Below are 105465 nucleotides of genomic sequence, written 5' to 3'. Positions count from 1 at the left end.
CTTGCCCATCAGGTCAAGCATTCCATCAACCCCGATCTTGAACAGCAAGCCAAGGCCGCGTAGCCTGTTCAAACAGCGACGCCTGCCGAGCGAATTTCAACACGGCTCGGGACATTCCCGGAGGGCCTTTAGGTCCGATATCTTGCGGTCTACTTGTCTAAGATGTTCTCGAGCGATTGCGTCTACAGATTCACAAGATCGCTGCTTTTCGTCGGAAAGGTCGAGCAAGTTGCGCACTTGGTCCAATGTGAAGCCCAGTTCTCTTGCGCGGCGTATAAAGCTTAGTCTGGCCAGATGCTCCGGAGCGTAAGACCGGTAATTGCCTGTGGTGCGACTGGGTGCCGGAAGAAGGCCAATGTTCTCATAGTACCGTATCGTCTCGACCTTGGTGGTGGTTGCCTTGGAGAGGTCGCCGATTTTTAGGACTTGCACGGACATGCGCCATTGACCCTCTAGTTGCTACAGGGTCTATATGAGTAGTCACGTCGAAAAAGTCGAGGTGACAAGTGACAGTTTTTTCCGTGCCGAGCCGGGTGACCCAGCCGCTTTCCTTCCGCGTCGTAGGCCTCGATTGTCAAAACGAGATCCGTCAACTGAAGAGCGCGGTTGGTCCGCTTGTGGGTGGTGAAGACAACCTCTCCTTCGACACCAAGGCCGGTCGGATGGACGTTGCGCCAGGTGTTTCCCCAGGGATTAATGCCATTTTAGTTGCGGTCGCCACCACAGGTATGGTCGCGGAATTGTTAAGCGACCAAAAGACACCATTGAGCGTATCGGCGACGGACACCGTTTGTGTGGGCTGCGCTGGCGACGTTGCTTTCACCGCTCCCGTACCTGCCGCAGTCCCAGACGGAGTGGTGTTCAAGATCCATGGTATGGATTGCGGGGACGAAGTCGCGGCTCTCAAGCGCGAAGTCGGATCGTTGGTCGGCGAGGACAGGCTTGTATTCGATCTCATCAACGGCCGGATGTCCGTGAGCGGCAATCCCGATGCAGCCATGTTGGCAAGCATCGAGAAGGCTGTTGCGCGGACTGGCATGCGTGCGGAACAGTGGACCGAAGGCCCGAAGACTGAAGGTGCTCTTGCCGAAGACCGAAGGCGACGCACCCAATCACTCCTGACGGCAGCCAGCGGAATCCTGACTGCACTTGGCTTTGCCATTCATGCTTCGTCCGCGGGAAGCGTGCTTGCCGCGCTCAGTGAAACTCCTGGGGTGTTCGCACCTGCGCCAATCGCCGCCATCCTGGCGTATGCGCTGGCTGTCGTCTGTGCGATCAGATATGTCGCGCCGAAGGCTCTACTTTCCGCGCGACGTCTGCGGCCTGACATGAATTTGCTGATGGTCATTGCCGTCGCGGGTGCTGTTGCGATTCACCAATGGTTCGAGGCGGCCACCGTCTCATTCTTTTTCGCGCTTGCCCTGGCGCTGGAGGCGTGGAGCCTTGGGCGCGCGCGTCGGGCCGTAGCAGCGCTGATGGAACTGGCTCCAGCCGTTGCGCGCGTGAAGTTTGGAGGCGGAACGGAGAAGGAAATTCCTGTCGCGGCGGTGTCAATCGGTGCTCACATCGTTGTACGGCCTGGCGATAAAATTCCGCTCGACGGAATCGTCCTGACCGGTGCAAGCGAAGTGAACCAAGCTCCCATCACCGGCGAAAGCGTCCCCGTCTCGATATCGGAAGGTTCTGTGGTCTACGCCGGAACGATCAATGGCGAAGGTGCGCTGGAAATCGAAACCACAAAGGGCGCGCAAGACACCACGCTCGCCCGCATCATCAAAATGGTGGGCTCCGCGCAAAGCCGCCGCGCGCCTTCCGAGCAATGGGTCGAACGCTTTGCCCGAATCTATACGCCGAGCGTCATGGGGCTTGCTGTGGCGGTGCTCGTCATTCCGCCGCTTATATTCGGCGGAGCATGGGACGTATGGTTTTATCGCGCCCTGGTTCTTCTAGTCATCGCGTGCCCTTGCGCACTCGTCATCTCCACTCCGGTGAGCATCGTGGCGGCTCTGGCTGGCGCCGCGAAACAAGGCGTGCTGGTGAAAGGCGGCGTGCATCTCGAGACACCGTCGAAGCTCAAGGCAATCGCCATGGACAAAACCGGCACGCTGACGCAAGGACGCCCCAAGGTCGTCGAACTCGTCACCTTCAACAATCACAGCGAGGGCGAACTGCTGAAGTTGGCTACTGCCCTTGAAGCTCGCAGTGAGCATCCTTTGGCGAACGCGATACTTGAAAAGGCGGCCGAAGCCGGAATAGCGGCAGCCCCTGCCAGTGGGGTCCAGGCAGTGCGCGGCAAAGGAGTTGTCGGTCGCATCGGCGAGCAACATGCTTGGTTGGGATCTTGTCGCTTTATCGAAGAACACGATGGGCTTTCGAATTCGACCGAGGCGCTTCAAGCAGCCGATGCTCTTGCAAGTGCTGGACGTACTGTTATCGGCGTTGGCGATGACCGCGAGATCTGGGGCCTGATTGCCGTCGCCGATGCGGTGAGACCGGAGGCCAAGCGTATTGTGGCCGACCTACACGCGGCAGGTATCGAGCGCATCGTGATGCTGACTGGCGATAATAGGGCCACTGCTGAAATGATCGCGCGGGAAACTGGCGTCGATGAGGTGCACGCGGAGCTCTTGCCCGAACAGAAGGTCGAATCTGTTGAAAGGTTGGTCGCGCGGTACGGTCATGTCGGGATGATTGGAGATGGCGTAAATGATGCTCCCGCGATGGCACGCGCGAACGTTGGCATCGCCATGGGAGCAATCGGCTCTGATGCTGCCATCGAGACTGCGGATATCGCTCTCATGCAGGACGATTTATCGCGCCTGCCTTGGCTCATTCGTCATTCCAAGGCGACTCTGGCCATCGTCCGGCAGAACATCGGCTTCTCGCTTGCTGTCAAATTGCTTTTTACAGGTCTGACGATCGTCGGATGGGCATCGCTATGGGGAGCCATCGCAGCCGATGTCGGGGCTTCGCTGCTCGTCGTGCTGAACGGGCTCCGACTATTAAATCGCGACCAGTCAGCTCAGACGTAAATCCATCGACGACTGGCCGTGGTTCGACTGCCTCTGACGCCAGAGGCGAAACTGGGCGCACTCACTGAAATAAGCTGGCGGATGAAAGTTCTTGGGTTGATGAGCTATTTCTTGGGCATACACCGATGACGCTTGATCTTTCCGTCGTCGGCATTGTCACGGCGTTCGCGGCCGGAGCGGTCTCGTTCCTATCGCCGTGTGTCCTTCCCCTGGTGCCGGCATACATCTCATATGTTGCAGGTCAAAGCCTCCCACCGGCGGACGGCGATCAATCGGTCCCGGCTCGGATGCAGCTTCGCGTACTGTTTTTGAGTGTATGCTTTGTCCTCGGATTTACGACGATCTTTGTGGCACTTGGTGCCGGCGCCAACGCCTTGAGCTTGGTGCTCGCAGTTTATCGATACGAAATCAATATACTTAGCGGTCTACTGGTAATCCTGTTTGGTATCTTTACGACAGGCCTCTGGCGTCCTGCTTGGATCGAGCGCGACACGCGCGTGCAAATCGCACGGCCGGGCACAGGACCGGTCTCTGCCTATCTCCTCGGTACTGCATTTGCGTTTGGATGGACGCCCTGCATTGGTCCGGTCCTTGGCGCAATCCTTGCAGTCGCGGCTTCGTCTTCCTCCGGCGCGAGCGGTGTGGCGCTGCTTGCCATTTACTCTCTCGGCCTTGGGTTGCCGTTCGTTCTGGCGGCGCTTTTTTCCAGCAGATTTGTCGGACGCTTGGGAAAATTTGGACGCGCCGGTCGCATTTTGCAGTTGATTGCCGGATTCGTGATGATCGCTATGGGGGTTGCAATGATTACCGGTCATCTCACTGACGTTGCGATCTGGTTCTTCGAAACGTTTCCGATGCTGGGTCAAATCGGCTGAGCAGGCGCGCAGGTGGAGTGTGATAATGCGAGCAACACTGGCGGTGGCTGCAACATGGTACATCATAGACCAAGCCAGCAAATGGTGGATACTCAATCATCTCATGAATCCGCCGGCGACGATCAGCCTTACGCCGTTTTTTAACATAGTGCTGGGCTGGAATACCGGAGTTAGCTTTGGGCTGTTTGGAGGCCTTGGTGTTCCGGCGTGGATTTTCGTGGCATTCGCGATCGCGATGTCCGCAGCCCTTTTGGTCTGGTTGGGTCGCGCTAACGTCCCATTCGTGCGCGTTGCCATCGGCTTGATCGTCGGTGGAGCGCTCGGGAATGCCACGGACCGCCTACGGCGCGGTGCCGTACCTGATTTTTTGGATTTTCATCTCGGGAATTGGCACTGGCCGGCCTTCAACATGGCCGACGTCGGGGTCGTCTGCGGAACATCTCTGCTGATGTTGCATTTCGTCACACAACCGGGCAGCGCCAACACGGCAAGCACACAAGAAGAACGCTGATGTTTGTAAGCACGGCTTGCACTCTATAACGCTTCGGAGTTCGAATTGTCGAAGATCATCGCCACACTTATGGTTTCAGTCATTCTCCTGGGATGTTCGACGCCTCAATTTGACGCTGCTAAGCATCTGCGGCCGATACCCACAGTCTTATTGTCAGACATGCAGGCCAAGGGAATGACCTCGTCAGCCCCGATCTTGGTGCGCATCTTCAAACAGGAAAATGAACTTGAAGTGTGGAAACGCGAGAGCAGCGGCCGTTACGCTTTGCTGAAGACGTACGGCATTTGTCGATGGTCCGGCCAGTTAGGTCCGAAAAATCGGGAAGGAGACCGTCAGGCCCCTGAGGGATTCTATCTCGTTACGCCTAAGCAAATGAACCCTCGCTCGGAGCTCTTTCTTTCATTCGATCTGGGATTTCCGAACGAGGTCGATCGGGCGCACGGTCGATCTGGACGTCATTTGATGGTGCATGGTGAATGCACTTCGAGCGGATGCTACGCGATGACGAATGACGGGATGGCTGAAATATATGCGCTTGCGCGGGAGGCGTTCGCCGGCGGCCAAAAGGCCATCCAAGTTCAAGCATTACCGTTTCGCATGACAGCTGAGAATCTGGCCAAATACCGTGCCGATCCAAATTTTGCGTTTTGGAAGAATCTGAAGGAAGGTTCGGATCATTTCGAGGTTGTGCGTCACGAGCCTAGAGTTGACGCGTGCGGCGGGAACTACGTTTTCAATGCGAGCGCGCCTCGGGGCCCGCTTCGCGCCTCTCGGCCCTGCCCGGAATTGGTGTATGAACCAGAAACAGCGGCACTTGTTGAGGAAAAGCAACGCAACGACACCCAACAGGTAGCTCAGCTCGTGCGCGCCGGCACTGGTGCATTCAAACGCGTTTACCTCGATGGAGACATGCACAAAAGTTATCGGCGCTTATTGGACGCGGTACCCTCATCATATGCGAGCTTCAACGTCGCCGAGGTCAGTCGGCTGGAGGCGTTAAAGGGAGAGCCGCTAGAAATGCCAATCCAATAACTGCATTGCTTTGCGAGCGCTGAGATGGATTAGGGAGGTCGAGCACGGTCACCTGCCGGCAGGACGTTAAGCAGCTTGAAAATTCAAGCCGTTGAAGGGTGGCTGAAAGTCGGCCGCTGACCATAGGAAGCTCCGATTCCGCTCATAATCGGGCCAAGACGAGAGAGAGAATGGACAGTCAGAGTATCAGGGCTATTCTGGAGAACCGGCAAATCGGTATTTATTTTGGTACCGTCGTGGTGGCAGGCATAAGCGCCTTGCTTCTCCCTGGCACGACTACTCTCGAGGCCGGTGTCAATCCTGCGCTTGCACTGATGCTGTTCGTGACCTTTCTACAGGTACCGCTTGCAGACCTCAGGCAACATTTCGCTCGGCTCGATTTCCTCGCAGCTCTGCTCATCGCGAACTTCATCGCCGTTCCGCTTCTCGTGGCGGCGCTTGTTCAACTCCTCCCTGCTGGCTCTATGGAGAGACTTGGTGTGCTCTTGGTGCTGCTCACTCCTTGCATCGATTACGTCGTGACGTTTTCACATCTGGGCCGAGCCGATGCCCGTTTGTTGCTGGCGACGACACCAGCCCTGCTTATTCTGCAAATGCTGCTGCTACCGATTTATCTTGGTCTGTTGCTTGGGGAAGATGCCGCCGGTCTCGTGCAGTTCGGGCCTTTCGTCCATGCATTCGTGTGGTTGATTGCTGTTCCTCTCGTTCTTGCTGCCGTCGTGCAGTTATGGGCTGCGAGCAGCAACGCCATTACTCGGATGTCAACGGTGTTGGGGATGCTGGCGGTGCCGGCGACAGCGCTTGTCCTGCTCGTGGTCACCGCCGCCGTGGTGCCGCGGCTTGGGTCGGCAATGAATGCTGTGTTGCACGTGCTTCCAATTTATGTAGCGTTCGCGGTTTCCGCGCCCTTGATCGGTTGGAGCATTGGGCGACTGTTCCGTCTCGATGCGCCGGCCGGCCGATCAGTTGCCTTCAGTGCTGGGACGCGGAATTCGCTCGTGGTGCTGCCGCTTGCATTTGCAATACCCGGCGCAGTCCCGGTATTGCCTGCCGTCATTGTAGCGCAGACGCTTGTCGAGCTGGTCAGCGAACTACTCTATGTTCGCTTCATCGGGAAACTCGGTCCGGCCCCGTCATTGTCCGACGCGGCCTAACCTGAACAGATGCGAACGGACCCTGGCCAACACAGACACTCGCGTACGCGGTCATACTGACATGCCTATAACTCGCCCTTCATCACACATGAGTTCGGTGCGCGTTCGATTGCTCACGTTCGTATGTAAATGGGGCTACCGGTTAACTATTCGGGCGCGAACCTGGTGTGAGCCGCTGATACAGGAATCCGCGCTACGTTCAGGCGAGCGAGTGCTGGAGGTGAGCGCGGAGGGTTGCAGCTTGTGCGAGGTGCTTGCACGGCAGTATCCCGCCGTACATTTTTCTGCCGTACAGCCTGCGGGATCAAACAAGAGCGTTCGCGGCCCCTTAAGCAATCTCGAGCTTTTGCACGGGGATCAGTACTGCATCGATTGCCGTGCTGCATCATTCGACAAGGTGATCTTATCGCTCGCGCTGCATCCTTTACGGCAGAGTGATAAGGTTGCCCTCCTCAAGGAGATGAGGCGAGTATTGCGGCACGGCGGTACACTGCACATTGCCGACTTCGACCAGCCGCTGCACCGGCGAGAGATCCACGCACTTCGCGGCACCGGCTACTTGTTCGGCTCTGAGACCGCGAAGCCCCATCTCGACGGCAGTTGGTTGAATTTAATCAAGCAGACAGGGTTTGATGGTGTACGTCGCGTGAATACCGTTTCCGAGATAGTCGGCCGCATCGCCATAATCCGCGCACGCCGCAGCTGAACGGGGCGGAGGGGTCGGTGATCGTGGTCATTAGACCCAATTGCGGTTGCTGTTCAGGCTGGGTGCGCCATCTCAAGGATGCTAACTTCGCGGTTAAGGTCGAGGAAGCGACAAGCCTTCACGGCGTCCGGAGTCGTCTCGGCGTGCCGTCTGACTTGGCCGCTTGTCATACCGCTGAAGTGGGCGGATATGTCCTCGAGGGACATGTCCCTGCAGCCGCTGTACGACAACTGTTAGAGAAGCGGCCCATGCCGTCGGGTTGGCGGTCCCCGGTAGGATCACCCGGGATGGAAAGGCGGCGTGCCAGATAAATATGAGGTCGTTCTTTTCGGCGCTTCCGGCCGTCAAATGGTTATGCGTTTCATCGGTGGGGATATCGCCGGTTAAGGCGGTTCTCATAACCATGTCGTAGGTAACGATCGCGCGATCGTTACCCTCATTGTGGTGGCGAATTTGTAATGTGATCCGTCTTCCCAAGTCCACGATCCTATGTGATGTTAAGGTCATGGATTTTTGCCGATTCATCAGCCGTTTGCTGGCGGTCTTTGCGATCGTTGGGCTCGTTGCATCGCCGCTGGCCACGCCAGCGGCGGCAAAACTGCTGCCGGCGGGCGAGATGAACGATATGTCGATGATGTCCGCCGACATGCCTTGCTGTCCGGATACGCAGAAGAGCAACGATTGCCGGGATTGTCCGCTTCGCGCGATGTGCACACTGACCGTTGCTCAGGCTGAACCTCCTATGGCGACCGAAATTTTGGCACCTCCGCCAACTCGCCGCCCGTTCTCAGCTTTCAACGATATGATCGCCGATAGCCTCGACGGTTCTCCCCCCGACCATCCTCCTCGAATCCTGATCTAATCGGCGCTTTGGCGCCGGTTCGCTGCCGTTCGGCCTTCAGGCTGAGCGGGTAAAATGCATGCCGCTTGCGGTAGACCAGGACATTGAGGATTGAAAATGAAGACGTTCAACTACACGCGCGCCGTTCGGGCCGCGCTCATCGGTATTGCGATGACCGGATCGGTCACCGCCGCACGCGCCGACATCAAAGACTATGAGTTCCAGCTCGTCGATCAGACCGTCAAGGCTGGCCCGGACAAAATCGTTACGGTTCGGCTCGTCAACAAGACCACCGGCAAGCCGGTGCCTGATGCGGTGATCTTCGCAACGCGTCTCGACATGGCGCCCGATGGCATGCAGGAAATGGCGACGAAGATCGTGCCCGCTCCGGGCGCGGAGCCGGGCAGTTACAAGTTCAAGGCGACGTTTGGGATGGCGGGCCGATGGCAGCTTTCTCTCGGTGCAAAGGTCCAGGGCGAAACCGGCACTGTCGAAAGCAAACTCGTCATTACGGCGCAGTGATGAGACCGGTCAGCCTGGCTATTGCCGCCACCGCCGCGTTGATCGCGGCGGTGGGTGGCGGATTCATCGCGGGTCGCAGTCAACATCAGCCAGCCGAAGGGGCAGACCGGGCGGTTCTGGCACCCGCAGCGGCGCAAATGAATAGCGCAACGATCTACTACAAGGATCCTGACGGCAGACCGTTTTACTCACTAACGCCAAAGAAGGCGCCAAACGGAGGTGACTACACGGTCGTACCTGCGAGCGCCGATGTCAGTTTCGACGAAACGCCAGTGACCGAGAGCGCACCCGCGACAACCACAGAACGCAAGATCAGATACTACCGCAATCCGATGGGACTGCCGGATACGTCGCCGACGCCGAAAAAAGATTCGATGGGGATGGATTACATTCCGGTCTATGAGGGCGAGGACAGTGACGACGGATCGGTGAAGCTTTCGCCAGGGAAGATCCAGCGTACCGGCGTCAGCTCCGAACCCGCCACATCGCGCGTCATTCGAACCCTCATTCGCGCGCCAGGCACGATCCAACTCGACGAGCGCCGCATCTCCGTCATTTCGATGCGGGCCGAAAGTTGGGTCCAGAAAGTTGCAAACGTCACCACCGGCAGCAAGGTCAGCAAAGGCCAGCCGCTGATGGAAATCTACAGTCCATCCGTGGCCTCGGCGGCCGCCGAATACATCGCCACCATCACATCGAAAGGGACGAGCGGGGTGGCCGTGTATGGTCGCGGCTCGCGACAACGGCTGATGAACCTCGACGTTCCCGACGCGGCAATTGCCGCCATGGAGAAGAGCGGCACCGTTCCGATCACCATCGACTGGTCGGCTCCGCGCGACGGCATTGTGCTCGAACGTAACGCCATTGAAGGCATGCGCGCGCAGCCCGGGGATGTGTTGTTCCGGGTTGCGGATACGTCCGTGGTTTGGGCGATGATCGACGTCGCGGAACGCAGTCTCGGCACGATTTCGGTTGGACAGCCGGTAACCGTAAGGGCGCGCAGCTTTCCTGGCCGCGAATTCGCCGGGAAGATCAGTGTCATCTATCCGCAAGTGAATCGGGAAACACGAACCGCCCGGGTGCGGATCGAATTGTCCAATCCGGATGGCGCTCTGCTTCCCGACATGTATGTCGATGCGAATATCGATATTGGCAGCTCGCAGCCTGTGCTTACCGTACCTGAAAGTGCCGTTCTCGATACTGGCAATCGTCAGGCGGTATTCGTCGAGAAAGGACAAGGGCGCTTCGAGCCGCGCGAGGTGAAACTCGGCCATCGCGGCGACGGCTATGTCGAAATCCGACAGGGCCTCACGGAGGGTGATCCTGTCGTCGTCTCGGCCAACTTCCTGATCGATGCGGAAAGCAATCTGAAGGCCGCCCTTAAAGGGTTTTCGGACGCGGGAGGCCAGCAATGATCGCCCGCGTTATCAGTTGGTCGGCTCGCAACCTGCTGTTGGTCCTGTTCGGCACCGGCTTCGCCGCCGCCGCCGGCATCTACGCACTGGTCCATCTGCCGCTCGATGCGATTCCGGATCTCTCCGACACCCAGGTGATTGTCTACACCGAATATCCGGGCCAGGCGCCGCAAGTGATCGAAGACCAAGTCACTTATCCGCTGACGACCGCGATGCTGACCGTGCCCCGATCCAAAGTCGTGCGCGGCTTCTCGTTCTTCGGGGTGTCATTCGTTTACGTCATTTTCGAAGATGGCACCGACATTTATTGGGCCCGCTCGCGGGTACTTGAATTCCTCAACGGCGCGGCCTCGCGGTTGCCCGCCGGTGTAAGCCCGACGATCGGTCCCGACGCCACGGGCGTGGGATGGGTCTATCAATACGCGGTGGTGTCGAAGGAGCTCAACCTCGCCGATACGCGGACCATCCAGGACTGGAATCTGAAATTCGCGCTCGCGAAGGCCGAAGGTGTCGCTGAAGTCGCGAGTGTCGGTGGCTTCGTCAAGCAGTACAACGTCATCCTCGATCCGCAACGCATGCGCGATCTCGGCATCACCATGCAGAAGATGCGCGACGCGATCCGCGCCAGTAACGCGGATGTCGGCGGCCGCACCGTCGAACTCTCCGAGTTCGAATACGTCATTCGTGGCAAAGGCTATCTGAAGGGAATCAACGACCTCGGCAACATCGTGCTGAAGACAAACAACGGCACGCCGGTTCTGCTGCGGGACGTGGCTCGCGTCGAACTTGGACCGGATGAACGGCGCGGGATTGCGGAACTTAACGGCGAGGGCGAAGTCGCCAGCGGCATTGTGCTGCAACGGTTCGGCGTCAATGCGCTTGATGTGATCGAGAATGTGAAGAAGCGCTTCAAGGAGATCGCGAGCAGCCTGCCGAAATCGGTCGAGATCGTTCCGGTCTATGACCGCTCCAACCTGATCAATGCGGCCATCGCCACGCTCAAGCATACGTTGCTGGAGGAAAGCATCGTCGTTGCGTTCGTCTGCATCGTGTTCTTGCTGCATGTCCGCAGTGCGCTGGTCGCCATCCTGATGCTGCCGGTCGGCGTGCTGATGGCGTTCGGTGCGATGAAGCTGCTTGGAATAGGGTCAAACATCATGAGCCTCGGTGGTATCGCGATTGCGATCGGTGCCATGGTCGACGCGGCGATCGTCATGATCGAGAATGCGCACAAGCACCTGGAGCGAGCTGAACCCGGGCGGTCAAGAGTCGACATACTGATAAACGCGGCGTCCGAGGTCGGGCCGGCGCTGTTCTTTAGCCTGCTCATCATCACCGTGTCGTTCATGCCGATCTTCACGCTGGAATCGCAGGAAGGCCGGATGTTCAGCCCGTTGGCATTCACCAAGACGTTTGCGATGGCCGCTGCTGCGTTGCTGTCGGTGACATTGGTTCCGGCGCTGATGATCATTTTCGTGCGCGGCAAGATCGTTCCGGAGCACAAGAATCCGATCAACCGCTTCCTGATCTGGATCTATCGGCCGGTGATCAAGGCCGTGATGCGTGCCAAGGCACTGGTGATCCTCATCGCGCTGGCAATTGTTGTGGTGACGGTGTGGCCGGCGCGTCAGCTCGGCACCGAGTTCATGCCTAACCTCAACGAAGGCACGCTGCTCTACATGCCCACCACGCTGCCGGGAATTTCGGTGACCAAAGCGGGCGAACTGTTGCAGATGCAGGACAGGATCATCCGGTCGTTTCCGGAGGTGGCGTCGGTCTACGGCAAGGCCGGCCGTGCAGCAACCGCGACCGATCCGGCCCCGTCCGAGATGTTCGAGACTATCGTCAATCTGAAACCCAAGGAGCAATGGCGGCCGGGCGTGACGATTGATGGCCTGATCGCAGAGATGGACAAGTCCCTGCAGTTCCCCGGCGTCTCGAACGCCTGGACCATGCCGATCAAGGCACGCATCGACATGTTGTCGACCGGTATCCGGACGCCGATCGGCGTCAAGGTGATCGGGACCGATCTGGTCGTGATCGACAAACTGGCGAAACAGATCGAGCAGGTTTTAAAAGCTGTGCCCGGAACGTCGTCGGCCTATGCCGAGCGGGGCATCGGCGGATATTATCTCGACGTGACACCGGACCGTGAGGCGTTGGCGCGCTATGGCATCATGGTCCAGGATGTTCAGGACGTAATTGCGACCGCACTCGGCGGCCAGACGGTAACCACAACAGTAGAAGGCCGTCAGCGCTACAGCGTCAACATGCGCTACCCCCGGGACTTGCGCGAGAATCCACAGGCCATCGCCAACGACGTTCTGATTCCGATGCCGGCCGGAGGTGCAGTGCCGCTTGGGGAGGTCGCCAAGATCGAACCGGCGCGAGGGCCGACATCGATCCGCACCGAGAACGGACAGTTGGCCACCTATATCTACGTCGACATCCGCGACCGCGATCTTGGCGGCTATGTTGCCGACGCGCAGCAGGCGGTGCAGGCCAGCATTCAGTTCCCGGCGGGATATTATGTGGTCTGGAGCGGCCAGTACGAGTATCTCGAACGCGCGACGGCTCGCCTGAAGATCGTGGTGCCGGTGACGCTACTGATCATCTTTTTGCTACTGTACCTCAACTTCCGTTCCATCACCGAGACCATGATCGTGATGCTGTCGCTGCCGTTCGCGCTGGTCGGCGGCATCTGGCTGATGTGGGCGCTGGGCTTCAACCTGTCGGTAGCCGTCGCGGTCGGTTTCATCGCGCTGGCCGGGGTCGCCGCAGAGACTGGCGTGGTGATGCTGATCTACCTCAATCAGGCCCTTGCCGAGATCAAGGCGCAGCGTGACGCCGAAAAGCGAACACTGACCCGTCACGACCTCTACGACGCCATCATGGAGGGCGCCGTGGAGCGGGTGCGACCGAAGATGATGACGGTGGTCGCTATCATGGCGGGGCTGCTGCCGATCATGTGGAGCACTGGCACTGGCTCTGAGATCATGCAGCGCATCGCCGTGCCGATGATCGGCGGCATGATCTCGTCAACGTTGCTGACGCTGATCGTGATCCCCGCGATCTATGGGTTGATCAAGGGCTTCCGTTTGCCGGCGAATAATCGCGGAAACGGTCATCCGCCGTCGTGGGCCATCGAGCCGATCAAGGAAGACTCGCGACTTGTTTCGGAACCCGCCGAGTGAGCTGAATCATGATGGTCTTATCGGCAGCGGCGTTCATCAAGTATCTCCGCTCTGGCAATAAGGAAGGGTCAGCCATGGACAGGTCCATCATGACGGTGCTTGCGACAATCGTATTCTTGCCGCCTGCATTTGCACAGCAGGGCGATGCAGCTCGAGGCCAGCGCGATTTCCAGGTCTGCGCGCCATGCCACTCGCTGGAATCTGATCGAAACATGACGGGACCAAGTCTCGCCGATCTGTGGAACCGAAAAGCTGGTACGCTACCGAGCTTCAGCCGGTACTCACAGGCCCTGAAGTCGTCGGGAATTACCTGGGACGACACCACGCTCAACGAGTGGCTTCGGGATCCGCAACACCTCATTCCTGGCAACACGATGCCGTTCCCCGGCGTAAAGGACGCGGGACGGCGCGGCGATCTTTTGGCGTTTCTCAAGGAGGCGACCCAGCCCGGTCACGCTCCGCCATCGGTCGTGCAACGCGGCAATCAAATGGGCGGGATGATGGGCATGATGGGTGGCGGCGCGGTGCCAAATCTCAAAAAGCTTGAGCCTGATGAACGGGTCCAGACGATCACGCATTGCCGGGATACCTACCGGGTGACGACCGCAGACGGGAAAACGCGGGATTTCTGGGAGCGAAATCTGAGGTTCAAGACTGACGTAGGTGAAGATGGGCCACAGAAAGGTGCTCCGGCGATCGTATCGGCAGGCATGATGGGAGACCGGGCCGACGTGATCTTCGCAGTACCCGAAGAGATCAGCGGAGCCATCTCATCGCATTGTTGATCGGCGCCAAGCCCATCAACCCACGACGGTGGGAAACTGGGTCAACGATTTTTCGATCCAGGGCGCTGTCGACTGTAACCAAACCGGCTGGATCAGCGAACTCATAGAGATAATGCAAGTATGACGACCCACGAAATCGAACTCAAGACACTGATGCTTGCCAGCCTGGATGGCGACGCGGCCTCGCATCGCGCGCTGCTCGAGCGATTGAGCCGCCGTCTGCGCGCGTACTACAAGGGCAAGCTTGTGAGAATTGGGAGGGGCGCAGCAGAGGCGGAAGATTTGGTCCAAGAGGCGGTATTGGCGATCCATTTCAAGCGGCATACCTATGATCCCGCCGAGCCTTTGACGCCCTGGGTGCACGCCATTGCACGCTACAAGCTGATCGATTTCTTACGTCGGACTCGCGCATCACTTGCCGATGTACCTATCGACGAGGCCGATACCATAATGGCGCACGATGACAATCTCAGCGCCGAAAGTAGTCTCGACCTTAAGCGGCTGATGCAACGGTTGCCGGAAAAAATGCGATGTTCCATCGAGGCGGTGAAACTGGACGGACGGAGTATCGCTGAAGCTGCAGACCGGTGCGGTATCTCGGAATCGGCCGTAAAAGTGAACATTCACCGTGGGCTCAAGGCGCTGGCTGCCTTGATTGCCCGGGAAGTCAGAACATGAAGACAGATGATTTGGTTGAGATGCTGAGTACGAACGTTGAGCCGGTTGACCGTCGGCTGGTCGGTCGAACGGTTTGCATCGCCGTTGCTGCTGCTTCAGTGTTGGCGTTTGCGTTCATGCTGATCGGGCTGGGTATCCGGCCAGATCTGATGACGGTCCGCGCCTTCACGTTCTTGTTGCTGAAGCTCGCGTTCACGGTTGGGGTCGTAGGCGTGGCATCGGTCTATCTTACAAAGCTGGCACGCCCCGGAGGGGAGCGCCGAACCTCGTCTTTTTTGGTTACTATGCCGTTCGCCGCGATTGTGCTGCTTGCAGCAATCAGCCTTGGGTTCGCGCCCAGATCGCACTGGGACAAGATGATCGTGGGAGATGAGTGGCTTGAGTGTCTTCTCTCCATTCCGGTCATCGCGATCGTGCCCTTCGCCATTGCCATCTGGGCCCTGCGAAAATCTGCCCCAACGGACCTCGTTCGCACGGGAGCTTTCGCCGGTCTCATTTCTGGCGGTGTGAGTGCGATGGCTTATTCCCTTCATTGCGCCGACGATTCATTGCCGTTTGTTGCAGTCTGGTACGGAGGCACGATTGCGCTGTGCACCTTCGCAGGCGCAATATTCGGACCGCGGTTGTTGCGGTGGTAGCGGATCGTGCAGGTTGTTTTCACGTCAGCGTGAGGTTGTAACCGGCCGGTGATTTGCTTCGAACTCATTTGTAGAAGCGCACGTGACGCGCTTCTCAATGACAAGGAGCCGGACCATGTTAAAGAAAAGCTTTCTCACGATTTCGCTCATGCTGCCGCTTGTAGCGATATCAGCCGCAGCCCACGCAGGCTCGACAATCAGCGATAAGAGCTATTGGCCGAATGAGGCCAGGCGGACTGTATATACATATGGTGTAACCGCCCCGCAAAACGACCCGAGTTCTGCGTTCGCGTCCTCAGTAATGGCGCCGCGTTTTCAGGTTTCGCCGAGGGGCAGTACAGGCGGAAGCGGCCCGCGCTATCACGGCGGTCCGAAATTCCAGTGACGTCTAAACGAGTAGAATGCTTCGCGTCGTTGTCGCGCAGCATTGAATATTCTGGACGTAAGCAATGGGTTGCGGATGAGGCGGATCACCGCAACCCTCTCACCGCGAAGGGGGCAATAGATTCCCAAATGAATGAGAAATTAGGTAGCTATGTGATTTCGCATTCTAAAGCAGCGAGTCAAACTGGTCTGGAGGCCGTCATAAAGGAGGTGGTCTCAATATCCATGGACTGCAGTGACTTGTCTTCACGAGTCGAGGGAGGTTCAAGTTAGACCCCCGGGTAGGGTGCGATTGCTCCGTAGAATAGTTAGCTTCCCAGCGACGTTCGCGCAGGGGACATGTGATTGTTTGCTGACGCTATCCAGCGACATCTATCGGTACGCAGAATCTGCGAGCGTGATCACGTTCGAACACTTCTCGTCGAAGTATCTATCCTCGAAAGACAGCGATAGACGGATTTTGCGAAGCCCAAAAATGCGCGTGCAACTTCAACAGCGAAGAAAATCTGACGGTATGGGGGACGGTATTGAAGAATCAAGGCAGCGAAAACATTCGCCGTTTCAATATTTTGAAAGGGCGATTGATGAGAGAGTGGGAATGAGGGGCCGATAAGCGGCGGAGAGCGGGCGAGCCCATGGCGCCAGTCATCGTTGATCCCGAAAAGGTTCGCGCGTTCTACTCCGTCGTCGTTTTGAGCTTGGTCGCGCCCGTGTAGCCGTACGCTTCGTGCAGGATGGTCAATATCTCGCTGGCGATGGCGGCATCCTTGTATTTGTCGAGGGCATAGCTCTTAGAGTAGTTCGGAGCACGGCCGGGATCGGCATATCCAGCGTTGTGTAATCGCGCGATGCGCTCGGGCGTGAGAACAGTTGTCAGCGCCGCCCAGCTTTCCGCCGACTGGGCTTCGCAGTAGATCGCGACAGGCGGGACCTCCGGAGCGCACTGGATGTAGCCTATGCCTGCATCGAACACGGTATAGACACGCCGCGTGGCGTTGATCCGGAGCCGCTGGATTTCGGCGGTTGTGCTCGTGCCATAGATCGCGACCAGCTCTGCCGCTGAACTGGCCGTTTGCGGCGTCGCGGCCGGTGGCGTGTAGAAGCATGTCCGCACCGCGGTTGCGCGCATGGACGGCGCGTCGTTCACGCTCCCCGCGAGATTTTGCGAGGGGCCGTTACGGGGCGGGCAGGGTGTGTCCGCAACCCAACTGGTTGCCACATCCAGGTCATTGACGTTCGCGGCATAAGCTTCGACCAGCGCCCGCACAACGTGATCCGCTGCGCGGTCCGTCGGCGTGTCCGCGGGAAATATCTGCACGTAGTTTCCGAAGCCAGGATCGAGTGTCCAGCCGAGTGCTGAAAGCCGGGTCAAACGATCACCGGTCAGCACGCTTTTCAGGGAAGGCTGCATCGACGTTCCCGCCGCTTCGCAGCGGAGGCTGCGATCCGAAATGCGTCTGCATTGAATGTATTTATTGCCGTCCCAGAACGTTGCGTAACCTATACGGCCTGCGCGGACCAGCGAGGTGATGTTCTGCAACGCTTCGTCGATGCGGATATTCGGCGTTTGTGCTACGCCCGGGCTTGTCGCGGCATACAATGCAAGTGCCGCGAGCACGGCCCGCGCGCGCTGAAATCCGAACTGCCCCATGCGCAACCCCCGCAACGCAAAGACCTCGAACTTGCGGCGACTTGCTGGTGTCGCCGTCAGAAAGAAGATTGCATTAAGAGGCGGACGTCAATCCCAAGTTGCTGACCGGCGTGATTTCGCGTGGAAGATTACCCGCCGCCCGCCATTTCCCGCGCGATGCTGATGAACCGTTCGATGGTCGGCGTAGTGTCTCCGGTGCGCCATGTAATGCCGGTTTCGAGGATCGGCGCATCGCCCGCCAGATCGACATAGCGAACGCCGGTGCGCGCCAGATTGCGCAGCGAGGCGGGCACCAGCGCGATGCCCATGCCCGCCGAGACGAGACTGATGATGGTCTGCATCTGGATCGCTTCCTGGGCGATACGGGCCTGTCCGCCATGGGCCGTGTAGTAGCCGGTCACGAGATCATGGAACGCTGGCGCGCTCTGCCGGGGAAAGATGATGAGCGGTGCGCTCACGACAGACTCCGGCGCGAGCCGCTCTGGTGATAGCGACAGCGTGCCGTCGGCAAGCCAGCTTTCCGGCACCGCCGCGACAAGAGGTTCGGTGACGAGCGGCAGATAGGAGAGCTGTCTGGGTAGCGCCGCGTTCGGCGGCGGGATCACCAGACCGACGTGGCCGTGGCCTTCGAGCAGGTTCGCGATCTGCACGTTGCTGGTCGCCTCAGTGAGCGAGATTTCCACATTGGGAAACAGCGACGCGTAACGACGCACCAGCAGGGGCAGGATGCTGTAATCCGCCGTGCTGACAAACGAGAGCGCGAGGCGCCCGGCTGAGCCGTCACGCAACTGCTGCGCGATCTCCGGCAGGGCATTCACGCCGTCCAGCGCAGCCCGGACACGCGGCAGCCACTCGGCGCCGAACGGTGTCAGCGCCACGCTGCGTTTGGTGCGCACGAAAAGCGGCGCGCCGAGTTCGCGCTCGAGCAACATGATGGACTGGCTGAGCGGCGGCTGGGTCATGCCGAGGCGTTCGGCCGCCCGGCCGAAGTGCAGGGTGTCGGCGACGGTCACGAAATGCCTGAGCTGGCGGATGTCCATTTAATACTCTGAGCGACCTAATAGTCTCCTAATAATATATTTTACAGCAGCAAATAACCCCTTTATTGGAACCGTTCCAATTAAAGAGGGAATACTCATGCCGGCATACCGCTCCAGAACCTCCACCCACGGCCGCAACATGGCCGGCGCACGCGGCCTCTGGCGCGCGACAGGCATGAAGGATGCGGATTTCGGCAAGCCGATCATCGCCATCGCTAACAGCTTCACCCAGTTCGTGCCGGGTCACGTGCATCTGAAGGATCTTGGGCAACTCGTCGCCGGTGAAATCGAGTCCGCCGGCGGCGTCGCGAAGGAATTCAACACCATCGCCGTCGATGACGGCATCGCGATGGGTCACAGCGGCATGCTCTATTCGCTGCCGAGCCGCGAGCTGATTGCGGACGCGGTCGAATACATGGTCAACGCGCATTGCGCCGACGCGCTGGTGTGCATTTCCAACTGCGACAAGATCACCCCCGGCATGCTGATGGCCGCGATGCGGCTCAACATCCCGACCGTCTTTGTTTCGGGCGGTCCGATGGAAGCGGGCAAGGTTGTCGTGAAAGGCACCAAGCGCTCGGTCGATCTGATCGATGCGATGATCGTCGCCGCTGATGACAGCTACACCGACGCGGAAGTTGCCGCGGTCGAGCGTTCGGCGTGTCCGACCTGCGGCTCATGCTCGGGCATGTTCACAGCGAACTCGATGAACTGTCTGACCGAGGCGCTGGGTCTCTCGCTGCCAGGCAACGGTTCCGTGCTGGCGACGCATGCCGACCGCGAGCGGCTGTTCCGCGAGGCGGGCCATGTGATCGTCGATCTCGCGCGCCGCTGGTACGAGCAGGATGACGCGAGCGCGCTGCCGCGTAACATCGCCAACTTCGCCGCGTTCGAGAATGCCATGAGCCTCGACATAGCGATGGGCGGTTCGACCAATACCGTGCTGCACCTTCTGGCTGCGGCACAGGAAGGCGAGGTCGATTTCACCATTGCCGACATCGACCGGCTGTCGCGTCGCGTGCCGTGCCTCTGCAAGGTCGCGCCCGCGAAGAGCGACGTCCACATGGAAGACGTCCATCGCGCCGGCGGCGTGATGGCCATTCTCGGCGAACTCGAGCGCGCCAACCTGATCCATACCAGCCTGCCGACCGTCCACGCGCCGACCATGGCCGATGCGCTCAACCGCTGGGACATCGGCCGCACCAACAGCGAGTCCGTCCGCAACTTCTTCCGCGCCGCGCCCGGCGGCGTGCCGACGCAGGTGGCTTTCAGCCAGTCCGCACGCTGGGACGAACTCGATACCGATCGCGAGAAGGGCGTGATCCGTTCGGCCGAACATCCGTTCTCGAAGGACGGCGGGCTTGCGGTGCTGTTCGGCAACATCGCGCCGGAAGGCTGCATCGTGAAAACCGCAGGCGTCGATGAATCGATCCTCACCTTCCGCGGCACGGCGCATGTCTTTGAAAGCCAGGACGACGCGGTGTCCGGCATCCTCGGCAACAGGGTGAAGCCGGGTGAAGTCGTTGTGGTGCGCTATGAAGGACCGAAGGGCGGCCCGGGCATGCAGGAGATGCTGTATCCGACCAGCTACCTGAAGTCGAAGGGCCTCGGTAAGGTTTGCGCGCTGGTGACCGATGGCCGGTTTTCGGGCGGAAGCTCGGGTCTGTCGATCGGCCACGTCTCGCCGGAAGCGGCGGAAGGCGGATTGATCGGACTGGTTGAAACAGGCGATCCGATCCTGATCGATATTCCCAATCGTATTATCAGCGTCGAACTGGACGACGCCGTGCTGGCGGCGCGGCGTGCGGCGATGGAAGCCAAGGGCAACGCTGCCTGGAAGCCGGTCGACCGCAACCGTGTGGTGTCGCCTGCGCTGCGCGCTTATGCGGCACTGACGACCAACGCTTCGCGCGGCGCCGTTCGCGACGTGTCTCAGGTCGAGAAGTAATTCGTATCTGAGAAGTTCTTCGAACGCCGCTGCCTGTCATAAGGCGGCGGCGTTCTGCCGTGTATGTCAGATTATTTCTTCACATACGCAGCCAGCTTCTCCAGCGTCTGCATGCCGAGTTCGACCGCACCGAACTTCATGACGGCGTTGCGCGCCTCGATGGACGGGAAGACTGACGTCCTGGTCAGCAGCGTGCGTTTTGGGCCAAGGGCCTTGAAGGTGGTCGTGACCTCGAATGCGTTCGGATCGTTGTCGATGTCCGAGCCGTGGCGATAGTCGAGGCGCTCTCCCGGCTTGATGTCGCGATACTCGATGCGGTTCGGATAATCGGTGCCGTCCGGACCGTGCATCGTGAAGCGGAAGAGGCCGCCGACGCGAAAATCCATCGCGAGCACCGTGATGGTGAAGCCGTTGGGGCCGTACCATGTTTTCAACGCTTCGGCCTCGGTGAAAGCGCGGAACAGCACGTCCGGCGGAGCATCGAATTCGCGTTCCATGGTGATGGTGGGCTGATCTGCCGGTGAGCTCGCCCTGACCTTGAGAGTCGTTGCCGTCATGTATCTGTTTCCGTTGCCTGGATGTCTTTCAAATACAGATCGAGCTTGCCGAAGCTCTCCTCCCAGAACTGCCGGTATTGATCGAGCCATTCGGTCGCTTCCTTCAACGCCTTTGGCTCAAGGCGGCATGGCCGCCATTGCGCCGCCCGTCCGCGTGTGACGAGGCCGGCGGTTTCCAGAACCTTCAGATGCTGGGAGACGGCGGGGAGGCTCATGGCGAACGGCTTTGCCAGTTCCTGCACGGAGCTTTCGCCCAGCGCGAGGCGAGCAAGGATCGCGCGCCGCGTCGGATCGGCGAGCGCCTTGAACGTCATGTCGAGGGCGTCGGCCATGGTCGAACTCGTATTTAAGTTATTGCTTAAATACGATCCTGGATGTTTCCGGTCAAGTGGTAACCGCCGGGACGTGCGCCGGAGCGACCGATCAGCTCCGCTGACATTTCGTTTCGATAGTTTCACGCTCATTCACAATCTTGTTCGCACGAGACGACATGTTCATGTGGCGCGCTGGCCGCTGCGCCAATAAAATCGCGGTCCTTGCAAGGGAGAGCACGTTGGCGACGACCATCTACGGCATCAAGAACTGCGACACGATGAAGAAAGCCCGCGCGTGGCTGGAGGAGCACGGCGTCGACTACACCTTTCATGATTACAAGACGGCAGGCATCGACAAGGACCGCCTTGCACGCTGGAGCAAGGCCGTCGGCTGGGAAACCTTATTGAACCGGGCCGGCACCACGTTCCGTAAACTTCCAGACGCCGAGAAGACCGATCTGACCGAGAAGAAAGCGATGGCGCTGATGCTCGCCCAGCCATCCATGATCAAGCGCCCTGTTCTTGATGTTGGCGGCAAGCTGCTGGTCGGCTTCAAGCCGGAGAGCTACGCGGCGGCGGTCGAGTAGGCCCGCGCGCAGCCGGCACCGATGTGGTCAAGGCTTTGACCCATGCTTGGCGCGAATAGCCCATAAAATATCGTTGATCCGCGAATTTTCCTTGAGGGGTGCGGCGTTCTGGCGCACGTTCGCCGGACGTGCCATTTTACCGTTCGCTTCCCTCCCTCAGGATCTCTCCGATGACAGTCACCGCCGCGCCATCAGTACCGGCCTCAACAAAATCGCCCTGGTATTCCATCCTCTATGTCCAGGTGCTGATCGCCATCGCCCTCGGTGTTCTGGTGGGACATTTTTATCCGGGCACCGGCAAGGCGCTGAAGCCGCTCGGAGACGGCTTTATTTCGCTGATCAAGATGATGATCGCGCCCGTGATTTTCTGCACGGTGGTGCACGGCATCTCCTCGATGGGTGACCTCAAGCGCGTTGGCCGCGTGGGCCTCAAGGCGCTGCTTTATTTCGAGGTCGTATCAACGATTGCTCTGGCCGTCGGCCTGCTCGTTGGCGAAATCATCCAGCCAGGCAGCGGCTTCAACATCGATCCGGCGACGCTCGATCCGAAAGCGGTCGCCACGTACGTCCACAAGGCAAGCGAAGACGGCATCGTCGCGCACCTGATGGCGATCATTCCGAACAGCTTCATCGGCGCTCTGGCAAACGGCGACCTGCTGCAGGTTTTGCTGGTTTCGATTCTGTCGGGCTTCGCGATTGCCTTTATGGGGCCTGCAGGCGAGCCCATCGCCAATGCCATCGACATGGCCGCGAAAGTCTTCTTCGGCGTCATCCGTATTATCGTCCGCGCGGCGCCGATCGGCGCGTTCGGTGCGATGGCCTTCACCGTGGGCGCCTACGGGCTCGGCGCGTTGTGGAATCTGGTGGCGCTGATCGGTACCTTCTATCTCACGAGCGTTCTTTTCGTCCTGTTTGTGCTTGGCGGCATCGCGCGGTTTTCGGGATTCTCCATCCTGCGTTTCATCGCCTACATCAAGGATGAGCTTCTCATCGTGCTCGGCACAAGTTCATCGGAGACAGTGCTGCCCAACATGATCAAGAAAATGGAGCGGCTCGGCGCGTCGCGCGGTGTGGTCGGTCTCGTGATCCCGACCGGATACAGTTTCAATCTCGACGGCACCAATATCTACATGACGCTGGCGACGCTGTTCCTCGCGCAGGCGACCAACACGCACCTGACGATCTGGCAGGAGCTCGGCATTCTCGGTGTCGCGATCGTCACCTCGAAAGGCGCATCGGGCGTCACGGGCGCAGGCTTCATTACGCTGGCCGCCACGCTTGCGATCGTACCGGATATTCCGATCGCATCGCTGGCGATCCTGGTCGGCATCGACAAGTTCATGAGCGAGTGCCGCGCGCTGACCAACCTGATCGGCAACGGTGTCGCGACGGTGGTCATCAGCCGCTGGGAAGGCGAACTCGACAAGGACAAGCTGCACGAAGCGATGGCGCATCCCATCGAACTTGGCGAAGAGATGGAACACATCCGCGCATGATCGCGGATGCCTCGTCAGGATCGCGCTAGACGAACTCGATGGTGTCGCCGGGTGCGATCCGGCCGGGGAGCTTGTGGAACAGGTCCCGGTCGATGACGGCGCGCAATTTGTCGCTCGGCGGCACGTCGTTTGCGCGCATCAGGTTTCTGATCTCGAAGCCGCCCTCGTCGGAAATTGTCTTCAGCGAGGCGATGATCCGGTTGACGCCGTCGCCGTCCGAGAACGGCATCAGCAGCCGCTCGTAGTCGACCTTGCGGCCGTAAAGATCGTTGATCTGCGAAATCGTGAACATCGGAAGCTGCCGCCGGACACATTCCCGATAGATCGGCATCACGACCGGCGCGAGCTTGACGCCCATATATTCCTCAAGGTCGCGGCCCTTGCCGGCGGTCCCGAACGCAATCGACATCCGGCCGCCGTCGCTTTCAATGAAAAACCGGAGAGTGTCGCCGCCCGAACTTTCGACCACGATATAGACCAGATCCTCGCTCTCATCGGCGAGACGTTCGGGGCGGTAGTCATCGAATGCCGGCAGGCGCTCGTGCCTTGCGTAAAGCCGCAGCCAGAAATTCAGCAGCTCGCGCTGCTTGATCGACTTTACGATAGCCGGACCTGCACTTTCGAAATCCATGGCCGAAGGCCCCCGATGGAATTGAGGGAAAGTCCTTGCCAGCAATCATCGGCCTGCGGTCGAAATATTTGGTGAAGAGGTGGGTTGGGCGAATATTAGGCTTAACGATGTGTTTAGGGGCGCACGGAAGGTGAACTTCAGGCTCTAGACGATGGCAGATGCTATACTTTTTGCGGATTACGCAGTATTCGCTGGGCAGCATTGCAGCTTGCGCATCGCTTACAATTCGCTGCATATTCCCGGCCGAGTGCGGTGCGGGGACGGCGAAACGGCCGAGGAGCGCTGCAACCAAAACGGTCACACGCGGGAAGCCTGCGTGAAGGCTGACAGGGGGAAATTGCTTGTCTGATGAGTTCATCCTTGAAACCAGCGGGTTGACCAAGGAGTTCGCGGGCTTTGTGGCCGTGAGCGACGTCAATCTGAAGGTTCGCCGCGGCAGCATTCATGCGCTGATCGGCCCGAACGGGGCCGGGAAGACGACATGCTTCAATCTGCTGACCAAGTTCCTGAAACCGACGCGCGGCCAGATTCGCTATAAAGGGCAGGACATCACCGCAATGGCGCCCGCCGATGTGGCACGCCTGGGCCTTGTCCGTTCCTTCCAGATTTCGGCGGTGTTTCCGCACCTCACGGCCCTCGAGAACGTCCGGGTCGCCTTGCAGCGTCAGCATGGTCAGTCGTTCGACTTCTGGCGCTCGAAGTCGGTGCTTGATCGCTTCAATGGCCGTGCGCGGGAACTTCTCGACGATGTCGGCCTGAGCGAATTCGCCAATACGCCGGCGGTGGAAATGCCGTATGGCCGCAAGCGGGCGCTGGAGATCGCAACGACGCTGGCGCTCGATCCGGAAATGATGCTGCTCGATGAGCCGATGGCCGGCATGGGCCATGAAGATATCGACAAGGTCGCCGCGCTGATCAAGCGCATCTCTCAGAAGTATACGATCCTGATGGTCGAACATAATCTGAATGTCGTCGCCCACCTGTCCGATACGATCACCGTGCTGACGCGCGGCAAGGTGCTGGCGGAAGGCGACTACGCGACACTCACCAAGCATCCGCAGGTCAAGGAAGCCTATCTTGGAGCCGGCCATGAATAACGCCGCGGGCTCCCCGGTTCTCACCGTCAAGAATCTCGAAGCGTGGTACGGCGAGTCCCACATCCTGCACGGGATGAATTTCGAGGTTCGTTCGGGCGAGGTGGTGACACTGCTCGGCCGCAACGGCGCAGGCAAGACGTCGACGCTCAAGTCGATCATGGGCATCATCGGCAAGCGCACCGGCTCGGTGGCGTTCGAAGGCGCCGAACTGATCAAGCTGCCGTCCGAAAAGATCGCGCGTCTTGGCGTCGCGTTCTGTCCCGAGGAGCGCGGCATTTTCGCGAGCCTGGACGTCAAGGAAAACCTGATGCTGCCGCCGACCATCCGCAGCGGCGGCATGACGCTCGATCAGATTTTCGAACTGTTCCCCAATCTCAAGGAACGTCTCGGCAGCCAGGGTACGAAACTGTCCGGCGGCGAGCAGCAGATGCTGGCGATCGCGCGCATCCTGCGCACGGGCGCACGGTTCCTGATGCTGGACGAGCCGACCGAAGGCCTCGCTCCGGTCATCATCCAGCAGATCGGGCACATGATCAAACGCCTGAAGGCGGAGGGGTTCACCATCCTTCTGGTCGAACAGAACTTCCGTTTCGCCTCGACGGTCGCCGATCGCTACTACATCGTCGAGCACGGCAAGATCATCGACGCGTTCGCCAACTCCGAACTCCAGGCCAACATGGACAAGCTGCACACCTATCTGGGTGTCTAAATCGCCGAAAGGCGGGAGGAAGATAATAATGAAATCACGTTTGAGCGCACTGATGTTGAGTTCGGCGCTTGTTCTCTCGGGCGCTGAAATGGCAGGAGCGCAAGAAAAGCTCGATAAGAACGTCAAGATCGGAGTTCTGACCGACATGAGCGGTCTTTATTCCGATATTTCCGGTGCGGGTGCCGTCCTCGCCACGCAGATGGCCGTCGAGGATTCCGGGCTGCGTGAGAAGGGCTGGAAAATCGATGTCATCAGTGCCGATCACCAGCTCAAGCCGGATGTGACCGCAGCCATTGCACGGCAGTGGGCGGACGTGGAGAACGTTGACGCTTATGTCGACGTGGTCGCGTCCAGCACCGCGCTCGCGCTCAATCCGATCGCCGTCGAGAAAAATCGCGTCCACCTGAATTCAGGCGCCGCGACGTCCGCGCTGACCGGTAAGTCGTGCACACCGAACACCGTTCACTGGGCATACGATACTTATGAAGTCGCCAACGGCACCGGCAAGGCGGTGACCAAGGCTGGCGGCGATACCTGGTTCTTTATCACTGCGGATTATGCGTTCGGCGTTGCGCTGGAAGGCGACACCCGCGCGGTCGTTGAAAAGAACGGCGGCAAGGTACTGGGCGGCGTCAAGCATCCGTTGAATTCGTCGGACTTCTCGTCGTTCCTGCTTCAGGCGCAATCGTCGAAGGCCAAGATCATCGGCCTCGCCAACGCCGGCGGCGACACGACAAACGCCGTCAAGCAGGCGGCGGAATTCGGCATCGTGCAGGGTGGCCAGAAGCTGGCATCGCTGCTGCTGTTCATCACCGACGTGCATTCGCTCGGTCTGAAGGTCGCAAACGGCCTGCAGCTTACCGAAAGCTTCTACTGGGACACCAACGACGGTACGCGCAACTTCAGCAAGCGCTTCGCCGCGCGCATGAAGAACGGTGCGATGCCTTCAATGGTGCAGGCAGGCGACTATGCTTCTACCCTGCATTATCTGAAGGCGCTGGAGGCGCTCGGCGGCAATCCGCACGATGGAGTAAAGGCTGTCGCCAAGATGAAGGAATTGCCGACGGACGATCCACTGTTCGGCAAGGGGGTGGTCCGCGCGGATGGCCGCAAGATTCACCCAGCCTATCTTTTCGAGGTCAAGAAGCCCGAAGAGTCAAAGGGGCCATGGGACTACTATAAGCTCGTGACGACAATCCCTGCCGAAGAGGCGTTCCGGCCTCTGTCGGAAAGTGACTGCCCGCTTGTGAAGAAATAGCACTGCGGTTCGTTCGATCGAAAAGTACAACTCAAAAATGACGAACAATCTTGGAGGACACGTGAAAACATCAGTCAAGGCACTCATGCTGAGCACAGCGCTGGTGCTCGGTGCCGCAAGCGGCGCTCTCGCGCAGGACAAGACGATCAAGATCGGCAACCTGACCGACATGTCGGGTCTTTACTCCGATCTCGGCGGCGCCGGATCGACCCTCGCTGCGCAGATGGCTGTTGAAGATTCCGGCCTCGTTGCCAAGGGCTGGAAGATCGACGTCATCGCCGCCGATCACCAGAACAAGCCAGACGTCGGCGCAACCACCGCCCGGCAGTGGATCGACGTCGAGAAGGTCGACGTGATCGTCGACGTGCTGAACTCCGGTGTCGCGCTCGCCGTCAACAACGTCGTCAAGGAAAAGAATTCGATCCTGCTCGATTCCGGCGCGGGCACCTCGGATCTGACCAACGCGCAGTGCTCGCCGAACACGATTCACTGGGCTTACGATACCTACATGCTCGCCAACAGCACTGGCACCGCGCTGGCAAAGGCAGGCGGCGACACCTGGTTCTTCCTCACCGCGGACTATGCCTTCGGCGCGGCGCTCGAGCGTGACACCACCGCGGCTGTGACCAAGGCTGGCGGCAAGATCCTTGGCGGCGTCAAGCATCCGCTGAATTCGTCGGACTTCTCGTCGTTCCTGCTGCAGGCGCAGGCGTCGAAGGCCAAGATCATTGGTCTCGCCAACGCAGGCGGCGACACCACGAACTCGATCAAGCAGGCGGCTGAGTTCGGCATCGTCAAAGGCGGCCAGAAGCTGGCTGGTCTTCTGATGTTCATCCCCGATGTGCACTCGCTCGGACTGCCGGTGGCGCAGGGCCTGAACTTCACCGAGACGTTCTACTGGGACATGAACGACGGCACCCGTGCATTCTCGAAGCGCTTCTCGGAGCGCATGAAGAACAAGAACATGCCGTCGATGGTGCAGGCGGGCGTGTATTCAAGCCTCATCCATTACTTCAAGGCACTCGAAGCGCTGGGCGGCAATCCGCATGACGGCGTCAAGGTCGTCGCCAAGATGAAGGAACTGCCGACCGACGATCCGCTGTTCGGCAAGGGCTCGATCCAGCCGAACGGCCGCAAGATTCATCCGGCCTATCTTTTCGAGGTGAAGACCCCGGCAGAATCGAAGGGCCCATGGGACTACTACAAGCTGGTCGGCACCACGCCGGCGGATCAGGCGTTCCGTCCGCTTTCGGAAAGCACTTGCCCGTTGCTGAAGAAGTAATCGCGATCGCCCGGCGGCCACGCGCCGCCGGGCATACTCTCGCAAGACTGTCTATCTGACCGCGAAAGAACCGATACGATGCAAGCTCTCTACGCCCAGCTTCTGGTTGGACTGATCAACGGCTCGTTTTACGCGCTGCTGAGTCTCGGGCTGGCCGTGATCTTCGGGATGCTCAACATCATCAATTTCGCGCATGGCGCGCTGTACATGATGGGTGCGTTCGTCGCGTACTTCCTCCTCAATCTTTTCGGGATCGGTTACTGGTGGGCGCTGATCCTTGCGCCGGTGATCGTGGGTGGGTTCGGCATCCTGCTCGAGCGCACGATGCTGCAATGGCTGACAGGCCTCGACCATCTGTACGGGTTGCTGCTGACCTTCGGCCTGGCGCTGATCATCCAGGGCGTGTTCCAGAACTATTTCGGATCGTCCGGACTGCCTTACGCCATTCCCGACCTGCTCAAGGGCGGTGTCAATCTCGGCTTCATGTACCTGCCGATCTATCGCGGCTGGGTCGTCATCTTCTCGCTCGTTGTGTGTATTGCGACCTGGTATCTGATCGAGCGCACCCGGCTTGGCGCCTATCTGCGCGCCGCGACGGAGAATCCGACGCTGGTGCGCGCCTTCGGCATCAACGTGCCGCGCATGATCACGCTGACCTACGGTCTCGGCGTCGGTCTCGCCGCGCTGGCCGGCGTGCTCTCTGCGCCAATCAACCAGGTGCGTCCGCTGATGGGCGCGGATCTCATCATCGTCGTGTTCGCCGTGGTGGTGATCGGCGGCATGGGGTCGATCATGGGCTCGATCATCACCGGCTTCGCGCTCGGCGTGATCGAAGGCCTGACCAAGTATTTCTATCCCGAGGCGTCCAACACCGTGGTCTTCGTGCTGATGGTGCTGGTGCTTCTCGTGAAGCCGACTGGACTGACGGGGCGGGCGAATTAACATGACAACGATTACAGACAACGCCGTTCCCGTGAAGGGCCGCACCAGCGACGAAATGATCGCATTCGTCATCATGACGTTGCTGCTGGCCGTTGTGCCGCTGACGGGGCTGTATCCGTATTTTGTGATGCAGGCGCTGTGCTTTGCGCTGTTCGCCTGCGCCTTCAACCTGCTGATCGGCTACGGCGGGCTGTTGTCGTTCGGTCACGCGATGTTCCTCGGCACAGCCGGTTATGTGACCGCGCATGCGCTGAAGGTGTGGGGCGTCTCGCCCGAGATCGGGATTATCCTCGGTGTGGTGGCATCGGCGGCGCTCAGCGTCGTGACAGGACTGATCGCGATCCGCAGGCAGGGCATCTATTTTGCGATGATTACGCTGGCGCTGTCGCAGCTCCTGTTCTTCATCTATCTGCAGACTCCGTTCACCCACGGCGAAGACGGCATCCAGGGCATTCCGCAGGGCATGATGTTCGGCGTGTTCGATCTGTCCAAGCCGACCACGCTTTATTATGTGGTGCTGGCGATTTTCCTGCTCGGCTTCCTCGTGATCTACCGGGCCATCAACTCGCCGTTCGGCGAGGTGCTCAAGTCGATTCGCGAGAACGAACAGCGCGCGATCTCGCTGGGCTACAAGACCGACCAGTACAAGCTGCTGGCGTTCATCCTGTCCGGTACGCTGGCGGGTTTGGCCGGCGCGGTGAAGGTATTCGTGGCGCAGAACGCGTCGCTGACCGACGTGCACTGGACCATGTCCGGCGAAGTCGTGCTGATGACCCTGGTCGGCGGCCTTGGCACGGTGTTCGGGCCGGTGGTCGGCGCGTTCGTCATCATCGCCATGCAGCAGTATCTGGCCGGGTTCGGCCAGTGGGTCACGGTGATTCAGGGCGCGATCTTCGTGATCTGCGTGCTGACCTTCCGCCGCGGCGTCGTCGGCGAAATCGCCCACTATTTCAAGCGATCGCTCTAAACGTCCGATTTTTCGGGGCTTTTTGCTTCGATAAATCAGTGGATGACCGGCGTTTAGACGCCGGGCAGACGCCTGTTGGTCTGCGAAACGGTTTATGACAGATATGTGACAAGTTCTGTCGTGCCGGAGAAAGATCAATGCTGGGCTGGTTTCGTAAGCTGCTCCCTCGGGAGGAGAGATTCTTCGACCTGTTTGCCCGGCACTCCCAGGCCGTCGTGCAAGGCGCCGAGGCGCTGGAGGGAATGATGCGCGGCGGGGAGGAGACCCCGGTCTACTGCCAGCGCGTCAACCAGTTCGAGAACGACGCCGACCAGATCACGCGGGAAGTCCTGACCGCCGTCCGCCGCACCTTCATCACCCCTTTCGATCGCGGCGACATCAAGAACCTGATCACGGCGATGGACGATGCCATCGACCAGATGCAGCAGACCGCCAAGGCGGTGATGCTGTTCGAGGTCCGCACCTTTGAGCCGCCGATGCGCGAGATCGGCGCCATCCTCGTGCAGTGCGCGAATCTCGTCGGCAAGGCCGTGCCGCTGATGCAGGCGATGGGAGCGAACGTCACCACGCTGACCGCTTTGACCGAGGAAATCACGCGGCTTGAAGGCCGGGTCGACGATCTGAACGATATCGGCCTCAAGGAACTGTTCCTCCAGCACCGCGACGGCAACACGATGGACTTCGTGGTCGGGGCGGAAATCTACAAGCATCTGGAAAAGGTCGCCGACCGCTTCGACGACGTGGCCAACGAGATCAACAGCATCGTGATCGAACAAGTTTAAGGTCAGGACCTCGTCGTGGATGCATCGCTTGCTTTCCCCATCCTGGTCGGATTGATCGCCGTCGCGCTGCTGTTCGATTTTCTCAACGGTCTGCACGACGCCGCCAACTCCATCGCCACGATTGTTTCGACCCGCGTGCTGCGGCCGCAATACGCCGTTGCATGGGCGGCATTCTTCAACTTCATCGCGTTCGCGGTGTTCGGCCTGCATGTGGCGCAGACCATCGGCACCGGCATTATCCATCCCGAGGTCATTGATGCACATGTGATCTTTGCCGCGCTGATCGGCGCCATCGTGTGGAATCTGGTGACGTGGGGCCTCGGCATGCCGTCCAGCAGTTCGCATGCGCTGATCGGCGGACTGCTCGGCGCTGGCATGGCGAAGGCCGGGACTTCGGTCATGGTCTGGAGCGGTTTGTCAAAAACGCTGCTTGCGATTGTACTCTCGCCGCTGGTCGGATTTTTGCTCGCCCTGTTGCTGACGGCGATTGTGTCATGGGCCGCGGTGCGTTCGACGCCTTTTGCGGTCGATCGCGCGTTCCGTATCTTGCAGTTCGTGTCCGCCTCGCTGTACTCGCTCGGTCATGGCGGCAACGATGCGCAGAAGACCATGGGCATCATTGCGGTGCTGCTGTACTCGCAGGGCTATCTCGGAGGTGAGTTCAGCGTGCCGTTCTGGGTGGTGATCGCGTGTCAGGCTGCGATGGCGCTCGGCACGCTGATGGGCGGCTGGCGCATTGTGCGGACCATGGGCCTGCGCATCACCAAGCTGACGCCGATGCAGGGGTTCTGCGCCGAGACGGGCGGGGCGGCGACCTTGTTCGCCGCGACGTTCCTGGGCGTTCCGGTTTCGACCACCCACACCATCACTGGCGCGATTGTCGGCGTCGGCGCGGCGCGGCGTGTGTCGGCGGTGCGCTGGAACGTGGCGAGTTCCATCGTCTGGGCCTGGATCTTCACGATACCGGCGGCGGCATTGGTATCCGCGATGACGTACTACGCGACGACACTGGTGGGATGGAAGTAGGACTGGTGAAGTCATCCTTCGAGGCTCGCGCGCTACGCGCTGCTCGCACCTCAGGATGACGTTTCCCAATTCTAAGAGATAAGCCGTCACCCTGAGGTGCGCGCTCTTGCGCGCCTCGAAGGGCGACGGCTTATCATCCGCTCAGGCCACGACCTTGAGGCCGACGATTCCGGCGACGATCAGCCCGATGCAGGCGATGCGCATCGTGGTTGCGGGATCACCCAGCAGCCAGATGCCGAGGATGGCAGTTCCGACCGAGCCGATGCCGGTCCAGACCGCATAGGCGGTTCCGACGGGCAGTGTCTTCAGCGACAGGCCGAGCAGGAGCACGCTGGCAATCATGCTGACAATGGTGAGCACCGAGGGCACGAGCTTGGTGAAACCGTCGGTGTATTTCAGGCCGATGGCCCAGCCGATCTCCAGCAAACCCGCAACGAACAGCATGGTCCATGCCATGGTGAAATACCTCCATAACAGGGCCGTCCCTGCGGATATGTGAGTGAATCGAGGTCGTCCTCGCGGCCGCAACATGGCTTACCGGCAAAGAAGATGCAAGTGCATCTACTTCAAATACCCTTGATCCTGCCGCGTTTCTTTGCCACACGCTCGCATCATGTCCGACACCGCCATTGCCGCCGAGTCTGCCTCGCTGACGCCGCTTGCCGAAGAAGTGGCGCGCCGGCGCACATTCGCGATCATTTCGCATCCTGACGCCGGCAAGACCACGCTGACCGAAAAGCTGCTGCTGTTCGGCGGCGCTATCAATCTCGCGGGACAGGTCAAGGCCAAAGGCGAGCGGCGCAACACCCGCTCGGACTGGATGAAGATCGAGCGCGACCGTGGCATCTCCGTCGTCACGTCCGTGATGACCTTCGAGTTTCAGGGCCATGTTTTCAATCTGCTCGATACGCCGGGCCACGAGGACTTCTCGGAAGATACCTACCGCACGCTGACGGCCGTCGACTCCGCCGTCATGGTGATCGACGCAGCGAAGGGCATCGAGGCGCGCACGCTGAAGCTGATCGAGGTTTGCCGGCTCCGCGACATTCCGATCATCACGTTCGTCAACAAAATGGATCGCGAGAGCCGCGACACGTTCGATCTTCTCGACGAGATCGAGAAAACGCTGGCGCTGGATACGACGCCGATGACCTGGCCGGTCGGCCGCGGCCGCGACTTCATCGGCACCTATGACATCTCGACCGGCGGCATCCGTCTGCTCGAGGGCGGCGGCGCCAAGACCGGCGCTGCCGAGAAGATCGAGATTTCCGACTTGGCCGGCCGCAACGCCAATCTCGATGCCGGCGAAATCGCCGACGAACTCGAACTGGTGAAGGAAGCCTCGAAGCCGTTCGACCTGCAGTCGTTCCGCGAAGGCCATATGACGCCGGTCTATTTCGGCAGTGCGCTTCGGAATTTTGGAGTGGGCGATCTCCTGGAAGGTCTCGGCAAGTTCGCGCCGTCGCCGCGTGCGCAGGAGGCCGACAAGCGCAAGGTCGAAGCAGAAGAGGCCCGCATGTCGGCCTTCGTTTTCAAAATTCAGGCGAACATGGACCCGAACCATCGTGACCGCATCGCGTTCGCGCGGCTGTGCTCGGGCAAGCTGACGCGCGGCATGAAGGCCAAGCTGGTGCGCACCGGCAAGAACATGAGCCTGTCGTCGCCGCAGTTCTTCTTCGCGCAGGATCGCGCCATCGCGGACGAGGCGTTCGCCGGCGACGTGGTCGGCATTCCCAACCATGGTACGCTGCGGATCGGAGATACGCTGACCGAGGGCGAGGACATTACATTTGTCGGCGTGCCGTCATTCGCGCCGGAAATCCTGCGCCGCGTGCGGCTGACCGATGCGATGAAAGCCAAAAAGCTGAAGGAAGCGTTGCAGCAGATGTCGGAGGAGGGCGTCGTGCAGGTATTCCGTCCGCGCGATGGCGCGCCCGCACTGGTCGGCGTGGTCGGCATGTTGCAGCTCGACGTGCTGAAAGCGCGCCTCGACGCGGAATATTCGCTGCCGGTGGATTTCGAGATCAGCGAATTCCAGCTCGCGCGCTGGATATCGTCCGAGGACAAAAAGAAGCTCGAGACCTTCATTACTGCAAATAACTCCGGCGTCGCCGACGACGTTGACGGCGATCCGGTGTTCTTGGCCAAGAACGAATTCTATCTTGGCTACACCCGCGAACGCGCCGAGGGCATTGTGTTCTCGAGTATCAAGGATGTGAAGAAGAAGGCGTAGGCTCGCATTTTCCATTGAGGCGCGCATGTCGCGATGGACATGGGTTGCAACTGTAATTGCAGCGGCCGTTCTTTGGGAAACGGCCGGTTTTGCCTTGGACACCCAACGCAGCGGCGCCTCGCAGATATCGCGCCCCTTGAGCGGCATGAAGCCGAGTGTACTGCGTGAAGGGCGCTCGTTCTGCAATTCGATCCGCTACGGCCCGTGTGTTCCACGAGCGGGCTATTTGCTCGGCGATCCGATGCAACTCACGGTCTTCGCCAAGCCGGGCCACAAGGACGCCGCAAGCTACATCAAACCCGATCGCGATCTGAACAGCCTCGATGATTTATTCTCGGCCCTTCGTTCCTGCTGGACGCCGCCTGCGCCGGGTGAGGCTAGCGAAGGAGCGCAGATATCCGTCAGATTTTCGCTTCAGCGGGATGGGAATCTGATCGGACCGCCGCGTGTCACAGATGCGGGTGACCGTCTCTCGAAGGAGGTGCGCGGTATCTATTTCAAGTCGATGACCGCGTCGCTTGATAGCTGCATGCCATTTAGGCTGACCAAGGGGTTCAGCAGCGCCATCGTCGGGCGGCCGATCACTGTCCGTTACGTCGACAATCGGTCCCTCAAGCCGGAAGGTTCGCCGCAGCCCTGAACCTTTTGCGGACTCGGAAAATACGGCGCCGGTTTCAGCGCGCTCGCTTCTCCACATTCGCCTTGATATTTGCAAGGCCCACAGCCGCTTCCGCATCCATGTTGGCGATCTGCTCGTCGGTCGGTGGCTTTTTGCGCGCGGGGTTGCGCAGGGTGCGGGTGAACTTGGTGCCGCCCGCGACATCCTCGCAGATATACTGAACCACGATGGGGCCGATGAAATCGGTCTCAGCCTGCACGATCCACAGCTTCGGGCTGACACAGGCGCGCACGATCCAGTTCAGCGACACTTCGCCCGAGCGGATGTGCCATTTCTCGTGAAACAGTTCGCCGGTGTCCAGCGGACGGTTCTCGCTGTCGATGTGGTGCGAGGCCGCGAGCCATTCGGGCCACGACTGCGGATTGGTCACGTAGTCGAACACCGCCTTAGGCGGAGCGTTGATGACGATGTCGTGGCTGCGCTCGAAGGCGACGGTGGCGGCGGCGTTCATGGCGTTTTTTCCTTTCCGGATTTTCTTGTTTTGCCGGTGGTGATGAATTTGCTTCCGTCGTCCCCGCGAAGGCGGGGACCCATACTTGATGAAGATGCTTGAGTGGATTCGCGCATCATCTCGTAGTCTTGGGGTTATGGGTCCCCGCCTTCGCGGGGACGACGATGTATTTAGTTGATCCTGATATCGCCGCGCTTGATGACATCGGACCACAGCCTGATCTCGGCGTCCATCCGCGCGCGCAAGGCGCCCGGTGTGGATGGAACCGGCTCCATCAACTGCGTTTCCAGCCGCTCGCGCACGCTTGGTTTGGTCAGGATATCGTTCACCTCGTCATTGATCTGCGCGACGAAGGCGGGCGGCGTGCCGGCAGGTGCTATCAGCGCATTCCACGCATCGGATTCGACGTCGATGCCGCTTTCCTTGAGTGTCGGGACGTCGGGCAGAAAGCGCGAGCGCTGCGCGGTCGCGACCGCGAGGATTTTGACCTGACCGGCCGCGAGTTGCGGCGTCACCGCGATGGCGGGCAGGCATGCGGCCTGCACGTCGCCGCGAATCACGGCGGTGACTGCCTGCGGCGATCCACCATAGGGGATATGCACCATGGTGGCGCCTGCACGCTGTGCGATCGCTTCCATGGTCAAATGGGATAGCGATCCGGCGCCGATCGAGCCGAAGGCGAGCGGCGTTCCCTTGCGTTTGAGCATCGCCAGAAACTCGGCCACCGAATTGACGTTCAGGCTCGTGGGCACGACGAGAACACTCGGCAGCGAGGTGAGCATCGTCACCGGCGCGATGTCCTTGGCGGGGTCGTAAGGCAGTTTCGAGAACAGCAGCGTGTTGATGGCGAGCGGCCCGCCGAGACTGATGCCGAGTGTCGCGCCGTCGGGCTCAGCCTTGGCGACGGCGTCGGTGCCGATATTGCCGCCGGCGCCCGGTTTGTTCTCGACAATGAAACTTGCACCCGGATGGCGTGCCTGAAGGTCGTCGGCGACAATCCGCCCAACCAGATCGGGCGTCGAGCCAGGCGCATAGGGCACGATGATTTTCACGATTTTCGGCGGCCAGGCCGGCTCTGCCGCATGGGCAGTCAAGGCGGGCGCCGCGAGAGCCAGCGCGAGTGCGGCGATTGCAAGGGATTTCATAGGGCCGGGAAGAGTTTGGAGCAGGGTTGCGATGTCGAAGCAGCATTGCGCGCCGCACCCCAAAAGTGATACCGGGGCACAGTGCGGGCGGACATTAACAGGGTCTTCCGCGGGGTGGAATGTGCCGTAAAGCGGAGCTGAAAACCGCTGCGGGCAGATCGAGAGGGTGGGGCGCCAAATGGGCTTGTTGATCCTGATCGCCGGATTGTTGCTGTTCCTCGGTGTCCATACACTGACCACGATGCGTGGTCCGCGCGCCAGGGTGATCGCGCGGCTCGGCGAGAGCGGTTACAAGATTCTCTACGTACTGGTGTCGTTCGCAGGGCTCGCGCTGATCGTGTGGGGCTTCAGTATTTATCGCGCCACGGGCTGGATCAACGTCTGGTATCCGCCGGTCGCGCTGCGCCATCTCGTGCTGGCGCTGATGCTGCCCGCAGTCGTTCTCGTTGTCGCGTCCTACATCCGCGGCCGCATCTACACCACGGTGAAGCATCCGATGCTGGCCGGCGTGAAGCTGTGGGCGCTGCTTCATCTTCTTGCCAATGGCGATCTCGGGTCGATCATCCTGTTCGGCTCGATTCTGGCATGGGCGGTCTATGACCGCATTTCGCTCAAGCGCCGCGAAGATCCCGGCGCACCACCGATTCCCGTCGGCGGCGTGGCCAACGATCTGATCGCGGTCGCGGTCGGTGTCGTGGTCTATGCCGCGCTGGCCTTCGCATTCCATCCTCTCGTAATCGGCGTCCCCGTGATTGGAGCTTAAGACATGTCCGTGCAGACAGCGGTGAAGCGCAAGACCGCGCCCGATATTCTCAAGCGCAAGGGCGGCGATCCGATCGTGATGCTGACGTCGTATCACGCGCATACTGCGGCGCTGGTCGACCGCTATTGCGACGTCATTCTTGTCGGCGACTCGCTCGGCAACGTGATGCACGGATTCGAGACGACGGTGCCAGTCACGCTCGACATGATGATCCTTCAAGGCCGTGCAGTGATGCGCGGCTCGAAAGAGGCTCTCGTCGTGGTGGACATGCCGTTCGGATCGTATGAGGCCTCGAAGGAACAGGCGTTTCATTCCGCGGCGCGTGTTCTGAAGGAAACCCATTGCGGCGCCGTGAAGATGGAAGGCGGCGTGCGCATGGCCGAGACCATCGAGTTTCTCACCACGCGCGGCATCCCGGTGATGGGCCATATCGGACTCACGCCGCAGTCGATCAACACGCTTGGCAGCTTCAAGTCGCAAGGCAAGGACGAGGCCATCAAGATCGCTGCGGGCGAGAACGGCAGCGGTCCGTTTCAGGATGACGCGCGCGCGGTGGCGCAGGCCGGTGCATTCTCGATGGTTGTGGAAGCCGTGGCCGAGCCGCTCGCACGCCGCATCACCGAGATCGTTTCGATTCCGACCATCGGCATCGGCGCGAGCAATGCTTGCGACGGTCAGGTGCTGGTGCTTGAAGACATGCTCGGCCTGTCGCCGTGGGTGCCGAAGTTCGTCAAGCGTTACGGCAATCTTGGACCCGGCATTGAGGCCGCGATTCAGGATTACGCAAAGGACGTGCGTTCGCGCGCGTTTCCGGGGCCAGAGCACGTCTACGGCATCAAGCCGAAGGCCTGACACGCCCGGTAACGGCTATCGCTGTAAAGAGCCCGGCGCATCGCGCCGGGCTTGAGTTGAAAACTGGAGATTCAGAAGGCAATCAAACGCGGCGCGGCCCTGAGGCCGCGCCGTTCACCATTCAGAACTTGTAGTTCACAGCTCCGCGGACGACATGGATCTTGTTGTCGAACGTGGTCACGAGATTGAACCCTGGTGTGGTCGTCGGATTGATAACTGTCTCGTTTCCGAGGTCGTAGTAGAGATATTCAGCTCTCACCGTCCAGTTGTTGGCAACCACGTATTCCACGCCGCCACCTGCAACCCATCCGGACAAGGTCCGGTTTGTTGTGAGAGGATTGTTCGAGAAAAGGCCGGTGTAGTCCGTGCGATAATCCACGTCGGCCCAGGCGCCGCCGCCGGTGCCGTAGACCATCCAGCGATCCCACACCCAGCCGAGCCGGCCGCGAATGCTCGCTAGCCAATTGATGTTCTGATCCGCGACGTGGTTGAAGCCGACGGGCCCGATTGGAACGCCGCCCGCTGTGATCGGAGCGGTGTTGTTGTTGCGGATGCCTGTGCCCGAAATATCGCCTTCGATGCCGAGCAGCCAGTTTGGCGCGAATTGCCAGTTGTAGCCAATCTGACCACCGCCCACGACACCGGCCTGGTTGCCGTTGCCGAACGAAGCTGTATCGAACCCCGGAAAAAGATCGTTTCTTGAAGTGATTGATGAATCACTCCAGCCGCCGCCAGCGTGAAGACCGGCGTAGAAGCCGGTCCAGCTCCAGACAGGAGCGACGATTGGAGGTGGAGCTTTATACCGCGGAGCCATGTCCGCGGCAGATGCGCTGCTGACTGTGAAGATCAAAGATGTGCTGCTGATTGCGCCGACCAGGAAGGCCGACGTCGCAAGTAATTTCCGCATGATGCACTCCCCAAAAAATGTCTGAGTTTGGCAGTCGAGCCGGAAATGCCCTTGAGAAAATTCCATCACAAAAAGCAGCCGATGACTGTCACCCGCAAGCCACGTTCCGCCAGCAATTTTAAGAGGTTAGGTCAGCGGTACTGGCGTAAGTGCCTTATTTTTGAAATGCGTTTCGCGCGGTTCGCGCGTCTTGATTCAGGGCGTGTGCGCGATAGCGCGTCCATCGCGGATGAAATGAAAAGGCCCGGCGCAGTGCACCGGGCCTGAGTTTCGAAACTGGAGAAAAGAATTGATGGCGCAACTGTGAGGCCCCGCCACCAAGGACTCAGAACTTGTAGTTCACGCCTGCGCGGACGACATTCACCTTTGTGCTGAAAGTGGTGTTGTACGCGAGAGGCGGGGCTACAACCGACACGTTCGACACCGCCTCCGAGCCGAAATCGTAATAGAGATATTCGAGCCGCGCGGTCCAGTTGTTGGCAAATGCATATTCAGCGCCGCCGCCGACAGTCCAGCCCGATTTGGTCGTGTTGAAGTTGCCGGAATTGAAAAGTCCGAACCCGGTGAGGTTGGTGCGGTAGTTGATATCAGCCCAGGCCGCGCCGCCGGTCACATACACAAGCCAGCGATCCGCGGCATAGCCGAACCGGCCGCGCACGCTTGCCATCCAGTCAATGTTGCGATCAGCCTCATGCGTAAACGCTGCGCCTATCGGCCCTCCGCCGAGCGTGATGGGTGCTAAGCTCGACTTGCGAATTCCCGTTCCGGAAATGTCGCCTTCGATGCCGAGCACCCAGTTCGGCGCGAATTGCCAGTTGTAGCCGATCTGGCCGCCGCCAACGACGCCACTGCCGTTGCCGCCCAGTCTGGCGGTGTCGAAGGGACCGAATCCCGAGACAGTCGCGGTCGCGTCGCCATCGCTCCAGCCGCCGCCGACATGACCGCCGATATAGAGGCCGGTCCAGCTCCACACCGGCGCCATGACCGGCGCCTTGGTGTAACGCGGTCCGAGATCGGCCGCCGATGCCGATGCCGACGTCACTGCAATCAACGCTGCGGCCGCAAAAAGCTTTCTCATAAATTTCTCCGTATGATCTGAATGAATTCATCTGCCCAGCCGTCCGGGGCTGCGTTCATTGTCAGCGAACAGTCCGGTTCGACGGCGCAAATCATCGTGGCGCGAACCTAGGAGCGCGGAGAAGGCGAGTCTTGGACTGCGCGGCACGTCCTTGGACTGAACGCTACCCGCACCCCGATTTGAACCGGCTGTGTCTATCCAGCGACACACCCTTGGGCGGGCATTCGCCCCAAGGGTGGATGGATTTCATGGATGGCTATTCTTTTGCGATGCGCAGTTCGCGGTTGAGCGCGATCAAGGCGTTTATCGTTTCAGAGATTGATAATCCCGCGCTGTGTCTGGCGGACATCGCTGCGCATCAGGGCATTTCGTCGAGCTATGTCAGGAAGCTGTTCGCGGCCGAAGGAACGAGGTTCACGGCCTTCGTTCTCGAAACCCGCCTCGAATATGTTTCGCGGATGCTGCTCGATCCCGACAACCGCGCGCAGTCCATCAGCGCCATCGCGCTGAAATGCGGCTTCAACGATATTTCCTATTTCAACCGTGTCTTCCGCCGGCGCTACGGCTGCACGCCGTCCGATCTGAGGCGAGGGCGCAGCGAAGCTGATCCGGTGGAAAGCGCGACGGCATAGCGCCGTCGCGTGGAGGCGCTCACTGCGACCGGCTGAGCTGCTCTTCGGTCACGATCCGCTCGATGTTTTCGGTCTTGCTCCGGATGCGGTATCGTACGCGGCCATCTGCCTCGATCGGCATGCAGCCAATGATCGTGTAGACGTTCGACCGGATTTTCTCGGCGCGGCCCTGGGGCCCCTGACTCTGATGATGGACGTCGTCGTTGATCGAAAAGCTGTGGGTCATGGTTTCTCCTGCTGCGGCGGGTTGTAGCAGCCGGTCGGGGTAAAGCAACGATACCGGCGGTCCTGGGCTTTGAGACAGGTTAACGCTTTGATCCGGCTCACTTTGCCTTGCGGTCGCCATACCGGTACTGTATCGCCGCCATCACATCGGGGGAGCCGCGCGGGCTGCGTGGCCGATGGCGGGATCGCATCTCTTTCATATCATGCCGGGCGGGACAATTAAGTGTCTGAAATATTTAATGAAATCGACGAGGACTTGCGCCGGGAGCAGATCAAGAAGCTCTGGGAGCGGTACTCGATCTTCGTCATTGCGGCAGCGATTCTGATTGTCGCCGGGGTCGGCGGCTGGCGCGGCTACCAGTATCTCGAGGCCAAGAAGGCCGCGGAAGCCGGGTCGGCTTTCGAAGCCGCCATAACGCTGTCCGAACAGGGCAAAAAGGCCGAGGCGGAAGCCGCCTTCGCCAAGATCGCGTCCGACGGCTCCAAGGGTTATCGCGTGCTGGCGCGGCTGCGCGCCGCCGCGGACGCCGCAGCCGCCAACCCGCAGGCCGCTGCCAAGCTTTACGACGCCATCGCCGCCGACCCGAGCGTCTCCGCCTCGGATCAGGATCTTGCGCGCATTCGCGCTGCCGGGCTGCTGATGGAAACCGAACCCTATGCGGCCATGCGCCAGCGCCTTGAACCCGCGACCGGCGAGGGCCGGACCTATCGGCACACCGCCCGCGAGTTGCTGGCCCTGTCGGCTTACCGGGTCAACGATGCGACCGCCGCCCGCCAGTGGCTCGATATGATCGGCAACGATGCGCGCACGCCGGCCAGCATGCGCAGCCGTGCAGAGGCTTTGCAGGCCCTGCTGCCGCCCGCCGCGAAAAGCTGAACGAGACATCGATGCGCCGCTCGCAACGCCTGATTGCCGCCACTGTCCTTGCTGCGATGTCGCTTGTCCTTGCCGGCTGTTCCGGCGGCAATTTCGACCCGACCGACATGATGGACTGGTTCGACACCAAGAAGAAATTACCCGGCGATCGCAGGCCGGTTTTCCCTGAGGGTGTGCCGGGCGTCGAACAGGGTGTGCCGCGTGACCTTTACAAGGGGGCTGCTCGTCAGGATGCGCCGCCGGTTGCCGAGACACCGCCGCCTGTGCCGGAGCCGAAGGCCAAATCGCGCAAGTCCGCAGCCCGCGAGGCCGAGCCGTTCCCGACGCCGGTCGACGATGCCAGCGCACCCGCACCGAAGATGAAGAAACCCAAGCGGACCCGCATCACGGCGCCGGAGTCTGATGCTGAGCCCGCCGCGCCTGCGCCGCAACGGCAACAGCAGGCCGCGCCGCCGCAGCAGGCCGCGCCCCAGCAGCAAGCCCCGTCCTCTTTCCCCGCGCCGCTGCCCAGCGGGGGCTTTGCGCGCTGATTTAGGCTTTCAACGCGCCCCTTTATTGACACGAGGTCCGTAAAGGGCGAACGGATCACCCATGTCTTTTGCCATCGCCATTATCGGCCGCCCCAATGTCGGCAAGTCGACCCTGTTCAACCGGCTGGTTGGACAGAAGCTCGCGCTTGTCGATGACCAGCCGGGCGTGACGCGCGACCGCCGCGAGGGCGACGGACGCCTCGGCGATCTCGAATTTACCCTGATCGATACCGCAGGCCTCGATGAAGGCCCGAAGGGGTCGCTGACCGCGCGCATGCAGGAGCAAACCGAGGCGGCAATCGCCGCCGCCGACGCGCTGATGTTCGTGATCGACGCGCGCGCGGGACTGACCCCGACCGACCGCGCCTTCGCGGACTTCGCGCGCCGCGCGAACAAGCCGGTGGTGCTGGTTGCCAACAAGAGCGAGGGCAAGCACGGCGAGGCGGGCGCGATGGAATCCTACGCGCTCGGGCTCGGCGATCCGATTCCGATTTCCGCTGAACACGGCGAAGGTCTCAGCGACCTCTACGACGCGCTCCGCGTGCTGATGCCTGAGCCGGTCGAGAGAGACGATGACGAGGACGATCCAGAGTCGTTCGAGAATGTCGACGGCGAGGATGAAAATCTGTCGACGCGCCCGATCCGTGTTGCAGTGCTTGGCCGCCCCAACGCCGGCAAATCCACGCTGATCAACCGACTGCTCGGCGAGGAACGGCTGCTGACCAGCCCCGAAGCCGGAACGACGCGCGATTCCATCGCTGTCGACGTGATGTGGAAGGGCCGCGAGTTTCGCGTGTTCGACACCGCAGGCCTGCGGCGGCGCTCGCGTATCGAGGACAAGCTGGAAAAGCTCTCCGTCTCGGACGCGCTGCGCGCGGTGCGTTTCGCGGAAGTCGTCGTGCTGATGATGGACGCGCAGAACAAGTTCGAGGAGCAGGATCTGCGGCTCGCCGATCTGATCGAGCGTGAAGGCCGCGCCATCGTGATCGCGGTCAACAAATGGGACCTGATGGAGCGCGCGCCGAGCCAGATCGCCAGGCTGCGGGAAGATGCCGATCACCTGCTGCCGCAGGTGAAGGGCATGCCGGTGGTCGCGGTATCCGGCATGATGGGCGAGGGCATCGACCGGCTGATGAGCGCCATCGAGGACGCCTATGGTGTCTGGAACCGACGGATCTCGACCGCATCGCTCAATCGCTGGTTCGAGCAGGCGGTTCAGAACAATCCGCCGCCGGCGGTGTCGGGCAGGCGGCTCAAGCTCAATTACATTACGCAGGCCAAGGCGCGCCCGCCGAGCTTCGTGGTGTTCTGTTCGCGCGCGGACGCGATCCCGGAATCCTACCTGCGCTACTTGGTCAACAGCATGCGCGGCGCCTTCGATCTGCCCGGTACGCCGATCCGCATCACGCTGCGCGAGAAGGACAACCCGTTCGCACATAAAGCCAAGCGGAAGTCTTGACGTCCGGGCAACCGGAACAATTTGTCACTTAATGAATTGATTCAAGCTTTGCCCCGGTGGGACCCGCGTGTGCGGCTCCTGCGGTCCGTTGTAGCGGAGGGTGCCATGTCGATCGGCAGGCCTAAGTTCATTTCGCTCCTTGCGCTGGTTTTCGGCGCTCTGTTCTTTATCGCGGCTTATGACGCCGCCTCGGCAAGAGGCGGAGGGCACGGCGGCGGAGGCGGCGGTTTTCGCGGAGGCGGAGGCGGCTTCCATGGTGGTGGAGGCGGTTTTCGAGGCGGCGGGTTCCATGGCGGAGGTTTTCGCGGTGGTGGCGCCGCGTTTCGCGGTGGCGGAGTCCGAATGGGTGGAGGGCACGCTTTCTACGGCCGGCCGCATATCTCCCGCTCATTCTCAAGGCCGAGTTACCGGGGCGGACGGTCCTACGCCATTCATAATCGGCAATTCAATCGCAGCGCGCGGTTCAACTCGTCTCGCGGCGCCGTTGCTCGCAACGCAATGGGGACCTCGAGCACAAGAGCCCTGAACGTTCGTAACACACGCAATGCAAACGCGGTGCGGAATGCATTCCACGCCCGTCCGGTCAACCGCGCCCTGCGCAATGCGAACGCTCTGCGCAACCCGGCGACCCGCGCGCTCGTGACAACGCGCCTCGCGACGGCAGGCTGGCATAACCGCAACGGCTGGTGGCGTCATCGCCACGGCGGATTCGGATGGGTGGGACCGGTGTTCTGGCCGTTCGCCTTCTACGACATCTACGGTTATTCGCTGTGGGGCTACGACTACGACGCAGCATTCTGGGACTACGGATATCCCGACATCTATGCGGGCATCTTCGCGCCTTACGGCTACGACGATCTGATCGGCTATTCCGGTTATCTGCCGGGCTATGCTGCCCGGAGCGGGAGAGGCCGGGAGTCGTTTGCGTCGGCCGATCCGAACGATCGCGTGAGTCTGACGCAAATGTGCGGCGAGGACAGCCGCGACATCGCCGGACTGCCGATCGACGCGATCCAGAAGGCGCTTCAGCCCGACGCAGCCCAGCGCGCGGCGCTCGACGATCTTGCCAACGCCTCGCTGAAGGCAGGGCAGGACATCAAGGCTGCGTGCCCGACGGACATTGCGCTGACGGCTCCGCGACGTCTCGCGGTCATGCAGCAGCGCATCGAGGCGATGATCGCCGCCGTGAAAACCGTGCAGCCGCCGCTTGAGAAGTTTTACGGACTTCTGAACGACGAGCAGAAAGCGAAGTTCAACGCCCTCGCGCAGCGGCAACGGCCTGCGCGAGCCTTACAGAGCGCGAATGCGGCGCAACCGAGTTGTGACGTGTCGCAGCCCGGTGTGACCGATTGGCCGGGATCGATGATCGACCAGGCAGTGAAGCCGAGCGACGATCAGCGTAAAGGGTTGGAAGCTCTTCAGAGCGCCGCGGCCAGGGCAGCGGACATGTTGAAGTCGTCCTGCCAGTCGGAGAATGCGAACACGCCGCCTGCGCGGCTCGCGGCGGTCGGCAAGCGGCTCGACACCATGCTGCAAGCGGTGAAGACCGTCCGCGCGCCGCTGGACAGCTTCTACGGATCGCTCGACGACGAGCAGAAGGCGAGCTTCGACGCCATCGGCCCGAAGCGGATGAGTGCTGCGGAGCGGACCACGATGGCGCAGAGTGATGACGATGCGCCGCGCCGGTCGCGTAGCCGCCGTCACCATCACTATGGCAACGTTGACTATATGATCCGGCGCATGATGTCGTTGGTGCGATGATAGCGCGGGAGCGAACTGCCTTCAGTTCGCCCGCGTCCAGGTCGAGGACTTGCAGATCATCCCGCCCATGGCGCAGCCTGCCGTGGTCAGCGTGCCGCCCGAGAGCGACATCTTGCCGGAATAGGTCTTGCCGTCTTCCGGATTGAACGCGGAGCCTTTCCACGCGTCCGCGCCATCGGGCTTCATGTCGTAGAAGATGCGCTGGCCGACCTTCGCAGGCGTCTCGACGCCCGGCTTGAGCCAGACGAGCGATCCGCAATACGCGCCGCCGCCGCATGGGCCGATCTTGACCTTGGACGCGCCGGTGTCGCGCAGCCATGTTCCGCTCGGATCGCCTGCAAATGCCGATGTCCCCATGAGCGTGAGAGCAGCGATTGCCGCTGCAATTTTCAATGCCATTCCGTTTCCCCTCAAATATGCGCCAGCCTCTTTGTGCGGGCTTGCGCAAATTGAACAGGGGGACGTGAGGAGTGTCAACCGCGCGGCCTTGTGGCGGACGTTACTCCACCGGCGTGCGGAAACTCTTCAGCGTCTTCGACGGATAGTCGAAGAATTTTCCGGTCTCAAGCCACGAGGGCGCGCACATCGGCACGATGAACTCCGCCGCCTGTTCAGGCGTGTCGAGAATCATCGGGTCCTCGCCGGGCATTACAGTGGCGCGCATGCGGGTGCGGATCGGACCGGGGCTGAACAGATTGACGCGGATCGGCGTGGTCGCGGTCTCGTTCGCCCAGACGCGCACGAGGGCGTCGAGGGCGGCCTTCGACGCCGCGTAGGGGCCCATATAAGCAGTAGCCTTGTGGGCAATGCCGGAGGTGATGAACACCGCGCGGCCTGCATCGGATTTTTGCAGCAGCGGCTCCATGCAGCGGATCAACTGGAAATTTGCGGTGGTGTTGACCGCGAACATGTTGTCCCAGAATTTCGGATCGGTGTGACCGAGCGGCGAGGACGTTCCCGCGACACCCGCATTGCCGATCAGAATGTCGAGCTTGCCGTGACGCTCATTGAGCGCCGCGCCGAGCCGGGCGATGCCATCGAGATCGGTCATGTCGAGCGGGACCAGCGTGGCGTTGCCGCCGTCGGCGCGAATGGCGTCGTCGAGTTCTTCGAGACCGCCTTGGGTGCGCGCAACCGCGATGACATGGGCACCGGCCCGCGCCAGTGCGCGCGCCGTGGCATAGCCGATGCCGCGCGATGCGCCGGTGACAAGAGCGAAGCGGGAGGCGAGAGGTTTGGTCATGGGGAAAGCCCGATTTTTCCCGCGCCCCGCTTGCGGGGAGAGGGTGGCATGCCGCGTCGGCGGCGCGCCGGGTGAGAGGCCTGCTATTGCATAATGCCGCGCGTGAATAAACCCATGCCGGACTTGCCCCTCATCCGATCGTTATGGCGATCCGGCATCTCCCGCAGGGCGGGGAGATGCCAGGGAGGAAGGCCGTTCCGAACCGTGCTACAGGTCCGGCATGACCCCGAACTCCCCAACCGCCGCCGGACACCGGTGGCGGGCCATGTCGATCGCCGATCTGCGCCTGGTCAACAAGCTGGCCGCCCGCATTCATCCGGACTATCCGGAGGATGATGCGGTCTTTGCCGAAAGGCTGCGGCTCTATCCGCAAGGTTGCCGGGTGCTGGAGGGCGAGCATGGTCTTGTCGCCTATATCGTCAGTCATCCTTGGCGGCATCTGGAACCGCCGCCACTGAATGCATTGCTTGGGGCGCTGCCGTTCCAGCCCTCCACGTTCTACATCCACGATCTCGCGCTGGCGCCGGAAGCGCAGGGCACCGGTGCCGGAGCAAGGATTGTTGCGTCGCTCGCGGACCATGCCGCTGCCAGCGGCCACTCCAGCATGTCGCTGATCGCGGTCAACGGCTCCGCAGGCTTCTGGCAACGGCAGGGGTTTCAAGCGGTGCACGACCCGCTGCTGGAGTCCAAGCTGCGCAGCTATGGCGACGATGCCTGCTTCATGTCGCGGACACTTCAGGCGCCCGGCTGGCACCCGTCGTCGCGACAGATCGGCGCGCTGTACGAGCGTCATGCCGCAGCGTTCGACCGGGATCGCGGCGACCGGCTGGTGGAGCGCGCGTGGTTCGAACGGTTCAGGCAGGTGATGCCGGACGGTGCGGATGTGCTTGATCTCGGATGCGGATCGGGCGAACCGGTTGCGCGCTACCTGATCGAAGCGGGGCATTGCGTCACGGGCGTCGATTCATCGCCGACGCTGATTGATCTGTGCCGCGCGCGGTTTCCAAAGCAGACGTGGATGGCGGGGGACATGCGCGAGGTCTCTCTGTCGAGGCGCTTCGGCGGCGTTGTGGCCTGGAACAGCTTCTTTCATCTGACGCCGGACCATCAGCGCGCGATGTTCAGGATTTTTAAGGATCACGCTGATCCCGGCGCAGCGCTGATGTTCACCAGCGGGCCGGGTGCCGGCGAAGCCATCGGCTCCTATCAGGGCGAGGCGCTCTATCACGCCAGCCTCGATACCGCGGAATATCAGGCGCTGCTTGCCGCGCACGGCTTTTCGACCGTGCAGCATGTGGTGGAAGATCAGGAGTGCGGCGGCCTGACGGTGTGGCTGGCCCGGAAGCAATCGGCCTGAGCGGACGATACGCTCAGGCTGACGGCGTCAGCTCGCTTCAGCCAGCAGCGAAAGCTGGTGCGGCTGCTGCTCGACCTGGGTCTGGTCGGTGAGGTGGGTCGGATATGCGCCCGTAAAGCAATGATCGGCGAACTTGGGGTTCGCGGGATCGCGGCCGTCGAAGCCCATGGCGCGGTACATGCCGTCGATCGACAGGAACGCCAGTGAGTCCGCGCCGATGATCTCGCGCATTTCCTCGAGCGTATGCGTCGCGGCCAGAAGACCGCCGCGATCCGGCAGGTCGATGCCGTAATAATCGGGATTTATGATCGGCGGTGAGGCGAGGCGGAAGTGAACTTCCTTCGCGCCGGCATCGCGCATCATGCGCACGATTTTCTTCGAGGTGGTGCCGCGCACCAGCGAGTCATCGATCAGGATGATGCGCTTGCCTTCGATGGCGGCGCGATTTGGCGCGTGCTTCATGCGCACGCCGAGTTCGCGCACGCTTTGGGTCGGCTGAATGAAGGTGCGGCCCACATAGTGGTTGCGGATGATGCCAAGCTCAAACGGCACACCCGAGTGCTGGCTATAGCCGACGGCCGCGGGGACGCCGGAATCCGGCACCGGCACGATCACGTCGACGTCGACATGGCTTTCCCGCGCAAGCTGCGCGCCGAAGGCCTTGCGGACTTCGTAGACCGAGCGGCCGCCGACGATGGAGTCGGGCCGCGAGAAATAGATGTATTCGAAGATGCAGGGGCGGGGCGGCTGCGGCGGGAACGGCTTGTGGATCTCCGTGCCCTTCTCATCGAACACGATGACTTCGCCGGGCTCGATGTCGCGGACATATTTTGCGCCGATGATGTCGAGCGCGCAGGTCTCGGAGGCAAGGATCGGACAGTTGTCGAGTTCGCCGAGCACCAGCGGGCGGATGCCGAGCGGATCCCGCGCGCCGATCAGCTTCTTGTTGGTCAGCGACACCAGCGCATAGGCGCCCTCGATGGCGCGAAGAGCTTCGATATAGCGCTCGATGAAACGGCCGCGCTTCGATTGCGCGACCAGATGCAGGATCACCTCGGTGTCGGTGGTCGATTGCATCATCGCGCCATGGCGGACGAGTTCGCGCCGCAGCGTCAGGCCGTTGGTGAGATTGCCGTTGTGGCCGACGGCAAAGCCGCCTGCGTTGAGTTCGGCGAACAGCGGCTGCACGTTGCGAAGAATGGTGCCGCCGGTGGTGGAGTAACGGACATGGCCGACGGCCATATTGCCGGGAAGGCGTTCGATCACTTCGGCGCGGGAGAAGGTGTCTCCGACGAGGCCGAGGCGGCGCTCGGAATGAAAACGGTGGCCGTCGTAGGTGACGATGCCGGCGGCTTCCTGGCCCCGATGCTGAAGGGCGTGAAGGCCGAGGGCAGTGATGGCGGCGGCTTCGGGATGCCCGAAGATGCCGAACACGCCACACTCCTCGCGGAGTGTGTCTCCGTTGAGATCCTTGTCCAGATCGTCATCCAGGTCGTAGTCGGATTTGGAGGGAGGAGTGGAGTGATCGCCGGAAGGGGTTTTCATATGGTCCACCGCGCCCTTGTCTGAGGCAGGACTAGAACTGAATCTAGCGTCCTGCGGCTTTGCCTTCGATCAACTGCTTCATGCCGTCACGGGCTGTTTTCCCGTACCCGCCGTCGTTCCCCACCGTTGCCGTTGTGCGCGGTTCGGGAGCTGCATCAGACTGCTGCTCCTCGTCGCCCTTTTTCTTGAACCTCTTCAAGATGGTGTTCTCGGGGTCATCCGGCAAGAGGCCCATCAGCCAATCGCCGGTTCCCTGCAACATCACCCGCGACTTGGCGTTACGGACCCAATCTGGCTGTTGTTTGTCCGGCACCAGCCAGGCGAAGAACAAAAACGCCACCACCATGATCAACAAGCCGCGAGCGAGGCCAAACAGGAAGCCCAGGGTACGGTCGAGCGCGCCGATCCGCGAATCGAGGATCATGTCCGAGATGCGGACCGTGATGATCGACACCACGATCAGTGTCAGGATGAACACGCCGGCTACGACGGCTACCGCCGCGACGGTTTCGTTGTTGAAGTACGTTTTCGCGGTCGGCAGCAGCTTCTGATAGGCGTAGAGCGTGGTCAGGGCTGCGGCGCCCCAGGCCGCGATCGACAGAATCTCGCGCATGAAACCGCGGATCATCGCCAGAAGGCCCGATAACAGCATCACGGCAAGAACGATAATGTCGAGAAGCGTTATCGGCATCGGCTGGTCAGATCCGCTTTCAGTTTCAAAACCCCGAATCGGGTTGTCTCAGGTCCGGATAGCTGACGGCCATATCGCACGTCCCGCAAGGGCCCGGAACCCGCAAAAACCCAGACATCAACGGCAAAACTGCATCGCTCTTATGGATCGCCTGTTGCGGTTAACGATCCGTAGCGGGCGCAATCGGCAGCCGTTGCAACGTCGCGGGCTATATAGCGGCCGGTCACGCCAGCGTCACGCCGCCTTTGGTTCTCAACAGGCTTGATTCAGCCTGAAGCTGCGGTTTTCCCTCGGGCTGTGGCTTTGCTGCCCCGCGCGGCAATGTCCGCAACCAGCGAGGTCAGCGATCCCACCGTATTGAGCGACAATCCGGCGTCGCCGCCGGTATCGCCGCGCGCATTTTCCGGCAGCACGGCGCGGCCGAAGCCGAGCTTGGCGGCCTCCTTCAGCCGAGCTGAGGTCTGGGCCACCGGCCGAACCGCACCCGACAGCGAGATTTCGCCGAAATAGACCGCATCGACCGGCAACGGCGCGTTGGCGAGCGAGGACACCAGCGCCGCTGCTGCCGCCATGTCTGCCGCAGGCTCGTTGATCCGCAGGCCGCCGGCGACATTGAAGTAGACGTCGTAGCCGGAGAGCTTGACCCCGCAATGCGCCTCCAGCACCGCGAGCACCATCGAAAGGCGGCTGGATTCCCAACCCACCACCGCGCGTCGCGGCGTTCCGAGCGTTGTCGGCACAACCAGCGCCTGCAGTTCGACCAGCACCGGTCGCGTGCCTTCAAGACCGGCGAACACGGCTGTGCCGGGGCTGCCGAGATCGCGCTCGGACAGGAACAGTTCGGATGGATTGGAGACTTCGCGCAGGCCGAGACCGGTCATTTCGAACACACCGATTTCGTCGGTGGGACCGAAGCGGTTCTTCACCGCGCGCAGGATGCGGAACTGCTGCGAGCCTTCGCCCTCGAAGCTCATCACCGCATCGACCATGTGCTCCACCACACGGGGGCCGGCGATCTGGCCGTCCTTGGTGACGTGACCGACCAGAATAAGGGCCGCGCCGGATTTCTTTGCGAAGCGGATCAGTGCCTGTGCCGATGCGCGGACCTGCGTCACCGTTCCGGGCGCGGATTCGACGGTGTCGGTCCACATGGTCTGGATCGAATCGATCACCACAAGGCGAGGCGGGGTTCCTTCCGACAGCGTGGCGATGATGTCTTCGACGGAGGTCTGTGCGGCCAGTTGCACCGCGGCGTCGGCGAGACCGAGACGCGCGGCGCGAAGACGGACCTGCGCGACGGCCTCTTCACCCGAGATGTAGACCACGCGATGTCCCGCGCGCGCCATCAGGCTGGTGGCCTGGGTCAGCAGTGTCGATTTTCCGATGCCGGGATCGCCGCCGACCAGCAGCACCGAGCCGCGAACGAAGCCGCCGCCGGTGACGCGATCGAGTTCACCCATTCCGGACGACAGGCGGGGCGCTTCGGGACTCGAACCCGTGAGGGTTTCCAGCGCGAACGGCCGGCCCTTGCGCTTGGGGCGCAAATTCGCGGGCATGGACGTCGCGCCGGTCGTGTCTTCTTCAGACAGCGTATTCCACTCACCGCAGGATTCACATTTGCCCTGCCATTTATTGTAGGCGGCTCCGCAACTCTGACAGACGAAGGAGAGGGCGTTTTTCGCCATGGAGGGGCCTGCCAGCGTCGGAGCAACGGGAATCGAATGTTCCTCTTTTGTTCACATAAAGCGTTAAAAAGTCAACCCATGTCCGCGCCGCGCTGATAGCCGGTTACCGTTTCACCGGCATATGCTGCCGCCATCAGAACAATGACCGCGCGTGACCGATCCGGCACGACCCGGCACTGGGGAGTAAATTTCATGAAATGGATTGCCGCTATTGCCGGCCTCATCCTCGCGAGCGCGGCTCATGCCGCCGACGTGCCGAAATTTCAGGTCGATGCACAGTGGCCGAAGCCGCTGCCCAACAACTGGATCATGGGGCAGGCCGCCGGCGTCGCCGTCGATGCGCAGGATCATGTCTGGGTGGTGCAGCGGCCGCGCACGCTGACCGACGACGAGAAGGCGGCAAGCTTCAACCCGCCGCGCACAAAGTGCTGCATCCCCGCGCCGCCGGTGATGGAGTTCGACCAGCAGGGCAATCTGGTCAAGGCGTGGGGCGGCAAGGGCGAGGGGTACGACTGGCCGGCCAACGAGCATGGCATCTTCATCGATGCCAAAGGTTTTGTCTGGCTCGCGGGCAATGGCGAGACCGATGGCCAGATTTTGAAATTCACCCGGGAGGGCAAGTTCGTAATGCAGATCGGCAAGTCCGGTCCGCAGACCGACAGCAAGGACACCACGCGCCTTGGACGCCCGGCCAATATGACGGTCGATACCGCAGCGAACGAGGTCTATGTCGCGGACGGCTACTACAATCACCGCGTCATCGTGTTCGATAGCGAGACCGGCGCGTTCAAGCGGATGTGGGGCGCCTACGGCAAGCCGCCGACGGATGAGCGGATGGGAGGGTACAATCCCGATGCGCCGCCGTCTCAGCAATTCGCCAACCCGGTGCACTGCGTGCGCATCGCGAAGGACGGACTGGTCTATGTGTGTGACCGCCAGAACAACCGCATTCAGGTGTTCAGGAAGGACGGCAGCTTCGTAAAAGAGATGTTTATCGAGAAGCAGACGCTGGCGAACGGCTCGGTGTGGGATCTCGAAATCTGGAACGATCCCAGGCAGACCTTTCTGATCAATGCGGATGGCGCCAACAACGAGGTTCGTACGCTGGTGCGTGAAAGCGGGGAGATCGTCGGGCGCTTCGGCCGCAACGGCCGCATGGCCGGCGACTTCCACTGGATTCACAATCTGGCGCTGGATTCCAAGGGCAACATCTACACGACCGAAGTCGACAACGGAAAACGCGCACAGAAATTCCTGCTGATCGGCAACATGGTGCTGAAGAAGCGGAGCGCGAAGTAGGGCGCGACATCGTCATCCTGAGGTGCGAGTTGTTGCGAGCCTCGACGGATGACGGTTGCACCGGTTCCCGCCGTCGCCCTTCGAGGTTCGCCGCAAAAGCGGCTCACACCTCAGGGTGACGGCTTTTTCTTACCGCGCGTCGATCACCAGTTCGGTGCGAACATTGCGAACGTCCACCTCGAACTCCATGCCGATCACGGGAGGCCACGCGGGATACCAGGCGAGGCCGATCTGGCTCACCTTGTCTTCGGCGAACACGGTGTCGAGCAGCGGCCGGATGTCGTGCACAGTGTAGATCTGCGCGGCGGTCACCGCATCCCACTTGCAGCCGAGCGCATCGACGCGTTCGCGCATCGCGTTCATGACGAAGCGTGCCTTTGTCTCCAGTCCCTTGAGTGAGACATCGCGGCCGCCGACGATGCGGTCGGTGGTTACGCCATCGCGGATTTCGGGCTTGCCCGAAATCAGGAAGTCACCCGAAGCTCCGGCTTCGGGTACGGTGTAGGTAAAGGCGAAGAACATCGCCTCGCTCGGCACTTCCGTGATCGGCGCAAGATTGCTGCGCGCCAGCGGATTGATGTCGCCGGCCTTGCACCCCCACTGATGCAGGGTCTTCAAATACTCTGCGTTGAAAGCCTGAAACTGCTCGCCGGTCATGGCGGCAGGCGAGCGCAGTTCGCAGGCGGCCAGCGCAGTGATGGGGCGGCCTTCGCGTTCGAGATGCGCCTTGATGAAGGCGAAGCCGTCAGCCATCGGGATCGGACGCGCGAAGCGCACCCGGCGCAGGGCGTATCCCGGCATCGCCGCGACACCGCTTGAGAACGGCCCGCCGGGCGAAACGATGAACCTGTAGTTTCCGGGTTTGAATTCGGTGACGTCGGGCATGCGATTGTCCTTCTTTTTATTTGGGCATGCCCCCTTTCGGGATCATCCCGTTACTCGCCACCTTTGTAGACGCGGGTGTAGCGCCGGCCGAGGCTGGTCAGCACCTCGTAGCCGATGGTGCCGAAGTGGTGCGCAAGCTCATCCACCGTGATCTCATTGTTGAGAAGCGATACCAGCGCGCCGCGGCGGGTCGCACCGGGCGGCACGGCGGTGATATCGATGGCCATCAGGTCCATCGAGATGCGTCCGGCAACCGGGCAACGCTTGCTCGCGACCATCACTTCGGCGCTGCGCATGTTATCGATGCTGCCTGCGGCACGGAAATATCCGTCGGCATAACCTGCCGTGACGATCGCCAGCCGCGTCGGCTGCCGCGCCGTCCAGGTGCCGCCGTATCCGACGTGCTCGCCCTTCTCGATGTTGCGGACCTGCGCCACGCGCACCTTGAGATCGACCACCGGCAGCATCGGCGTATCGGCTTCCGGCGTTGGATTGACGCCGTAGAGTGCCGCGCCCGGACGTACCAGATCGAAATGGAATTGGGGTCCCAGAAAAATCCCGGACGAATTGGCCAGCGAGGCGGGGACGCCGGAGAACTGCGAGGCGATTTCGCGAAATGCCGCGACCTGTCGTCCGTTGGCCGGATCGTGCAGCATCTCGGCGCTGGTGAGGTGGCTCATCACCAGCGAGATGCCGTGATTGCCGTTCTTGATCCGTGGCAGCAGCGCCTGCGCTTCCATGACGCGGAAGCCGAGGCGGTTCATGCCGGTGTCGATGTGGATCGCTGCCTGACCTTCCCAGCCGCTGGTCTTGCGAAACGCGTCCCACTCAGCGAGTTCGGTGGCGTCGCCGATCACCGGCCGGCAATCGATCTTCGCAAACTGATCGCCTGAGCCCGGGAAAAATCCATCGAGCACGTAGATAGCAGAGGTGGGTGTGACTTCACGCGCCGCGCGCGCCTCGTCCAGCGTGGCGACAAAGAAGGTCCGGCATCCTGCGCGCGCCAGCGCACGGGTCACCTGTGTGATGCCGCAGCCATAGGCGTCGGCTTTCACGACGGCGGCGCAGTCCGCAGGCACCGCATGGCTTTCGAGTTTGCGCCAGTTGGCGACGATGGCGTCGAGGTCGATGGTCAGAACGCCGGTCGCGCTGGCAGGCATGCGCATGTCCGCAGTATTCGCAGCAGCGCCAGATGTCGCGGTCTTGAGATCGGAAGCAGGAGGCATTGGCTCGGGCAGAGGTTCGCAGTGTGATTCAACAGTTGAACCGCACCCTAGCATACTCTTTGCGAGCGAAAGTATGTCCGATCAGCCAAATCGTTCGGGCACCTGGCCGTCATGCGCAAGGTCGCCGAACCGCGTGACGTTGGCGTCGAAGTGCAGGTTGATGGTGCCGGTGGGGCCATGACGCTGTTTGCCGATGATGACTTCGGCCTTGCCGTGGACCAGCGACATGTCGAGCATCCATTTTTCATGCTCGGGCGTACCGGGGCGCGGCTCCTTGCTCTGGAGATAGTATTCCTCGCGATACACAAACAGCACCACGTCGGCGTCCTGCTCGATCGATCCCGATTCACGCAGGTCCGCGAGCTGCGGGCGTTTGTCGTCGCGGTTTTCGACCTGACGCGACAACTGCGACAGCGCAATGATGGGGACGTTCAATTCCTTGGCCAGCGCCTTGAGGCCGGTGGTGATCTCGGTGATTTCCTGCACGCGGTTGTCGGAGCGTTTTCCCGATCCGGACAGGAGCTGGATGTAGTCGATGATCAGAAGATCGAGACCTTTTTGCCGCTTCAGCCGCCGCGCCCGCGCGGTGAGCTGCGAGATCGAGATGCCGCCGCTGTCATCGACATAGAATGGCAGGTTCTGCATTTCGATGGAGTGGTCGCGAATCTTTTCGAAATCCCGCTCGCTGATGCCGCCACGGCGGATCGAACTTGATGAAATACCGGTACGCTCGGACAGAATACGGGTGGCGAGCTGTTCCGCCGACATTTCCAGCGAGAAGAAGCCGACAATGCCACCATCGACCGATTTCATCTGACCGTCGGCCTGCACTTCGCCGCGCCAGTTGCGCGCGATGTTGAAGGCGATGTTGGTCGCGAGCGCCGTCTTGCCCATCGCGGGGCGTCCGGCGAGGATGATCAGGTCGGAGGGCTGAAGACCGCCCATCTTGGTGTCCATGTCGCGCAGGCCGGAGGCGAGGCCCGACAGGTTGCCGTCGCGGCTGTAGGCGGCGGCGGCCATGTCCACGGCGGTCGTCAGCGCCCGCGAGAATTTCTGGAAGCCGCCGTCGTAGCGACCGGACTCGGCGAGTTCGTAGAGCTTCTTTTCCGCGTCCTCGATCTGCGCGCGCGGCGCGAAGTCCACCGGCGCGTCGAACGCGACATTGACCATGTCCTCGCCGACGCGAATGAGATCGCGCCGGATCGACAGATCATAGACGGTGCGCCCGTAATCCTGCGCGTTGATGATGGTGGTCGCCTCGGCGGCGAGGCGGGCGAGGTATTGTGCGACCGTCATGCCACCGAGATCGGTGTCCGCTGGAACGAAGGTCTTCAGCGTAACCGGGGTCGCGATCTTGCCAGCGCGGATCAGGCTGCCTGCGGTCTCGAAAAACAGTTGATGGATCGGTTCGAAGAAGTGCTTCGGCTCAAGGAAGTCCGAGACACGGTAAAAGGCGTCGTTGTTGACCAGGATGGCGCCGAGAAGTCCCTGTTCGGCCTCGATATTGTGAGGCGCAACCCGGTAAGCCGGCGTGCCGGCTTCCGGCGCGAGCTTGATAATGTTCGAATCACTAATGGCCATAGATGTTTAATGTTCTTTTATTCAGATCAAAGTTGGGCAAGCGCACGCACAAAGCGGACAGCTACCTAATACTTTCAGAGTCGCGGACGAAATGCTTCTGCGAAGCTATCCCCGTTGTTCATTGATAGAAAGAAAACGCAGGGAGGGCTTGATTTGCGAATGATGTTGATTCACTCGCAAGTTGAGAGAATGAAAGGAACTATTCACCCGCCAGCCGCAATACCGGTCGTTTCTTGGCCTCCACACCGCGCAGCCGCTCTTCCTCGCGGGCGATGTAATCGCGCGTGATCGGAACCGCGTCCTGCTTCCTGGTGAGCTGAATCTGGAACACCATGCTGTTCTGCTTGCGGAACGACATTTCGGACGCACCCAGATAGAATTCCCACATCCGGACAAAGCGTTCGTCGTAAAGCTTCGCAGCTTCCTCGCGCCGGGCGAGGAAACGCTCGCGCCAGGCTTTCAGCGTTTCCGCATAATGCAGCCGCAGGATTTCGATGTCGGCGACCAATAATCCTGCCCGCTCGATCGCCGGCAGGACTTCCGACAGCGCGGGAATGTACCCGCCGGGGAAAATATACTTTGCGACCCACGGGTTGGTAATGCCGGGCCCTTCCGGGCGGCCGATGGAATGCAGCACCATCACGCCGTCGTCGGTGAGCAGTTCCGCGCAACGCTTGAAATAGGTCTCGTAGTAGTCGACGCCGACATGCTCGAACATGCCGACCGACACGATGCGGTCGAACGGGCCGGGCGTCTCGCGATAATCCTGCAAGCGGAATTGCGCGCGGTCGGTCAGGTTGAGTTCACCGGAGCGCGCGTTGGACACGCCGAGTTGCTCTTCGGACAGGGTGACGCCGGTGACGTGCGCTCCTGTCATTTCCGCGAGATAAAGACCGAGTCCCCCCCAGCCGGAGCCGATGTCGAGCAGGCGGTGGCCGGACTTGACCAGCAGCTTGGCGGCGAGGTGGCGCTTCTTGGCAAGCTGGGCGTCGTCGAGCGTTGAATCCGGCGTCTCGAAGTAGGCGCAACTGTATTGCATGTCGGCGTCGAGGAAGAGCCGGTACAGCCGGCCGTCGAGATCGTAGTGGCTGGCGACGTTGCGTTTCGAGCGGGCGGGCGGATTGAACTGTTGCCAGTGCCGGATCAGGTAGCGAAGCCACCAACGGGACCTGGACCAGCGCGGCACCAGGTCCGGCTGACCGAGTACGATTTCCAGAAGATCCGTTATCGACCCGGTTTCGACCACGAAGTCGCCGTCGGTGTAGATTTCGCCCAGCGCAAGTTCGGGGTCGAGCAACAGGTGACGTTCGGCTTCCTTCGTCAGAAACCTCACCGCGACCGGCTTCCCGGTGCCATCGCCGCAGGTGAAGGTTGCCCCGCTTGTCATCGTAAACGTCACTGAGCCACGCCGGATGAACTGGCCCAGGAAAAACCGCAGCAATCGATCCATCGAACGCATGTCCAACGATCCAAAGTGGTCTCACATCCCATAAATGTTGGCAATTTTTGTTCCGGTTTCAATCGCAATTTGCCGTAGGTGGCGGCCGCGGAAGGCTGCTTTGCGTTTTTGTCCGGTGAGCGGAGGGCGGCATGCCGAAAGGGAGCGGCTTTGGCGGGCTGTGACCGGCTCACGCAGTTGCGAAATATCCAGTACCGGCGACTTCTTCCTCGCTTGGCGCTGCACAGATTCGTTCAGCCGGTGCCTCTCAAGATTGGATTCCTTCTTGACGATGGCTGCGAGCCACGCGTGGTTGGGATCTGCGTTTTTCTCCGGCGGCTGCGGTGATAGACTGTCTCCCGAGTCCTGGGTCGTGCCGGGATCGTGGCCGGAGTGGTGCTTGTGATCACTTGGCGCGGCATCGTTGGCTTGATGACTGCCGGACTTTTGTTCGGCGCCGTCAGCGCCTCTGCGCAACATCAGCACCCGCCGCAGGACGAGCAAATCCACGAGAAGTTTTATTCGACATGGATGAGGCCGGATAACCCTCATCTATCCTGCTGCAGTCAACACGACTGCTACCCGACCGAAGCTCGCAGCGAAGACGGCGTCTGGTTTGCCAGGCGCCGTGAAGACGGAAGGTGGCTCCGCGTTCCTCCTGAGAAAGTCGAGCAGAAGCGGGACAATCCCGATGGGCGCAGCCACCTCTGCGCGCCCAGACCGGAGCGCGCGTATAGCGCGGACGTCTTCTGTTTCACCCCCGGCAGCGGAATCTAGCCCGGCCGGAACGAGGTTCAGCAATATCAACAACGTTACTCTGATGCGAAATCTCGGTGCTTCCATTCGCGTTATAATCCGCTAAAGGTGACCCGAGGCTGAGGGCAGGGGTGAACCGCCATCCGTCCTTTGACTGGCTATTGATCTGGAGACCTTGGATGTTGAGCCGAGCGCTCATTTTGGCGGCGGTGGCTTTCGTATTGGGCTGTTTCGGGGCAATCCCGGCAGACGCGCAGAATCTCGAAGCCGGCAAGCCTCCCTCCCAGATTTTCTCCAGCACCTGCTCGCTCTGCCACAAGAGTTCGCGCGGATTGCTGAAAACCGTCTCGCCCGGATCGCTGCCGGGTTTTCTGCGCCAGCACTACACCACCAGCACCGACATGGCCGCGGCCATGAGCGCTTATGTTCTCTCCAACGGCGCCGCCAATGCAGCGCCTGGCGGCAACCTGACCAAGCAGGGTCAGGAGGCGAAAACCGGTCCGAAACCGGCCCAGGAGCCGGGTCCGGAACAGGCCGCCAAGGGCCGCAAGCCGACCCGCGAAGCCTCCCGGCCGGATGCCGACGGGTTGCAGAATGGTCAGCCCGAGCCTCAAACGCTGACGGCAAAGCAGAAGGCCGCTGCGGAACGGCGGGCCGCGCGACAGGCGGCCCGAGAGGCTGCGAAAGCGGGCAAGGACGGCTTGCCGCCAAAGAACGAAGCTCGCCATGGCGAGCAGCCCGCAGAGGCAGCCAAACCGGAGATCAAACCCGAGGCAGACAAGGCCGAGCCGCCCAAGGACTCTGACAAGACCGAGACCGCCAAGGTGGACGGAACGCGCGCCGATCCGGTGCCTGCGGTCACGCCTGCGCCGAAGGAGGCCGCAAAGCCTGCCGAAGTGGCCGTGGCTCCGCCGAAAGAGGATGCGCCATCGGGTCCGCTGACTATCGACATCGGGCCTGCACCGACCCCGAAACCCGTGGTTTCCGCTGGTCCGCCGCCGGTTCCGGCGGGAAACCCGGTGCCGCCAATCTCCCGCTAATCCGTTATCTGGCCGCGCAGCGGGTTGCCCCGCGATGACTGTCGTCTTGACTGGAGGTATGCTCTAGAGCGATACTCCAACCGACAAGGATGGCAACGATGGCCGGTGCGCGCGACGATCTGCTGACCGCGGCTTTGGCGGTGTTCGATCAGGATGGTTTCGAGGGCGCGACCGTGGCCGCGATCCGTGAACGCGCCGGCGCATCCAACGGCAGCTTCTTCCACTTCTTCAATTCAAAGCGCGAACTGGCTGGCACGCTGTTTCTCGAACTGCTGCGGCGCTATCACATCGCCATGCTCGACGTGATCGACCCGCCGCCTGACGCGGAGGAAGGTATCGCACGTCTGATCCGCACGCATCTGGACTGGGTCGTCAACAACCGCCGCGAAGCCAATTTTCTGTTCGAGATCTCGCGCAGCGAGTGGGCGCAGGACGTGCGCGACGCGCGCAAGGCGCGCAACGCGACGGTTGCGGAAGGCGTCGAGGCATGGCGCGCGCCACTGGTCGCGAGCGGCGACCTGCTGCCGATGCAGGCTTCGCTGTTTTTCAGCCAGATCATCGGTCCGGCGCAGTTCGTGTGCCGCGCGTGGCTGTCGGGCCGCGATCCATCCGATCCGCGCGATCATGCCGATGCGCTGATCGCATGCGCCGTTCGTGCGCTGACGGCAAAGAGAGGCCGATAATGCTTCAGACAGATACGGAGTTCACACCGATCGCCGCGCACATCCGCAACAACGTCATGCGGCAGGGATTCATGACTCATGTCGGCGCGGAGGTGACCGATCTCACGCGCGGCACATGCGTCCTGTCGGTGGATCGCCGGCCGGAGCTGTTGCAGCAGAACGGATTCTTCCACGGCGGGGTCACCGCTTTCCTGATCGACAACGCGACCACGATTGCGGCTGCGACAGTGAAGGGGCAGGCGGCGCTGACCGCGGAGTACAAGCTGAACCTGCTCGCACCGGCGTCGGGGGATCGATTGATCTGCCGCGCGCGGGTTGTGAAGCCGGGACGGCAGGTGTCGGTCGTCGCGGCCGACGTGTTCTGCGTCATCGACGGCGCCGAAAAGCACACCGCCACCGCGCTGGCATCGATTGCGATGATCGACCAGGCCATCGCGCCGAAGGTTGTCGGCTAAACAGAAAGCCCGGCCTCGATGAGGGCCGGGCTTTCCTTATTGCAGCGATTGGCTTGCGCCGAAGTCTTACTTCTCTTCGGCAGGAGCAGCCGGCTCGGCCGTGTCGTCGTGCTGCGCTTCCGGATCGAAGAACTCGCCGGCAGCGGCGATAGCTTCCGCGGCCGCATCGCGGTCTTCCTGACGGCTGTTGACGTCTTCGCCGCGGTTGATGCGCTCGGCTTCCGCTTCGGAGCGGGCCACCGTCGTCGACACATGCACTTCGACTTCAGGATGCACGGCGATGGTGATCTTGTGCTGGCCGATGATCTTGATCGGCGCGTCGAGCAGCACCTGCTGACGGTTGAGCGAGACGCCGTCGGCTTCGAGCGCAGCCATGATGTCTCGCACCGACACCGAACCGTAGAGCTGGCCGGTTTCCGACGCCTGACGGATGATGACGACGTTGCGGCCGTCGATCTTCTTGGCGACCTCGGTGGCTTCGCCCTTGGCCTTGATGTTCTTGGCCTCGAGGTCGGCCTTCATGCCGTCGTACTTCTCGCGGTTTTCCTTGGTCGCGCGCAGAGCCTTGTTGCGCTTGAGCAGGAAGTTGCGGGCGAACCCGTCCTTCACTTTGACCACGTCGCCCATCTGGCCGAGCTTGGCCACGCGTTCCAGCAGAATAACTTCCATTTTATTTCTCCGTTCAGTGTCTGAGTTGAGTTGATGATGTCGGGTTCAGGTTGAGTGTCAGGTTGTCGGCATGGGCGGTGGCCCGTGCCGCGTCCAGTAGGCTTGTCGAATTCCAAAAATTGCATCGGCGAGACCGAGGCCGATCATTCCAAGGAGCGGCCAGCCGATGAGCAGCGTGCCCGCGTAGGCGGCTCCGATCACGAACGACCGGCCCGAGAAAGTCTGAGTCACTGTGTGGAGTACCGCAAAGCCGATGGCGGCATAGGCCATCAGCAGTGCGGCGGTCGTGATCTGCGCCAGCATCGCCAGCAGCCCGCCGACAAAGCAGAGCAGGATGGCTGCCAGCAGCGCCGCCAGCACCATCCTCGGCATCGTGGTGGTGCGCAGATCAGGCCACGGCCGCTTCAACCGGCCGGATGTGGTGGTGATTTTCGCCGACAGCCACAGATTGAGCGTCAGCGTCATCATCGCGATGATGGTTGCGATGCTTGGGCCAAGCGAAACCAGTGCATCCACGGCGCGATCGGTCTCGCCCTGCGGGATGCTGGCGCGGTTGCGCATCACGCGCGTCACGAAGCCGCGCAAGGCTGCATTGATCGTTTCCGCGTCGCTGCCCAGTGTCAGGAATGCGCTCGCCGTGGTGACGGTCGCGAAGACCGCGGCCCAGACCAGGATGCGTCCGGTCGGATACCAGTCAAGCGCGGGCGCAAGATTCGCCAGTTGCGGATCGTTCGAGACCGGACGGGCCAGCAGCGCCAGATGTCCGAGCCACCACGCAGGCAGCGCGATCGTGAGTGCGAACGCCGCCATGTAAGGAATGCCGAAGATCGCGCCGAGGCCGAGTGCGGCAATGGCGCCGCCGATCAGTGCGGTGGCCGATCCCCAGCCGAGCGCCGCGACCATCAGCGGCAGCGGCGCGAGATAAAACAGGACAAGCGAAATCAGCGCGCCCGAAATGACGGACGCGAACATTGTCGCCGACGTGAGGCCGGCCGCCAGTGCGATGAGAAGTCCTGTAATCATCAGCTGTCCTGCTCCTTTCGAGCAGTTAGAGGTTTTTTGAACCCCAACCATCCACGTCCGGCATGACACCAGCGTGTTATGAGAAATAAACGTCGAGAAGCAAGCGAGCGCGCGAATGCCGCGCGCTCGCTTTATCGTTTAGCGGATCACGTAAGGCAGAAGGCCGAGGAACCGCGAGCGCTTGATGGCGCGGGCGAGTTCACGCTGCTTCTTTGCCGACACAGCCGTGATGCGGCTCGGCACGATCTTGCCGCGCTCGGACACGTAACGCATCAGCAGCTTCGAATCCTTGTAGTCGATCTTCGGCGCGTTCGGGCCCGTGAACGGGCAGGTCTTGCGGCGGCGAAAGAACGGACGGCGTGCACCTGCTTCAGCCATGGTTCTTACTCCTCTACCGACGCGGTTGCGTCATCGTCACGCGAGCGGCGCGGACCGCGGTCACCCCGGAAGCCACCGCCTTCGCGGTCGCCGCCACGGAATCCGCCGCCTTCACGATCGCCGCGGAAGCCGCCGCCACCGCGCTCGTCGCGGTCACGCTCGGCCTTGCGCATCATTGCGGAGGGACCTTCCTCCAGCTCATCGACGCGGACGGTGAGATAACGGATGATGTCTTCGTTGATGCGTTCCTGACGCTCGATCTCGGAGACCACTGCTGCGGGGCCGTCGATGTTGAGCAGCATGAAGTGAGCCTTGCGGTTCTTGTTCATGCGATAGGTGAGGGAGCGCACGCCCCAGTTCTCGGTCTTGGTGACCTTGCCGCCGAGACCTTCGATCACGCCGGTAATCTGCGTGGTGAATTCCTCAACCTGCTGGGCGCTCGCATCCTGACGCGCGAGAAAAACATGCTCGTAAAGAGGCATGGGAGTCCTTTCCAGTGTTAGCGCGGTTCCTGGCGGCAAGCCCTTCGAGACCTTCGGAAAGGACTCGATATGCTCAGAAGGCGGAAGCACGGGACGACGGACCGACTGGCCCTGCCGCATCAATCAAACTGGAATGTCAGACTGGTGAGACCGTCCGTTCAGCTCCCGGCCGGGATCCACGGATGGCGCCGTTATAAGGATTCTGGGGCTCGTTGCAAGGCAAAACAGGGCTTCTGGAGGCCCGAAAAGCCCCTCACAGGCCCGTTTGCCGACACTTTCAGCCGCCCAGGCCGCTGTCGCCCTATTTTGTGTCCGCCAGCCTTGGCGCTTCCGCCTGAGGGGAAATCGGGAAGGAGGGGGCGCCAACAATCGGAAAGACCTTGCCGACGTCCATCCGCTGGCTGGAATAACCCAAGGCGCCGCCGAGGATAACGGCGCCTATGGCGGCTCCCCAGAGAAACTTGTGGTAGGCGCGTTTGCCGCCAACCGTGTCGTCCAAATTGCTATTCGCGATCATCTGCGCTCCGTGGGACGGGATTTTGCCAGGCCGGTTGTGCCTGGCGGTGCGGTATCTGTGGCGGTCACGATCATCGGGCTGCGGTCAAATGTGGTGATCAGCGCCGCCCCAAATACGGCGGCGAGAACGAGCGCGAAGATCAGAACCGGCGCCAAGGCTAGCGTCTGTGGTTTGCGAGGGTCTTCGTCCATATTGCGCACTCCACTGGGCGCCCCAGGAATGAAACGCGCATCTCTGGAGCTGGGTTCCCGTCCATCTCGGTCATTGGCCTGCGAGGCCGCTGGGCGAGCCGTCCGTTGGCCGACCAATCTGGTTTTACGGGGTTCGCCGCACCACAGCTTGACACCTGAGGTCCCGGCGGTGTCTTACGGCCTGCTCACCTTTGGGGACTTTCATGACAGCAGCATTCACCTTTCCCGGTCAGGGATCGCAGGCGGTCGGCATGGGCAAGGCGCTCGCCGACGCATTTCCGGCAGCAAAGGCTGTGTTCGACGAGGTCGATGCGGCGCTCGGCGAAAAGCTGACGGCGATTATCTGGGAGGGGCCGGCGGAGACGCTGCAACTCACCGAGAACGCGCAGCCAGCGTTGATGGCCGTGTCGCTGGCGACGTTGCGCGTGCTGGAGACCGAAGCCGGGATCGACATCGCGCGCGATGCGGCGTTCGTCGCCGGTCACTCGCTCGGCGAATACTCCGCGCTGGCCGCGGCTGGCACTTTCTCGATCAGGGACACCGCGAAGCTGCTGCGCACGCGCGGGCTCGCCATGCAGAAGGCCGTGCCGGTGGGTGCCGGCGCAATGGCGGCGCTGCTCGGACTCGATTACGACGCCGCGGTCGCGGTTGCCGAAGAGGCGGCGCAGGGACAGGTCTGTCAGGCCGCCAACGACAACGGCGGTGGACAGGTGGTCGTCTCCGGCGACAAGGCCGCCGTCGAGCGTGCGCTTGAGATCGCCAAGACCAAGGGCGCCAAGCGCGCGATGCTGTTGCCGGTGTCGGCGCCGTTCCACTGCCGCCTGATGCAGCCCGCAGCGGACGCGATGGCGCAGGCGCTTGCAGGCGTGACCATCAACAAGCCGAAGGTGCCGGTGGTGTCCAACGTTCTGGCGTCGGCGATCACTGACCCGGACGAAATCCGCAAGCGGCTGGTCGAGCAGGTGACCGGCACGGTGCGCTGGCGCGAGAGCGTGGCGTGGATGGCGTCGCAGGGCGTGACGCACTTCCTCGAAATCGGTGCGGGCAAGGTGCTGTCCGGTCTGGTCAAGCGTATTGCCGATGGCGCAGTCGGTGTGTCGGTGGGCGGACCGGGCGACATCGAGGCGGCGAAAGCCGCGATCGCAGCAGCGCGTTAAGCTTACCGCCGGAGTTGGCCCGCGCGGGCTTCGTGGCGGCGTTCCTTCGTGGCCCGATTGTTGCTACGTCAGTCGGGCCGCTCATTTACTCCAGTTTTTGAGCGGTGCCCCTTTTGGGCTGGGGCATTGCCGCCAGTGTCTTCTGACACTGGCGGCTTTTTTGTGAGATCAGCTTCAGCGAAGCAGGATAATCAGCAAAATCAGCGGCAGTGGAATTCCAAGTAGCCAGAGCAGAATTGGCATGAGCTTTACTCCCTCGTGAATGGGGCGGTGCCCCAGTTGCGATCGCGAAATGCCCCGGCTTCAGCCGCAGCAATGCTTGCCGCGAAGGCACCAACCAGCAGAGACGCAGCCATCCAGAACGCCAACTGCGCCGCGGCCTTGCGTGCCTTGTCGAGATCGGACTTCGCCTGTGTCACGACGTCGTTGACGCGCTTCTCGGCGTCGGCCTGGCTGAGCGCTGTGCGGCGGGCGACCACCTGAGCCACATAGGTGCGATCGGCGGGCTTCAAGTCGCGTTCTGTGCCGAAGCTGGACGTCAGCAGCCGGGTCAACTCGTCGCGGATGTCATTGGCGTCGCCAGCCGGAACGGTTGCTGCTGCCGGGTCGGGGCGGAGAAGCTGGTCAACATAACCGCTCATCGGGCCTGAGGATTGCGCGGCTGCGGTGCCCGCGCCCTGCGAGAGGCCGCCCGCTGTGCTGCCGATGATGGTAGTCGCTGCTGAAGCCAGCAACAGGGCGCCCGCGACGGATGCCAATGCCCACGCGAGAAAGCCCTGCGCGGTGTCGCGGAAGTAGGTCTCGTTGCTGTGAATGCCGTACCATGGCGTTCGCAGGCGACCGGCGATATGGCCGCCTATCGCGGACGAGATCATCGCCACGACGACAAGATAAAGCCCGGTTCCGATCTTGAACGTCGTGGCAGAGACACCCGAGTCGCTCCACGGCGATACTACGCTGAATCCCATCCCGGTCCCGAACCACAAGAGCACGAGGGTCAATGCCAAAGCGGCGAGGGCTCCCGCCGCAATCGCCGCCCAAGACACGCCAGACGTAGGCAGTTCGGTAACCGATGTTCTCAGATCAATCGTCTTTTCCATGATAGGCGCTCCCGGCAATCCCTCTGATCGAGGTGCACATCAATCACAGAGAGCAGAGAGAGTTCCGGAAATACTCGAAGGGTTCGCCGAATGGTTTCGATGAGAGATTTGAGTAAGCCTCTCATTCGTCCAACTTGTCGCAACTGCTCGCGCATAGTTCGCCGGGAACGATCCGATCATTGCTGCGTTCACGGCTGACAACAAAAAAAGGAGTGTGCCATGGGCATTTTCACGAAAGACATTAAGACGTTTGACGATCTCCTGCTTCACGGCCTGCAGGATATCTTCTACGCTGAACAACAGATCACGAAGGCGCTGCCGAAGATGATCGACAAGGCCACCAACGGCGATCTCAAAGCCGGGTTGAAAAGCCATCTCGAAGAAACCAACAACCAGATCGAGCGTTTGAAGAAAGTTTTTGCAAAGCTCGGTCAGGAGCCGAAAGGGACCACGTGCCCGGCGATCGACGGCATCATCAAGGAAGCCGACGAAACCGCAGGCGAGATTGAGGACAAGGCAGTACTGGATGCCGCCATTGTCGCGAACTGCCAGGCCGTGGAGCACTACGAGATCGCCCGTTACGGCACGCTCATCGCATGGGCGGAGTCGCTCGGGCATGAGGAGATCGTGCGCTTCCTCACGACAAATCTGAATGAGGAAAAGGCGGCGAACACCAAGCTCAATACCGTCGCGCTTCGCAAGGGCGTGAATACCAAGGCAACGGCTGCGTAAGCGGCCATACAACCGAAAAGCCGCGCTCCGATTTAAGAGCGCGGCTTTTTGATTCAGCTTCTGGTCTGAAAATCCGTCATGCGATCGGACCGGTCAGGCGGGCGGTGTTGCCGCCCGTGACCTGCGCCAGATCGCTCTCGTCCTTCAGGTCAACGCCGGTCAGGCCGCGGTTCAATGCCTCGCGCACCAGCCACGCCAGCTTGAATGCGGCGGCGGCGTAGCTCATCCCCTCAGGACGCACATTGGAAATGCAGTTGCGTCCGGCATCGTTACGGCCACGAAATGGCGCGTGGGTGATGTAGATGCCGAGACTGTCGGGCGAACTCAGGCCCGGCCGTTCGCCGATCAGCATGATCGACAGCTTCGCCTGCAACAGTTCCGCGATCTCGTCGGCCAGCGCGACCCGCGCTTGCGTGGCGATTATCACTGGCGCCTGTTTCAGTTCGTTCGCGAGAAGCGGCTTCAGTGCTGCGAGCAGCGGCGCGGCATGGCGGTCGATCGCGAGCGACGACAATCCGTCACCGATCACGATGCAGACGTCGCTGCGCACGAGAGGCACCGTGCGCAGTTTTGCAATCTCGTCGGGATCGATCACGCGGCCCAGATCAGGCCGCCGCAGATAGGTGGTGCGATCCGGCGCACGGCTATGGGTATGGGCGACCGTCCAGCCCTGATCGTGCAACGCCGCTTCAAGTTTTGGAACATCGAGAGCGGCATGGATCGCATCGCGCGCCATCGCATGGGCCCAGCCGAAGCGCAGCACCTCGTCGGTCGGCATGCCCGCACCGGCGCGCCCGAGCGCCAGCCGCGCCGGCGTCACGCTGCGCCATTCGGCCCATGGCGACTCGGTCACGTTCTTGTCCGTCATGCGACCAGCGACTTGAGATTGCCCATGCCGCCGAGCAGCGCATTGGGTGAGGGCGGGCGCAATCGGCCGGCGGCGTCGGTGATCTGCATGCGTTGCAGCCACGCTTCGAATTCAGGGGCGCGCTTGAGATTCATGGTTTCGCGTAGAAACAGGGCATCGTGGAACGACGTGCTCTGGTAGTTCAGCATCACGTCGTCCGCGCCGGGGACGCCCATGATGAAGCTGATGCCCGCGCTGCCCAGCAGCACGAGCAAGGTGTCCATGTCGTCCTGATCGGCTTCGGCGTGATTGGTGTAGCAAATATCGCAACCGAGCGGCAGGCCGAGCAATTTGCCGCAGAAATGATCCTCAAGCCCGGCGCGGATGATCTGTTTGCCGTCGTAAAGATATTCAGGACCGATGAATCCGACCACGGTATTGACCAGCAGCGGTTTGTAGCGCCGCGCCAGCGCGTAGGCGCGCGCCTCGCAGGTCTGCTGATCGACGCCGAAATTCGCATCGGCTGACAACGCACTGCCCTGGCCGGTCTCGAAATACATCACGTTGTCGCCGGCGGTGCCGCGCTTCAAAGACAACGCCGCCTCGTAAGCTTCGTCGAGAATTTCCGGCGTGACGCCGAACGAGAGGTTGGTCTTTTCGGTGCCGCCGATCGACTGGAATACGAGATCGACCGGCGCGCCGCTCTCCGCAAGCCGGATCGTGTTGGTGACATGGGTCAGCACGCAGCTCTGGGTCGGGATATCGAAACGCTGGATCACCTCGTCCAGCATGTGCAGCAGGCCGCCAAGCACCGGCATGCTGTCGGACACCGGATTGACGCCGATCACGGCGTCACCTGAACCCATCAGCAATCCGTCGAGCGTAGACGCCGCGATCCCGCGCAAGTCGTCGGTCGGATGGTTGGGTTGCAGGCGCACCGACAGATGCCCTTCCAGCCCGATGGTGTCGCGGAAGCGCGTGACGACGCGGCACTTGCGCGCCACCGCAATCAGATCCTGGTTGCGCATGATCTTCGACACCGCCGCGGCCATTTCCGGCGTGAGCCCGCGCGCGAGCGCCGCAAGCGCCTCGGTCGTCGCCTGCTCGGATAAAAGCCAGTTGCGGAAATCGCCGACGGTCATGTGCGAGACTGGTGCGAACGCTATCGCGTCATGGCTGTCGATGATCAGGCGCGTGATGTTGTCGTCTTCGTAAGGGATCAGGGCTTCGGTGAGAAATTGCTTGAGCGGCACCTCCGCCAGGACATGGCGCGCTGCCATCCGCTCCTGCGCGGTGGCCGCGCCGATACCCGCGAGATAATCGCCGGAGCGTGCAGGCGAGGCGAACGCCATTACCTGTTTCAGGTCGTCGAAGGCGAACAGTTGCTGGTCGATGGCGGTGCGATAGCGCATCGATATCTCTCTCCGCTGCTTCGTCTCTGGGCAGTGGCAGGCAGGATACTCTCAAAGCCGGTTGAGGCGAAGGCGCCGCCGGCTTGGCCGCCGTGATCGTTAAAAGGCGAGGAAAAAGTGATCGACCCCGGCACCCCGGGGCCTAACCGGGGCCGTTTTGTGACAATAGATGAGGCCCGGGTCATTGACGAACGGCGTTTTCTTGCGGCAAACGGGGCACGAATTTTGACCCGGGCTTTCCCCGGGACTGTTCCCAGGGGGGCGACATGTTCGATTTGACTGGCAGGACCGCGCTCGTCACCGGGGCGACCGGCGGCATTGGTGGCGCGATTGCAAAGGCGCTGCATGCGCAAGGCGCAACCGTTGCGATTTCGGGCACCCGGCGTGAGGCGCTCGACGCGCTGGCGGGTGAGCTGAAGGACCGCGTGCATGTGCTGCCGTGCAATCTGTCCGACATGACCGAAGTCGAAGCGCTGGTCCCGGCTGCGGAAAAGGCGATGGGTCAGCTCGACATCCTGGTCGCCAATGCCGGCATCACCCGCGACAACCTGTTCGTGCAATTGCGCGACGAAGATTTCGACGACGTGATCCGGGTCAACCTGACCGCCACGTTCCGTCTGGCGCGCGCGGCGACGAAGCTGATGATGCGCAAGCGGTTCGGACGAATCATCGCGATCACGTCGGTCGTCGGCGTCACCGGCAATGCGGGGCAGGGCAACTATGCCGCCTCGAAAGCTGGATTGATCGGAATGATGAAGTCCGTAGGCGCGGAGTATGCGCGCCGCAACGTGACCGCCAATTGCATCGCACCCGGGTTCATCGCAACCCCGATGACGGACGTGCTGAACGAAAAGCAGCGCGAAGCGGTGCTGGCCAAGGTGCCGGCCGGGCGTCTGGGGACTCCGGAGGACATCGCCGCCGCCGCCGTTTACCTTGCCTCCAACGAGGCGGCCTACGTGACGGGGCAGACCATCCATGTCAACGGCGGAATGGCCATGATTTAGGCGCTGTTCCGCAGGGGTTTTGTCAAGCGGAATGGGTGATGGACGGTGTCCGGGGCCGTGTGGTCAAGTCCGGGGAAGTATGGTAACCGAACGGCAATCGGTTGGGGAAAACGCCATTGCAGGATCGCCAAACCCCGTATATTGCCGTTCCGGCGCCAGCCGCCGTTTTCGGTGACTTCGTCCATGTGGCGAAGGGACAGGGATGCGTGGTACGGACGGCACGAATTTGCATTTTTTCGCACCGCGAGGGGCTCGTATCGTTTTGCGGTCGAGTTTAATGGAACAAGCACGAGGTTAACGATGAGTGAGATTGGCGAGCGGGTTAAGAAGATCGTGGTCGAGCACCTTGGTGTCGAACCCGAAAAGGTTGTCGATGCTGCAAGCTTCATCGACGATCTCGGCGCCGACAGCCTCGATACGGTCGAACTCGTGATGGCGTTCGAAGAAGAATTCGGCTGCGAAATTCCGGATGACGCTGCTGAAACCATTCTCACCGTGGGCGACGCCACAAAATTTCTCGAGAAGAACGCCAAGAGCTGACGCCAGCGCGCAGCCACGATGACACGCGGCGGGTTGTGATCGAACGACCCGCCGTCTTGCTGTCATAGTGGCTCCGATTGGCCTCAGCCGGTTGAGCCGGAAAGGAAGACTATGCGGAGGGTTGTCGTCACGGGTCTGGGCATGGTTTCGCCGCTCGCCAATGGTGTCGAGCCGACCTGGAAACGCATCCTCAACGGCGAAAGCGGCGCCGCCCGCATCGAGAAATTCGAGGTTTCCGATCTGACCTGCCAGATCGCATGCATGGTTCCGCGTGGCGACGGCAGTAACGGCACATTCAATCCCGACGACTGGATGGAGCCAAAGGAACAGCGCAAGGTCGACGATTTCATCATTTTCGCCATGGCGGCTGCGAGCCAGGCGCTCGACGACGCCAACTGGCACCCCACGACCGAAGAAGAGCGCTGCGCCACCGGCACCATGATCGGCTCCGGTATCGGCGGCATCGAAGGCATCGGCGAAGCCGCCGTGATCCTGAAGGAGCGCGGCCCGCGCAAGCTGTCGCCGTTCTTCATTCCCGGCCGTCTCATCAACCTCGCGTCGGGCTATGTGTCGATCAAGCATGGCCTCAAGGGGCCGAACCATGCGGTGGTCACCGCTTGTTCCACCGGCGCGCACGCCATCGGCGATGCCAGCCGCCTGATCGCCTTCGGCGATGCGGACGTGATGGTGGCGGGTGGCGCTGAATCCGCCGTCAATCGCCTCGCAATGGGCGGCTTCTGCGCGCTCCGCGCGATGGCCACCAAATACAACGATAACCCGACCATCGCATCGCGGCCCTACGACAAGGACCGCGACGGCTTCGTGATGGGCGAGGGCGCCGGCGTCGTGGTGCTCGAGGAATACGAGCACGCGAAGAAGCGCGGCGCGAAGATCTATGCCGAAGTCGTCGGCTACGGCCTGAGCGGCGATGCTTATCACATTACCGCTCCGGCCGAAGACGGCGACGGGGCGTACCGCTGCATGAGCGCGGCGATGAAGCGCGCCGGAATCACGGCGTCCGACATCGACTATATCAACGCCCACGGAACCTCGACGCCGCTCGGCGACGAGATCGAACTTGGCGCAGCGCAGCGGCTGCTCGGCAATGCGGCGTCGAAGGTGTCGATGTCGTCGACCAAGTCGTCGACCGGCCATCTGCTGGGTGCGGCCGGCGCGATCGAGGCAATCTTCTGCATTCTGGCGATTCGGGATAATGTCGCGCCGCCGACGATCAATCTCGACAATCCCTCCGTCGAGACGGCGATCGACCTGGTCCCGAATAAGGCAAGGCCCCGCGAAATTAATGTGGCCCTGTCGAATTCGTTCGGGTTTGGCGGGACCAATGCATCGCTGGTCGTCCGGCGCCTGGCTAATTAGAGCGTTTCAAGAGTTAATAGACTGACGGAATGGGCAAAACTGTCTTCAAGGTTTTGCCTCATTCGGACATAATTTCTCTCACGGGCGCGCGTATAACGCTGAATCGACGCGCTAAACGCCGGCAAGATTTTAGGTTGCTCAATGAGTCAGAGACCCCCCATCGCGCCACGTAGCCCGCGTGCGGCGCTCGAGCCCGAGCAGGTGCCGCAGCCGCCGAAGCATTCGCAGCGTGCCCGCAGTACCCTGGTTGTCGTCGGCAATGCCATCTTCACATTCCTGATCATCGCAATGCTGATCGCGGGGGGTGTTTTCTTTTACGGCAAGAAGACAATCGAGGCCAAAGGTCCTCTCACGGAAGACAAGGTCGTCAACATCCCGCCGCGCGCCGGCATGACCGACATCGGCGACATTCTTCAGCGCGCCGGCGTGATCACCGCTGACCGCTGGACCTTTATCGGCAGCGTGCTGGCGATGAATGCGCGCTCCGGTCTGAAGTCCGGCGAGTATCTGTTCCAGAAGAACGCCAGCCTGCGCGACGTCATCAACACCATCGTCGAAGGCAAGGTGGTGCAGCATGCGATTACGATTCCCGAAGGCCTGACCTCCGAGCAGATCGTTGCCCGGCTTCAGGACAACGATATTTTCTCCGGCTCGCTGAAAGAGCAGCCGCGCGAAGGCACGCTTCTGCCTGACACCTATAACTTCCCGCGTGGCACACCCCGCGACCAGGTGATCCACCGCATGCAGCAGGCGCAGAAGAAAGTTCTCGCCGAGGTCTGGGCGCGTCGCAACCCCGACATCCCGGTCCGTTCGCCGGAACAACTCGTGACGCTGGCTTCGATCGTCGAGAAGGAAACCGGACGCGCAGACGAGCGCAGCCGCGTCGCGGCCGTTTTCACCAACCGCCTGCGCCAGCGCATCAAGTTGCAGTCCGACCCGACCATCATTTACGGGCTCGTTGGCGGCAAAGGCACCCTTGGCCGCCCGATCAAGCGCAGCGAGATCACGCAGCCGTCGCCCTACAACACTTACGTGATTGAGGGCCTGCCGCCGGGACCGATCGCCAATCCCGGACGTGCCTCGCTGGAAGCCACCGCCAATCCGGCACGCACGCGCGACCTGTTCTTCGTCGCCGACGGCACCGGGGGTCATTCCTTTACCGAGACCTACGACCAGCATCAGAAGGGCGTTGCGAAGCTGCGCGCAATGGAGCGCCAGCAGCAGAACGACACCGTCGATGCCGACGACCAGCCGCCGGTTTCTGCTGTTCCGGTGCCCGCAACAGGCGCGCCCGCCGCCGCGGCTCCTGCCAAGCCACCCGCGAACGCTGCGCCGAAGGCCGCGCCCAAGGCGGCTGCGCCAAGGGCGTCCGCGCCCGCGAGCATCATCGCCGCCGAGCCTCCGGCGGATGGAGCAGCTCCCGCCGCGGGGCGCAAGCGTACTGCAAAACGCACCCCGGCTGCGGCGCCCGCCGAGCCGGAGCCTGAAGAAGAGAAGACGCAGTAACGCGGCCTCTCTCTTGCGTGCCTTGCCGATTTCAGGGACAAGCTGACGCGGGCCGCTCTGGCGGTTCGCCAGTTGACTCGTTGGATCACCAGTAACGGAGACACTTTCGCGATGGCGCTGTCGAGCATGACCGGCTTTGCGCGAAGCCACGGCACCAGCGGACCCTATGCGTTCGAATGGGAATTGAAATCGGTCAACGCCAAGGGCTTTGACTTCCGGCTGCGGTTGCCGGCCGGGTGGGACGATATTGAGGCCGCGGCCCGCAAGCGCGCCACCGAGCTTCTCTCGCGCGGGACTGTTTATGCGAACCTTACGGTCAAGCGCACCGGTGCGGCATCCATCGTGCGTATCAACGAGGACGTTCTTGCGTCGATCCTGAAAGTCGCGAGCGAGATTTCCGCACGCACCGACGCGGTGGCGCCGAGCGTCGATGGATTGCTCGGGATCAAGGGCGTCATCGAGGTCGCCGAGCCTGAGAGCGATGAGGCCGAAATGCAGGCCGCGCGTGCCGCCGTCTCCGCGTCGTTCGAGCAGGCGCTGCAAAGCCTGATCGACATGCGCAAGCGCGAAGGGGTTGCGCTTGGCCAGATCCTTGCGCAACGCATGGACGAGATGGAAAGCCTCACGAAACGTGCGGAAGCTGCACCCGGACGCAAGCCGGAAGCGATCCGGGCACGGCTTGCCGAACAGGTCGCGGCCTTGCTTGAGACGTCCGATCGTTTCGATGCCGACAGGCTCAATCAGGAAGCGATCCTGATCGCGGCGAAGGCGGACATCCGCGAAGAACTCGACCGCATCGTCTCGCACATCGCGCAGACCCGCGAACTGCTCGGCAAGGGCGGCGCGGTGGGACGCCGGCTCGATTTCCTGGCGCAGGAGTTCAACCGCGAGGTCAACACCACCTGCTCGAAGTCGAACGACATCGAACTGACCAACACGGGCCTTGAGATGAAGGGTGTGGTCGAGCAGTTTCGCGAGCAGGTTCAGAATCTGGAGTAGCGGCCATGGCGGCGGGGGGGACCTTGAGAGGCGTTGAGCGGCGCGGACTGATGTTCGTGCTGTCGTCGCCGTCGGGCGCGGGGAAATCCACGCTGGCGCGCATGCTGATCGACAAGATGCCGGATCTGCGCATGTCGGTGTCGGTGACCACGCGCGCCAGGCGTCCCGGCGAGGTCGATGGCGAGCATTACTATTTTATCGACAAGCCGAAGTTCGACGCCATGGTGAAAGCGAGCGAACTCCTCGAGCATGCAACGGTGTTCGACAATTCCTACGGCACACCGCGCAAGGCGGTCGAGGACGCGCTGTCTTCAGGGCAGGATGTGCTGTTCGATATCGACTGGCAGGGCACGCAGCAATTGCGTGAGAAAGCCCGCGCTGACGTGGTGAGCGTGTTCATCCTGCCGCCGTCCGCCGCCGATCTCGAAAAGCGGCTGCATACCCGCGCTCAGGATTCCGATGAGGTGATTGCGGGGCGCATGAGCCGCGCCAGTCACGAACTGAGCCACTGGGCGGAATACGACTATGTGGTCACCAACTCCGAACTGGACGAGGCGTATTCCCAGGTCCTGACCATCCTGAAGGCCGAACGGCTGAAGCGCGAGCGCCAGACCGGACTGTCTGCTTTCGTGCGCGACCTCCAGAAGCAACTCGAAAAGTAAGCGACGGGTTTTCGCCCGCCGCTTTAAGCATTGATCCTATGCCGCCGAGCGCTTTGAGACCCGCGCGAGCAACTCCTCGATTTCATCGGTGGTAACGTCCAGCATGCGCGGCTCGGGCAGGGTGTGCGCGTAGTGCGGCGCCAGTGTCGGGGCCGGGTTGTCTTGCACAAGGGTGTGATCGGATTCGTTCAGATCCCAGATCTGACGGCGCTGACGATGGGAGCGCTCATCGACGTGCGGCCTTGGCCGGAAGTACTTGAACAGCAACGGGCCGACGATGGCGGCGAGCGCCAGCACGCAGACGAGGATGCTCAGCAAGACCCTGAGCGACAGGCCTTCGGTGTCTGCGGGCGGCGTAACCTGTTGCGGCTGCGCTGGTGTCGCGGTCGCCACCGCTGCCGGGCGCGCGGCCGGTGTCGGCGCAGCCGCCGTGACGAGACGTTCGGCAGTCAGAACTGGAGCAGGCTGCGCGGGCGCCGGTGTTGCAGCCGCGGACTGATCGCTTGCGGAGGCAGAGGCGTTCGGTTCTGGCCAGCGCGTCGCGACATTCCAGCTTTGTTTGGCCGCGGCCTCAGGAGCCGGCTGGATTGCAGACACCTGATTATCGGCGCGGACATCAGCGGAGGCAGGCGAAGGCATCTGCGGCCACGTCGTTTCCGCAAGTGACGGATCCTCGGCGGTCAACTCGGCGCGCGCGTTCGCGACTGATTTCTGAATGGGCTTCTTCGCAGTTTCCTGTTTCGGAGCAGGTGTGATCCGTTTCGGAGGCGGCGTGTCCTCTTCGGCGGTGTCTGACGATGCTGGCGCCGGTGTTGCCGCCTTCTTCGTTTTCCCGACTTCATCGGCGAGGTACCAGCACTTGCGCTTGGTGCCTTTCTCGATCCGGTAATACCAGTGCGCGCCTGCTGGTGTCGCACCCTTCGGCGCGGAGAGACATTCGTTTTCGGCGGCCGTCTCTGCATCGGGCGCCGCGGTTGCTGACACCGATGTGCCAAGGATTGAAACGCAGCCGGTGATGACGGCACAAGCAATTGCAGCGGTGCGGTTTGACATTCTGTCCCCCTTACGCAACACGAACCCATTCTCGCATTGGGTTTTCTGCGACAAGTTGGGTCGGAATAGGCCGCAAATCCGGACAGGCTGGGGCAACATTCGGGCGCACGCGCAGGGGGCCATTTGCTCAATTCTGGCTGGCATTTGGGAACCTGCATGGCTAACGAGAGCGGGCCGCGCGCCGTCGCGGCGAACAGTCGAGGAGATAATCGTTGATCCCGTGGACCTTGCTGGATACCGCGCAAATCCCCGGCGGCGGCGAGCTCCGCCTGATGCGGCGTGGCACTGAATTTTCCATCAAGCTCGGCCAGAACGAGTTGATGAACAGCCGTCTCAGCGGGTCCGAACAGGCGCTCGCCACGCTGACCTGCGAAAGGTTGCAGGGATGCAAAAAGCCGAGGCTGCTGATCGGCGGCCTCGGCATGGGCTTCACATTGCGCGCGGCATTGTCGGTGCTTGATGCGGATGCGCGCATTGTCGTCGCTGAACTGGTGCCGGAGGTGGTGACCTGGGCGCGCGGACCGATGGCGGAGGTGTTCGGTGACAGCCTGACCGATCCGCGTGTGTCCATTCGCGAGAAGGACGTCGGCGCGCTGATCCGCGCCGAGCGATCGGCGTTCGACGCCATTCTGCTCGACGTCGACAATGGTCCCGAGGGGTTGAGCCGCGAAGCCAACGACGCGCTCTATAACAAGAGCGGTCTTGCGGCTGCACATGCGGCGCTACGGCCCGGCGGCGTGTTTGCTGTGTGGTCGTCCGGCCCAGATCCGCGTTTCACGCAGCGGCTGGCGAAAGCGGGCTTCGATGTGGATGAAATCAAAACGCGCGCCAACGGCAGGCGTGGTGGCGCGCGTCATGTGATCTGGCTCGCGACCCGGCTGGGCCGCTGAGTGCAATGGCTTAGTTCTTCAGCATAATGCGGCCGACGACTTTGCCGGCGCGCAACTGATCGATCCACTTCTGCACGTCGCCCATCGGCTCTTCCTTCATCGGTGTCGGCTTGACCTTGCCGGCGCGTGCCAGCGCCATCAGTTCCTCGGCCTCGGCAAGCGTGCCGGTCATGAAGCCTTCGACTGTCATGCGCTTGTAGATCCATTGCACCATCGGAAGATTGAAGTTGCCGCCCATCAGGCCCGACACCACGATCTTGCCGCCACGCGCCACGACGGAGGTCGCAAACGCCATCGACTTCTCGTTACCGGCGAAATCGACGATCCCGTCGAAGCCGCCGTCGGTTTCCTTGATAATACGCTTGGCGATATCGGCTTCTGTCGGATCGTAAGCGGCGGAGGCGCCGTTCTTGACCGCCGCGTCGCGGGCCGATGCGCTGAGATCGGCGACTGTGATGGGCTGCTTGAACATCGCCTGCGCGAGCGAGACGCCCATCATGCCGACGCCGCCAAGACCGATCAGCAGCATATTGCGCTGGCGAGGCCGATCGACCAGACGCTTCAGTGCGCCGTAAGCGGTGATGCCCGAGCACATCAATGTCGCCGCCGTATCGACCGGCACCTGGCCGTAGTCGATGAGATACTTCTGGTCGGGCACGAGAACGTGGCTGGCGAAGCCACCGTCGATCGACACGCCGAGAAAGCGGTTACGCGCGCAAAGGTTCTCGTCGCCGTTGAGACAGTCGCGGCACTGGCCGCAGCCGATCCACGGGAACACGGCCATCTTTTTACCGATGAGCGACTTGTCTCCATCAGGGCCGACTTCATCGACGACGCCGGCGATCTCGTGACCGAGCGTGAAGGGCAGGGTCATGCCGCGGGTGGTGTCGAGCTTCTTGCCATTGCCAAGATCAGCATAGCCGTCCTGAATGTGCAGGTCCGAATGGCACAGGCCGCAGCGCTCGATCCGCACCAGAACTTCCCGGCCCTTCGGCTTCGGGGTCTCCACGATGGTTTCGCAGAGCGGAGCATCGAACTTCACGAGAGACTGGCGGCGCATCTGAGCCATTGGGCTTTCTCCGTTACACTGTTTTTGATTTTGCGGCTGTTATATCGGCCAATTCGCGTGCCATGGCAACAAAGCCGGACACCGGGATTGTCTCGGCGCGCCGCGTTGGATCGACGCCTGCGGCGGCGGCCAGCAGTGCAGGCTCGGCATTCAGCGATTTGAGGCTCTGCCGCAGCATTTTCCGGCGCTGGCCGAAGGCGGCCGCGGCTACGCGCTCCAGCATGCGGCGATCGCAGGGCAGAGGTGCGGCGCGCGGAATCAGCCGCACCACGGATGACGTCACCTTGGGTGGCGGCACGAAGGCGCCGGGTGAGATATCGAACAGAATCTTGGTTTCCGCCCGCCAGTTGGCGAGCACGCCGAGCCGGCCATAGGCCTCGTCATTTTCACGGGCGACAATGCGCTCGGCGACCTCGCGCTGAAACATCAGCACCATCATGTCGTACCACGGCGGCCATGGCTCGGCGCTGAGCCAGTCGATCAGCAACGCGGTCGCGATATTGTAAGGCAGATTGGCGACGATCTTTGCGCGCTCGCCATTGAGATGCGGCCGCGGATCGAATGTCGTCGCATCCGCATTTACGATGGTCAGGCGGCCGGGATAGCGCTGCGCAATCTCTTCCAGTGCAGGAATGGCGCGCTCGTCGCGTTCCACGGCGATGACGCGTTTGACATTCTGCGCGAGCAGGGCGCGCGTCAGCCCGCCGGGGCCTGGACCGATTTCGACAATGGTCGCGTCGTCCAGCGGCGCGGCCGCGCGCGCAATCCGCGATGTCAGGTTGAGATCGAGCAGGAAATTCTGGCCGAGGGACTTGCGTGCGGATAGCTCGAAGCGGCGGATGACGTCGCTGAGCGGAGGCAGATCGTCGATGGCGCTCATGCCTTCGATGCCGAGGCCATGCGCGCAGCGAGGCGTAGCGCCGCAATCAGGCTCGAGGGATTGGCGCGGCCCGTGCCCGCGATGTCGAACGCCGTGCCGTGATCCGGCGAGGTGCGGATGAACGGCAGTCCCAGCGTGACATTCACGCCGTCATCGAAGGCAATGGTCTTGATCGGGATCAGTGCCTGGTCGTGATACATGCAGATCGCGCAGTCGTAGGTTTTCCGTGCAGCGGCATGAAACATGGTGTCGGCTGGCAGCGGGCCGCGTACGTCGATGCCGTCCCGCCGCAGCGCCTCAATCGCGGGGGCGATGATCGACTGGTCCTCGTGACCGAGCGAGCCATCTTCGCCGGCGTGAGGATTAAGGCCCGAGATCGCGAGGCGGGGCCGGGCAATGCCAAGCCGCGTCTGCAAATCCGCCGCGACGATTCGTGCGGTTCTGACGATGAGATCGCTGGTCAGTTGCGTGATGGCGTCGCGCAGCGGCAGATGGATCGTTACCGGCACCACGGCAAGATCAGGTGACCACAGCATCATCACGGGATGAGGCACCGCACCGCTCACAGCCGCGGAGAGTTGTGCAAGGAATTCGGTGTGACCCGGATGGGAAAAGCCTGCGCGATAGAGCACGCTCTTGGCGATCGGATTGGTGACGACCGCACTGGCGCGTCCGGCAATGACGTCGGCGACCGCGTGCCGGATCGACGCAATGGCCGCCGGTGCGCTGCTGCCGTCGGGTTGTCCGGGTTTTGCCGTCGCCGCCACGCGGGTTGTCACCACGGGAAGCGCGTCTGCGAAAACGCCTGCGGCGTCTTCGGCGCTTGTGTCGGCAGTGGAGACATCGACGCCCAGTATTCCGGCGCGGGCCGCGATGAACGCGCTGTCGCCGATCAGATAGAACGCGGGAAGATCGAGTTCACGCCGCTTCAGCCATGCAGCGATCGCGATATCAGGACCGATGCCTGCGGGTTCGCCGATCGTCAGCGCGAGTGCTTTGGTCATGGCCGCGTCGTCGCGCTCATCAGTTGCGCATTTCGATCATGGCGCCCTTGCGGATCTCCTGGAGATACGACTTGGACTTGGCTTCGTATTTCTGGTTGTAGATTTTCTCGCGCGCTTCGCGCTTGGCAGGTGTGTCGGCCTTGGTCGGCTTGCGGCTGCACAGCGCCACCATTTCAACGCCCTGCTTGGTCACCTCCGGCGGCGTCAGTTTGCCGACAGGCATCTTGTCGAGCAGCTCTCGCAGGTTCGGCGGCAGGTCCGCTGAGGTCTTGGTGAGCTGATCGCGGATCGCCGCGTCTCGCATCGATCGGAACAGTTCCTGCGCTTCATCGCAGGAGGAAATTCTGTTGCGAAGCAGCTCCGCTTCCTTGCGTCGCGCTTCGATGATGCTCGACGGCGAGCCTCGCGGCACGATCAGGACAATCGGGCGAACGAGATACTCGAAGCTTTCACCATCGGATTTGCCGCTATCGAATCCGGCGAGATCTTTTTCGGGGACAAGCAGATTCGACTGGAACCGGCCGCGCACCAGATTGCCCCAGGTCATGTCCGCCTTGATGCGGCTCTTGAGAGTCTCGGGGCGGATGCCGTGACCTTCGAGCGTCTTGTTAAGCTGCTCGGGATTCAGGCGCATGCGCGAAGCCATGTTGCCGTAGGCGCCGTCGATATCCGACGATGACATGTCGAGGCCGTACCGCTTGCCTTCCTTGATCTTGAGCTTGTCGTTGATCAGCTCGTCGAGGGCTTCCTGCCGGGAGATTGTCTTGCGCGTCGTCAACTGCGTGAGCTTGATGCGCTGATCGATGTCGAAATTGGTAATGGCCTCGCCATTCACCATCGCTGCGACGGATTGCGCCATGACGGCGGAGCCGAAGCCCGACGTGAGGAGAACGGCGGCGGCGAGCGAAACAGCCCTTGCTGTGCGAAGAATAAAAGTCGCGATCATATTCAAACCCGTCTTCAAACCTATTTCTGGCGAAGGCTGGAGGTTCCAGCGTAGCAAAACCTACCTCGCGTTTGCGGCGTCAATGCACGCGCCTGATGAATTTTCGGCGGTTCCCGTAGCCTTGCCGGACGCGCCTTGAATCTGCAATCGCGCGGGTTTCAAAATTCCGCTACCGGAATACTACTGCGAAGCGTTGAACGAACTGGTGCCGATGGTACGCAGGCCGATCTGAAGCATGATGCGGTGGTCGGTGACGGGAGTTGTATAGCTCGTCGACGTGTAGGCGTAGTCGGTGATGTAGTTGGCTGCGATGATGAAGCAGTCGTCCACGTAGCCTGCGCCCACGATGTACTGATTCACCGTCTGGTTCGTGATGTCGTAACGCAACCCGCCTGACAGCATCCAGTTGTTCGCTATCTTGATCGAGCCGGTGCCCACGATGCCTTCGCGGCGGTTGAGGAATCCGAGTTCAGGCTGCTTGTCGTAGTTGCCGTAGAGCAGGCTGACCTGGAAGCGGTCGAAATTTGCGCGGCCTTCGAGTTCGAAACGCCGCACGGCGCCCGTCGCCTCGTCGAGCCGGGTGCGGGCGATCAGGCTGTAGATCCTGTTCGGCTGGTATGCGATGCGGCCGACGTAATCGGAGCGGGCGGTCTCGAGGCCGCTGGCGATGCCGGTGTTGGTCAGGTCCTGTACGGCGAACGAATTTAGCCCGAAGAGCTGGTAGGACTGTCCGAACAGAACGTTGATGAAGCCGCCGCGATCGAACTGCGTGGTCGCCTGAACGCCGACATTGGCACGGCCGCCGCCCTCGACACGGTCATAGCCCGAGAACTTGTCGACGCGGAACAGGTTGCTGTCGTCGAATGTAAAGCTCTGAGCGTCTTCATTCGGAAGACGGCCGGCGCTCGGCTCATTCGGGCGGATGATCAACTGGCCGATCGGTTCGATCGTGGTGGTGCCCCACGGCTGCACGTTGATGAACGGGTAGCGATACTCGAGCCCGACCGTCGGCATCAGGCGCGCGGTCTGCGTCGAGCCGACCGGCAGGTAGTTGGAGACGCCGGGCTGGTTGTCGATGTTGGCGCTGATCGCATCCGCGCGCAGCGAAGCGAACGGCGTGAAAATCTGGCCGATGGAATCGGTGAACGACCGGCGCCATTCCACTTCAGCCGTCAGCCGGGTGTAGTCGCCCGGGATGCCGCGCAACAGACACTGCGACGGCGTTCTCGCCAGCGGGTCGGCCGATGTCGGCAGGCAAAAACCGGAAGCGAACGCTGTCGGGTTGATCGCGTCGAATGAGGCCGTCTGCCGGCTCAGGCTGGTGAAGTTTGCCTTGTAACTGAACTCGCCGCCGAGAACGTTGCGGTTGAGCACGTTCGAATAATCGATCACCGGATGCACGATCGGAATTGTGCTCTGCACGTCGGCCGCCGAATAGCCAAGGAAGTGCATCACGCGTGCATCGAAATAGCTGCGATTGCCGACGCCGGTGAGATAAATCTGGGACAGACCGGTATCGGGGGTCAGCAGGAATGCGTTGAGCGCGTTTTTGTACGGGCCGAGGCCGTAGTCGAAGAAGAACGACTTGTCGGAGACCGCGACCGCGTCCCAGCCCCAGACCCATTTGTCGTTGAGCGCGAACTGGCCCTTGGTATCGATGCCGCCGCGGAAGTCGCGGTAACCCGGCTCGGTCAGGAACTGACCCTTGTCGTCCTGACGGATGCCGTAGGCGCGGATTTCGTAGGCGCCATTGATCAGGCGCTGACGGAATTCCGCCTGCGCCAACAGGCCCTGCTTGGTGGTGTAACGCGGCGACAGGGTCAGATCGTAGTCGGGCGCCAGCGCGAAGTAGTACGGCACCTCGATGCCCACGCCGTAACGCGAGCTCGAAGAATAGCTCGGAATCAGGAAGCCGCTCTTGCGCTTGACCGTCGGGTCGGGCGTCGAGAAGAACGGCAGATACGCGATCGGCTGACCGAAAAACTCGAGGCGCGCGTCCTCGAAGTACAGCATTTTCTCGGTCTGATTGTGGATGATGCGCGCGCCCTTGACCTGCCACAGCGGCGGCTTCTTCGGATTGTCCTTACAGGCCGCGCAGGCAGTGTAGACGCCATTCTGGAAAATCGTGATGTCGCCGTCGGTGCGGTCGGCGCGCGTCGCCGCCATCCGGGTCTGATCCGCGGTCTCAAGACGCAGCGAATCGACAAAGCCGTCCCGATAGTCGTCCGACAGATCGAGCATGTTGGCGTAGGTGATCTTGCCGTCGACGTCCGTCAGCCTGACGTTGCCTTCGGCACGCAGGCGCTTGGTCTTCTGGTCGTAGATGACCTTGTCGGCTTCAAGCGTCGACCCGTTGTAATAAATCTGAACGCTTCCAACCGCTGCGACGCGCGAGTTGTTGTAGTCGTAATTGACCTCGGTCGCCTGCACGAGCATCTGCCCGTCGTTGTTCGCCGGGCGAGCCTGCTTGGGCGGTTTCGGGGGAAGCTGATTGTAGCGGTACGTCTGGGCCGCGGCCGGTGTTGCCACCATGCCCGCGAGCCCGGCCGTCAGGCCAAGTCCCAGAACCACGGACATGAGCAGGCTTTGACGGCGCAAGCGAATGCGCCGCCTGAACGTAGGCGTCCGTCCTTGGAGGGCGGCGACAACGGCCACTACCCGTCCTCCTGGTACAGCAAAGCCAAAAATCCCGAGAGGCCGCCCACGCAAACGGGCAACCACGCGGCAGCGAGCGGATGCATCAACTCGGCCTTGCTCAAATCTTCAGTTACTTTCGAGAGGACATAGAGCAGAAACCCTGCTGCAACGCCACTTAAAACCATCTTTTGCACCCCGCCGAAGCGGAAGAACCGAAGGCTTACAGCGGCCGCGAGCATCACCATTGCAGCCAATAAAAACGGGCGCGCGATGAGCTTGTGGTACTGCAGGCGGTAACCGGCTGTGGCCTGTCCGGAGTTCTCGGATGACTTGATGTAGTCCGGAAGTTGCCAAAATGACACAGTTTCGGGGGTGGAGAAGCTGTTCCGGACCTGGGCCAGGGTGAGGGTGGTCGCGATCGAGAAGGTGTCCTGTTCGATCACCGGGTTGTCGAGGGTGTAGCGGCGCACCTGTTTGAACACCCAGCGCCCGGGCTCAAGAACGGCTTCCTGCGCCTCAAGTCTCTCCCTGAAAATGCCGGACGTGTCGTAGCGGAACACCGAGATGCCGGTCAGGACCGCACCTTGCCCCTGACTTCGGGCGGCATTGATGACGCTTTGTCCCTCGCTGGTCGACTGGTTGAGCCAGAAGCCGGCGCCATCCTGAACGGTTGGCGCACCGTCGGTGAAGATCTTCCGCTCCATACCCTTGGCGCGTTCGAGCATCTCGGCCGACAACGGATTGTAGACGACGGTCGCCAGCATCCCGAGTATCAGCGCGCTGAGCAGTGCAGGCGTGGTGAACTGCCAGGCTGAAATGCCGGAGGCTCGCGCGACCACAAGTTCGAGCCGGCGCGACAAGGCGAGGAAAGAGACCATCGCGCCGATCAGGATGCAGAACGGCATCAGTTTTTCGAGCGACAACGGCACGCGAAAAAAAGCGGTCTGCGCAACGAACAGACCCGACACATGTGCTAGGCCGCCGGCGCGGCGCATCAACTCAATATAATCGACTGTAATGATCAGCACGAATATCGCGGCGAAGGTCATGATCGATGCGATCACGAAACGTCCGGCAAAATAGCGTGCGAGGATTGTCGTCACCATGCGCGTAACCGCCTTACGCCCACGCCTGCCGCCGGGCAGGCCGGACGGTCGCGAAAAGCCAGGCGGACGACGGTGTGTTCGTCCGGTAAACAGTGGTGTCGATCGACCCCATCGGGCAGCAGTATCCCCAACTCCAGCCAGTTTCCGCGACATGCGCCCAAACCTTTCGCAAGGTTCCCCCAGGGCGGAATCGCGTTTTCCGGCACACTCTTATTTCATAGCATCCCTTTGATTGGTCAACAAAATGGCCGACCTGAGGCCGCGCCTCAAGTACGGTTAATAAAACCTCATCGTTGCTTTGGGGTAACTCTTGCGGCGAGGCGTCAGCCATGCTTGGCGCGCTTGGCAGCGCGCGCAGGAACGCGTCATAGTGCGCCGCAGAGAATCCTGCGGGATTCTGGTCCCTGGTGATCCGGTCTGACATTCGTATCGTAGCTTTAGCAGGCCCTTTTACGAATGTCAGAACCGAAGGATCACTGGAATCATAAGCTTACGAGTGTCCTTTCGTATCCGACGTTCGCTCGGGAGGCGCTGAGGTGTGAAGCGAACGTTGGATACGAGACACTAGCTGCGCAAGCCGCGATTATCTGGAGGATTTGCCTATGACCGACGCCGTAAAGGTCGGCTTCGTACCGTTTTCCGCTGCCCCCCGCGGCGTTCTGGTGGTGTTTTGCGACGACACATTGAAATTCGGCCCGGCCACGATCAAGGCGCTGGGAACTGCTGCGAATGCCGTCAAGCTCGCAGCAACAATGAATCAGTTCAAGGGAAAGAGCGGCGCCACGCTCGATATTCTGGCGCCGGAAGGTCTCAAGGTCGGGCGTCTGATCGTTGTCGGTGCGGGTAAACTGGCGTCGCTCAAGGACAGCGATTTCATCAAGCTGGGCGGCAAGGTCGCCGCCAAGATCAGCGCCGGCACCGAAACTGTGACCGTTCTCGCGGAGCTTCCGTCAGGCGCGATGAAGGGATCACAGGCGGCTCTGATCGCATCCGGCATCCGGCTGCGTGCCTATCGATTCGTTCGCTACAAGACCAAGAAGAAGGACGGCGACAACGCACCTCTGCGGACGCAGTTCTCGATCGCGGTCGCTGACGCGGCTGCTGCACGCAAAGCCTTCACGCCCGAGAATCATGTCGTGGACGGCGTGCTGATCGCGCGCGAACTCGTCAATGAGCCGCCGAACGTGCTTTTCCCGGCGGAATTCGCGCGGCGCGCAACCCAGTTGCGCAAGCTCGGCGTCAAGGTCGATGTTCTCGACGTCAAGGCGATGACAAAGCTGGGCATGGGCGCGCTGCTCGGCGTTTCGCAGGGCTCCGAACATGACGGCCGCACCGTCATCATGCGCTGGAACGGTGGCAAGCCCGGCGAGCAGCCGATCGCCTTTGTCGGCAAGGGCGTGTGCTTCGATACCGGCGGCATTTCCATCAAGCCGGCCGGCAGCATGGAAGACATGAAGGGCGATATGGGCGGCGCGGCTTGCGTCGTTGGCCTGATGCACGCGCTGGCTGCACGCAAGGCGAAGGTTAATGTCGTCGGCGCGATCGGTCTTGTGGAAAACATGCCGGACGGCAATGCGCAGCGTCCCGGCGATATCGTGACATCGATGTCGGGACAGACCATCGAGATCATCAACACGGATGCCGAGGGCCGCCTCGTGCTGGCCGACGTGCTCTGGTACGTCGCGCAAAAGCACAAGCCGAAGTTCATGATCGATCTGGCGACTCTGACCGGAGCGATCATGGTCGCACTCGGCGTAGAATACGCCGGCATGTTCTCGAACGACGACAAGCTCGCGGAACGCCTGACCGCGGCGGGGCAGGAGACCGGCGAGCGGGTCTGGCGCATGCCGCTCGGCCCCGAATACGACAAGCAGATCGATTCGCAGTTCGCCGATATGAAAAATACCGGCAGCCGCAACGGCGGTTCGATCACCGCGGCGCAGTTCCTCCAGCGCTTCGTCGATGACACGCCGTGGGCTCATCTCGACATTGCCGGTACGGCGATGGGTGTTCCCGCGTCCGACCTGAACCGCAGCTGGGGATCTGGCTATGGCGTGCGCCTGCTAAACCGGCTTGTCGCGGACAACTACGAGACGAAGCGATAACGCGTAACAACAGGGGCGGTGCATTGTGCATCGCCCCAACTGACAATCGGCACGCCGCGCGATGACGGAAGTCCTGTTCTATCATTTGCAAGACACGACACTTGAGAAAGTGTTGCCGCCGTTGCTTGAGAAATCCGTCGAGCGGGGATGGCGTGTCGCGGTTCAGACCGGATCGGAAGAGCGCGCCGAAGCGCTCGACGCCCATCTGTGGACATATCGCGAGGATTCGTTTTTACCGCATGGCACCTGGCGCGACAGCGATGCCATGAACCAGCCGATTGTTCTGACCATGGACGACGGCAATCCCAACAATGCCAATGTCCGATTTATTGTGGATACCGCGGGTCTGCCCAAGGATTGCGCAACATACGATCGCATCGTTTTTGTCTTCAACGGTGACGACGAGGAGGCGCTCGGTGTTGCCCGCGCGGCCTGGACGGACGGTAAATCGCGCGGGCTCGATTTGACATACTGGCAGACCGACGAGCGCGGCAGATGGCAGAAACGCGCGTAAATGCGCGATCCCGAGAGATGGATAAGACGATCCGCCGGCGGCTCGCCTCGCCGGACCGCTGTTAATGTTAGAGTCTTTTTTCGTTGACCTGACGGGCGCTTAGCCACCATGGTGCCGCAAAGGGGTGGTGGAAGGCGACGTAAGCGCAGTTATGGGCAAGGGGTTCCATTCTCGCAGCCAAAAGACGCGCAAATGATTGTTTAGGCATTTGCTTTAGACATATCCCAGTTCCCGAACGCGTATCAAAGCGCTGAAGTTGATGTGAGATCGAATTTGAGCGTCCTGCGTAAAAACATCCATGTCCGGCAGATGGCGGCCCTCGTGATTGTGGCTCCGATGGTTGCCGGTTGCAGCGGGCTCGGCGGGCTATCGGATTTTTCGCTCAAGGACCAGGAATGGTTCGCGCGTCCGGGCAAGATTTTCAAAGCCGGTAACAGCGCGATTGAAACGCCGCCCCTGAGCCCGACAAAGGAAGTGTCCGCGAACGACCTGATTTCATCGGATGGTCAGTGTCCCGGCATGCCGGCGCAGGGTGCGCCCGCCGATGCCAATGCATCCACCGAAGGCCAGGTTGCCGCGGCCCCGGTCGCGCTGGGTCATACCGAATGTGACGTCGCGCGCGCGATCCCTGTCGCGCCAGAGAGCGTCAACCTGTCGAACAATGCGCGTGGCGACCGCGTTGCGCTCATTACCTGGAAAACCGGACCGCGCCCCGGCGCCTATACCTTCACGTCGGGCCGGTTAACGTCGATCGAGCGTGTCGACGTGCCGCCGCCGGAAAAGCCTGCGCGCGCTGCAAAGAAGAAGCGCGCCTAGACCCTCAGTTCGCGGCTTCGTCGTAAGAACTTGCCTCAAGCCATTCGTCTTCGGCGCGCTGCAACGCGTCTGCTGCACTTGCGCGGGCCTTGGTGAGTTGCGCGGCCTGTTTCGGATCGCGCTTGAACAGATCGGGCAGGGCAAGAGCGGCGTCGATCTTCTCGATGATGCCGGTGATCCGCGCAATCTCGCTTTCCGCGTTTGAAATCTTCTGCTTGAGCGGTACGCGCTTCTCGGATTTTGCACGCACCGGTTTGCCGTTGCCGCGCTCATTGCCCGCGCGATCGCGGCTCGACGCACGCATGCCCCGCGATGTCAGCACCGACCGGCGATAGTCGTCGAGATCGCCATCGTACGGCGTGACGGCGCGGTCCGCCACCACCCATAGCTGATCGGCGCACGCCTCGATCAGGTAGCGGTCGTGCGAGACCATGATGATCGCGCCGGGAAAATCATTGATCGCTTCGGCCAGTGCGGCGCGGCTGTCGATATCGAGATGGTTGGTCGGCTCGTCGAGGATGATCATGTTCGGGCCGTAGAATGTCGCAAGCCCGAGCAGCAGCCGCGCTTTCTCACCGCCGGACAGCGAGCTCACCTTGGTGTCGCCAGCCTTGCCGGAAAATCCGATGGCGCCCGTCCGCGCGCGCACTTTCGTTTCCGTATCGTTCGGCATCAGCCGCCGCAGATGATCGTAAGCCGAGCCCTCGAGATCAAGTTCGTCGGTCTGGTGCTGTGCGAAGTAACCGACCGAGAGCTTGTCGGCACGCACGACCTTGCCGGAAAACGGCGGCAGCTTGCCGGCGAGCAGTTTCACCAGCGTCGATTTGCCGTTGCCGTTGGAGCCGAGCAGGGCGATGCGATCGTCGTTGTCGATGCGCAGCGTAACGTTGTTGAGCACAGGCTTCGCCGGATCGTATCCCACCGACACGCCGTCCACAGCAATAATCGGCGGCGAGAGAATCTTGTCAGGCGTCGGAAACGTGATCTCGCGAACGTCCTGCGTCACGAGAGCCGTGACCGGCTTCATCCGCTCCAGCATTTTCACGCGCGACTGCGCCTGCTTGGCTTTCGAGGCCTTGGCCTTGAAGCGGTCGACAAACGCCTGCAATCGCTTGCGCTCGTCCATCTGCTTCTTGGCGTGCTTGGCGTCGAGCATCTCGCGGGTGGCGCGCTGTTCCTCGAATGACGAGTAGGTGCCCTTGTAGAGCGTGAGCTTGCCGCGATCGAGATGAAGGATCTGATCCACCGACGTATCGAGCAGATCGCGATCGTGGCTGATGACGATCACTGTGCGCGGATAGTTCGCAAGATGATCCTCAAGCCAGAGTGTGCCTTCAAGGTCGAGATAGTTGGTCGGCTCGTCCAGCAGCAGCAGATCAGGCGCCGCGAACAGCGTGGCCGCCAGCGCCACACGCATGCGCCAGCCACCGGAGAATTCCGAGCAGGACCGGGCCTGATCGGCGGTGGAGAAGCCGAGGCCCGACAGAATAGCGGCCGCGCGGGCGGGCGCGGAATGAGCGTCGATATCGACAAGCCGTGTCTGGATATCGGCGATCCGATGCGGGTCGTGCGCGGTTTCCGCTTCATGCAGCAAAGCCGCGCGCTCCAGATCGGCCTTCAGCACCACATCGATCAGGCTTTCGGGGCCATCCGGCGCTTCCTGCGCAAGGCTGCCGACGCGCCAGCGTGGCGGAATGGTGATGGAGCCGGTTTCAATAGGCAGCTCGCCGCGAATGGCATGGAACAGCGTCGATTTGCCGACGCCGTTGCGGCCGACAAAGCCGACACGCGCGCCGGGCACGATCTGCACCGTGCTCTGGTCGATCAGCAAACGTCCGGCGATCCGGACGGAAATGTCATTAATGGAGAGCATGGCGGGCTTTTACGGAACAGGCCGCCGAACGCAACAGCTTTGTCAGGGCAATTGTGATGGACCACGGCGCTTTCGGCGTACGCGATCCCCGTTAGCAAGGACAACGCCTAGTGCGTTTCCATGTCAGGTACCAGCGATGGAGCCGTTTCGCCATCGAGTTCCGGCAGCCGGGCAATCAGCGAGCCCAGACGCTGCGGTATGTCGGTTTTTTCGCGGTTGAGTGAATCGCGCAGTCTCTCTCCAATGCCCTGCCAGACGGCCTCGCTGTGGATGTGATCGAGATGGACATCAGGAGCGTTCAAACGGGTCGGCATAGCCAAACTCCAATTCGCTTCAATTTCTATTCAATATCATGAGACCAATGCGTTGCTGCGCCGTTCGTTCACGGGTTTTGCTCGGATGGTTTTGATTCGGTAAAAATTTAAACAGCGGGAACTATGGAACTTGTGAAGAAACCCCCGAACAGCGTCTCCGCCGGGGGTCTGAGTTTGGAAGAAGCGGATGCGATCCGCTTAGAAGCAAACGTTCACGACCCGATAGCGAAGGCCGTACGGGGTGCTGACCAGGCGCTTCACGTAGCAGCCGCCGTAACCCGCGCCATAACCGCCGACGTAGAGGCCATAGCCGCCGCCCCAGTGGCCGTGATGGTGATGATGATGCCAGCCGCCTTTCCAGCCCTTGGCAGAAGCCGCGGTGGGAAGCAGGGCGGTGGTGGACAGAGCAGCGACAGCAGCCAGTCCAAGAACGAGTTTGCGCAACATGACAAGTCTCCTTCATTTGGGCGCAGGGCGCCTTGATGTGTCCCTGCATGTCTGTCGAGGTGTCCGCGAGGGCGGTTCGATCCACGGCGAAGGGTGCGACAAAAAAGACCGGCCGCTGGTGGCGGCCGGTCAAGTCTCGGGGAAGCAGTTGTGCAGGTCTGGATCAGTAGCAGCGGTTCACCAGCCGGTAGCGATAGCCCCACGGCGTCGGAACCAGACGGCGTACGTAGCAGCCGCCATAGCCGCCACCGAAGTAAACGGGGCCGCCGATGAAACGCGGACCGCCCCAGCCGCGGTGGAAACCGCCGCCGTGCCAACCGTGTCCGCCGTGCCATCCATGGGCGGAAGCAGTGGACGGAGTGAATGCAGCCGCGCCAAGAGCCGCAACTGCTGCGCATGCGAGAATGAGTTTACGCATCATGATGATCTCCTCGAATTCGATCTGAGGCGCAGCCGGACGCCTTGCTGAATGTTCGTGGGCAACCGATGCCGGCCTACGCTGAACACACTAGCTGTGCGATCCTGAACTGAACCGGCACGGCCCTGTCAGGCAGCATTCATCTCAATGAAATCGCAGTAACTTCCGGGAGGCCCTTGGCAGGCGCTTGCCATGAAGGTATCGGGAGCGGGATGCCGTCCATTCCGGGCGAGGCTTCTGGTATACCAGCTTGCCGTTGCATCACCGCGCCGTTATAAGCGCGGCAAACCTTCCAACAGACATGCTTCGAGGACAGTACCATGGCGATTGAGCGCACCTTTTCGATTATCAAGCCTGACGCGACCGCGCGTAATCTGACCGGCGCCGTCAACGCCATCATCGAGAAGGCCGGACTGCGGATCGTCGCACAGAAGCGCATTCTGATGACCCGCGCGCAGGCCGAAACTTTCTACGCCGTGCACAAGGCGCGTCCGTTCTTCGGCGAACTGGTCGACTTCATGATTTCCGGTCCGGTCGTTGTGCAGGTTCTCGAAGGCGAGGGCGCCATCCTGAAGTACCGCGACGTGATGGGCGCGACCGATCCGTCGAAGGCTGCCGAAGGCACCATCCGCAAGGCGCACGCCAAGTCGATCGGCGAAAACTCGGTGCACGGCTCGGACGCTGCGGAGACCGCGGCGATCGAGATCGCGCAGTTCTTCTCGGGGAATGAAATCGTCGGCTGATTTAACGGCCGGTAACAAAATGGTCGGGGGGCCTTTAACGTGAACTGGATTGCTCAGATTTTCGATCCCGCCACAATCGGCGGCCTCATCACTCAGTTCGAGAATGAGATTCAGCAACCTCAGTTCTGGGTCGCCCTGACCAAAATCATCTGGATCAACGTGCTGCTGTCCGGCGACAACGCGCTGGTCATCGCGCTGGCGTGCCGTGGATTGCAGCCCAAGCAGCGCGTCTGGGGCATGATCCTGGGTGCAGGTGTCGCAGTGTTCCTGCGCATCATCTTCACCTTCATCGTCGTGACACTCATGACGATGCCGTTCCTGAAGCTGATCGGCGGCCTCGCGCTGCTGGTGATTGCGGCAAAGCTCCTCGTGCCTGAAAAGGAAGACGAGGACGGCGTGCAGGCCGCAGCCCATCTGTGGGCCGCGGTGCGCATCGTCGCTGTCGCGGATATCATCATGAGCCTCGACAACGTGATTGCAGTCGCCGCCGCCGCCAATGGCAGCGCGATCCTGCTGATCCTCGGCCTCGCCATCAGCATCCCGATGATCGTTGCCGGTGCGGCGCTGATCATGGCGCTGCTCGATCGCCTGCCGGCTCTGGTCTGGCTCGGTGCAGCGCTGCTCGGCTGGATCGCAGGCGAGGTGATCGCCACCGACCCTGCCGTTGCGCCCTGGCTGCACCGCGTGCTCGACGGTCATATCGGGCTTGACGTCGATACGACCTCGGCGATGTTCGGCTTTGCCAAGCACCTCAAGTTCAATGGCGAGATCGGGGAGCTTTCGCTCGCCGTGCTCGGCGTGATCGTGGTGCTGGTGGTCGGCTCGATCTGGCGAAAGCGGGCGCTGCGCGAGCAGCACGAAGCTCCAGCGGCGGCGTAATCAGTAACGTGAGGTCGTCCCGGCAAAGGCCGGGACCCATCACCCCTGTCAGGGCATTTTACAAAGTTGTATCCCGCCGCCTCGTTGCAAACGATGGGACGGTGGTTATGGGTCCCGGCCTTTGCCGGGACGACGCTGTTGGGATATCTCCGCGTCGACTATCGCTCAGCTGCAACTTTCAGCCGCCTACCACTTCAGCTCGACGCCGACTGTTCCCTGGTGCGACTCGTAGCCGCTGCGGAAGCGGCCATCGTAGTTGGCATAGAGCCGCGCCGTGTTGCTGAGAATCCATGATGCCGCAGCACCGGCGTCGGCGCCGTTGCGGCTTTCGCGAATGCCCTGCACACCGATGGCGTTGCCGCCGAGGCTGACCTGCACGGTGCCGATGTTCTGCGCGAAATTGTCGACGAACTTGCCGTAGACCGACACATCGATCGCCCGCTGGCCGACGATCCAGTAGTGCCCGAACTCCGCGCCTGCGAGCACACGGGCGCGCTCGCCATGTCCATCGGCAACCGTCACTGGAAGAAGTCCGCCGGATTCGGAGAAACGGTCGGTGCGGGCTGTGACGTATTCGAGCGCGACTTTCGGCACGATGCGGCTCTGGCCGACGGAATAGGTGTAGTTGAGTTCGCCGAGCACGCCGTCGATGCTGCCGCGATAGTTGGCAAACGCGCTGCCGAGCGGCGTCGTGCGGGTCGAACTGATCCGGGCAAAGCCATGGACCGCCGCCATCGCAACGGTCCATGGGCCGTTGCTGTAAGACGCGTTGATGCCGAGTTGCGTCATGTCCAGTGTCGCGGTTTGCAGCGCGAGCGGCACGTCGATCCAGGTGTGGCTCTGATCGACCGAGAAGCCGACATTCAGGCCGGGCGCAACGGTTGCGCCGATACCGCCGACAAATCCGAGCGTCCCGCGCTTGTCGCCGACGAAGGTGCCTTGCGCTGCCGTGCGCGCGCGGATGCCATAGGTTTCAGCCCATGTCCGGTACAGAGGCTCGGCCGTGCTTTGCGATGCGCCGCCGCCGCCCGAATTGTCCCGCGCGGCATATCCGGTGGTCGCTTCGCGGCCCAGACCCTGAAGAAAGCTGCTGCCGATGTCGAGTTGCGAGGCGCCCACCGAAAGCTGGGAGGCGTTGTCGGTGACGTTTGGGATAGGCGCGAACTGTGCGCTGGCGCTCGATGCGGAACACAGCACCGTCAGGCCGGACGCAGCAGCGTACAGCACGTTCATCCGGCATATGCTCGGTCGCGACGCTGTCATTTTCATAAAAACGGGAACTCAAAAGGATTTGTTGCAATCGCGTCGTGCGATTTGCCCTGAATCCGTCGCTTGCGTCAACTTGCCGCCATACCGGACGCAGGGCATTCGCGACCGCTGTGGTGGTGATGCCACAGGCACTTGTCGTGCTTTGCAGTCTTGCTAAGGCGAAATTTTCGTGTTGGGATTGTTGCCGCAATCGGATCTGGGCCGTTCGGCTGTGGACTTGGAAGACACGACATTCTTCTGCAAGACATTTGAAGCCCGCTAGCGGCGTGGCACGCGATGAGCGTGACCGCGCCTTTTTTATATCTGGACGAGGAGACGGACGTTGGCAAAAGGTACGGTGAAGTGGTTCAACCCGACCAAAGGCTACGGGTTCATCAAACCGGCGGTCGGTGACAAGGACGTGTTTGTGCACATCTCGGCGGTCGAGCGCGCGGGACTTTCCACCCTCAATGAAAATCAGACAGTCGAGTACGATCTCGTGGAAAATCGCGGCAAGTCATCGGCGGAAAATCTGAAAGTTTCCTGACGTCGCGAGACGAGGGAATGCGATGCTCCCCCGGCCACCAGCCGGGGGTTTTTGTTTGTGCCTTCAGTTCAGCGCATAGCGTAATTCTGCGTGATCGCTGCTTTGTGTCGTGAACGGTTGGCGGATCTGTGCGTTGCTGGGGGACATTGAGGAGCATCCATGTACAGCAACAGCCGCACCATCCTTTTGATCGGGGCGCTCGCCTTGACCCTCGCCGCCTGCAACGAGAAGGCCGACGTTCCCATCGAGCAGGGCTACGGCCCGCAGCCGACGCTTCCCGAGCCCAAGAGCTCCTGGATTCCCACGATCAACATCGCCACCGCGACGGGCTGGCCGGCAGGAGAGAAGCCGAAAGCCGCCGACGGCTTCTCGGTCGCCGCGTTGGCGTCCGGATTGGACCATCCGCGCACGCTGTTTGTGCTGCCGAACGGAGATGTGCTGGTCGCGGAAACCAATGCCCCGCCGAAGCCCGACGATGGCGCCGGAATCAAGGGATGGGTGACGAAAATGGTGATGGGACGTGCGGGCGCAGGCGTGCCGAGCGCGAACCGCATTACGCTGCTGCGCGACGCTGACGGCGACGGCAAGGCCGAGCAGCGGTCCGTCTTTATCGAGAAACTGAATTCGCCATTTGGGATGGCACTGGTCGGAAATGATTTCTATGTCGCCGACACCGATGCGATCCTGAAGTTTTCCTACCGCGAAGGCGACATGAAGATCACGATCCCGGGTGTGAAGGTGGCCGATCTGCCCGGCGGTCGCATCAATCATCACTGGACCAAGGATCTGGTGGCGAGCCTTGATGGCACCAAGCTCTATGCCACCGTTGGCTCCAACAGCAACGTCGGCGAGAACGGCATCGAGGCCGAAAAAAACCGCGCAGCCGTGCTCGAGATCGATATCGCAACCGGAGCGTCGCGCGTGTTCGCGTCGGGGCTGCGCAATCCGAACGGGCCGGCATGGCAGCCGCAGAGCGGCGCATTGTGGGTCGTCGTCAACGAGCGTGACGAAATCGGCAGCGATCTCGTTCCGGATTACATGACGTCGGTGAAGGATGGTGGATTTTACGGCTGGCCCTACAGCTATTTCGGCCAGCTTGTCGATGTGCGCGTCAATCCGCAGCGCCCGGACCTCGTGGCCAAGGCGATTGTCCCGGATTATGCCCTCGGTCCGCACACCGCGTCGCTGGGACTGACCTTCTACCAGGGCGATCTGTTTCCGGAATCGTTCAAGAACGGCGCATTCGTCGGCCAGCATGGATCGTGGAACAGAAATCCGCGCAGCGGCTACAAGGTGATCTTCGTGCCGTTCAAGGACGGCATGCCGTCGGGCAAGCCGCAGGACATTCTCACCGGCTTTTTGAGCGACAGGGGTGAAGCACGGGGCAGGCCTGTCGGCGTCACGATCGACAAGCAGGGCGCGTTGCTGGTGGCCGATGATGTCGGCAACGTGGTGTGGCGCGTCACGCCTGCTGCAACGTCCGCGGCCCGCTAGTTTGCCAGGCGTTCAATCACGAGGTCGAGCAGCCCGCGCAGGCGGGCAAGCCGCTTCAGGTCGCGATGGTAGCCGACATATGTTTCGCGGCTGGGAGGATGTTCGCCAAGATCGATCCGCTCGACGCCTTCCAGTGTATCGCCGAGCGGTCTTGGCAACACTGCGAGGCCGCCACCCAGCGCACACAAGCGCGCCTGCACGTCGCGATTGTTGCTGCGTGAAACGACGTGAGCATGCGGCAGGATGCGCTTCAGCCATATTGCGTCGGGCATTCCGCCGAAAGCCGTGTCCATTGTGATGAGCGGCGTTCCTTTGCCGTCGCCGGCACGTGGATCGAAGCCGCAGCCTGTTTTCAAGTAGGCGCCGTAGGGAATGCTCATCAGTCGACGTGAAATCACCTCGGGTTCGTCAAAGGGTCTGATCCGGAAAACGATGTCTGCCTCTCTGCGGGGAAGGCTGTAAAAGCGCGCATCGGTGAGCAGTTCCACCACGACGCGCGGCTGCAGCTTCGCGAACTCTGCAAGAACCGGCGCAAGCAAGTGTGATCCAAACCAGTCTGAGGATGAAATGCGAAGCAGACCTTCGAACTGCTTGTCCTTGCCGCCAATCTGGCGTTCCAGAGAAAGCGCGTCTTCTTGCATCCGCTCGGCGTGAGCGAGGACAAGTGCGCCTTCGTCTGTCAGCACGAAGCCTTCCCCTGTTCGTTGAAACAGAGTCTGCCCCAGCGACTGTTCAAGCGCGCGCAGTCGCCTTCCCATGGTGGGCTGGCTCTGTCCGAGCTTACGTGCTGCCGCGCCAAGCGAACCTTCCCGAGAAATCGCCAGGAAAATCCGTAAATCGCTCCAGTCCATGGGCAATCCAATCATTCAATTATGAATGGAGATAGTGCATTATGGTTGGTTTTGAAACAATAATGGTTGGCATAGTTAGGGGCGGTACTCAAACAGAGAGCCACCCCCATGACCCAAGCCAGTTTGATGAGCGCCGCGATCGCCGACCGCCCGGACTCTCCGCTAAGGATAGAGACGGTCCCACGGCCTGAACCCGCAGCCAATGAAGTTCTGGTCCGTATCAAGGCCAGCGCAGTCAATCCACTCGATCTCAAGATCCGCGCCGGGCAGGCGGTGCATGCGCGCCAACCGCTGCCGGCCACTCTGGGAATTGATCTCGCCGGCGTCGTTGAAAAAGTCGGTGCGCGCGTGACCGCATTTCGCCCGGGCGACGAAGTCTACGGGATGACCGGCGGCGTCGGAGGAATACAGGGGTCGCTCGCTGAATATGCCGCCGTCGATGCCGATTTGCTGGCCCTCAAACCGGCCAACTTGAGCATGCGTGAGGCTGCAGCCATGCCACTGGGTTTCATCACCGCATGGGAAGGGCTCGTTGACCGCGCGAAAGTCCATGGAGGGCAGAGAGTGCTGGTCCATGGTGGCGCGGGAGGGGTCGGGCATCTCGCGATCCAAATAGCCCGCGCCTTCGGTGCGGACGTGTTTGCAACAGGATCAAAAGCCAGCGCTGAAGTGATCGCACGGTTCGGTGCCACGCCGATTGATTACCGGGCCTCCTCGGTTGAGGGCTACGTCGCCGAGCATACCGGCGGTCGCGGTTTCGATATTGTATTCGACACCGTGGGCGGCGTGAGCCTTGATGCGTCATTCAGTGCAGTCCGCCACTTTGGTCATGTCGTCAGTGCACTCGGTTGGGGCTCGCATGCACTCGCACCGCTTTCATTCCGGGCCGCGACCTATTCAGGCATCTTCACGTTGCTGCCATTGCTGAGTGGAGAAGGTCGTGCTCACCACGGCGCTATTATGCGGGAAGCCACGAAACTCGCGGAATCCGGCAAGCTGACACCGCTTGTCGATGCACGGCGCTTTACCCTTGCTGACGTAGATGCTGCTCATGAGGCAGTCCGCAGCCATACCGCGTCCGGCAAGATTCTGATTGATATCGCAGAGGTCAGTTGATCGCGGGGGAGATCAGCTTGTCCGGGAGACTCGCGCTCGCGTCAGATTTGCACACGCCATTCTCCAGCCGTGTGCGACCGCCGGCGACAAGGCGGAGCGCATCCGGATAAATCCGATGCTCGACACCAAGGACACGCGCAGCCAGCGTGTCCGGCGTATCGTCATCGCGGACGGCGACCGCGCCTTGCATGATGATTGGCCCGGAATCCATTTCCGGCACCACGAAATGAACCGTCGCGCCGTGAATCTTGACGCCGTCGGCCAGTGCGCGCTCGTGCGTGTGGAGGCCTTTGTAGGACGGCAGCAGCGCCGGATGGATGTTCAGCATCCGGCCTTCCCATTGCCTGACGAACCACGGCGTCAGCAGGCGCAGGAATCCAGCGAGGCACACGAGTTCGATGTTGTGGGCAATGAGCGTCTCGTTGAGCTTGCGCTCGAACGCTTCGCGGTCCTTGCCGAACGGCTTGCTTTCGACGGTCGCGGTTTCGATCCCGGCGTCACCGGCCTTCGCGAGGCCGCCGGCGCCCGCGATGTTGGACATCACCAGAACGATTTCGGCGGGATAGTCCTTGGCCTTCGCGGCCTGGATCAGCGCGGTCATGTTCGAGCCGCGTCCCGAAATCAGAATGGCGACGCGGCGTCGTGCCATCTCAATCCGCCAGGTTCAGGTGGCCGTCGTAGATCACGCGCTCGTCGCCGGACGCTTCGACGACTTCGCCCAGATCGACCACGCGCTCGCCGTTCTGCGCGAACACGTCCATCACCTCGACGAGTTGTTCACGCTTGACGATGGCGATCATGCCGATGCCGCAGTTGAAGGTGCGCAACAATTCGAGTTCTGCGATGTTGCCCTCGGCGGCCAGCCACTTGAACACCGGCAGGACGGGAACCGCGGCCAGATTGATACGGACGCCGAGATGTTTCGGCAGCACGCGCGGAATGTTGTCGGTGAAGCCGCCGCCGGTGATGTGCGCGAGACCCTTGACCGCGCCGGTCTGGCGGATAGCCGCAAGGCACGACTTCACATAAAGCTTGGTCGGGGCAAGCAGGGCGCCGCCAAGTGTCATGACGGGTGCGAAGGGGGCCGGCGCGTCGAACGTCACTCCGGATTTCTCGACCACCTTGCGCACCAGCGAGAAACCGTTGGAGTGAACGCCGGAGGAGGCGAGGCCGATCACCGCGTCGCCGGGCCCGATGTCCTTGTGCGGCAGCAGCGTGCCGCGCTCGGCCGCGCCGACTGCGAACCCCGCGAGGTCATAGTCGCCGTCCTTGTAGAGGCCGGGCATCTCCGCGGTCTCGCCGCCGATCAGCGCGCAGCCGGATTCGCGGCAGCCCTCGGCGACACCCGCGACAATCGAGGCGGTGGCCTCGGGGTCGAGCTTGCCGCAGGCAAAGTAGTCCAGAAAGAACAGCGGCTCGGCGCCCTGCACCACGAGGTCGTTGACCGACATCGCCACGAGGTCGATGCCGATGCCGCTGTGGATGCCGGTCTCGATGGCGATCTTGACCTTGGTGCCGACGCCGTCAGTGGCGGCGACCAGAATGGGGTCCTTGAAGCCAGCGGCCTTGAGGTCGAACAGCCCGCCGAATCCGCCGATTTCGGCGTCGGCGCCCGCCCGCGCGGTGGCGCGGACCAGCGGCTTGATGAGGTCCACGAGCCGGTTTCCGGCGTCAATATCGACGCCAGCGGATGAATAGGTCAGGCCGGTTTTTTGGTCGGTCATACGAGTGCCCCGAATCCGAAATTCGCCTCTTTCTACAGCGCCTTCCGAGTTAGCCGGTGGTTACGTCGGATTTTGCGCTGGCGCAATGGCCGCCGGGCAGGCTGTGCATAGCTGGGAGAAGGGCCCCCGGTCGGTCCGCCGCATCCCCGATCCTATGCAAGCCGTCCGGGGCCCGTTAAAACAGGAACAGCCGGGAAAAAGTCGCGTGAATCTGCCAAACATCATTACCCTGGGCCGCATCCTGCTGGTGCCGGTCATCGTCTGGGCCATCGCGTCGAACCAGATGACCATCGCCTTCGTGATCTTCGTGGTGGCGGGGGTCAGCGATGCCATCGATGGATTCCTCGCCAAGCGATTCAATATGACCACCGAGATCGGCGCGCTGCTCGATCCCGTGGCTGACAAGGCGCTGCTGGTCTCGATCTACGTCACGCTCGGAATCTCGGGCGACATCCCGCGCTGGCTGGTCATTCTCGTGGTGTCGCGGGACTTCATGATCGTGGGCGCGGTGATCATCTCGTGGCTGCTCGACAATCCGGTTCCGATGAAGCCGTTGATGGTCTCCAAGTTGAATACGGTGGCTCAGGTGGCGTTCGCGGCACTGGTGCTGGCCTCGCTCGGCTTCCAGTTCAATGCATCGCCCTATGAGGTCATTCTGGCGGGTTTCGTGACGGTCTTGACGCTGCTTTCGGTGTCCTTCTATCTGGTGGAGTGGGCACGGCACATGAGCGCGACTGCGCCAATCCCGTGATACGATTTCACAAGCCGCATGTTGCGTACGGTTCGGCCAGGAGTCTTGCGTGGTAGCTCGCGTCCGCCCTCGTCAGTTGGCCCTTGCGCTGCCGCATGCAGAAAGCCTGACGCGCGACAATTTCCTTGAGGGTTCTGCCAACGCACAGGCGCTTGCGCTGATCGACGCATGGCCTGACTGGCCCAATCGCGTGATGATGCTGGTGGGGCCGGAGGGTAGCGGCAAAAGCCATCTTGCATCGATCTGGGCCGCCGAAGCCGGCGCACGGTCGGTTGCGGCCCATACGCTGACTGCGGCCAATGTCCCCGGCGAACTCGCGACCGGCGCACTTGTCGTGGACGATCTCGACCCGGCGGCCTTCGACGAGCGCGCGCTGTTCCATCTCTTGAATCTCGCCCGCGAGGACGAAGCCTATGTCCTGATGACCGGGCGGGCGCTGCCTTCGGTGTTTCCGGTGGAATTGCGGGATCTGCGCTCGCGGCTGCGTGCGGTACCGGTGGTTGCGCTGACCCCGCCGGACGATCAGTTGTTCCGCGCGCTGATCGTCAAGTTCTGTGCCGACCGCCAGATGACCGTAGACGAGGGGCTCGTGAGTTACCTCTCGACCCGCATCGAGCGCTCGTTCGCGGCGGCACGGCGGACGGTGGAAATGCTCGACGAGGAGGCGCTGCGGCTGCGCCGGCCGGTGACCCGCGCGCTGGCCGCGGAGTTGCTGAAAGATCCTGCGGCCTGACCGCACAGGGCTTGGTCCTTAAGGCTTCCTGGCCCATCATGTCATCGAACCGTCATGACACTGGCACATTGTCTCCGTGCAACAGGCCTAAGCTCGGGGCCGAATGACATGAAATAAGGTCTCGCTTTATGGATGCCGCGCAAGCTACTGTAAAAAAAGAAGAAAATGAAGAATTGGCGCTCGCTTCGACGATCGGATCGAGTCCGGAGCGCTTCATCAACCGCGAACTCTCGTGGCTTCATTTCAACCGCCGTGTGCTCGAAGAAGCGGTCAATCCGAACCACCCGCTGCTGGAGCGGGTCCGGTTTCTGTCGATTTCTGCCAATAACCTTGATGAGTTCTTCATGGTCCGCGTCGCGGGCCTCAAGGCGCAGGTCCGTGAAGGTATCGCCGAGCGCAGTCCGGACGGCTCGACCCCAACCGAGCAACTCGCCAAGATCAACGAGACCGTCTCGAAGCTCGCGAGCGACCAGCAGGCGATCTGGCGCGATCTGCGCGGCGCTCTTTCCGAAGTCGGCATCGTTCTGGTCGACGGCAAGGACGTCACCAAGGCCGAAAGCTCGTGGATCGAAGATCACTTCCTTCACAACATTTTCCCGCTGCTGACGCCGCTGGCGATCGATCCGGCGCATCCGTTCCCGTTCATTCCGAGTCTTGGTTTCACCATCGCGCTGCATCTGGCGCGCGTATCCGACGGCAAGGCGATGAACGCGCTGATCCGTATGCCGGGCAAGATCGACCGCTTCATCCGTTTGCCAGCGGGCAAGGACGGTTCGGTGCGCCTCATCACGCTTGAACAGGCTACCGCGCTGTTCATCGGCCGCCTGTTCCCCGGCTATGTTGTCAAGGGCGAGGGCGCGTTCCGCATCATCCGTGACTCCGAACTGGAAATCGAAGAAGAAGCCGAGGATCTCGTTCGCCTGTTCGAGTCGGCGCTGAAGCGCCGCCGCCGCGGGTCGGTGATCCGTCTCGAAATCGAAGCCCACATGCCCGACGAATTGCGCGCCTTCGTGCAGCGCGCGCTCTCGGTGCCTGACGATGACGTACTCCTGGTCGACGGCGTGCTCGCGATGAACGAGCTGTCGCAACTGACGCGGCTCGATCGTCCAGATCTCGAATTCACACCCTATGTGCCGCGTCATCCAGAGCGCGTCCGCGATCACGGCGGCGATATCTTCGCGGCGATCCGTCAAAAGGATCTCATCGTCCATCACCCTTATGAATCGTTCGACGTTGTCGTGCAGTTCCTGCAGCAGGCTGCGCGCGATCCGGATGTGGTCGCGATCAAGCAGACGCTCTATCGCACCTCGCGCGATTCACCGATCGTGCGCACGCTTGCCGAAGCCGCCGAAGCCGGCAAGTCGGTGACCGCGCTGGTCGAACTGAAAGCGCGCTTCGATGAAGAAGCCAACATCCGCTGGGCGCGCGATCTCGAACGCGCTGGCGTTCAGGTGGTCTATGGATTCCTCGAACTCAAGACTCACGCCAAGCTGTCGCTGGTGGTGCGCCGGGAAGGCGCGGGGCTGACGACTTATGTTCACGCCGGGACCGGCAACTATCATCCGGTCACTGCGCGCATCTATACCGACCTGTCGTATTTCACATCCGATCCGGTGATCGCGCGCGATGCTGCGCGTGTCTTCAACTACATCACCGGCTACGCGGAACCGCGCGACATCGAGAAGATGGGCGTGTCGCCGCTGACACTGCGCAAGCGGATGCTCGAACACATTCACGGCGAAGCGAACTTCGCGCGGCACGGCAAGCCGGCGGCGATCTGGCTGAAGATGAACTCTCTGGTCGATCCCGACATCATCGACGCGCTCTATGACGCCTCGCAGGCCGGCGTTTCGATCGATCTGGTGATCCGCGGAATCTGCTGTCTGCGTCCCGGTGTTCCCGGACTTTCGGAGAACATCCGGGTCAAGTCGATCATCGGCCGGTTCCTGGAACACGGGCGAATCTACTGCTTCGGCATGGGCCATGGCCTGCCGAGTGCGAAGGCTGCTGTGTATATCTCGTCGGCAGATATGATGCCGCGCAATCTCGACCGCCGGGTCGAGGTGTTGTGCCCGCTGCAAAATCCTACGGTGCATCAGCAGGTTCTCGAACAAATCATGGTCGCGAACCTGAAGGATAATGAACAGAGCTGGCAGTTGTTGCCGGACGGGTCGTCAACGCGTATGAAGGCCGCGAAAGGCGAGGAACCTTTCAACGTGCACGATTACTTCATGACGAATCCGAGTCTGTCAGGCCGTGGAAAGTCGCTTAAAGAATCTTCGCCACGCCGTCTTACGCGCCGTTCGGAGCGTTAGTGGTTCGAAGAACGAATCCGTGAGCCCGGCACTCGTTCGCGAGCGGATTCGTCCTGCGCGCAATCCATCGAAAAGCGTCGCCGTCATCGACATCGGATCGAACTCGGTCCGTCTTGTTGTCTACGAGGACAAGACGCGCAATCTCGCACCGATCTTCAACGAGAAAACACTTTGCGGTCTCGGCCGCGAAGTGCAGTCGACCGGTTTGCTCGCGGCAGACGCCGTCGAAAAGGCGCTGGCGTCGCTCAAGCGGTTCAAGGCGCTTTGCAAGATCATGAAGGTCGGCGAGGTCCATGCGATCGCCACCGCAGCTTGCCGCGACGCGACCAACGGGCCGGACTTCATCGCCAAGGCCGAGCGCATCTGCGGCTGCCCCATCAATATCCTGTCGGGCGCGCGCGAAGCGAAGCTGTCTGCGCTCGGCGTCGCGTCGGGCGTCTACAAGCCGGACGGCATCGTCGGCGATCTCGGCGGCGGCTCGCTCGAACTCATCGATGTGCGCGGCCAGCGCATTCGCTCGGGCACGACACTGCCGCTCGGCGGCCTCGCCTTGCAGGATGCGTCGCAGAAATCGCTGAAGAAGGCGGAGCGCATCGTCGCCGCCGGGCTGACCGGATTGCCGCAGCTCAAGGCGGGCGCGGGCCGGACGTTCTATGCGGTCGGGGGCACATGGCGCGCGCTGGCGCGCATCCATATCATCCAGAGCGGCTATCCGCTGCACGTGATGCACGGCTACACCATTCCGGCGGCTGACGCGCTGGACTTTGTACGGCGGCTTCGCCGTCTGGCTGCAAGCAATACACTCGCCGACATCGAGACTGTGGCCGATGCCCGCCGCCCGCTGCTGACCTACGCGGCGCTCGTGC

106 protein-coding genes and 1 pseudogene (1 of these 107 cut by a window edge) are annotated in these 105465 nt (G+C 61.5%); 60 read left to right on the top strand and 47 right to left on the bottom strand.

Annotation, left to right across the window (positions count from 1 at the left end):
• Positions 1–117: 117 nt before the first annotated feature.
• Positions 118–438: pseudogene (locus tag ACP7AL_RS22570) on the bottom strand (MerR family transcriptional regulator); the annotation flags it as partial.
• 68 nt (positions 439–506) lie between these two features.
• Here ACP7AL_RS22570 and ACP7AL_RS22565 point away from each other — a divergent pair.
• The 14 genes from ACP7AL_RS22565 to ACP7AL_RS22500 all read left to right on the top strand — a co-directional run bounded on the left by ACP7AL_RS22565 (position 507) and on the right by ACP7AL_RS22500 (position 15383).
• Positions 507–3032: a heavy metal translocating P-type ATPase gene (locus ACP7AL_RS22565; RefSeq protein WP_425994444.1), complete on the top strand. Its 2526-nt coding sequence runs from the start codon at positions 507–509 to the stop codon at positions 3030–3032.
• 125 nt (positions 3033–3157) lie between these two features.
• On the top strand, positions 3158–3907 hold the full coding sequence (locus tag ACP7AL_RS22560) for a cytochrome c biogenesis CcdA family protein (RefSeq protein WP_024920081.1): 750 nt from the start codon (positions 3158–3160) through the stop codon (positions 3905–3907).
• A gap of 25 nt (positions 3908–3932) precedes the next feature.
• The gene (lspA, locus tag ACP7AL_RS22555) at positions 3933–4418 is read left to right on the top strand and encodes a signal peptidase II (protein ID WP_162832199.1); all 486 of its coding nucleotides are present in this window, start codon (positions 3933–3935) and stop codon (positions 4416–4418) included.
• A gap of 45 nt (positions 4419–4463) precedes the next feature.
• The gene (locus tag ACP7AL_RS22550) at positions 4464–5450 is read left to right on the top strand and encodes a L,D-transpeptidase family protein (protein WP_024920079.1); all 987 of its coding nucleotides are present in this window, start codon (positions 4464–4466) and stop codon (positions 5448–5450) included.
• 170 nt (positions 5451–5620) lie between these two features.
• A complete protein-coding gene (locus ACP7AL_RS22545; protein WP_024920078.1) occupies positions 5621–6604 on the top strand; it encodes an arsenic resistance protein in 984 nt (327 codons plus the stop codon).
• Between the two features lie 211 nt (positions 6605–6815).
• Entirely contained in the window at positions 6816–7310 is a 495-nt protein-coding gene (locus ACP7AL_RS22540) for a class I SAM-dependent methyltransferase (protein WP_235099779.1), read from the top strand.
• A 17-nt stretch (positions 7311–7327) separates the two neighbouring features.
• On the top strand, positions 7328–7621 hold the full coding sequence (locus ACP7AL_RS22535; RefSeq protein ID WP_343299492.1) for a DUF411 domain-containing protein: 294 nt from the start codon (positions 7328–7330) through the stop codon (positions 7619–7621).
• A 149-nt stretch (positions 7622–7770) separates the two neighbouring features.
• Positions 7771–8172, top strand: coding sequence for a hypothetical protein (locus ACP7AL_RS22530; RefSeq protein ID WP_343299491.1), 402 nt, complete (start codon positions 7771–7773; stop codon positions 8170–8172).
• 96 nt (positions 8173–8268) lie between these two features.
• Entirely contained in the window at positions 8269–8673 is a 405-nt protein-coding gene (locus ACP7AL_RS22525) for a FixH family protein (RefSeq protein ID WP_024920075.1), read from the top strand.
• On the top strand, positions 8673–10088 hold the full coding sequence (locus ACP7AL_RS22520) for an efflux RND transporter periplasmic adaptor subunit (protein ID WP_024920074.1): 1416 nt from the start codon (positions 8673–8675) through the stop codon (positions 10086–10088). The genes ACP7AL_RS22525 and ACP7AL_RS22520 overlap by 1 nt, the downstream gene beginning before the upstream one ends.
• Positions 10085–13282 carry an efflux RND transporter permease subunit gene (locus tag ACP7AL_RS22515; RefSeq protein ID WP_024920073.1) on the top strand — a complete coding sequence of 1066 codons (3198 nt, stop codon included), beginning with the start codon at positions 10085–10087 and terminating at the stop codon, positions 13280–13282. The genes ACP7AL_RS22520 and ACP7AL_RS22515 overlap by 4 nt, the downstream gene beginning before the upstream one ends.
• Before the next feature lie 74 nt (positions 13283–13356).
• Complete coding sequence (locus ACP7AL_RS22510) at positions 13357–14067, top strand: c-type cytochrome (protein ID WP_024920072.1); 711 nt, start codon at positions 13357–13359, stop codon at positions 14065–14067.
• Positions 14068–14187: 120 nt separating this feature from the next.
• Entirely contained in the window at positions 14188–14745 is a 558-nt protein-coding gene (locus ACP7AL_RS22505) for a sigma-70 family RNA polymerase sigma factor (protein WP_024920071.1), read from the top strand.
• The gene (locus tag ACP7AL_RS22500) at positions 14742–15383 is read left to right on the top strand and encodes an NrsF family protein (protein WP_024920070.1); all 642 of its coding nucleotides are present in this window, start codon (positions 14742–14744) and stop codon (positions 15381–15383) included. The genes ACP7AL_RS22505 and ACP7AL_RS22500 overlap by 4 nt, the downstream gene beginning before the upstream one ends.
• A gap of 1060 nt (positions 15384–16443) precedes the next feature.
• Here ACP7AL_RS22500 and ACP7AL_RS22495 read toward each other — a convergent pair.
• Positions 16444–17418: a TY-Chap domain-containing protein gene (locus ACP7AL_RS22495; protein ID WP_425994438.1), complete on the bottom strand. Its 975-nt coding sequence runs from the start codon at positions 17416–17418 to the stop codon at positions 16444–16446.
• 128 nt (positions 17419–17546) lie between these two features.
• On the bottom strand, positions 17547–18458 hold the full coding sequence (locus ACP7AL_RS22490; protein WP_425994436.1) for a LysR substrate-binding domain-containing protein: 912 nt from the start codon (positions 18456–18458) through the stop codon (positions 17547–17549).
• A gap of 97 nt (positions 18459–18555) precedes the next feature.
• Between ACP7AL_RS22490 and ilvD the strand changes: the two genes are divergently transcribed.
• Positions 18556–20406, top strand: a complete 1851-nt coding sequence (gene ilvD / locus ACP7AL_RS22485) for a dihydroxy-acid dehydratase (RefSeq protein WP_425994434.1) — start codon at positions 18556–18558, stop codon at positions 20404–20406.
• 71 nt (positions 20407–20477) lie between these two features.
• On the opposite strand, the gene ACP7AL_RS22480 is transcribed toward ilvD, so the two are convergent.
• Positions 20478–20963 carry an SRPBCC family protein gene (locus ACP7AL_RS22480; RefSeq protein ID WP_006020221.1) on the bottom strand — a complete coding sequence of 162 codons (486 nt, stop codon included), beginning with the start codon at positions 20961–20963 and terminating at the stop codon, positions 20478–20480.
• The gene (locus tag ACP7AL_RS22475) at positions 20960–21295 is read right to left on the bottom strand and encodes an ArsR/SmtB family transcription factor (protein WP_425994432.1); all 336 of its coding nucleotides are present in this window, start codon (positions 21293–21295) and stop codon (positions 20960–20962) included. The genes ACP7AL_RS22480 and ACP7AL_RS22475 overlap by 4 nt, the downstream gene beginning before the upstream one ends.
• Before the next feature lie 221 nt (positions 21296–21516).
• Between ACP7AL_RS22475 and ACP7AL_RS22470 the strand changes: the two genes are divergently transcribed.
• Complete coding sequence (locus tag ACP7AL_RS22470; RefSeq protein WP_425994430.1) at positions 21517–21864, top strand: ArsC family reductase; 348 nt, start codon at positions 21517–21519, stop codon at positions 21862–21864.
• Positions 21865–22034: 170 nt separating this feature from the next.
• Entirely contained in the window at positions 22035–23360 is a 1326-nt protein-coding gene (locus ACP7AL_RS22465; RefSeq protein WP_006020225.1) for a dicarboxylate/amino acid:cation symporter, read from the top strand.
• Between the two features lie 25 nt (positions 23361–23385).
• On the opposite strand, the gene ACP7AL_RS22460 is transcribed toward ACP7AL_RS22465, so the two are convergent.
• Positions 23386–23991: a PAS domain-containing protein gene (locus ACP7AL_RS22460; RefSeq protein ID WP_425994428.1), complete on the bottom strand. Its 606-nt coding sequence runs from the start codon at positions 23989–23991 to the stop codon at positions 23386–23388.
• Positions 23992–24332: 341 nt separating this feature from the next.
• Between ACP7AL_RS22460 and ACP7AL_RS22455 the strand changes: the two genes are divergently transcribed.
• From ACP7AL_RS22455 to ACP7AL_RS22420, 8 genes are all read left to right on the top strand, one after another.
• A complete protein-coding gene (locus ACP7AL_RS22455; protein WP_006020227.1) occupies positions 24333–25088 on the top strand; it encodes an ABC transporter ATP-binding protein in 756 nt (251 codons plus the stop codon).
• Entirely contained in the window at positions 25081–25797 is a 717-nt protein-coding gene (locus tag ACP7AL_RS22450; RefSeq protein WP_425994426.1) for an ABC transporter ATP-binding protein, read from the top strand. The genes ACP7AL_RS22455 and ACP7AL_RS22450 overlap by 8 nt, the downstream gene beginning before the upstream one ends.
• A gap of 28 nt (positions 25798–25825) precedes the next feature.
• Positions 25826–27055, top strand: coding sequence for an ABC transporter substrate-binding protein (locus tag ACP7AL_RS22445; protein ID WP_425994424.1), 1230 nt, complete (start codon positions 25826–25828; stop codon positions 27053–27055).
• An 85-nt stretch (positions 27056–27140) separates the two neighbouring features.
• The gene (locus tag ACP7AL_RS22440; RefSeq protein ID WP_425994481.1) at positions 27141–28337 is read left to right on the top strand and encodes an ABC transporter substrate-binding protein; all 1197 of its coding nucleotides are present in this window, start codon (positions 27141–27143) and stop codon (positions 28335–28337) included.
• 78 nt (positions 28338–28415) lie between these two features.
• Positions 28416–29279, top strand: a complete 864-nt coding sequence (locus ACP7AL_RS22435) for a branched-chain amino acid ABC transporter permease (protein WP_006020231.1) — start codon at positions 28416–28418, stop codon at positions 29277–29279.
• A gap of 1 nt (position 29280) precedes the next feature.
• A complete protein-coding gene (locus ACP7AL_RS22430; RefSeq protein ID WP_024920065.1) occupies positions 29281–30246 on the top strand; it encodes a branched-chain amino acid ABC transporter permease in 966 nt (321 codons plus the stop codon).
• 137 nt (positions 30247–30383) lie between these two features.
• Positions 30384–31028, top strand: coding sequence for a DUF47 domain-containing protein (locus ACP7AL_RS22425; protein WP_006020233.1), 645 nt, complete (start codon positions 30384–30386; stop codon positions 31026–31028).
• Between the two features lie 15 nt (positions 31029–31043).
• Positions 31044–32054, top strand: a complete 1011-nt coding sequence (locus ACP7AL_RS22420) for an anion permease (RefSeq protein WP_425994421.1) — start codon at positions 31044–31046, stop codon at positions 32052–32054.
• Between the two features lie 141 nt (positions 32055–32195).
• Here the strand turns inward: ACP7AL_RS22420 and sugE are convergent, their stop codons facing one another.
• Entirely contained in the window at positions 32196–32510 is a 315-nt protein-coding gene (gene sugE, locus ACP7AL_RS22415) for a quaternary ammonium compound efflux SMR transporter SugE (RefSeq protein ID WP_425994419.1), read from the bottom strand.
• 157 nt (positions 32511–32667) lie between these two features.
• Here sugE and ACP7AL_RS22410 point away from each other — a divergent pair, with 157 nt between their 5' ends.
• Together ACP7AL_RS22410 and ACP7AL_RS22405 are read left to right on the top strand one after the other, a co-directional pair.
• A complete protein-coding gene (locus tag ACP7AL_RS22410; RefSeq protein ID WP_024920064.1) occupies positions 32668–34287 on the top strand; it encodes a peptide chain release factor 3 in 1620 nt (539 codons plus the stop codon).
• Positions 34288–34381: 94 nt separating this feature from the next.
• A complete protein-coding gene (locus ACP7AL_RS22405; RefSeq protein WP_425994417.1) occupies positions 34382–34927 on the top strand; it encodes a hypothetical protein in 546 nt (181 codons plus the stop codon).
• 34 nt (positions 34928–34961) lie between these two features.
• Here ACP7AL_RS22405 and ACP7AL_RS22400 read toward each other — a convergent pair whose 3' ends face one another.
• Together ACP7AL_RS22400 and ACP7AL_RS22395 are read right to left on the bottom strand one after the other, a co-directional pair.
• Entirely contained in the window at positions 34962–35417 is a 456-nt protein-coding gene (locus tag ACP7AL_RS22400; RefSeq protein ID WP_425994415.1) for an SRPBCC family protein, read from the bottom strand.
• 170 nt (positions 35418–35587) lie between these two features.
• Positions 35588–36562 carry a Bug family tripartite tricarboxylate transporter substrate binding protein gene (locus ACP7AL_RS22395; protein WP_425994413.1) on the bottom strand — a complete coding sequence of 325 codons (975 nt, stop codon included), beginning with the start codon at positions 36560–36562 and terminating at the stop codon, positions 35588–35590.
• 178 nt (positions 36563–36740) lie between these two features.
• Here ACP7AL_RS22395 and ACP7AL_RS22390 point away from each other — a divergent pair, with 178 nt between their 5' ends.
• Positions 36741–37325, top strand: a complete 585-nt coding sequence (locus ACP7AL_RS22390; RefSeq protein ID WP_425994411.1) for an NnrU family protein — start codon at positions 36741–36743, stop codon at positions 37323–37325.
• Between the two features lie 3 nt (positions 37326–37328).
• Positions 37329–38177, top strand: coding sequence for a 3-methyl-2-oxobutanoate hydroxymethyltransferase (panB, locus tag ACP7AL_RS22385; protein ID WP_006020242.1), 849 nt, complete (start codon positions 37329–37331; stop codon positions 38175–38177).
• 121 nt (positions 38178–38298) lie between these two features.
• On the opposite strand, the gene ACP7AL_RS22380 is transcribed toward panB, so the two are convergent.
• Both ACP7AL_RS22380 and ACP7AL_RS22375 read right to left on the bottom strand, forming a co-directional pair.
• Entirely contained in the window at positions 38299–39084 is a 786-nt protein-coding gene (locus ACP7AL_RS22380) for an outer membrane protein (protein ID WP_425994408.1), read from the bottom strand.
• A gap of 325 nt (positions 39085–39409) precedes the next feature.
• A complete protein-coding gene (locus tag ACP7AL_RS22375) occupies positions 39410–40162 on the bottom strand; it encodes an outer membrane protein (RefSeq protein WP_425994406.1) in 753 nt (250 codons plus the stop codon).
• Positions 40163–40410: 248 nt separating this feature from the next.
• On the opposite strand from ACP7AL_RS22375, the gene ACP7AL_RS22370 reads away from it, so the two are divergent.
• Positions 40411–40794, top strand: coding sequence for a helix-turn-helix transcriptional regulator (locus ACP7AL_RS22370; RefSeq protein WP_425994403.1), 384 nt, complete (start codon positions 40411–40413; stop codon positions 40792–40794).
• Positions 40795–40813: 19 nt separating this feature from the next.
• On the opposite strand, the gene ACP7AL_RS22365 is transcribed toward ACP7AL_RS22370, so the two are convergent.
• The gene (locus ACP7AL_RS22365) at positions 40814–41020 is read right to left on the bottom strand and encodes a hypothetical protein (RefSeq protein ID WP_006020246.1); all 207 of its coding nucleotides are present in this window, start codon (positions 41018–41020) and stop codon (positions 40814–40816) included.
• 222 nt (positions 41021–41242) lie between these two features.
• Here ACP7AL_RS22365 and ACP7AL_RS22360 point away from each other — a divergent pair, with 222 nt between their 5' ends.
• The 4 genes from ACP7AL_RS22360 (at position 41243) to ACP7AL_RS22345 (ending at position 45646) form a co-directional block, all read left to right on the top strand.
• On the top strand, positions 41243–41896 hold the full coding sequence (locus tag ACP7AL_RS22360; protein WP_425994401.1) for a tetratricopeptide repeat protein: 654 nt from the start codon (positions 41243–41245) through the stop codon (positions 41894–41896).
• Positions 41897–41907: 11 nt separating this feature from the next.
• Positions 41908–42426: a hypothetical protein gene (locus ACP7AL_RS22355; protein ID WP_425994399.1), complete on the top strand. Its 519-nt coding sequence runs from the start codon at positions 41908–41910 to the stop codon at positions 42424–42426.
• A gap of 61 nt (positions 42427–42487) precedes the next feature.
• Entirely contained in the window at positions 42488–43885 is a 1398-nt protein-coding gene (der, locus tag ACP7AL_RS22350) for a ribosome biogenesis GTPase Der (protein WP_425994397.1), read from the top strand.
• Between the two features lie 555 nt (positions 43886–44440).
• A complete protein-coding gene (locus ACP7AL_RS22345; protein ID WP_425994395.1) occupies positions 44441–45646 on the top strand; it encodes a Spy/CpxP family protein refolding chaperone in 1206 nt (401 codons plus the stop codon).
• 21 nt (positions 45647–45667) lie between these two features.
• On the opposite strand, the gene ACP7AL_RS22340 is transcribed toward ACP7AL_RS22345, so the two are convergent.
• The gene (locus ACP7AL_RS22340) at positions 45668–46045 is read right to left on the bottom strand and encodes a DUF2147 domain-containing protein (RefSeq protein ID WP_425994393.1); all 378 of its coding nucleotides are present in this window, start codon (positions 46043–46045) and stop codon (positions 45668–45670) included.
• Between the two features lie 100 nt (positions 46046–46145).
• The gene (locus ACP7AL_RS22335; RefSeq protein WP_006020253.1) at positions 46146–46889 is read right to left on the bottom strand and encodes an SDR family NAD(P)-dependent oxidoreductase; all 744 of its coding nucleotides are present in this window, start codon (positions 46887–46889) and stop codon (positions 46146–46148) included.
• A 265-nt stretch (positions 46890–47154) separates the two neighbouring features.
• Here ACP7AL_RS22335 and ACP7AL_RS22330 point away from each other — a divergent pair, with 265 nt between their 5' ends.
• Positions 47155–48246: a GNAT family N-acetyltransferase gene (locus tag ACP7AL_RS22330; protein WP_425994391.1), complete on the top strand. Its 1092-nt coding sequence runs from the start codon at positions 47155–47157 to the stop codon at positions 48244–48246.
• Positions 48247–48273: 27 nt separating this feature from the next.
• Here the strand turns inward: ACP7AL_RS22330 and purF are convergent, their stop codons facing one another.
• From purF to ACP7AL_RS22310, 4 genes are all read right to left on the bottom strand, one after another.
• Positions 48274–49791 (bottom strand): amidophosphoribosyltransferase, encoded by a 1518-nt coding sequence (gene purF, locus ACP7AL_RS22325; RefSeq protein WP_425994389.1) that lies wholly within the window; start codon positions 49789–49791, stop codon positions 48274–48276.
• Between the two features lie 43 nt (positions 49792–49834).
• Positions 49835–50482 carry a CvpA family protein gene (locus tag ACP7AL_RS22320; RefSeq protein ID WP_425994387.1) on the bottom strand — a complete coding sequence of 216 codons (648 nt, stop codon included), beginning with the start codon at positions 50480–50482 and terminating at the stop codon, positions 49835–49837.
• 266 nt (positions 50483–50748) lie between these two features.
• Positions 50749–52167 (bottom strand): DNA repair protein RadA, encoded by a 1419-nt coding sequence (gene radA, locus ACP7AL_RS22315; RefSeq protein ID WP_425994385.1) that lies wholly within the window; start codon positions 52165–52167, stop codon positions 50749–50751.
• 71 nt (positions 52168–52238) lie between these two features.
• On the bottom strand, positions 52239–52361 hold the full coding sequence (locus ACP7AL_RS22310; RefSeq protein WP_425994383.1) for a hypothetical protein: 123 nt from the start codon (positions 52359–52361) through the stop codon (positions 52239–52241).
• Here ACP7AL_RS22310 and ACP7AL_RS22305 point away from each other — a divergent pair.
• Positions 52360–53466: a hypothetical protein gene (locus ACP7AL_RS22305; protein WP_425994381.1), complete on the top strand. Its 1107-nt coding sequence runs from the start codon at positions 52360–52362 to the stop codon at positions 53464–53466. The genes ACP7AL_RS22310 and ACP7AL_RS22305 overlap by 2 nt on opposite strands.
• Positions 53467–53595: 129 nt before the next feature.
• Here ACP7AL_RS22305 and cnbZ read toward each other — a convergent pair whose 3' ends face one another.
• From cnbZ to ACP7AL_RS22280, 5 genes are all read right to left on the bottom strand, one after another.
• Entirely contained in the window at positions 53596–54351 is a 756-nt protein-coding gene (cnbZ, locus tag ACP7AL_RS22300; protein ID WP_425994379.1) for a 2-amino-5-chloromuconate deaminase CnbZ, read from the bottom strand.
• Positions 54352–54401: 50 nt separating this feature from the next.
• Entirely contained in the window at positions 54402–55577 is a 1176-nt protein-coding gene (gene alr / locus ACP7AL_RS22295) for an alanine racemase (RefSeq protein WP_425994377.1), read from the bottom strand.
• Between the two features lie 81 nt (positions 55578–55658).
• Positions 55659–57158: a replicative DNA helicase gene (locus ACP7AL_RS22290; RefSeq protein WP_024920044.1), complete on the bottom strand. Its 1500-nt coding sequence runs from the start codon at positions 57156–57158 to the stop codon at positions 55659–55661.
• A gap of 199 nt (positions 57159–57357) precedes the next feature.
• Positions 57358–58617: a class I SAM-dependent methyltransferase gene (locus tag ACP7AL_RS22285; RefSeq protein ID WP_425994375.1), complete on the bottom strand. Its 1260-nt coding sequence runs from the start codon at positions 58615–58617 to the stop codon at positions 57358–57360.
• 21 nt (positions 58618–58638) lie between these two features.
• Positions 58639–59106 (bottom strand): hypothetical protein, encoded by a 468-nt coding sequence (locus tag ACP7AL_RS22280; RefSeq protein WP_425994373.1) that lies wholly within the window; start codon positions 59104–59106, stop codon positions 58639–58641.
• Between the two features lie 425 nt (positions 59107–59531).
• Between ACP7AL_RS22280 and ACP7AL_RS22275 the strand changes: the two genes are divergently transcribed.
• The 3 genes from ACP7AL_RS22275 to ACP7AL_RS22265 all read left to right on the top strand — a co-directional run bounded on the left by ACP7AL_RS22275 (position 59532) and on the right by ACP7AL_RS22265 (position 61530).
• Entirely contained in the window at positions 59532–60392 is an 861-nt protein-coding gene (locus ACP7AL_RS22275) for a hypothetical protein (protein WP_425994370.1), read from the top strand.
• 98 nt (positions 60393–60490) lie between these two features.
• Complete coding sequence (locus tag ACP7AL_RS22270; protein ID WP_425994367.1) at positions 60491–61075, top strand: TetR/AcrR family transcriptional regulator; 585 nt, start codon at positions 60491–60493, stop codon at positions 61073–61075.
• On the top strand, positions 61075–61530 hold the full coding sequence (locus tag ACP7AL_RS22265) for a PaaI family thioesterase (RefSeq protein ID WP_425994365.1): 456 nt from the start codon (positions 61075–61077) through the stop codon (positions 61528–61530). Before ACP7AL_RS22270 ends, ACP7AL_RS22265 begins: the two co-directional genes overlap by 1 nt.
• Positions 61531–61596: 66 nt before the next feature.
• On the opposite strand, the gene rplI is transcribed toward ACP7AL_RS22265, so the two are convergent.
• The 6 genes from rplI to ACP7AL_RS22235 form a co-directional block, all read right to left on the bottom strand.
• The gene (rplI, locus tag ACP7AL_RS22260) at positions 61597–62199 is read right to left on the bottom strand and encodes a 50S ribosomal protein L9 (protein ID WP_024920037.1); all 603 of its coding nucleotides are present in this window, start codon (positions 62197–62199) and stop codon (positions 61597–61599) included.
• A gap of 57 nt (positions 62200–62256) precedes the next feature.
• Positions 62257–63222: a hypothetical protein gene (locus ACP7AL_RS22255; protein WP_425994363.1), complete on the bottom strand. Its 966-nt coding sequence runs from the start codon at positions 63220–63222 to the stop codon at positions 62257–62259.
• Between the two features lie 138 nt (positions 63223–63360).
• Positions 63361–63600: a 30S ribosomal protein S18 gene (gene rpsR / locus ACP7AL_RS22250; protein ID WP_002711478.1), complete on the bottom strand. Its 240-nt coding sequence runs from the start codon at positions 63598–63600 to the stop codon at positions 63361–63363.
• A gap of 5 nt (positions 63601–63605) precedes the next feature.
• Entirely contained in the window at positions 63606–64082 is a 477-nt protein-coding gene (rpsF, locus tag ACP7AL_RS22245) for a 30S ribosomal protein S6 (protein WP_006020268.1), read from the bottom strand.
• A gap of 301 nt (positions 64083–64383) precedes the next feature.
• Complete coding sequence (locus ACP7AL_RS22240) at positions 64384–64599, bottom strand: hypothetical protein (RefSeq protein ID WP_425994359.1); 216 nt, start codon at positions 64597–64599, stop codon at positions 64384–64386.
• Positions 64596–64790: a hypothetical protein gene (locus tag ACP7AL_RS22235; RefSeq protein ID WP_425994357.1), complete on the bottom strand. Its 195-nt coding sequence runs from the start codon at positions 64788–64790 to the stop codon at positions 64596–64598. Before ACP7AL_RS22235 ends, ACP7AL_RS22240 begins: the two co-directional genes overlap by 4 nt.
• Before the next feature lie 203 nt (positions 64791–64993).
• Here ACP7AL_RS22235 and fabD point away from each other — a divergent pair, with 203 nt between their 5' ends.
• On the top strand, positions 64994–65947 hold the full coding sequence (gene fabD / locus ACP7AL_RS22230) for an ACP S-malonyltransferase (RefSeq protein WP_425994355.1): 954 nt from the start codon (positions 64994–64996) through the stop codon (positions 65945–65947).
• Positions 65948–66195: 248 nt separating this feature from the next.
• Here fabD and ACP7AL_RS22225 read toward each other — a convergent pair whose 3' ends face one another.
• Positions 66196–67047 carry a hypothetical protein gene (locus ACP7AL_RS22225; protein WP_425994353.1) on the bottom strand — a complete coding sequence of 284 codons (852 nt, stop codon included), beginning with the start codon at positions 67045–67047 and terminating at the stop codon, positions 66196–66198.
• 219 nt (positions 67048–67266) lie between these two features.
• Here ACP7AL_RS22225 and ACP7AL_RS22220 point away from each other — a divergent pair, with 219 nt between their 5' ends.
• Positions 67267–67779 (top strand): ferritin-like domain-containing protein, encoded by a 513-nt coding sequence (locus ACP7AL_RS22220; RefSeq protein WP_425994351.1) that lies wholly within the window; start codon positions 67267–67269, stop codon positions 67777–67779.
• Between the two features lie 76 nt (positions 67780–67855).
• Here the strand turns inward: ACP7AL_RS22220 and eutC are convergent, their stop codons facing one another.
• Both eutC and ACP7AL_RS22210 read right to left on the bottom strand, forming a co-directional pair.
• Entirely contained in the window at positions 67856–68647 is a 792-nt protein-coding gene (gene eutC, locus ACP7AL_RS22215) for an ethanolamine ammonia-lyase subunit EutC (protein ID WP_425994349.1), read from the bottom strand.
• Positions 68644–70038, bottom strand: coding sequence for an ethanolamine ammonia-lyase subunit EutB (locus tag ACP7AL_RS22210; RefSeq protein WP_425994347.1), 1395 nt, complete (start codon positions 70036–70038; stop codon positions 68644–68646). Before ACP7AL_RS22210 ends, eutC begins: the two co-directional genes overlap by 4 nt.
• A gap of 266 nt (positions 70039–70304) precedes the next feature.
• Here ACP7AL_RS22210 and fabG point away from each other — a divergent pair, with 266 nt between their 5' ends.
• The 6 genes from fabG (at position 70305) to gmk (ending at position 76126) form a co-directional block, all read left to right on the top strand.
• A complete protein-coding gene (gene fabG / locus ACP7AL_RS22205; RefSeq protein ID WP_425994345.1) occupies positions 70305–71042 on the top strand; it encodes a 3-oxoacyl-[acyl-carrier-protein] reductase in 738 nt (245 codons plus the stop codon).
• Positions 71043–71342: 300 nt separating this feature from the next.
• The gene (locus ACP7AL_RS22200) at positions 71343–71582 is read left to right on the top strand and encodes an acyl carrier protein (RefSeq protein WP_006020277.1); all 240 of its coding nucleotides are present in this window, start codon (positions 71343–71345) and stop codon (positions 71580–71582) included.
• Between the two features lie 111 nt (positions 71583–71693).
• A complete protein-coding gene (gene fabF / locus ACP7AL_RS22195) occupies positions 71694–72959 on the top strand; it encodes a beta-ketoacyl-ACP synthase II (RefSeq protein ID WP_024920028.1) in 1266 nt (421 codons plus the stop codon).
• A gap of 141 nt (positions 72960–73100) precedes the next feature.
• The gene (mltG, locus tag ACP7AL_RS22190; RefSeq protein ID WP_425994341.1) at positions 73101–74465 is read left to right on the top strand and encodes an endolytic transglycosylase MltG; all 1365 of its coding nucleotides are present in this window, start codon (positions 73101–73103) and stop codon (positions 74463–74465) included.
• Positions 74466–74576: 111 nt separating this feature from the next.
• A complete protein-coding gene (locus ACP7AL_RS22185) occupies positions 74577–75464 on the top strand; it encodes a YicC/YloC family endoribonuclease (protein ID WP_006020280.1) in 888 nt (295 codons plus the stop codon).
• A gap of 5 nt (positions 75465–75469) precedes the next feature.
• Entirely contained in the window at positions 75470–76126 is a 657-nt protein-coding gene (gmk, locus tag ACP7AL_RS22180; RefSeq protein ID WP_425994338.1) for a guanylate kinase, read from the top strand.
• Between the two features lie 36 nt (positions 76127–76162).
• Here gmk and ACP7AL_RS22175 read toward each other — a convergent pair whose 3' ends face one another.
• Positions 76163–77179 (bottom strand): hypothetical protein, encoded by a 1017-nt coding sequence (locus ACP7AL_RS22175; protein ID WP_425994336.1) that lies wholly within the window; start codon positions 77177–77179, stop codon positions 76163–76165.
• Between the two features lie 212 nt (positions 77180–77391).
• Here ACP7AL_RS22175 and ACP7AL_RS22170 point away from each other — a divergent pair, with 212 nt between their 5' ends.
• Positions 77392–78069, top strand: a complete 678-nt coding sequence (locus ACP7AL_RS22170; RefSeq protein ID WP_425994333.1) for a spermidine synthase — start codon at positions 77392–77394, stop codon at positions 78067–78069.
• A gap of 10 nt (positions 78070–78079) precedes the next feature.
• Here the strand turns inward: ACP7AL_RS22170 and ACP7AL_RS22165 are convergent, their stop codons facing one another.
• From ACP7AL_RS22165 to lptG, 6 genes are all read right to left on the bottom strand, one after another.
• Entirely contained in the window at positions 78080–79138 is a 1059-nt protein-coding gene (locus ACP7AL_RS22165; RefSeq protein ID WP_425994331.1) for an alcohol dehydrogenase, read from the bottom strand.
• Positions 79139–79151: 13 nt separating this feature from the next.
• The gene (gene rsmA / locus ACP7AL_RS22160) at positions 79152–80018 is read right to left on the bottom strand and encodes a 16S rRNA (adenine(1518)-N(6)/adenine(1519)-N(6))-dimethyltransferase RsmA (RefSeq protein ID WP_425994329.1); all 867 of its coding nucleotides are present in this window, start codon (positions 80016–80018) and stop codon (positions 79152–79154) included.
• Positions 80015–81022, bottom strand: coding sequence for a 4-hydroxythreonine-4-phosphate dehydrogenase PdxA (gene pdxA, locus ACP7AL_RS22155; protein ID WP_425994327.1), 1008 nt, complete (start codon positions 81020–81022; stop codon positions 80015–80017). Before pdxA ends, rsmA begins: the two co-directional genes overlap by 4 nt.
• A 19-nt stretch (positions 81023–81041) precedes the next feature.
• The gene (locus ACP7AL_RS22150; protein WP_425994324.1) at positions 81042–81968 is read right to left on the bottom strand and encodes a SurA N-terminal domain-containing protein; all 927 of its coding nucleotides are present in this window, start codon (positions 81966–81968) and stop codon (positions 81042–81044) included.
• Between the two features lie 180 nt (positions 81969–82148).
• Complete coding sequence (locus ACP7AL_RS22145) at positions 82149–84623, bottom strand: LPS-assembly protein LptD (RefSeq protein WP_425994321.1); 2475 nt, start codon at positions 84621–84623, stop codon at positions 82149–82151.
• Positions 84623–85711: an LPS export ABC transporter permease LptG gene (gene lptG, locus ACP7AL_RS22140; RefSeq protein WP_425994479.1), complete on the bottom strand. Its 1089-nt coding sequence runs from the start codon at positions 85709–85711 to the stop codon at positions 84623–84625. Before lptG ends, ACP7AL_RS22145 begins: the two co-directional genes overlap by 1 nt.
• A gap of 602 nt (positions 85712–86313) precedes the next feature.
• Between lptG and ACP7AL_RS22135 the strand changes: the two genes are divergently transcribed.
• From ACP7AL_RS22135 to ACP7AL_RS22125, 3 genes are all read left to right on the top strand, one after another.
• The gene (locus ACP7AL_RS22135; RefSeq protein WP_425994319.1) at positions 86314–87816 is read left to right on the top strand and encodes a leucyl aminopeptidase; all 1503 of its coding nucleotides are present in this window, start codon (positions 86314–86316) and stop codon (positions 87814–87816) included.
• Positions 87817–87877: 61 nt separating this feature from the next.
• Positions 87878–88330 carry a DNA polymerase III subunit chi gene (locus ACP7AL_RS22130; protein ID WP_425994317.1) on the top strand — a complete coding sequence of 151 codons (453 nt, stop codon included), beginning with the start codon at positions 87878–87880 and terminating at the stop codon, positions 88328–88330.
• A gap of 309 nt (positions 88331–88639) precedes the next feature.
• Positions 88640–89146, top strand: a complete 507-nt coding sequence (locus ACP7AL_RS22125; protein ID WP_034460949.1) for a hypothetical protein — start codon at positions 88640–88642, stop codon at positions 89144–89146.
• A gap of 4 nt (positions 89147–89150) precedes the next feature.
• Here the strand turns inward: ACP7AL_RS22125 and ACP7AL_RS22120 are convergent, their stop codons facing one another.
• From ACP7AL_RS22120 to ACP7AL_RS22105, 4 genes are all read right to left on the bottom strand, one after another.
• Positions 89151–91019 (bottom strand): ABC-F family ATP-binding cassette domain-containing protein, encoded by a 1869-nt coding sequence (locus ACP7AL_RS22120; RefSeq protein WP_425994314.1) that lies wholly within the window; start codon positions 91017–91019, stop codon positions 89151–89153.
• Between the two features lie 107 nt (positions 91020–91126).
• The gene (locus ACP7AL_RS22115) at positions 91127–91333 is read right to left on the bottom strand and encodes a hypothetical protein (RefSeq protein WP_425994312.1); all 207 of its coding nucleotides are present in this window, start codon (positions 91331–91333) and stop codon (positions 91127–91129) included.
• Positions 91334–91531: 198 nt separating this feature from the next.
• Positions 91532–91780, bottom strand: coding sequence for a hypothetical protein (locus ACP7AL_RS22110; RefSeq protein ID WP_425994310.1), 249 nt, complete (start codon positions 91778–91780; stop codon positions 91532–91534).
• A gap of 163 nt (positions 91781–91943) precedes the next feature.
• The gene (locus ACP7AL_RS22105) at positions 91944–92201 is read right to left on the bottom strand and encodes a sulfur globule protein precursor (protein WP_425994308.1); all 258 of its coding nucleotides are present in this window, start codon (positions 92199–92201) and stop codon (positions 91944–91946) included.
• A 317-nt stretch (positions 92202–92518) separates the two neighbouring features.
• Between ACP7AL_RS22105 and ndk the strand changes: the two genes are divergently transcribed.
• A complete protein-coding gene (gene ndk / locus ACP7AL_RS22100; RefSeq protein ID WP_006020297.1) occupies positions 92519–92941 on the top strand; it encodes a nucleoside-diphosphate kinase in 423 nt (140 codons plus the stop codon).
• A gap of 39 nt (positions 92942–92980) precedes the next feature.
• The gene (locus ACP7AL_RS22095; RefSeq protein WP_425994307.1) at positions 92981–93820 is read left to right on the top strand and encodes a TerC family protein; all 840 of its coding nucleotides are present in this window, start codon (positions 92981–92983) and stop codon (positions 93818–93820) included.
• A 186-nt stretch (positions 93821–94006) separates the two neighbouring features.
• Here ACP7AL_RS22095 and ACP7AL_RS22090 read toward each other — a convergent pair whose 3' ends face one another.
• Positions 94007–95053 carry an autotransporter outer membrane beta-barrel domain-containing protein gene (locus ACP7AL_RS22090; protein WP_425994305.1) on the bottom strand — a complete coding sequence of 349 codons (1047 nt, stop codon included), beginning with the start codon at positions 95051–95053 and terminating at the stop codon, positions 94007–94009.
• 358 nt (positions 95054–95411) lie between these two features.
• Here ACP7AL_RS22090 and ACP7AL_RS22085 point away from each other — a divergent pair, with 358 nt between their 5' ends.
• Both ACP7AL_RS22085 and ACP7AL_RS22080 read left to right on the top strand, forming a co-directional pair.
• Positions 95412–95615 carry a cold-shock protein gene (locus ACP7AL_RS22085; protein ID WP_006020300.1) on the top strand — a complete coding sequence of 68 codons (204 nt, stop codon included), beginning with the start codon at positions 95412–95414 and terminating at the stop codon, positions 95613–95615.
• A 159-nt stretch (positions 95616–95774) separates the two neighbouring features.
• Positions 95775–97109: a PQQ-dependent sugar dehydrogenase gene (locus ACP7AL_RS22080; protein ID WP_425994303.1), complete on the top strand. Its 1335-nt coding sequence runs from the start codon at positions 95775–95777 to the stop codon at positions 97107–97109.
• Here ACP7AL_RS22080 and ACP7AL_RS22075 read toward each other — a convergent pair.
• Positions 97106–97960, bottom strand: coding sequence for a LysR family transcriptional regulator (locus ACP7AL_RS22075; RefSeq protein ID WP_425994301.1), 855 nt, complete (start codon positions 97958–97960; stop codon positions 97106–97108). The two genes, ACP7AL_RS22080 and ACP7AL_RS22075, sit on opposite strands and share 4 nt — an antisense overlap.
• Positions 97961–98068: 108 nt before the next feature.
• On the opposite strand from ACP7AL_RS22075, the gene ACP7AL_RS22070 reads away from it, so the two are divergent.
• Complete coding sequence (locus ACP7AL_RS22070) at positions 98069–99076, top strand: zinc-dependent alcohol dehydrogenase family protein (protein WP_425994299.1); 1008 nt, start codon at positions 98069–98071, stop codon at positions 99074–99076.
• Here the strand turns inward: ACP7AL_RS22070 and purN are convergent.
• Together purN and purM are read right to left on the bottom strand one after the other, a co-directional pair.
• Positions 99069–99725, bottom strand: coding sequence for a phosphoribosylglycinamide formyltransferase (purN, locus tag ACP7AL_RS22065; protein WP_425994297.1), 657 nt, complete (start codon positions 99723–99725; stop codon positions 99069–99071). The genes ACP7AL_RS22070 and purN overlap by 8 nt on opposite strands.
• 1 nt (position 99726) lies before the next feature.
• Positions 99727–100800, bottom strand: a complete 1074-nt coding sequence (gene purM, locus ACP7AL_RS22060) for a phosphoribosylformylglycinamidine cyclo-ligase (RefSeq protein WP_425994295.1) — start codon at positions 100798–100800, stop codon at positions 99727–99729.
• A gap of 205 nt (positions 100801–101005) precedes the next feature.
• On the opposite strand from purM, the gene ACP7AL_RS22055 reads away from it, so the two are divergent.
• From ACP7AL_RS22055 to ppx, 4 genes are all read left to right on the top strand, one after another.
• The gene (locus ACP7AL_RS22055) at positions 101006–101551 is read left to right on the top strand and encodes a CDP-alcohol phosphatidyltransferase family protein (protein ID WP_006020304.1); all 546 of its coding nucleotides are present in this window, start codon (positions 101006–101008) and stop codon (positions 101549–101551) included.
• Positions 101552–101600: 49 nt separating this feature from the next.
• On the top strand, positions 101601–102284 hold the full coding sequence (locus ACP7AL_RS22050) for a chromosomal replication initiator DnaA (RefSeq protein WP_425994292.1): 684 nt from the start codon (positions 101601–101603) through the stop codon (positions 102282–102284).
• A gap of 128 nt (positions 102285–102412) precedes the next feature.
• A complete protein-coding gene (locus tag ACP7AL_RS22045) occupies positions 102413–104599 on the top strand; it encodes an RNA degradosome polyphosphate kinase (RefSeq protein WP_425994290.1) in 2187 nt (728 codons plus the stop codon).
• A gap of 46 nt (positions 104600–104645) precedes the next feature.
• Positions 104646–105465 carry the 5' portion of an exopolyphosphatase gene (gene ppx / locus ACP7AL_RS22040; RefSeq protein WP_425994477.1) on the top strand. 683 nt of this gene lie beyond the right edge of the window, so 820 of the gene's 1503 nt are visible here — the first part of the coding sequence; its start codon is at positions 104646–104648; its stop codon lies off the right edge, out of view.

Source organism: Afipia sp. DC4300-2b1 (assembly GCF_049895725.1).
In the GTDB taxonomy this organism is placed as follows: domain Bacteria; phylum Pseudomonadota; class Alphaproteobacteria; order Rhizobiales; family Xanthobacteraceae; genus Afipia; species Afipia broomeae.
Note: the sequence above shows the minus strand (reverse complement) of the source record. Positions and strands in the feature narration are given on the sequence as shown.

What these genes read in the sequence shown, in the direction of transcription:
- ACP7AL_RS22560 (WP_024920081.1), top strand. Translation starts at nt 3,158, where the DNA reads ATGACGCTTGATCTTTCCGTCGTCGGCATTGTCACGGCGTTCGCGGCC.
- lspA (WP_162832199.1), top strand. Translation starts at nt 3,933, where the DNA reads ATGCGAGCAACACTGGCGGTGGCTGCAACATGGTACATCATAGACCAA.
- ACP7AL_RS22545 (WP_024920078.1), top strand. Translation starts at nt 5,621, where the DNA reads ATGGACAGTCAGAGTATCAGGGCTATTCTGGAGAACCGGCAAATCGGT.
- ACP7AL_RS22525 (WP_024920075.1), top strand. Translation starts at nt 8,269, where the DNA reads ATGAAGACGTTCAACTACACGCGCGCCGTTCGGGCCGCGCTCATCGGT.
- ACP7AL_RS22520 (WP_024920074.1), top strand. Translation starts at nt 8,673, where the DNA reads ATGAGACCGGTCAGCCTGGCTATTGCCGCCACCGCCGCGTTGATCGCG.
- ACP7AL_RS22515 (WP_024920073.1), top strand. Translation starts at nt 10,085, where the DNA reads ATGATCGCCCGCGTTATCAGTTGGTCGGCTCGCAACCTGCTGTTGGTC.
- ACP7AL_RS22510 (WP_024920072.1), top strand. Translation starts at nt 13,357, where the DNA reads ATGGACAGGTCCATCATGACGGTGCTTGCGACAATCGTATTCTTGCCG.
- ACP7AL_RS22505 (WP_024920071.1), top strand. Translation starts at nt 14,188, where the DNA reads ATGACGACCCACGAAATCGAACTCAAGACACTGATGCTTGCCAGCCTG.
- ACP7AL_RS22500 (WP_024920070.1), top strand. Translation starts at nt 14,742, where the DNA reads ATGAAGACAGATGATTTGGTTGAGATGCTGAGTACGAACGTTGAGCCG.
- ACP7AL_RS22495 (WP_425994438.1), bottom strand. Translation starts at nt 17,418, where the DNA reads ATGGGGCAGTTCGGATTTCAGCGCGCGCGGGCCGTGCTCGCGGCACTT.
- ACP7AL_RS22490 (WP_425994436.1), bottom strand. Translation starts at nt 18,458, where the DNA reads ATGGACATCCGCCAGCTCAGGCATTTCGTGACCGTCGCCGACACCCTG.
- ilvD (WP_425994434.1), top strand. Translation starts at nt 18,556, where the DNA reads ATGCCGGCATACCGCTCCAGAACCTCCACCCACGGCCGCAACATGGCC.
- ACP7AL_RS22480 (WP_006020221.1), bottom strand. Translation starts at nt 20,963, where the DNA reads ATGACGGCAACGACTCTCAAGGTCAGGGCGAGCTCACCGGCAGATCAG.
- ACP7AL_RS22475 (WP_425994432.1), bottom strand. Translation starts at nt 21,295, where the DNA reads ATGGCCGACGCCCTCGACATGACGTTCAAGGCGCTCGCCGATCCGACG.
- ACP7AL_RS22465 (WP_006020225.1), top strand. Translation starts at nt 22,035, where the DNA reads ATGACAGTCACCGCCGCGCCATCAGTACCGGCCTCAACAAAATCGCCC.
- ACP7AL_RS22460 (WP_425994428.1), bottom strand. Translation starts at nt 23,991, where the DNA reads ATGGATTTCGAAAGTGCAGGTCCGGCTATCGTAAAGTCGATCAAGCAG.
- ACP7AL_RS22450 (WP_425994426.1), top strand. Translation starts at nt 25,081, where the DNA reads ATGAATAACGCCGCGGGCTCCCCGGTTCTCACCGTCAAGAATCTCGAA.
- ACP7AL_RS22445 (WP_425994424.1), top strand. Translation starts at nt 25,826, where the DNA reads ATGAAATCACGTTTGAGCGCACTGATGTTGAGTTCGGCGCTTGTTCTC.
- ACP7AL_RS22440 (WP_425994481.1), top strand. Translation starts at nt 27,141, where the DNA reads ATGCTGAGCACAGCGCTGGTGCTCGGTGCCGCAAGCGGCGCTCTCGCG.
- ACP7AL_RS22435 (WP_006020231.1), top strand. Translation starts at nt 28,416, where the DNA reads ATGCAAGCTCTCTACGCCCAGCTTCTGGTTGGACTGATCAACGGCTCG.
- ACP7AL_RS22430 (WP_024920065.1), top strand. Translation starts at nt 29,281, where the DNA reads ATGACAACGATTACAGACAACGCCGTTCCCGTGAAGGGCCGCACCAGC.
- ACP7AL_RS22425 (WP_006020233.1), top strand. Translation starts at nt 30,384, where the DNA reads ATGCTGGGCTGGTTTCGTAAGCTGCTCCCTCGGGAGGAGAGATTCTTC.
- sugE (WP_425994419.1), bottom strand. Translation starts at nt 32,510, where the DNA reads ATGGCATGGACCATGCTGTTCGTTGCGGGTTTGCTGGAGATCGGCTGG.
- ACP7AL_RS22410 (WP_024920064.1), top strand. Translation starts at nt 32,668, where the DNA reads ATGTCCGACACCGCCATTGCCGCCGAGTCTGCCTCGCTGACGCCGCTT.
- ACP7AL_RS22400 (WP_425994415.1), bottom strand. Translation starts at nt 35,417, where the DNA reads ATGAACGCCGCCGCCACCGTCGCCTTCGAGCGCAGCCACGACATCGTC.
- ACP7AL_RS22395 (WP_425994413.1), bottom strand. Translation starts at nt 36,562, where the DNA reads ATGAAATCCCTTGCAATCGCCGCACTCGCGCTGGCTCTCGCGGCGCCC.
- ACP7AL_RS22390 (WP_425994411.1), top strand. Translation starts at nt 36,741, where the DNA reads ATGGGCTTGTTGATCCTGATCGCCGGATTGTTGCTGTTCCTCGGTGTC.
- panB (WP_006020242.1), top strand. Translation starts at nt 37,329, where the DNA reads ATGTCCGTGCAGACAGCGGTGAAGCGCAAGACCGCGCCCGATATTCTC.
- ACP7AL_RS22380 (WP_425994408.1), bottom strand. Translation starts at nt 39,084, where the DNA reads ATGCGGAAATTACTTGCGACGTCGGCCTTCCTGGTCGGCGCAATCAGC.
- ACP7AL_RS22375 (WP_425994406.1), bottom strand. Translation starts at nt 40,162, where the DNA reads ATGAGAAAGCTTTTTGCGGCCGCAGCGTTGATTGCAGTGACGTCGGCA.
- ACP7AL_RS22370 (WP_425994403.1), top strand. Translation starts at nt 40,411, where the DNA reads ATGGATGGCTATTCTTTTGCGATGCGCAGTTCGCGGTTGAGCGCGATC.
- ACP7AL_RS22365 (WP_006020246.1), bottom strand. Translation starts at nt 41,020, where the DNA reads ATGACCCACAGCTTTTCGATCAACGACGACGTCCATCATCAGAGTCAG.
- ACP7AL_RS22355 (WP_425994399.1), top strand. Translation starts at nt 41,908, where the DNA reads ATGCGCCGCTCGCAACGCCTGATTGCCGCCACTGTCCTTGCTGCGATG.
- der (WP_425994397.1), top strand. Translation starts at nt 42,488, where the DNA reads ATGTCTTTTGCCATCGCCATTATCGGCCGCCCCAATGTCGGCAAGTCG.
- ACP7AL_RS22340 (WP_425994393.1), bottom strand. Translation starts at nt 46,045, where the DNA reads ATGGCATTGAAAATTGCAGCGGCAATCGCTGCTCTCACGCTCATGGGG.
- ACP7AL_RS22335 (WP_006020253.1), bottom strand. Translation starts at nt 46,889, where the DNA reads ATGACCAAACCTCTCGCCTCCCGCTTCGCTCTTGTCACCGGCGCATCG.
- ACP7AL_RS22330 (WP_425994391.1), top strand. Translation starts at nt 47,155, where the DNA reads ATGTCGATCGCCGATCTGCGCCTGGTCAACAAGCTGGCCGCCCGCATT.
- purF (WP_425994389.1), bottom strand. Translation starts at nt 49,791, where the DNA reads ATGAAAACCCCTTCCGGCGATCACTCCACTCCTCCCTCCAAATCCGAC.
- ACP7AL_RS22320 (WP_425994387.1), bottom strand. Translation starts at nt 50,482, where the DNA reads ATGCCGATAACGCTTCTCGACATTATCGTTCTTGCCGTGATGCTGTTA.
- radA (WP_425994385.1), bottom strand. Translation starts at nt 52,167, where the DNA reads ATGGCGAAAAACGCCCTCTCCTTCGTCTGTCAGAGTTGCGGAGCCGCC.
- ACP7AL_RS22305 (WP_425994381.1), top strand. Translation starts at nt 52,360, where the DNA reads ATGAAATGGATTGCCGCTATTGCCGGCCTCATCCTCGCGAGCGCGGCT.
- ACP7AL_RS22310 (WP_425994383.1), bottom strand. Translation starts at nt 52,361, where the DNA reads ATGAAATTTACTCCCCAGTGCCGGGTCGTGCCGGATCGGTCACGCGCG.
- cnbZ (WP_425994379.1), bottom strand. Translation starts at nt 54,351, where the DNA reads ATGCCCGACGTCACCGAATTCAAACCCGGAAACTACAGGTTCATCGTT.
- alr (WP_425994377.1), bottom strand. Translation starts at nt 55,577, where the DNA reads ATGCCTCCTGCTTCCGATCTCAAGACCGCGACATCTGGCGCTGCTGCG.
- ACP7AL_RS22290 (WP_024920044.1), bottom strand. Translation starts at nt 57,158, where the DNA reads ATGGCCATTAGTGATTCGAACATTATCAAGCTCGCGCCGGAAGCCGGC.
- ACP7AL_RS22285 (WP_425994375.1), bottom strand. Translation starts at nt 58,617, where the DNA reads ATGCGTTCGATGGATCGATTGCTGCGGTTTTTCCTGGGCCAGTTCATC.
- ACP7AL_RS22275 (WP_425994370.1), top strand. Translation starts at nt 59,532, where the DNA reads ATGTTGAGCCGAGCGCTCATTTTGGCGGCGGTGGCTTTCGTATTGGGC.
- ACP7AL_RS22270 (WP_425994367.1), top strand. Translation starts at nt 60,491, where the DNA reads ATGGCCGGTGCGCGCGACGATCTGCTGACCGCGGCTTTGGCGGTGTTC.
- ACP7AL_RS22265 (WP_425994365.1), top strand. Translation starts at nt 61,075, where the DNA reads ATGCTTCAGACAGATACGGAGTTCACACCGATCGCCGCGCACATCCGC.
- rplI (WP_024920037.1), bottom strand. Translation starts at nt 62,199, where the DNA reads ATGGAAGTTATTCTGCTGGAACGCGTGGCCAAGCTCGGCCAGATGGGC.
- ACP7AL_RS22255 (WP_425994363.1), bottom strand. Translation starts at nt 63,222, where the DNA reads ATGATTACAGGACTTCTCATCGCACTGGCGGCCGGCCTCACGTCGGCG.
- rpsR (WP_002711478.1), bottom strand. Translation starts at nt 63,600, where the DNA reads ATGGCTGAAGCAGGTGCACGCCGTCCGTTCTTTCGCCGCCGCAAGACC.
- rpsF (WP_006020268.1), bottom strand. Translation starts at nt 64,082, where the DNA reads ATGCCTCTTTACGAGCATGTTTTTCTCGCGCGTCAGGATGCGAGCGCC.
- ACP7AL_RS22240 (WP_425994359.1), bottom strand. Translation starts at nt 64,599, where the DNA reads ATGATCGCGAATAGCAATTTGGACGACACGGTTGGCGGCAAACGCGCC.
- ACP7AL_RS22235 (WP_425994357.1), bottom strand. Translation starts at nt 64,790, where the DNA reads ATGGACGAAGACCCTCGCAAACCACAGACGCTAGCCTTGGCGCCGGTT.
- fabD (WP_425994355.1), top strand. Translation starts at nt 64,994, where the DNA reads ATGACAGCAGCATTCACCTTTCCCGGTCAGGGATCGCAGGCGGTCGGC.
- ACP7AL_RS22225 (WP_425994353.1), bottom strand. Translation starts at nt 67,047, where the DNA reads ATGGAAAAGACGATTGATCTGAGAACATCGGTTACCGAACTGCCTACG.
- ACP7AL_RS22220 (WP_425994351.1), top strand. Translation starts at nt 67,267, where the DNA reads ATGGGCATTTTCACGAAAGACATTAAGACGTTTGACGATCTCCTGCTT.
- eutC (WP_425994349.1), bottom strand. Translation starts at nt 68,647, where the DNA reads ATGACGGACAAGAACGTGACCGAGTCGCCATGGGCCGAATGGCGCAGC.
- ACP7AL_RS22210 (WP_425994347.1), bottom strand. Translation starts at nt 70,038, where the DNA reads ATGCGCTATCGCACCGCCATCGACCAGCAACTGTTCGCCTTCGACGAC.
- fabG (WP_425994345.1), top strand. Translation starts at nt 70,305, where the DNA reads ATGTTCGATTTGACTGGCAGGACCGCGCTCGTCACCGGGGCGACCGGC.
- ACP7AL_RS22200 (WP_006020277.1), top strand. Translation starts at nt 71,343, where the DNA reads ATGAGTGAGATTGGCGAGCGGGTTAAGAAGATCGTGGTCGAGCACCTT.
- fabF (WP_024920028.1), top strand. Translation starts at nt 71,694, where the DNA reads ATGCGGAGGGTTGTCGTCACGGGTCTGGGCATGGTTTCGCCGCTCGCC.
- mltG (WP_425994341.1), top strand. Translation starts at nt 73,101, where the DNA reads ATGAGTCAGAGACCCCCCATCGCGCCACGTAGCCCGCGTGCGGCGCTC.
- ACP7AL_RS22185 (WP_006020280.1), top strand. Translation starts at nt 74,577, where the DNA reads ATGGCGCTGTCGAGCATGACCGGCTTTGCGCGAAGCCACGGCACCAGC.
- gmk (WP_425994338.1), top strand. Translation starts at nt 75,470, where the DNA reads ATGGCGGCGGGGGGGACCTTGAGAGGCGTTGAGCGGCGCGGACTGATG.
- ACP7AL_RS22175 (WP_425994336.1), bottom strand. Translation starts at nt 77,179, where the DNA reads ATGTCAAACCGCACCGCTGCAATTGCTTGTGCCGTCATCACCGGCTGC.
- ACP7AL_RS22165 (WP_425994331.1), bottom strand. Translation starts at nt 79,138, where the DNA reads ATGGCTCAGATGCGCCGCCAGTCTCTCGTGAAGTTCGATGCTCCGCTC.
- rsmA (WP_425994329.1), bottom strand. Translation starts at nt 80,018, where the DNA reads ATGAGCGCCATCGACGATCTGCCTCCGCTCAGCGACGTCATCCGCCGC.
- pdxA (WP_425994327.1), bottom strand. Translation starts at nt 81,022, where the DNA reads ATGACCAAAGCACTCGCGCTGACGATCGGCGAACCCGCAGGCATCGGT.
- ACP7AL_RS22150 (WP_425994324.1), bottom strand. Translation starts at nt 81,968, where the DNA reads ATGATCGCGACTTTTATTCTTCGCACAGCAAGGGCTGTTTCGCTCGCC.
- lptG (WP_425994479.1), bottom strand. Translation starts at nt 85,711, where the DNA reads ATGGTGACGACAATCCTCGCACGCTATTTTGCCGGACGTTTCGTGATC.
- ACP7AL_RS22135 (WP_425994319.1), top strand. Translation starts at nt 86,314, where the DNA reads ATGACCGACGCCGTAAAGGTCGGCTTCGTACCGTTTTCCGCTGCCCCC.
- ACP7AL_RS22130 (WP_425994317.1), top strand. Translation starts at nt 87,878, where the DNA reads ATGACGGAAGTCCTGTTCTATCATTTGCAAGACACGACACTTGAGAAA.
- ACP7AL_RS22125 (WP_034460949.1), top strand. Translation starts at nt 88,640, where the DNA reads ATGGCGGCCCTCGTGATTGTGGCTCCGATGGTTGCCGGTTGCAGCGGG.
- ACP7AL_RS22120 (WP_425994314.1), bottom strand. Translation starts at nt 91,019, where the DNA reads ATGCTCTCCATTAATGACATTTCCGTCCGGATCGCCGGACGTTTGCTG.
- ACP7AL_RS22115 (WP_425994312.1), bottom strand. Translation starts at nt 91,333, where the DNA reads ATGCCGACCCGTTTGAACGCTCCTGATGTCCATCTCGATCACATCCAC.
- ACP7AL_RS22110 (WP_425994310.1), bottom strand. Translation starts at nt 91,780, where the DNA reads ATGTTGCGCAAACTCGTTCTTGGACTGGCTGCTGTCGCTGCTCTGTCC.
- ACP7AL_RS22105 (WP_425994308.1), bottom strand. Translation starts at nt 92,201, where the DNA reads ATGATGCGTAAACTCATTCTCGCATGCGCAGCAGTTGCGGCTCTTGGC.
- ndk (WP_006020297.1), top strand. Translation starts at nt 92,519, where the DNA reads ATGGCGATTGAGCGCACCTTTTCGATTATCAAGCCTGACGCGACCGCG.
- ACP7AL_RS22090 (WP_425994305.1), bottom strand. Translation starts at nt 95,053, where the DNA reads ATGAACGTGCTGTACGCTGCTGCGTCCGGCCTGACGGTGCTGTGTTCC.
- ACP7AL_RS22080 (WP_425994303.1), top strand. Translation starts at nt 95,775, where the DNA reads ATGTACAGCAACAGCCGCACCATCCTTTTGATCGGGGCGCTCGCCTTG.
- ACP7AL_RS22075 (WP_425994301.1), bottom strand. Translation starts at nt 97,960, where the DNA reads ATGGACTGGAGCGATTTACGGATTTTCCTGGCGATTTCTCGGGAAGGT.
- ACP7AL_RS22070 (WP_425994299.1), top strand. Translation starts at nt 98,069, where the DNA reads ATGACCCAAGCCAGTTTGATGAGCGCCGCGATCGCCGACCGCCCGGAC.
- purN (WP_425994297.1), bottom strand. Translation starts at nt 99,725, where the DNA reads ATGGCACGACGCCGCGTCGCCATTCTGATTTCGGGACGCGGCTCGAAC.
- purM (WP_425994295.1), bottom strand. Translation starts at nt 100,800, where the DNA reads ATGACCGACCAAAAAACCGGCCTGACCTATTCATCCGCTGGCGTCGAT.
- ACP7AL_RS22045 (WP_425994290.1), top strand. Translation starts at nt 102,413, where the DNA reads ATGGATGCCGCGCAAGCTACTGTAAAAAAAGAAGAAAATGAAGAATTG.